Origin of the sequence: Paenibacillus sp. MAEPY2 (assembly GCF_000499205.1) — a bacterium.
GTDB classification, from domain to species: Bacteria; Bacillota; Bacilli; order Paenibacillales; family Paenibacillaceae; genus Paenibacillus; species Paenibacillus vandeheii.
Window position 1 is genome coordinate 57672 of record NZ_AWUK01000006.1, and the last position, 115343, is coordinate 173014.

Genomic DNA, 115343 nt, shown 5'->3' on the forward strand with positions numbered 1-115343 from the left:
TCACCAGATAGCTATATCGTTATCGTTACTCACGGCGGGTTAATTACGGATTTTCTCGTAAACACATTTTCAGAGCATGAACTTAATGGCTGGCATCCTGATTTTATAGCCATGCAAAGTCAACTGATTCCCGAATGCTCCATTACCACATTGATCCATGAGAACGGGAATTACACCATTCATGATTTTGCATCCGTAGAACATTTGAAATGATGATGCCGTCAGTCGCGTCGTTCTAGCCATATCAAAAAAACTCCGGGTAACCTCCCGTACGCCTAAACGCACCGAGGTTACTCCAGAGTTCCGCTATATCACCATACGGGTATTACGTTCTTCAAGCCCAGCCTTCAGAGGATCATATCATCTGTGTTTTGGGCCACTTATCACTTATCACTTATCACCTATCATGTCTTACTTCTCACTTTCCACCCTTCCCCGACTTGGGCGTGTGGAACTTGGGCAGTGTAACCTTCGACCAGTCGATATCCGATGCCATGTAGAAGGATGGGTAAGACGGTTGATTGTATCCACTGTTCTGTCCAGCAATGCCGACACGATACATCGCGTCATGCATCAGCGTGTACAGTTTGCGATCTGTCTTCTCGGTGCTCAGATAGATGCGGATCGCCGAGCTGTCTTCGGTTCTGACCAGCATCTCTTCCCGCCAATCCCCAAAGATATCCGCTACGAGAGATGGCGTACCCTTGGTATAATTGTTGGTCAATGTTCCGGTTGCGGTCAGCAGCGTGCCCCGATTCCAATCCTTTATCGTAGGTGTGACATCGATGGCACCGTCCACGATCTGAGTTGTCATATCAGCAGCCCAGCGAATGTTCATATTGGTGCCAGGGGCTTTATCACTTATTTTCTCACCGCTGGCTGTCCACAATCCTACAGCCCATGTCTCCAACCCACGGCGGGTTGGGTCCACATCACCGATCATGCCACGTCCAGTGTCTTTACCAGTGTATCCGCCATAGATCACTTCACCAGTCTTCGCATCCCGCAGGGAATATCCGTATGGCGCCCAAGGACCACCCTCATGCACCATAAAGATCTCCAGTCCCGGACGGTCTGGATCAATATCCGCTACATGAAGCGCATCCCCATGGCCCAGACGCGCAATCGTTCCCGGAGCAGCGCTCTCCGCAGGCATCAGGTCCTTGGAGCTGTACAGCACACTGCCATCATGATCAATCGTGGCCGAGCCGTATACAATCTCCTGTTTGCCGTCTCCATCCACATCAGCTACACTGAAATAGTGCGCGCCTTGCGTTGTAATTGAGCCATACACCGGATCTGTACCGTCCACCCCATGCGGACCGTCATTGAACGGGTTCTTCATCGGTGTCCAACCACTGTCTACCTTCCATTCACGTTTGAGCTTTTTGCCATCCCAGTTGTAGGCGACCATGGTGGAACGTGTGTAGTACCCGCGTGCAAAGATTGCTGATGGTTTCTTCCCATCCAGATATGCCACCCCTGCCAGGAAACGGTCTACCCGGTTTGCTGGTTCAATACGCGCCATTGCGTAATCGCCCCACATCAATCCATCATCCTGCCGTCCCGGCTCGTAAGGAATGGTCTCCAGCTCTTTGCCTGACTCTCCTTCGAACACCGTTACATACTCAGGCCCATCCACGATAAAGCCTTCGAATTTGCGCAGCTCATTCTTGTCACTGCGGCTTGGTGCATATACATCGATGAAGTATTCGGCCAAGCTCTCAGCATCCTTCTGAGACAAAGGATAACTATACTTTTTCTCCATCCCAAAAGCTTCCTCCAGCGTAGCAGGCCAGTTGCCCTTCACGACCTCTTCATGTGTATGCCAGTTCTTGAACATATCCACGACATGATCATAATAGCCATCTGCACTTAAACGGTAATCATCTTCATTAGAGTAACCAGCCTTGCGATCCTGCTTCGGAAGGGTGATGTACTTCTCGGACGTCACTTTTCCTTTTTTGTTATATTTGATAATCTTTGTTCCCGGTGCAGTCTTGAACATCATCTCAGCCTTGCCATCCCCGTCAAAATCATAAACGAGCATCTGTGTATAATGAGCACCCGAACGGATGTTAACCCCGAGATCGATCCGGTACAACAATTGTCCGTCCAGCGTGTAACAATCCACGTACGTTTTACCGGTGTAGCCTTTTTGCGAAACATCCTTGGCGTTGGAAGGGTCCCATTTTACAAAAAACTCATACTGTCCGTCCCCGTCCACATCGCCCACACTCATGTCATTCGCAGAATACGAGTAGGCTTCTCCCACTGGCGTCACACCATCGGCCGGTTTTTGCAAAGGAATATCAACGTAGCCGTTCGCCCAAGGTTTGACGGATGCACTGCGTTTGCTCTCCTTTCCCTTCTGGCTTACCGCTGCCACTTCATAACGGGACGACGATTTGCCTGCGGCATCAACATAGTTGGTACTGTCGGTGACCGTAGCAATCTTCTTGCCATCACGATATACGTTAAAATCTGTACCTGTCAGACCTTTATCGCTATACCCTGTGGCCTCGTCACCAAGCAATCTCCAACTGAGAAAAACACCCTCCGAAGTAGACGCCGCAACCAGACCGCGATCAAGATACTCAAGCTGAATGTCTTTCAAAGAACTACCTCCCTTATGTGACTGCAGGCTGGCTTCAGCCGCGCTGTTCTCACTGGAAGCTGCTGCTCCGCTCGCACCCGCTGTTCCCGCAACGAGCAAAGCAACGCTTAGTGCCGAAGATAGCATTTTGGCTGCAAGTGGCAAACGTACCTTTTTACGATTGGAGTGCATACCTGAAACCGATCCTTTATGTATCGGCGCTGTTGTTTTGGATTTCATCGACCTTCACTCTCCTTGAGACAGAATGGGTGATGCTTGTGGCTGTGCTTGGATCGTTGCGGCATCCTTCAGTCGATACAAACGTTCATATCCTTCAAATTTAACTGAATGCGCTTACAAAAATAATAGAGAATAATCTGCTTGAACAGACTTCTCGGACTTCTTCGATTCCGTCCCCCTTCCATTGCCTCTCCATCAGAACAGCTCAATCCCGTCCATCGGGTATTATTATAGACATCCTACCTGCAGCGACAAAGGCAAATATCCGTCCAAAACGATCAATATTCAGTGTTGTTCAGAAGACATTTAGGAAATCAAACCGCCGAAGGAAGATTCAGGCTCACCGCCAATTCTTATCTAACGAATCTCACACACCCTATTAGGGCGTAAAACTCCAACAACGAATCCTAAAGAACCTCAGTAACCTTATTCGGACCAAAACGGGTCTAAGCGGGGCTAAATCCACCCAAATTTACTGAATAGCGTGTCTAGGATTCGTTAGAATTTCCAACTGCACCAAATCACCTATATAGCGTCTACTCTGTTCGTTAGAAAAGAAAGAGGGCTGTCGCCAGATCATTTCCATGATCAGAGGACAGCCCTGCTTCATTCGTCCGCTTACACATCCCTAATTTCGGATCTTCAAGCGGCTCTTAAACGCTCCCATCAGCGAACTTCATTTTTCACAACCGAACCAACTGTATAACATTCCTATTAAGGCTCAATTCCCCAGACCAGAGTGCCGCCTTTATAGAGAGTTACCTTGTTCCAGTCCTGATAGGATGTTTTGGTTGGATCGTAGGAATAATCATTGGATTCATCAAAGTTGCTCCAGTCCATTTTGTACATACGAAGCTGGATATCCCCGGATTGTGCACCTGCCTGGATCGAACCTGCTCCAGCAGTGAAGCTGAGTTCCACATAGGAATCGGTGAACGTGCGCTGGATGTTACTACCGCCCACCTGTGCCCAGTCGATCGCAGAGTCCATTGCTGCGGTGCCTTCTTTGGAGAAGTAATAACGGATTTTCAGATCACTCAGGTTTACAGCCGTGTTGCCTACGTTTTTGATGTTAAAGAATGGCTTGATCTGATTATCTGCTGCGTTCGTATCTCCTGCACGATACTGCAGAAACAGATCACTGGTCGGAACGACTACACTTTGGGGTGTTGCGGAAGCTGCGGCAGAATTGGAACTTTCCCCAGCAGCGTTCACGGCACTAACCACATAATGATAGGTCGTTCCATTGGTCAGACCTGTATTGGTGTAGGATGTGCCGCTCACGTTAGCAGCAACCGTCGTGAATGGACCCGATGCACTCAACGCCCGTTTCACGTTATAACTTGTCGCTCCTGCAGAAGCCGCCCAGGACAAGCTAATTTGCGCATTGCCAGCCGTAGCCGTCAGCGCTGTTGGCGCAGCAGGAGCAATCACACCTGCAACGGGTACAGCACTTTTTACAGCCGAATTGGCACTCTCACCTGCGGCATTTACTGCACTAACCACATAATAGTAGGTTGTACCATTGATCAGACTTGTGTTGGCATACGATGTTCCGGTCACGCCCGCAGCAACCGTCGTGAATGGACCTGATGCACTCAACGCCCGCTTCACGTTATAACTGGTCGCACCTGTGGAGGCGGTCCAGCTCAGGGAAACCTGTGCGTTGCCTGCTGTCGCAGACAGTGTTGCCGGAGCTACTGGAGCTGTCGTTCCACCCCCTCCACCATTGCTGGCAGGAAGAACAGGGAATGAGTTTTGCACCAGCATGACGAATTGATCATGGAACCAGTGACCCGACACTGGTGCGTTAGGCAGCGCACCCGTCAATACACCATCACGTGTCGTGAATGTTGGATCACACATCCGGTCGAAGCCTTTTCCTTCGTTATTCGGAATTTCCGAGCTGGAGCCATCAGATTCCCCTGGAGGTTTGACCCATACATAGGCATCCAGATGTGCTGGTCCTGGTGCTGCTTTAGGTGCTTCACCTATGCCTGCTCCGCTGTTGTTACACCAGTTCCCCCGGTGATCCCGCTTATCCACACGCCCGGAGTTCACGTACGTGTTAATATCACTGCCTGTGGCAGACGTTGGACGGTTAACCCCGCCCCATCCATTGCGGCTGGTATCAATCAGGAAGCCTGTGCTGGCCGGCCAGCCTGCTTGTTCAAATCCGCTATACAGTACAGCAGTGAAATCGGTTTCGTCAAAGTACGGATTCCACTCATAAAACTTGGAGGACTTGATCGGCTGTCCGCCGATGTTCAGATCCGGGTTGGTCAGATTCGGTTCGTTCAGCGGTGTGCTATTCGCTGTATTCGTGATGAACCCGTCTGCGCTACTAAGACCTGCCGTTGTTCTTTGGACAACGTTAGTATAGAGCGAGATTGCACCTGTACGGTTGTTATCCCAACCAAGCCAGCCGGAGTGACCAATATCCAGGTAATTGTACACATTCGGAACGGCATGCAGCTTTTCCAAAGCATATTTCACGCCAGCTTCATAGATGCCTGTTGAACTTGCCTGCGCACAGGCTGGTGTACTGAGGTTGGTTACCAGATTGGGCAGACTGTCCGGCTCAATGATGGCAATGATGCGAATATCCTGATACTTAGGCTCTGCAAAAATATCGGCGATTACATTGATATAATCATTTTTATACGTCTGCAGCGCCGCCTGTGTTAGTGGAAGTTCACCATTGGACGCAAGCGCATGACAATCCCGGCCCGGCAGGTTGTAGATTACGAATGAAGCGGTAATCGGAGTGCCTGCTTTCTTTTGTGCCAAAGCGGCATCCAGATGCTGCTCCACACTTTTGCGTCCAGCATTGTCTGTTCCACCATGAATGGCGGCAATACGGTCGATCCAAACTGCCGTTGGATAGGATTTGACCGTTTCCATCTTGGCTTTTAACGACGCATCACTGGTGAGAGCAATGGACGTATCCACGAGAGCGTAATAATCCTGGTTTAAATACGCCGTAGCTCCGACAAACGGATTATCCACATGTGCTTCAGCCGCCTGACCCACTCCTGGAGCCATGCCTGGGAAAATGCCCGCTGCGAGCAACGTTGCTGCCAGCACTTGTTTCATACTTTTGCGAAGGACCTTTCCGCCTCTCGATAAGGTTTTCGATTTTGTCATTAGGGTTCCACCTTTCCTGTGGTTGGATTGGGTGTTTACTCATGTCTGATCCTCTGTGTCGGCAAGATGCTATGCACGGTAGAGAACATATGGATGAGCTGTTGGAACTTCACCTCCATGAATGCAGTCAAATTGGGACAAGCGTAGGTCAACAACAATAGAGCCTGAACTGTAACTAGAAACAGAGATTGTGTCTTACACTGAGGTTAAGTGACAAATCAAGGGGGATAACATCTGTAGGTGTGTGCGGGTGATCTTCGGTGAACGACTTCCAAAGCTTTACTCAAACTCCAATTTAGTAAGCGCTTACTTTTAGAGGTTTTAAAAAAAGGCTTACCCTCGATACAAACCTCACATCGCGTGTCCACCTCCTTATGAATCTGATTATACTCTATGTAAATATTACTGTAAATTGAATTTATTAAATATTATTATAATTAATTCCATAAATCAGGCAGGAATTTTGAGATGTGCCTGCCCAAGCCATAAGAAAGGCTCATCACGGACTTATCCCCCGTAATGAGCTAATTCACATCGTATATTTTCATGCTCTCTTTTTATGGAAGCACTACAATATCCCCCGGTTTCAAACCGTTCAGTACTTCAGTCTTGTCATCCGTCTCGATGCCTGTTTGAATCGTCTGCTGTGCATACTGCCCGTTGCCTTGATCCAGCATTACATATGCCGTATCCTGATCACGCATGACCGCCAGCGTGGGAACCACCGTCGCTTGCTCCTTGCGTAGCGTTTCAATCTTGCCCTCCAGACTTAATCCACCGATCAACTTGGCGTTTGGCTTCAGATCAATGACAATATCGAATTGGGAAGGCTGCTTGAGATCTGTTTCCGTTCCCTTTTTGGCAAACTTGGAGATTTTTCTGACCTTTCCGGTTAACGCTACCTCCTTATTGCCCGTCATATGTACGCTTACAGGCATACCAGTTTGAATTTTGAAAATGTCCTGCTCGCTAATGGTCGCCACAAATTGCAATTTGCCCGTATCTACAATGGTACCCACATACTGACCTTCGCTCACCATACGTGTCTTGGCCTCCGTATCATTCATCAGAAACACGCCGGATACCGGCGCATACACGGTGGATAAACCGATGACCGCCTTCTTTGCCTGAACTTCCTGCTCTTTCACAGCAATGGATTCCTTGTTCATTTCGTTGGTCAGTCGTTTGGTCTCCCGCTCGGCGAAGGCTTTCTTCCGCTCTTCTTCGGTGACCCCTAATGGCTCGGAACCGTTTCCCTGATTAAGACCAATCTCATTCAATTGAGCTTCCAGCCTCGATTTCTCAATATCTGTCTCCAACTGCTGCACTTCTGTCTGTAATGCTTTCGAATCAAGCGAGAACATAACGGCTCCCTTGCGAATGGGCTCCCCATTCTCCACATTCCACTGCTTTATTTTCCAGGCAAAAGGAGCGTAAACATCTGTCTGCTTGGCATAAACCGATTTGCCTTTGACCTGAATTTCCTGCGTGACCGTCTCCTGAGTGACTTCAAATGTGATGGGCTGCGGTGCCTCAATGGGCGCTTCGGGTACCGGTTTATATTGTTGGTATAGGAAATATCCAACACCCGCGAGCAGTCCGATCATGATGATTCTTTTTATCCATTTGCTTATTGTTGAATTCTTCATTGCCGTATGTCCCTTCGTTGAATCTGTCTGCTGATTCTGTCTGTTCAATCCTTAAACTTTGCATTCTCTGTATCTCTGCTTCATTTATGCCGATTTGATCACCTGTAACGCATTCGTACGTGAGGCACTAATCGCCGGATAGATTCCCGAGAGCACTCCGATTAATACCGCAAACGCTATTCCAGCAGGCAGAGCTGACGTCTGAATGACCACTTGGAGAGGTGTGCTTGCCTCCATCGAGATTTGCCCTTGGAGCAGTCCGTTTACCCCCTGGATGGCTCCATAAGCGATGAAGACACCGACAATTCCGCCCAATACGCCAAGTACAGCGGCTTCTGTAATGAACATCTGCCGGATCTGCCACAGATTGGCTCCCAGCACCTTCATGACACCGATCTGTTTGCGTCGCTGATGCGTGGACATGATCATCGCAACAATAATGGACAGCGAAGCCAGCAGCATGACGAATATTCCAATGCCCATAGCTGCCTTCTGGTACATGCCGAGCTGTTCCTTCATCGCCTGCTCCTGATACAGATTGCTGTCTGTCATCAGCGTCAGCTTCTGAATCTGCTCCTGCACCTGTGCCACATACTTCTTGTCCTCCACCTTCACGAGCGCCGAGTTCAATCGTCCTGCCGCCGCGGCCTGTGCCTGACTGCTCTGGAACTGTTCGGCGAGCATTCGGGCGGTTTCGAGGGAAACATAAACCTTTTTGTCATACATGGCATTATTCTCACTCATGCCGCCAGGAACTTTCAGCACCCCTGTCACTCGCAAAGGCGAGCTTGTTTTGACTTTGGACGCATCATTCATGTCCTGATATTTAAGATTAAACTGTGCCTGAAACAGCTCGGTTTGGGTAGACATCAACGCCATGTATTGCTGTAGAAACTCGTCATTAAACGAATCCTCCATGAGCTTGGCATTCAGTTCACGTATGACCTCGGCGTCCACAAGTCCGAAAGTTGCACCGTAATTCGCAATAGCGGCTCCGTTGATCCCCGATGCCCCGCCTTTGTCAAAACGGTAGCCAAAACGGCTTAATGTCCCAAGCTCTGTACCGATGACTTCCACATTGGAGCTCTTGCCTTCCAGCGTTGCCATCTCCAGCATGTCCAGCTTCAGCATCGGAGCAACGGCGACGACATGCGGAAGACTGGCGATAATATCGATTTTTCGAGCTGTCAGTGCTCCGCGTTCAAAGGTAGACGTTTGCCCACTGCTCCCGCTCCCACCCGAGTTGATGCCTTCATTCGGAGATACCGTAATCTCATCCATTTTGTAATTCTCGTTTAACGTTTTCTCACCATAGACCTGTACCGACTGCCCCACACTTAATGCGATAATCATGGCGGCACATCCGATGGACAGACCGATCATGCACAGTAAGGTAACCACCTTCCTGCGTACAATCTGTCCCCATGACATTCGCAACACATCCAGAATTCTCACAACCGCTCTCCTTGCTCTACTGCCTTGGACTGGCCACTCTTCACCAAGCATCCGTCCTGCAATGTAATGACAACCTGCATTTGCTCCGCAACTTCCGCCTCATGCGTAACAATGACAAATGTCGTATCCATCTCCCGATTCAGCTGTTGCAAAATGGAAATGATCTCTTCCTCCGTGCGCGTATCCAAATTCCCGGTAGGCTCGTCTGCAAATATGACGGACGGCTCCGTAATAAGTGAACGTGCAATGCTGACGCGCTGCTGCTGTCCTCCCGATAGCTGGGAAGGGAATAATTCGGACTTGCCGACAAGGCCTACCTGTTCCAACAGGTGCATCGCCTTTTGTTTACGTCGTGATGGGCGAATGCCCTGAAATACGAGCGGCAGCTCCACATTTTCCCGAATCGTCAGGTTCGCCAGCAGCTCATACGCCTGAAAAATAAAGCCAATATGTGTCCGGCGGAATTCAGCCAACCGGTTCTCACTCATACGCACAATATCCTGATCCGCAATGAGGATCTTGCCAGTGTCCGGCTTCATCAGACCTGCCATTAAGTGCAGTAACGTCGATTTGCCTGAACCGGAGCTTCCCAGCAGTGCAACCATCTCGCCCTTGCCCACGGATATGTTAATGTCCTGCAATACGGGAACGATCCCTTGTGCATTGCGGAACGTGTGTGACACCTGTTCTACTCGCAGCATGAATCTGGCTTCCTCTCATCGATGTAATAGAGGTAATTATAGCCATCAGATGTATCGGTCCAATCTGGACTTGTATCCAATTTGTAAAATCATCCTTTTCACCATTGGATCGAGATGCGATTGAAATGCCCTCTTTGGATTTATGCAAAATACTCGAATCACAAAAAGGACCTATGGGTTGAGTCCTTGCGCAGCGACTTCATTCCATAAGACCCTAATGTCTGAGCGTTCCATATTTACGGTTTTACCAAGCTCTGAAGCTAAATCGGTATAACTCGCTTTTTTCCATGGAGCTCCCAACAACAAAGAGATTGCTGTCATTCCATTTCAACTTGATAAAGTAATCGATATTCCGGTAGATAATCGTATCGGACCCCAGCTTGCGATCATTCAGATAGGCAATGTGCACCTCATTCTTCTGTCCTTCAAGTGTCAGAAAATAAGCAATGCGGGACTCCTCTTCATCCAGATCGAAGCTCCAGATGGGCCCTTTGACCAGCAGTTCAAACTTCTTGGTATCCGCTCGGTACCTGTACAATCCCTGTTCGTTATTCATCATACCTTGAATCAGCATATCCCCATTCTTCAATACTTTGAACTGCTGTATATCCTGGGCAGGGGGGTATGCGGTAATATCATTTTTGTCGTTAAGAGAGAAGCTATAAACTGCGTAATTTTCTTTCAGTTTGACCAGCACATACACCTTGGTCAGATCCCGACTGATCTCATACGAATCCAGCATGATTAGGGTATCATCCTGACTTGAAATGTTGCTTTTCTGTGCAACCATGGCAACTAACTCATCATAACTGTACAATTCGCGTTTCTTTCCTGTATTCAGATCCACCATGTTGAATACCAGGTCATCATATCCGATGTAGGATTCATCGCCAACAAAGACGCGTGAATAGGAGTTATCATTCTTCAACTTGTGATGTTCTCCAGTTTTCAAATCATATTTATAGGTTGTCTTCTGCGCCTGAGTCGATCGATACTGGGAATAGATCAGCTTGTTCTGATCCGGACTCAGAGTAATGCCATACTCTGTATTCGTAGCGATGTCTTTCAACCGATTATCATCCATATGCAGCTGTGAGAGCTTAATCCCGGTATAGGAACGATCCGGCCGATTCAATATCACCGTGTTGGGATCAGCTACCTCAAAATCATAGATGGCAAAGTCATTGGGCAGCTTGGTAGCCGACTCAATCTGAATCGTGCTGCTCGGCGGTGGGGTCAAGCTACTGTTGAACTGTTTATCCGGCAGAATAACGGTTCTGGGCTTCGCATGTCCAATGCTGAAGAGACTGCCAATTCCAAAGATGCCTCCGACAAATACAATTAGCAAACCGGATAACATAAGCATATCGCGATGTCTGCTCCAAAATCCTAGTTTCTTCATACGTCCCATTCCCCAGGCAGACTGATATTCACCTGTGTTCCCTTGTTCAATATACTCTTCATTTCCACTGTTCCCCCATGCTGCTCTACCGTGTTTTTCACAATGGACAAGCCCAGTCCTGCGCTTCCCCTCTCAGTCCTGTTCATCCCGTTATCCCGGTAAAAGGGTTCAAATACATGCTTCAAAGCTTCTTCCGGGATGCCTTCTCCTTCATCGCGAATCAGTATGGCTACCGAATCCCCCAGTCGAAACGATTGGACTTGAATGATGGAATTCACATTCCCGTATTTGACGGAGTTATCCAGTACATTCAGGAAGACTTCTTTGAGCTTGTTCCAATCTCCCTGAACATACAGCGTTTCTTCCAGCTCATAACGAATACCGATATTGTACTTGCCCGCCTTAATGGACATGTCTTCACAAGCTTCCCGAATAATATTCGATACATTCACCCGCTCAAAGCGATAGGTCTGAATCGGTGTGGACGATACAGTCACTTCCAGGATATCGGCAACCATGACGTTGAGGCGCTGGCTCTCATTGATAATATATTTTAACCCTTTCTCGAAGAATGCCTGATCCGTAAAGCCATTATCCCGCAAAATCTGGGCATACCCGAGTATCGTAGTCAGCGGTGTCTTTAATTCATGGGTCACATTGTCAAAAAAAACCTTGTTGCGTGCCTGCAAGTGCTTGACCTCATCCCGTTCTCTCTCAATCACATCAATCTGCTCCCTTACCCGATCAATCATGACCGTAAAGCTGGAAGCCAGCTCTCCAATCTCATCCTTCGTTGAGATGTGGATGTCTGCATTCAGGCTGCCTTGTGCAACTTCGGCTGAACGTTTCGTCAGCACACGAATGGGCTTCGTAATCTGGCGTGATATAAAGACAGAGCCAATGAAAACAAACACAAAAATGACGGCTGCAAAGCCCTTGATAGTGTTCTGAAAACGCAGATGCCGTTTGAACAGATCCGTATAATCCCTTTCCAGCTGGATGATGCCAAGAATGCTCCCCTCCGACAGCACAGGGAAAGACAGATTCCCTGTTACTCTGCCCTTATCCACCACTGTTGTATAAGCAATCTTTGACTTCATGGCAGCCTGTAGGTCAGAGGTTTTGGCAGCACCCGGCTTCGCCTCCGCACCCACGGTACTAAACGGTGTAGCATCAGATCGATAGACTATAACCTTGCCACCTACAGCGGAACCGATCTGTTCTGCGAGGTCACGATTCCCTGTTCCCAGGGAGTCCTCACTAATCCGTTTGTTATGAATCAGGAAGTATTGATTGAGCGCGATATCCAGATTTTTTTTGGATTGTACCATGTCCTCTTGCACTTCCCTGTACATGTTCTCCTCACCCACTTTATTCGAAATAATGAGCAAGGCCGAAAAACCGATAAATACGATGACCGAGAAGAGAACGACCATCTTAAACTGGATCGTCCACTTCATGTATGCACCTGAATATTCAGTTTGTACCCCACGCCGAAGACCGTCTCAATAAGTGAAATCCCCTGCTCCCCGCTATCCAGCTTCTTGCGGATGCGCTGAATATGAATGTCTACCGTCCGGGTATCTCCGGGAAAATCAAATCCCCACACTTTATCCAACAATTCAGACCTCGTATGTACCTTCCGGTGATGGTTGACCAGATACAGCAATAAGTCATACTCCTTATTGGTCAGTCCGGCGCGTTCCCCATCCTTCCAGACTTCACGCTCATCCTTGCGAATTTCAATGTGTCTGCCAAGCCGTACCACTTCATAGGACTGGTTCTCCAGCGTCTCGCTGATTAGATCAATCCGGCGGAAAATGGCCCGAATGCGTACAACCACCTCACGAATGTCGAATGGCTTGGTAATATAATCGTCCGCCCCCAGCTCCATGCCCAGCACCTTGTCCAGCATATCGGACTTCGCCGTAATCATAATCACGGGAATCTTGGAATTCACGGAAAGCTGTCTGCATACATCGAACCCGCTCATGTCCGGCAGCATCAGGTCGAGCAGGATCAAATCTGGTCTGGACTCCCTGAGTAAATCCAGTCCCTCTCTGCCTGTTGCCGCTTCTGTCATCTCAAATCCTTCCTTGCGCAAAGAATAGGATAGGATGTCGCGAATGGACTCTTCGTCCTCAATAATCAAAATTTGTTTCGGTCTCATGATGAATCTTAATCTCCCTGCTCTATGAATTTCATCTGCCTTATATTTTGTATCTCTGCTCCAGGATTGAACAGAGGTTCACGGGAAATGTTACAACTCGGATACAAGTCTGGCGTCTTTGGAAACATCATCCCGATATACTTGGAACATTGAGAACAAACCAGATCGGAAAAGGCCAGATCGGTATCCAAAGGGGAAAACATCACGTGAACAAAACAGCCATTCATGATGCTTATGTAAACTATAAATCAGAAGTGACACGGTATCTATCTCTGATCGTCAAAAATCAACAGGATGCAGAGGATCTCACGCAGGAGTGTTTCATTCGAATGATGAATGTAACGGCAGACATTCCGGAAGAACGCCTTCTCTATTATCTCAAAAGAATTGCCCGCAACCTCGCTATGGATACATTCCGCAAGCGAACCCGTACACTGAAGCGAGACAGTAAGTTGGAGTTGCAAACCTATCACTGTGATGCATCCGAGTTGGAAATCTCCGAAGGCGTTAACGACCTTGTGTCGATCATCAACAATATAGAGCATCGCAAAATTCTTGAATTACGTGTGGTTCACGGGTACAGCATCAAGGAAACCGCACAGCTCGTCAACCGCAGTGAAGGCATGATCAAATCCTCGGTATTCCATGCTGTTAATCGCATACGGGCCAAAGTCATCTCCTAAGAGATGGCTTTTTTCATCAGCAGAAGGGCCATAAAATCAACATATGATGTTAGAAAGTATCAAAATTTCTTATATCGAGCATGACAAAGGACTCATTTTTACAAAAGTCGAGTTCGTTTTTACAAATTGTTATGACTATGTGAGATTTTGGTGTGATAAGATATGGACGAACTCATGTAGTAACTATTATTTGGGAGGGATTTGGTTGGGTAAATTGACACGTATGCGAGGAGTATGGGTAAAATCACTCCTGGCATTGTCCATGGCATTGCCGCTTCAGATCGGATTATGGAACGGAGATGCATCGGTTCAGGCAGAATGGGCAACCGACCCTGCGCCGTTCATACAGGCGAAGGTTGTTAACGGAAATGCAGGCAAGAAAGTACTGTTCGACAATACTCATGCACAGACAGCCGGAGCGGCTGACTGGGTCATTGACGGAGGTTTCTCTGACTTCGGTAATGCACTCGCGAATGATGGATATTATGTTAAGGAACTGCGCAAGACGACTCCATTTACCTATGACGATCTGAAAGAATATAACGTGTTTGTCATCGCTGAACCCAATGTTCCCTTCAAAACGACAGAACAGGCAGCCATGAAAGAGTATGTAGAAAAAGGCGGCAGCATCTTCTTCATTGGAGATCACTACAATGCTGACCGTAACAAAAACCGCTGGGACGGTTCCGAAGCGTTTAACGGCTATCGTCGTGGTGCATTCGAAGATCCAGCCAAAGGCATGAGCACAGAGGAGCGTAACTCTGAGGCTATGCAAAATGTAAGCAGCACAGACTGGTTGTCCGATAATTTCGGTGTACGCTTCCGTTACAACGCATTAGGCGATATTAATGCCACTAACATAGTGCCTGCTGCACAGGCATTTGGCATTACGGAAGGTGTATCTGCTGTAGCCATGCATGCAGGGTCCACACTTGCAATCACTGATCCTACAAAGGCTAAAGGTATTGTATACCTGCCGAAAACAAATGCGGCTTGGCCCAATGCAGTTGACCAAGGCGTGTACAACGGTGGCGGCGTTGAGGAAGGTCCTTACGTAGCCGTATCCAAGCTCGGTGCTGGTAAAGCAGCATTTATCGGGGACTCCTCTCCTGTTGAAGATGCTTCACCGAAGTATCTGCGCGAAGAGACTGGCGCTCGCAAAACAACGTATGACGGCTTCAAAGAAGTTGATGACGGCAAATTGCTGGTAAATACAGTCAACTGGCTTGCTAATCAGGAAAATTACACTAGCCTGACCCAAGTGAACGGACTTCAACTGGATAATGCAACAGCATTGCTTCCAATTGAACAACCTGCTGCTACTACAGAACCACAGGCTGAACCTTGGGCTGCACCAGCTGCAGGCTACAAATGGTATGATCGTTCCACGTTCAAAGCAGGTTCTTATGGTGGACCAGCTTCAAGCGCGAACGCTTCTTACAGCTTCGTGAAGCAAGAAACCCTGCCTAATGCGGAGGATTTCCAAATCCGCGTAGTTGTAGAGAACATGCCTGCCAACACAACGGTTTCCGGTTACAGTGCAGGGATCTACCTGACAGGCGGAACACAAGTAGCTATGATTCAGAACGAAAGTGGCACATGGCCGACTTCGTACGGCTATAGCTCCAACTTTAGCGTTACTTCCGACAGCAAAGGTCGCGCAATCAAGGACCTGAATGTCCGCATTAAATCAGGTACTACGGGCGCTGCCAGCCTGCGTCTGCGTCTGAACGGCAGCAACCTGATTACCAATGCAGTTACAGTCGGCAATGTTCCGGCTGAGCAGCTTCCGGAAGAGGAAGGTCCAATCCCGGCAACGATCAGCATTGCTGATGCACGTACCAAAGCAGCTGGTTCAACCGTTACGGTTGAGGGTGTAGTCACAACAGAGCCCGGTGCATTTGGTGGACAATCCTTCTATCTTCAAGACACAACTGGCGGCCTTTATGTTTTCCAAAGTACTGGCGGCTTCCATGCAGGAGATGTGGTTAAAGTAACCGCAGCAACGGCGCTGTACAACAGCGAATTCGAGCTTACAGATATCGTAGCAATTGAGAAAACAGGTACAGCTTCCATCCCTGCTGCCGTTGAGGTTCCAGCAGTAACGGCTGCAAACCAAGGTCAACTCGTTCAATTGAAAGAAGTAACTGTTCAAAATATCATTAGTGCAACACCTGTAGGTTCCTTTGAATTTGACGCGGTTGCAGCGGACGGAACTAGCACGCATGTCCGTGTGGATACACGCACAGGTGTAACGCAAACGTCCTTCCCTTATGCGGCAGGCGATAAAATCAGCGTGACCGGTGTTGCCGCTATTTTCAAAGACGTATTCCAACTAAAACCTAGAAGCTTGAACGATTTTGTAAAAGTTGAGGAAGGCGGCGGAGAAGAACCTTCTACGCCAGCTGTTGGCGCACCGGGTAAACCTGCGCTTACCTCCAACAATGGGTATAGCAACGGTCTGTCTGAAGGATCGTATACTATCAGCATGAATCTCTGGTGGGGTAACAATGGCACAAGCTATAAGCTGTATGAAAATGGCGTGCTGATTGACACACAAAAGCTGACAGATGCTTCCCCGATGGCACAATCAGCCCAAACAACGATTTCTGGCAAAGCTAATGGTACCTATACCTATGTAGCCGAGCTGACGAACTCCAAGGGTACAACTAGCAGTGAAGTACTCACAGTAAAAATTGCAAATGCTGTCCCTGGCAAAGCTGTTCTCTCCCAAGACAACTGGGATGGGGACGGTAACTACAAAGTGACGATGAATCTGTGGTGGGGAACGAATGCAACAGAATACCGTCTCTATGAGAATGATCAACTGATTGATACCAAAACACTAAACGCAGTAACACCTAATGCACAAAGCGCCGTGACAGATGTATCCGGTCACGCGAATGGAACGTACACGTATCGTGCCGAGCTGATCAATGCTGCAGGTGTGACAAGCACTGAAACCATTACGGTTAAGGTTACCAAATCGGTATCTCTTCCAGCAGCAAGCTAAGTCTTAGTAAGGAATGCCTAACGTTTAACAAAGCATAAGAAAAACCGAAGCGAGATCGCCGGGATTCCAGGCAAGCTTGCTTCGGTTTTTTTCTGTTACTTTTCTCTTAAGATCAGTTTCTCTTCAAAGTTGTTACCATTAATATCTGTCCACTCAATGACAACTGCTTGGTCTTCATTTCTACTAACACTTGAACCTTGTGTTCGCATTATAGGAAAACTTATAGATTTCGAAGTTAAATCACTTTCCTGTCTAATTATGCTTCCTTCATTTATGTTAATTTTATATCCTTTAATATCTTCTAAATTATCTTTTTTATAAAACACAGTATATGCTCCATTTTCTGCTCTTTCATTTGTTACTGTAGTATCTAATTCGGCACTCCAATTTTCACTCTCTCCCATGAGATTAATTCTTGTCTGCAATTTTGAACAACCAGTAAGGGATATGGTAAAAAAGACTATTAAAATAAGTATAGACACCCATAACACGTTATTATTTTTTCTCATAATCTCCCTCCATTACTACATTTATAACTATACAGTATCATAATATGAGCCTGATTCTAAACAGTAATTTCATTTACGCTCATATATTTACATATAAGATTATGAAATAAATACAAAAAGCAGCACCTGCTATTGCATGGGCTGCTCTTCCGATAGATCAACAATGGATTGAAACTTTTCCATCAAGTCTTTTATAATATTCGTTTTTATTAGCAAGCAAACTTTACTCTTTTCTTCTTTATACCAGCTTCTTGCGAATATATCCCGAGATCAGATCAATGATCGTAATCATCACGATAATACCCAGCAGGATAATCCCTACTCGCGGCCAGTTCCGTGTGCTGAGTGCGAAGATCAGTGGTGTACCAATCCCCCCTGCCCCAATTACCCCCAGAATGGTTGCAGAGCGTACATTAATCTCGAACCGATACAATGTGTAGTTAAGGAATCCAGGCAAAACCTGTGGCAGTACAGCAAACCACAGCTGCTGCATACGAGTCGCCCCGGAAGCGAGTAACGCTTCAGAAGGACCATAATCAATATTTTCCACTTCGTCAGCGAATAGCTTACCAAGCATCCCGATGGAATGCAGTCCAAGTGCAAGTACACCCGCAAAAGAACCTGGTCCTACCGCTTTGATGAACAGCAAAGCCATGATGATCTCAGGAAAGGTCCGAATGAAGCTCAGAACCATTTTGCCCGTACCCGATACAGGACGGTAGCTGCTCATATTCCGAGCAGACCAGAAAGCAAAAGGAATACACAGTACGGCGGAAATGACGGTACCCAGCACCGAGATCGCCAGTGTATCCAGCAATCCTCGCAGCAAATCCTCTCCCTCAGGCAGATAGACAAAGTCCCAATCCGGGGAGAAAATCCCGGCGACAATCGCCTTCATGATCTGACCTGCGGTTTCCTTGAAACCGGTAAACGGTATACCAGCAAGTGCCCAAGCGTACACAAGTATAAGCAAGATTACAATGACCCAGCGAAGCGGGTTCTTCCGTGGTTTGCGCCGGATTACGCTCGTTTCATTTTTCATCATAACAATTTCTCCCGCAGCTTAGTACTTACATAATCAATGATCAGAACAATGACAAGGGTAAACAGAATGATTACACTCGTTTTGTCATATTCCAGGAATCCAAGAGTTGCTTCATAATACAGTCCGATACCCCCTGCACCGACTAATCCGAGAATCGCAGCGGCACGCACATTAATCTCAAAGGCATACAGCACATAAGAAGTAAACTGGGCAGCCAGTTGTGGCACCACACCATAAATAATCAGTTGAATCCGGTTCATGCCGACAGCGGTCATCGCTTCAAGCGGTCCCTGATCAATCGTTTCCAGCGTTTCGTAAGTCAGCTTGGCAATCAGTCCCACCGAGAAGACAGCAAGTGCTAAGATACCAGGAATCGGTCCCAGTCCAAACACGGCAACAAACAGCGCAGCCAGCAAAAGGTCAGGCACAGTACGAATAAGGTTCAATACAAAACGGGCCGGATAGTAGATCCAGCGGCTGGGCATCAAATTACCTGCACAGATGATGGATACCGGAATCGCGATGATCGCACCGATTGTTGTTCCGATCAGTGCCATTCGAATGGTCTCCAGCATGCCCTGAACGATATTATCAAAGTATGTCCACCGCGGAGGAAACATCTCCTTCAGCAGGTCCAGCATGTTCGGGAAACCTTCAATCAGTTCGCTGAAGCTGGCATCGGTCTGTTTGGCACTTGCCCACAGCAACAACAAGATGATGACCAAGGTGAGCAAATGTTTGGTGCGCCCCGGTGGTTTGGGACGGTGGATAGTCGAACCTGAGCCTGCGCCAGGACGCTTGCCCTTCCCTGATTCGTTCTGTAATGATCCATCTATCGATACGTTTACGGGTTGCTTCATACCAGAACTTCTCCCCGCTGTTCCTGTACAGCCTGTTTATCCAGCAGCTCATCTGCCAGAATAGGTCTGCCATAAATTTCTGCAAAACGCTCATCCGTTGCCTCAGATACCGGACCATCAAACACCACTTCGCCTGCACGCAATCCCACAATACGGGTAGCATACTCTCTGGCCAAGTCAATAAAGTGAAGGTTAACGATGGTTGTAATGCCGAGATCCTGGTTGATGCGTTTCAGATCATCCATAACCTGTTTCGTTGTCAGCGGATCGAGTGAAGCGACAGGCTCGTCTGCCAGAATGATTTTTGCTTCCTGTGCAAGTACGCGAGCTATCGCTACACGTTGCTGTTGACCACCGGACAATTGATCCGCGCGGGAATAGGCTTTTTCCGCGATATTCACTCGCTCCAGTGCTCCAAATGCAAGTTCGGTATCCTCTTTTGGAAAACGGCCCAAAATGGTACGCATGGTGGAATGATATCCCACACGTCCAGCAAGCACGTTGCGAAGCACACTCGAACGCTTCACGAGATTGAAGCTCTGGAAGATCATACCGATATCCCGGCGAATCATGCGAAGTGACTTGCCATGGGCTTTCGTAATCGACTTGCCATTAATCAAAATCTCCCCTTCACTGATATCATGAAGTCGGTTAATGGAACGCAGAAGCGTCGATTTCCCCGCACCAGACAAACCTACTACGGCAATAAACTCTCCCTGTTTAAATTTCAGGTTAATATTATTCAGGCCCTTAGTGCCGTTAGCGTATGTTTTCGTTACATTGTGAAGCTCAATCATGGCAGTAGTCCTTCTTTCATTAATATGGTATTTCGCAGGTTCACGCTGTAATGGGACAAGCCAGCGCAGCGTATGTCACGCTGAACTGGCCTGTCCGCAAATACGATGAAGTTATCCAATGAAAAGATAAGCAATGCAATCATTAACTATCTTTCTTTTAACAGAAAACTACTCGGTTTTTACTTTCTCGTTGTATTGACGAACGATATCAAACTTGCTGTCATCTGATTCTACATAACCTTCGTGTGTGTAGATTTCTTTGATGATTTCGTGACCTTGTGGATCTTTACCGATGTCGATAAATGCTTGTTTAATTTTTGCTGTCCAATCTGCATTCATGTCTGTACGTACTGCGATTGTATCGTTAGGAATCGGCTCAGTGAACGCAAGTACACGAGTATCTTCAAATACAGTCGGGTAGTCTTTCGCTACAGTGTTACGAGCATCTTGGAAAATCGCTGCGGCATCAACATCACCATTCAATACTGCCAATACGCCTTGGTCATGGCCTTTAACCGTGATTGGCTGTACATCTTTCAAAGGATCAAGACCTCTGTCGAGCAACAATGCTGCCGGCCATACATAACCAGCAGAAGAAGTTACGTTTTGGTAGGCGATTTTTTTGCCTTTCAGGTCTTCAACGGATTGAATCGGTGAATCTTTCTTCACAATAATCATGGATTTATACGAATCTGCCAGTTGCTCGGTAGGAGCGCCAGTCTCATCATTTACACCAAAACGTTGTGCCTGAAGGATAACTTCAGCTGCGCCTTTTTCTTTGGCAAGTACATAAGCCGTCGGAGGCAGGAAACCTACGTCCACTTTATTGGAAGCCATTGCTTCAATAATTGTGTTGTAGTCTGTGGATACGCTGACCTTCACCGGGATACCCAATTTGTCACCCAGCAGTTTCTCGAGCGGTTTTGCTTTGGCTTCGAGTGTATCTGCATTTTGTGATGGAACGAATTGTACAGTCAGCTCAGTCGGCACGTAACCTTCAGCGGCTTTATCTGTCTCTGCCGTGTCGGTACTGGATGAATTCGAGCTCGTATCAGCCCCGTTAGCCGAACCTGTTGTACTACTGTTAGACCCACATGCACTTAGAAACAGAACCAAAATCAACAATGGTAAAAATAAAGCAGACTTCTTCAAGCGAACACCCTCCAAAGGATTTCTATTTTTCATTACTTGTCTATTATAGTCTTCGAATATTTGCGCGATGTGAAACGAAATTTGGAGTTTTGTAAAGTTTCCTGTCAGGCTGTCAGAGCGGCTTTGATCTGTTAGAATAGCCTCATTACAGTTGATGATACTAGTAGAATCAGTGAATTCCTTTGTACTCCGGCTGTGATTTGATATGTTTAAACTTATATATTTAGAGGAGATTGTAAAATGACATCCATAACAACTACGTCAAGCTTCGACATCATGGTAACCAGTGACCTGCATGGGGCCATTCGTCCCATACATTACAATACCAATGCCTATCGTCCAGCCGGACTTGCTTTGCTCGCTTCGCTGATCCGGCGTGAACGGGAGCGTTCACCCGAACTGCTGCTCGTGGATAACGGCGATCTGTTGCAGGGTTCTCCTTTGGCCTCGTATGCTGCGTCCTTTGTTTCAGATCACGAAGTGCATCCCTTCATTAATGTTCTGAATGAACTGGGTTATGAAGCTGCCGTGATGGGCAATCATGAATTCAATTACGGTCAGCAGTTGCTGCGTAAAGCAGTTGAAGACTCCCATTTCCCTTGGCTGTCCGCCAATATTGTTATGGAACATCAGGACGACACCATCATGAACCATTTAAATGAAGGGAAGCATGACGAAGAAACACGGCCCGTTGCACCCTCAGGTGCAGGCATACCCGCCTTCGGTCCTCCTTATCTGATCAAAACCTTGTCTTCAGGCGTCAAAATCGCTTTGCTGGGTGCAACGACCCACTATATCCCGAACTGGGAGCATCCCAAGAATATAGAAGGATTACATTTCCTTGATGCTTTGGAGACCATTCGCGCATGGGTTGGCTATATTCGTGAACATGAACAACCGGATTTGCTCGTGGTCAGTTATCATGGTGGTTTTGAGAGTGATCTGGAGACAGGCGAACCTACCGAGCGGTTAACCGGGGAAAATCAAGCGTACGCCATCTGCCGTGACATTGAAGGAATTGACGTTCTGCTCACCGGACATCAACACCGTCAGCTTACCGCAGACATTCATGGAGTGACTGTAATCCAGCCTGGATTTAGTGGGAACGGTGTGGGTCATGTATCCGTCCAGTTGGAGCAATTAGCGAATGGTAAGTGGTGGATTGCAGGCAAACAGGCTCGCTTGTTGCTTTTGGATGAAAAAAGTGACGTTCAGCCTGATGCGGCTGTTATGAAACTGACAGACGAGCTGGAAGCAAAAGCACAGGCATGGCTGGACCAGCCGATTGGCGAGGTAGCGGGAGACTTGTCCATCGCAGATCCTGCTGCACTGCGGCTCGCGGCACATCCCTTCATTGCTTTTGTACATCAGGTGCAGATGGAAGCGACGGGGGCCCAAATCTCCAATACCGCATTACTCAGCGAAGAAGCCCGTGGTTTCGGCTCCCTCATCACCGTTCGGGATGTGTTGTCCAATTTTATCTATCCCAACACACTAACGGTGCTGGAGCTTCGTGGTCAGGACATTCGGGATGCGTTGGAGCAAACGGCGCGTTACTTTGAAGTGGAGGCTTCGGGCGAAGTTATCGTCAATCCCGCGTACATGCAGCCGAAACCACAGCATTATAATTACGACATGTGGGCAGGCATCGAATATGAGCTGGATATCTCCAAACCTGCGGGAAGTCGTGTGGTGAAGCTGGAACGTGAGGGCATACCTGTAGCAATGGACGCGACGTATTCTGTAGTGATGAACAGTTATCGCGCAGCAGGTGGCGGTGATTATGCAATGTATCCTGGCAAAAAGGTACTTCACGAAGGCGCCACGGATATGGCGGCACTGGTGGAGGATTATATTCGCAGGCATCAACCACTGACCGTGGAGCAGGCGAATAACTGGCGGGTTGTTGGATAGTGCTGAGGTAATTTCTCTCATTGAAAGGGTAAATATGATTTCCTTAGAATAGTAAAATTAATTTTCTTCATCATTCCCCTCCCACATTATGTATGATTATAGTTAATCAATAGAAATGAAAAGAGCAGAACCCGTATCACAGGTTCTGCTCTTTCTACTACAATGAAACCAATGCCCCGCGCTCATCCGCCGAACGCATCTCGGCTTCAATTAACTCAAGTGTGCCCGTTGCGCTCTCCGGTGTACATACAGATACAGGCGTACCTGCTTGAACAGACTGGATAAAATATTTAAGCTGGTGATAATATCCCGAGTCGGGTGACAGCTCGGCAACGAAGCCGGGAGCATTATTCGGATTTACTTTCAGCTCACCATTCTCAAAGACCAGATTCCCCTGCTCCAAATTAACACGATACGTCATCGAGAAACCGTAATCTCCTTGCAGTGTCCAATCAGCTTGGGCATTCAGCACTTTTCCATCAGGATATATATAATTGGTGGACACCGTATCATAGCCACTTCCCGGAATGACGTTGCGAGCCAGCGTAGATACGTGATCCGGTTTACCAAACAGCCAGTGAATAATATCCGCATCATGGATGTGCATATCTAATATGCAGCCACCACTTTTCTCCCCATCCAGGAACCACTCTTGAGGCAAACCTGAACCCCGGAAGAAATAACCTGCGTTTACTGCTCCATACCGACCATCTTCTACAACAGATTTCAGGTAGCTATAGGCTGGCCAGAAGCGTAAACATTGACCAATCATCAGTGTTTTTCCGGTCGCTTTAGCGGTCTCTGCCATCTTCCAGCCTTCCGCCGAATGACGTGCAATCGGCTTCTCGCACAGCACATGCATGCCTTTCTCCAGCAAGGAACACGTTAGTTCAGCATGTAATGGGGTCGGCAGCGTAATATCAATGATATCCAGTTCCTCTTGCTCCAGCATTGCGTCGATGTTGTCGTACAGACGATAAGGTGTGAGATCATATACCTCTTGCTCTGTCGCCATATTGCCGGCTGCTTTACCGTTCTTCAGTTCCTCAATTCTCAGATCGCAGATGGCTACCAATTCCACGGGCTCCCCTTCGGAAGCGAGGCGCACATAGTTATCAAAATGCATACGTCCCATAAATCCAAAACCGATCAATCCCACTTTTAACATGTTTCTACCTCCCAAATAAAAGTTGTATTTGCATAAACAGTGTTAGCTGTATCTTCTATTCCTAAGAACGTCCAAGAATGGCATCCATCGCTTTGGATGTGTTGAATATGATCTGCTTCGAATGATGAGTGTACGCCGGAATCATCTCGCCCGTCACGTAGTTGTCGTATCCAATAGCCTGCAATGCCTCCATCACCGCCGGGTAATTCACATCTCCAGCCAGCAGGTCCACAAATCCGTGAAGTCCACCCGCTTGACGACGATAATCCTTGAAGTGCACCTTTTTGATCCGATGACCGAGAATGCGAACCCACTGCTCCGGGTATCCGTTCTGTACCACATTGCCCACATCAAAATACGAACCTATATAATTGGAGTTAAAAGAATCAATAAAGGTACGTAGCTCTAGCGGCGACACCAGAAATTTGTTCCATACGTTCTCAATGCCAATCGATACGCCGGCACGTTCCGCATATGGCAGCAAATGCGCTATAGCTTCTTGGGCCCGTTCGTAGGCAACTTCATAATCGGTTACTTCGCTGTCTGGAATAAAATCAACACCAACCGCACCCGGAATGACCAGAATGGTATCCACTCCAAAGGCCGAGGCAAGCTCCAGCTGTTTTTTACATACATCCAATGCTTTCGTACGGATCTCTGGACGAGCGCTCGTCATCGGGTAATCCCAGTACAATCCGGTGGCAAGTCCCGCGATCTCAAGTCCGGCTTCTTCGAGGCGCCCTTGAATATCACGAACCTCCTGATCCGTGGCAGACAGACTCAGTTCTCCTTCTCCATTAAGCGAAAGTTCAATTCCCTCAAAGCCAGCTTGCTTCGCCGTCTGAATACAATCCGCAATAGAGGCATCTCCTGGAAACGACCATATATTAATCCCTTTTTTCATCCGAATACCCTCCTTCAAAAATATACAAACCTGTTCTTCAGCAGTGCATGACTATCCCAATCGAAAATAACCAAATCGGGCAGGCAAATGAAAGTTTACAGCGCCCGTAGGCTGCCATGCCTGATATTCCCTTTCTCCTTGCACATTCTCGTCAATTCGGTAAGCGTTGACCCTCCAGCATACCCCTTTGGTTAGGGGAGACTTGAAGTTACTGGCGGGAATATGAATCAAATACACCCGATTGCCCTGGCGGTCCACTTCTACAGCCGTTTGCAAACCTTCCAGCTGCCAGGTTACATCGGCTTTCAATTCGGAACCATCGCCGTTATTGTGGATGAGTGCATCAAACACCACGTTGTGCGGACTGACCTCCAGTTCGATGTAGTTGCTGCCATCGCCCTGTTCATCAATGAACAGTTCAACTACATCCTGTTCGTACAGCGGCTGATCCCTTTCCGTAAAATCAGATACGACGTGATCATCCTGGCATACAAAGCGAATATGCAAATATTCCGGGCTCCATCCAAAACGGACTTCCGTGGATTGATGCGGTGGTCTGCCTGTTACGGTGTCGACCAGTTTCAATGGAACACATCGCTCCCAATCCTCAGCCGAGGGGAATCCACTCTGTGCAACGGACCTAAGTGGTTCGCAGCAATAACTCATGCTCCGTTCCGTAGGGAGAGAGCGCATCGTCATCCTCTCCTTTTTTAGCTTAATCCGTGATGTTGTCTCTCTCGTAAGAACATGTGATAATACACATATTATAAATAATTTACGGGATCATTTATTTAGGAGATAAAGAGATTATTTGCACAATTCCGTTCAGTTTTAACTAGATATATTTTTGTCCAATCTCATAGAGAAAGGGATGGGATTTCATGTCTCTCCAACAAGTGATATATCCTCTGCAACGAACCGCCCATTACAAGGAATGGTCTCCCAACGTGCATTACGCTCAGTTTCAGAGCCTTCCTCCCGGGAAGCTGGCCAAGCGGCGTCTATATGATTTTGAACTTCTGTACGTCTCTCAAGGTGAAGCCGCAACTTATATGAACGATAAACAACATATTTTGAAGGCAGGTCAGCTCATCATGCTACCTGCCGGGGTCTATCACCAGAATGAAGTGGTCTCCAGCCCGGAAGCACGTTTTATTGGCATTCATTTTGATTTTTTCAACGAATTGACCATTCAGACCGAGGCAGACATGGTTGTGAACGAGGAGACGGTTCAGCATCATAAATTCGGAGTGGAAGCTTGCACAGAAGGCATGACGCCGCTATCTAACAACCCGGTGTATACCCCTTCTCCAGCTGCCGTACAGCTTATGGAGCAATTGGTTCATGAATTTACGATGCGCCCACCGGGATATGAACTGGTATGCAAAGCTCTGATGCTACAACTATTGACCCACCTGCTTCGTTCATCCTGGCGAAGTTCATCCCGTCATGATTCGGTGCACGGAGAGAAGCTGCTGGAACTCATGAAACGCATAGAGGTCGCCCCATCCGACCCGTGGACCAATTCGAGCATCGCCAAACAATTAAATCTGAGTGTGGATCACATGGCCAAATTGTTCAAACAGATGGCGGGCATGCCGCCCAACGAATATATTCAATCCATCCGCCTGAGCGAGGCACGCAAACTGCTGCGGGAAACAGATCATTCCATTGAGGCTGTGGGTATACAAAGCGGTTACCCGGATATTCATTATTTCAGCCGCATGTTCCGCAAATATGAGGGCATTTCACCACGGGAATACCGGAAATTGTCCAGAATGCTATAAAAAAGAGCAGCCTGCCAACCGGCAGGCTGCTCATACTTTTTGAACTAATGTTTCCCATTAGTTGAATGATGAAATATTCAAAAACCATATCCACTCCTCGTAAGCAATCATTAGCGTAATTCCCATGTGTTTAATGGGCTTGCACTATTGCTGGCAATCATACCAGAACTACTGCTTGACGAGGTTAAACAATGAATCACTATCGACCTCTCTACCGAGAGGGAGCCGAATGAACTCAAGACTATATGGGTTTTGGACTACACCAAAAAAAAATGTCACAAAACGACTACTTGAGATTGTTATATAGACGAAAAGCAAAGGAGGTGATCGCTTGGAAGAAGCGAGACCTAGTACCGCAGCTACAGAGGAAATAGAGATTGCTGTTGCATTGGTGAAGGCAGGAAATCATGAAGCTTATACCTCTATCATTCACAGATTTGAAAAGCCCATGTACATCTATTGCTATCATCTGCTCAAAAATAGGGAAGAAGCTCAAGATGCCGTTCAAGAGATTTTTATCAAAGCTTATCAGGATATTCACCGGTACCAGCCTACTGTTTCCTTCTCAGCATGGTTGTACAAGCTTGCCTATCATCACAGCCTCAACCTACTAAAGAAACAGCATCGAAGGTTAAGAATTATGGCACGCTTCAAGCAACAGGAGGAAACCCAGGAGCACATTCCAGAGCAGAAATCGGCTATAACTGAGCTGCTGACCTATCTCACTCCTGAGGAAAGACACATTCTGCTGCTGAAAGCAGTGGAGCAATACAATTTTGAAGAGATTGCCCAAATCATGGACGGTAAACCAGCAACCGTGCGAAAAAAATATCAACGCTTGCGCCAGAAGCTCATGGAACAAGCCACCAAACAACGAAGGGTAGGTGGATTATTTGCGCAATCAAACGAATGACAAGCAAATGGAGCATATTGAAGGCATAATCCGAGAAACCGAGACGCCACAGTTTAGTCTTAGTACACAAATTATGAATCGAATAGGAGAGAATTCCATGAATAAGACTACCAAACGAGGAAATATGCTTAAGAAAACATTGATCGCCGGCACTACTGCAGCAGCACTTGGACTAGGGATCATCAGTACCGGCTTTATCTCACCGGTAATGGCAGATGCGCTGGGCCAAATCCCTATGATCGGTAGTCTATTCCATAATAACGTGGATAACGGACTGAAGTCTGCTGCAGAGAATGGCCTTATTACCAAGCTTGACATAAGCGACGTCCATGAAGGCGTAACGTTGAGAGTTTCAGAGGTTTACCACGATGGAAGCAGCCTGTCGATTGCCCTTGAACGCGAAGGAGTAACCACGACAGAGGATCGGTTAATTGGCCCCTCGGAAAATAGGGAAAAAGGCCTGCTCGTGACCGAAGAGCTTATTGTCCTGGTTAACGGCGAACAAGTCCTACCAAGTAGCATAATGCCATTGATCAAATCCGATCATACTGTACAAAAGAATGCAGCGTTGCTGGAACTATCAACCGATAACGACGCGCTGCCGCTCCCGGATCAATTTGAATTAACTCTCCAGGTTAAACTGGCAGGGATCGATGATACTTATGAATTCCAAGTGCCTGTGAGCAAGGCAGTAGCACAATAACTTAGTACACAGCCCCTTCCGCTGAACAAACAGCAGAGGGGGTTTTTACTGCACGAATTGATTTATACTTAAACCTAGCAAATGCAACATAAAAAATTCTACTGATTTCAGCATCAATCGAATTGCCAAAAGCTATTCCCGCTTGCCATTGGAAGACTGGCGGAATATGCAGCGGTACGGAACGATCATTTTGACAGCCACTTCATATGGATGATCCAAATAATCGAGCAGCAGTTTAACCGCGAACATGCCCATCTCCAGCTTAGGCACATGGATTGTGGATAACGGCGGAGAGGTGAATTCGGATATTTCAATGTTATCCACACCAAAAAAGGCGATGTCCTCCGGGATGCGGAGTCCCTGTTCGGTTGCAGCCCGCATGGCCGCAATCGCCATCATGTCACTGGCTGCAAATATGGCTGTAGGTCTGTTCGCATTGTTGGTAAATGCCTGCTTGGTGAATTCGTAGCTTAGCGAAACATCCCATTTCACATCAATTACCCAGTCATTATCAATAGTCAACCCTGCGTCAGTCATTGCACGCCGATAACCAAGAAAACGTTTTTCCTCCAAAAAATCATTCTTGAATTCTGCCCCGCCAATATAGGCAATGATCCGATGGCCTTGAGCAATCAGATGATTCGTCGCCTCTCTGGCCGCCTCTTCCCGATCATAACCGACAACCGGAATGTCCGGGTCCGTAATATCTACACCCACAACAGTCCGCACATTGGCCTTGAGCCAGCGATAGGCTTCCGGATCAATTCGTTCCACGACAATCATACCGTCAATCCGGTGTTCCTTCACCAGAGACTGCAGCTGCACGATATCCCCGTCATTCTCAATGCTATATACAAATTCCAGCCGCATGCCCGCTTCGGCAAGCTGCTTCTCAATGCCTTCCATAATGACTGAAAAATAAGGACTGTTGTATTTGTTCTGCGGAATGGCGACCACACAACCAATGGCATAAGCCGTTTTAGGTTCAATCTTCTTTTTCTTGGCCGGACGCTGTGAGCGATAACCCAACTCCTCGGCCGTATCCCAGATCTTTTTGCGGGTTTCATCGCTGACCGATCGATTGACATCGTTCTTCATCACACGTGAAACGGTAGAGATCGATACACCAACGCGGTCTGCAATATCCTTCAATTTTGCCATGTGAAGTCCCCACCTTTCCTTTACCTATATATTTTAACCCCATTCATATTGGGGCAATTTTATCTCAGCTAACACAAATTTGCGGCAAATATAATTCTATATTTCTACTGGGCAGAAGTCAATGAAATGGTGTACAGACGCAGTCTTTTATAAAAGAATAGCGACAGTCAGGGAGCTTGCTCTCCCCTATACTGCCGCCAATTTATAATCCTTTAAAGAAAACGTATGATACTCTGCCGCCTCTTTAACTACTTATTGCATCTTGGAGGCCAAATCCTTCAGCGCTGCGTTCAGGTCACCATCCCCGGCAAGTGGAAGTTTGAGTGATTGCTCACCATATGTCCAGACCAGATCGGTTTTCTTGGTTGTAAAGGGAGAGACAATACCATACTGCTGCGCATCCAGGAAGATTTTATTATCTTCGCCTACAGTAGCAATATAGGCATCCGCTGCGGCCTTGTTAGCAGGAATGGAATATCCCTGCTTTGCCAGTTCAGTCTGTCCTTCCGGACCCGCAAGCCAAGCGAGCAGCTTGTAGGCCGCCTCTTCATGCTTGGTGTTGGAGCTGATTGCAAGACCTGCTGGCTGAACGACAGTCTGGTTGGTTTTGAATTTCGGCAAATAGGAGATACCGTAATCCACGCCAGCCTCCTGGTAGTTGGTTGTATTCCAGCTGCCACCCGGATTCATCGCTACTTTGGATGTAGTGATCGCAAGATTCACCTGTCCACCTAAACCTTCAATCTGTGCAGGTGTGGTGTTAATCTTTTTGTTTTTGGTCATATCGATAAAATAGTTCAGCACTTCCATCGCTTCAGGTGTCTCAAGCGCAAGGGAACCATCGTCATTCACCAGCTTCGCTCCGTTGGACCACAGCTCTGGCTCCAGGAACCAATCCATCGTTGATCCCGGTGAAATGGACAAGCCCCACTGCACAATGTTACCGGCATCAAAACCCGCTTCGTCTGCGCTTTTCCCGTTCTTATCCAGCGTCAGCTTGGTTGCAATATCGGTAATTTCATCCCATGTCGGTTCAAGCGATGGAACCGGGGCCTTATGAGGATTGGTTGCTTCGTTCTCAAAGATCGCTTTGTTGTAATACCATACGATAACGTTGGCATCGATCGGCAAGGATACTTGTTTACCCTGATATTGGTGAAGACCCAGCAGACTTTTGTCCACATTGTTCAGATCAAACTGATTTTCCGCCAGCAAGCCGTCCAATTCCTTAAAAATGCCCAGCTCAGCGTATTTCTCTACGTATGCATAACTCGTTTTGAACACATCCGGAAGTGTGCCCCCAGCTGCATTGGCTGTCAGTCCATCCCAGTAGCTGCCCCAATCCTTGCCTTCCAGCTTGACCTTAATATCGGTATTCGCCTTCATGAACTGATCCAGCAGTTCCTGTGTACGATGAAGCTCTTCAGCAGTTCCCCATTGGGAGTACGTAATCGTTACAGGCTCGTTCTGGCTGCTGCCGGAATCCGTGGAGTCGGCGTTTTCGGAAGATCCCCCGTTTCCACATCCACTGATCACCACCATCGTTGCAAGCACAAGTGCCCATACATTGAATAGCCGTTTACTCTTCGCTCTCATATACACAGCTCCCCTTTAAGTCATATCAATAAGTCCTGTTCACCTGAAAACCGGAAAGCAGGCAGCCACTCTACCCTTTGGTGCCCGTAAGCACCACCCCCTCGACGATATAACGTTGTGCAAACAGATACAGCAGACCAATAGGCACAATACTGATGAATGCCCCAGCAGCAAGTGCCGGCAAATCCTGACTCGTCTGACCAATCAGCAGCTGCAAGCCCACACTCAGCGTGAACATCTCTGGGTTTTTGATATACAAGAACGGCCCCAGAAAATCGAGCCAGGAATTCACAAAGGCAAAAATAATGGTCGTCATAATAATCGGTTTGGACAGCGGCATAATGACGCGTGCATATACCGTCCAGCGATTGCCGCCGTCGAGATAGGTAGCCTCGTCCAGCTCCTGGGGAATGGTCATGAAAAACTGTCGGAACAGGAAGATATAATAGGCGCCTCCGAGCCAGGCTGGCACAATGAGCGGCAACCAGGTATCAATCCAATTCAGCTTGGAAAAAAGGACATACGAGGGAATCATCATAATGGATGGAGGAATCATCAAAGTAACCAGCACCACTGGGAACAGAATATTCCGATACTTGGTTGCAAAGCGGGAAAAACCGTAAGCGACAAGTGAGCTCGAAACTACCGCGCCTGCCGCGACAAAGAAGGAAATGATAAATGAGTTCTGAATCCAATGCCACATCATCGGCTGTACGGCGAACAATCGTTCAAAAGCTTCCAGACTGAATGTGTCCGGAAGAATGGTTGGAGGGACCTTGTAGGTTTCCGCTTTGGTTTTCAGCATGGTCGAGAGCATCCATACCAGAGGCCCTGCGAACAGCATTAATGCTGCGATCAGCATGGTATATTGGGACGCTTTTACCGCTATTTTTCGGCTGTTCATTAACTCTCCTCCTATCGTTCTCCCTCGTAATACACTAAGCGGTTCGATACTTTCATCAAGATCAGGGTGACTAGCGAGATCACAGCGAACAGGAAAATCGATTGCGTCATCGCCATGCTGAATTTCAGATCGGTAAAGGCCGATTTATAAATGTTGTAGACAAACGTATAGGCGGAGTAGTTCGGACCACCCTTGGATAGCAGCAGTGCTTCCGTAAACATCTGAAAGTTATACATCGTCTGAATAATGATGACAAACAGGATAGAAGGACTGATCATCGGCAGCGTAATTTGGAAAAATCGGCGAATCCCGCTTGCACCGTCAATTGCGGCAGCTTCATACAAATGTCTGGGTACATTTTTCAGTGCAGCCAGGAAAATGAGTACGCCACTGCCGGAGATCCAGACCTGAAGCATGATGATGACTGGCTTGATCGTATGTTCGCCACCAATCCAGTCCACTTTGCCTATACCGAGCGCACCAAGTCCGGCATTCAGGATGCCAAATTCGGAGTTGAATACCAGCCGCCAGATAATGACCGTTGCCACAATGGGCACCAAGGTAGGCAAGTAGAAGAAGGTACGGAACAAGGCAATACCTTTGACATTAAAATTAAGCAGCATCGCCAGACCGAGCATGCCCGCCGTAACGATCGGAACACCGAATACAACGAAAAACATCGTGTTCATCAAGCTTTTTAAAAAGATAGGATCGTCCATCATGTGTGTAAAATTATCAATGCCGACAAAGTTGAAATTGGTTGCTCCCGGAAGCCTTGCATCGGTAAAGGCGTAGAAGACCGAGGTTCCGAAAGGAAACAGGAAAAAGGTAATAAATCCGATGATCCAAGGCAAAATGAAGAGAAAAAACAGCAGTGTGTCATATTTTCTCAACCTGTTCATGATGACACCCCTCAGCCTGAAATTTCTTCTAAATAGACGTACCGTTCTTCCAAAATGGATTTCTCTGCCGCCAGGGCAATAAGCAGCGCGTTACGACCAACCTGTGCACTCGCAAAAGGCTGTCTGCCTTCCTGTATACATTTCAGAAAATCAATACGCTGGGTCTGTCCTCCGGTATGTCCACCCATGATGGAATCCGACGACACATCAATTTCCAGGTGGTCTTTCGTCCAGTCCTGCCCGCCAACGATATCAATCGTCTTGTCATTCCGTGCCACCATCTGACCGCCATTCTCTCCGATCAGGCCGATCTCAAGCCCTTCTCCCATCAGATTGCGCGGTTTCAAATACATGCACAGGCCCAGATTAGCTTTGCTGCCGTTATCGTAATCAATGGTGATAAAGGCGTGATCGACGATGGAGGTGTCCGAAATTTCTTTCGTCGGATAGTGACTGTATGAATTTTGAATCTGATTAGGCTCCCCTTGCTTCATGACATGCTGCCCTCCAGAGGCAAACACACGGACTGGCTTCGCCTGAATCATCCAGTTGAAAATATCGAAGTGATGACAATCCTTTTCTACAATCGCTCCCCCAGACTTGGTCTTGTCATAGAACCAATCCGCAGGCGGGAACGGGTCACGGAATTCCTTGCACCACATTAATTTCACATCGCCGAGACGTCCGTTCTCCAATTCCTTCTCCATCCGGCGATACAGATTTGAATACCGATAGACCAGACCAATCTGCAATATTCGCCCCGACGCTTCAGCAGCTTCTATAATGGCATCGCAATCCTCAATGGTATGGGCAACCGGCTTCTCCAGAAATACATGCTTGCCAGCCTCCAAAAAAGCTACCGCTACTTCACGATGCAAATAGTTCGGTACACTGATGACTACCGCATCCAAATCTTCCTTGGTGAGCAGTTCACGATAATCGCTTACGATGGCGGGGTTACTGTTCTTGAGTTCAGCCAGCGTACGTGCCACATTGGCCTCATTCATATCACAGATATAACGAACCTCACTATCTTCAAGCAAATCAAAACCAATGCAATGATGTGACCCCATGTCTCCTACACCGATAAAAGCCATTTTTATCTTCCCCATGCTTACACTCTCCGTTGCTCGTAAATTTGCGGCAAATGCCATGAAGCCAATTCGATGTTAAGTAATCTAACAGGATAGTGACTATGTAACGATAGTAAAATAGTTTTAGTTGCTTGTCAATTGATTTTGGCTAAATTTTTAATTATTTTGCGGCAACATATTCGCGATTTATTTTACATACTACTAAACAGTATAACTCTTTATTTATCACAAATTAAGCGTTTACAATTTTGTTCTATTATCATATACTTTAATTTGTATTCATTTTTATTTGCGGCAAATATAATTACGAAATTATAATTACTTATGTTCAAAATCTAATGAAACACTCTTATTTTCAATCAAAAAATCAATAAATTCTGGAAAAAAACCTGTTGAATCTCCTTTATTCATCCACTATAATGCAATTTAGACGCGGGACTCCAAATATAAAAACAACTTTTGCATTTGCCGCAAACCAAAATATGATCTTTTAAGTTGTTTATTCCTCAATTACTCCCATGACTCTTACATAAAACGTCATAGATCTGCGATAATGTGGATTGGAAAGGAGCTGAGTTTCCCTATCTCCCCCTCATGAAGACACATGAGGAGGAGCAGATGAAGTCAACATCCAAAATTTCATTATTCAGGAGGTATACCGTGACAAGATTATTCGATCAAAGCAAGCTGACCCTTGGACTTTTTTTGGCTTTTGTCCTTACGATTACCCTGCTATTGCCTGCGGGAGCCTTACCAAAAGCCTCTGCTGCCACCATCACCATTGATGGAAATGTCAGCGACTGGAGCGGCGTTAGTGCTCTCACGACCAATAGCGGCACTGCCCAGACGCTCAAAGTGACCAATGATGGAACCAATCTCTACCTGCTCGTTCAAGGTTCAGGTCTGAGTACGGCGATGGGCAACTTCTGGATCAATACCGATAACAATACCTCAACCGGCTACCAGGCAGCGGGCTGGGGAGCTACAGGTGTGGAATGGCTGCTTGAAAATACAGGATTATATCGCTATGGTGGCAGCGGTACAGACTGGAGCTGGAGTTCTAACAGCACATTGACTACTTCCCAATTCTATCGCAGCGCTTCCGTCATTGAGGTGGCAATTCCTCTCGCTACATTGCAAATCAGTGCAGGCAGCACGGTACGGGTCGGATACATCGACAATAGCTCGGATACGTCGAGGCTGCCCGCGGCGGGTCAAACACTGCCTGCTTACCTTTTGACCTCGGGTGGGTCAGGCGGCGGGACAGGGAACACCGTCGTGAATCCCGTTGAGCTTGACAGCCCACTTAACAATCCGTTCAAAGGCTGGGCGCCTTCGGCCAAGAGCACGACATATGTACAACCGCACAGGCTCGTGTATGCCGGAGTAACTTGGAAGGAACTTGAGTCTACCAAAGGGTCGTATGATTTTAGCGCGATTGAAGCTGCCAACAATCTCGCCTACTGGAAAAGTAAAGGCGTCAAAGTGGTGCTTCGCTTCATTCTGGACAGTCCTACAGGACAGGCTCATCGAGATATTCCAGACTGGCTCTACAATGACATGATTGCCCGCGGAGAATCACCCGGAACAGCTTATAACGATACAACCGGAGGCATGGGTACAGGCAACAACATGGGCTTCTCTCCCAACTACAATTCCACCTATCTGCAAGATCGGCACAAATTAGCTATCGAGGCCATTGCGGCAAGGTACAACACGAATGATCGCCCCGTTGCTTTTATCCAGATCGGTTCTCTCGGACACTGGGGCGAATTCCATACTTGGCCATATGTCGGACCGAATGGCGAGACCAATTACACAGGTACTTTCCCAACCAATGATATTTCGAACAAGTTTGTTCAGCATTATATCGATGCCTTTGCCGGCAAAGAGGACAAAATGCAAGTTCTGATCCGGCGCAGTATTGCCCTTGCCAAAACCAATAACAAAGGCATGGTCATGGGCATGTTCAACGATGTGTTTGGACATAAAGACAGCTTCGATGCCGATTGGGGCTGGTACACAGGCACCCAGAATGGCTATTGGGATGACATCGGCCAGCAGCAGCCAGCCCATGCGAACTTCTGGGAGACACGTATCTCCGGCGGCGAATTTTACGGGGGCGCTTCCGGCATGCTTGCGGCATTAACCACGGGTAGCGGATTTACGGAAACGTTGCGTCAAACGGAGCTCAGCAAACCAAGCTGGCTGGGACCAAATTCCCCTGCTTCGCTTCCTCTGAATCATGCGTTACAGGCCAACATTGATGCACTCAAAAAAAGAATGGGTTATCACTTTGTCGTGAAGGAAATCTCGCATCCGTCCACCATTAGCGGAAGCACGTTTACGACAACAATCAAAGTAGAAAACAAAGGCGTACAGCACTTCCCATTTGCCTGGCCGGTTGAAATTCAACTGCGCAGCGGCAATACCGTGGTCGCCAAGAAAACAACAACCGTTAATCTGACCACGTGGAAAACGGGTACCTACACCCTGACCGACTCCATTCCAGTCTCCGGTCTTGCTGCCGGAACCTATGATATCGCGATTGCGATCATTGATCCGGAAACGAATAAACCTGGCGTAGACTTTGCCAATACGAACAAGCTGACCGATGGCTCGTTCAAGCTGAGCAGTGTAACGAAGTAAACGGCATGACATGAAAAGAGCAGGAATAAGGGCCACAGCGCCCTTCATTCCTGCTCTTTCTTTTTTTGGGATGATAACTATCTATCAACCGCACACAACAATCAGTAAGCCCCGGCAACTCTCCTCTATACGTGAGGCACAGGTGTCATTTGATTGCGTTCCATCAGAATCCATAATTCATCAACCAATTCTTCTGTGGAGTACGGTTCGGCTGAGGTAATCCACCATTCAATCATGCCAGCCAGCGCGGAAGCAAGGAATTGAAGCATAATCTCCTTGTTCCTTCCCTGATTGATGCCAGTCATGTCGATTTGTTTATCCAGTCCTCTCAACAGAGCAGCCTGCAAGCGAGTTCGAAATTCCGGGACACTTTGATCATCCAGCACTGCACCATAGAATAGAGCATGTTCCTTCAGATACCGAAAACTGTGCAGTAGAGCTTCTTTGGAAGGAAATATGCCAGTGACTCCGCAGAAGAGACTGCTCTCGATCATTTCCACCAAATGGGATTTTATACACTGATCCAACAAATCAAACTTGTCCATGAAATGCAAATAAACCGTTCCGCGACTTACATTGGCTCGCTCTGCAATTTGATTAATCGTGATTTGCTCGAATTTTCTTTCGGACAGCAGTTGAATAAAAGCCTCTATAATCGATTCACGTGATTTTTGTATTCTTCTGTCCATACCTACTCCTTTTATTTATCGGATCTGAGACTAAACAAAACAGTGAATTGTGTTCATTATTATACACATTCCACTGTTTTAACAATTGTGGTCCAATCCCATTATAAGTACGATCATTATATTGAACGGCTGGAAACAAATCAACTGACAGCCAGCAATACCGAATGGAGGCCTATGATGAAAACAGTAGTGATAGAGAATTATGGAGGCTCAGAAGTTTTTGCGGAGCAGGAGCGCGATATACCACATATTAGTGATACACAGGTGCTCGTGGAGATGAGGGCAACCACCGTATCCTCAGCGGATCAACTGATCAGAACCGGAGCATTCCAGCATTTCATGCCCGTGCAATTCCCTCATGTTCTTGGAGTCGATATAACCGGAATCGTCGTGGCCACAGGGAGTAAGGTTACGCGTGCACAAATCGGGGATCGCGTTATTGCGGTGTCTCGTACAGGCGGTGGTTACGCCGAACATGTCGCTGTGGAAGAATGCGATCTTGCTGTGATAACACAGTCCCTTTCCGATGCAGAAGCTGCTTCGGTCTCTGCGTCCGGCATGACGGCCTGGCAAGCCTTATTTCACTATGGCAAACTGCAGGCGGGACAGCGTATTCTGATCCACGCCGGTGCAGGTGGCGTAGGACACATCGCCATACAATTAGCCAAACAACACGGCGCTTATGTGATCACCACGGCTCGGGCCCATAATCATTCATTTGTTCTTCAGCTCGGTGCCGACGAAGTGATTGATTATACAACAACCGATTTTGCTGAGACTTTGAGTCCTGTTGATGTCGTGCTGGATATGGTTCGTGACCCGGTTGTCGATAAAGTCACGGGAATCGGAGCAACAGAACTGAAAAATTACAGCATATTAAAGAATAATGGGACGTTCATTTCCCTTGTAAATCCGGTGATTGCGAAGCAACCTCTCATCCGTGGAATTGATGCCCAGTTTGCCTTAATTACCCCTAATGCCAACGACTGGGAAGCGTTTATCCAATGGATTCAGACGAATAAGCTCGATATACATGTAGACAACGTATTCCCCTTTACCCGCCAAGGTGTAGCCGAAGCTCATAAATATTACGACACCCGGAATAAGAGAGGCAAAATAGTCATTCAGAAGGATGTTATTAATAGATAATCTACCTTCTATGTTGCTCAAGAAACTGGGATGTCCCACTTGCAGCAGCAAAAAGAGCAAGTACTGAACACTTTCAAGGTTCAGTTACTTGCTCTTTTTTATACTATTGCGCCTTGTTTCGCAGCTGACTGTAATACAGCTCGCTGTAGAAGCCGCCCTGTTCGAGCAATGCGTCATGCGAACCTTGCTCCAGCAGCTGACCATCCTTCAGTACAAGAATGCGATCGGCTTGGCGAATCGTGTTCAGCCTGTGAGCGATGACAAAGCTGGTGCGGCCTTGCATCAGGCGCTGCAGTCCTTCCTGTATTTTGATCTCCGTGACGGTATCAATACTGCTCGTCGCCTCGTCCAATACTAGAATGGACGGGTCGGCCAGAATTGCCCGGGCAATGGCAAGCAGCTGCTTCTGCCCTTGGCTGATGCCGCTTCCGTCGGCCTGAAGCACTTTGTCGTACCCGTCCTTCATCCGCATGATAAAGGAGTGAGCATTCGCCAGCCTTGAAGCAGCTTCCACCTCTTCATCGGTCGCATCCAGGCGCCCGAAACGGATATTTTCCCGAATCGTGCCCTGGAACAGGAATGAATCTTGGAGTACAAAGGCCATATGTGAGCGCAAATTCTCACGCCGAATGGTCGTAATGTCACGTCCATCCACTGTCAGCGTACCGGCTGTAGGATCGTAGAAGCGGGATAACAGCTGAATCAGGGTTGTTTTCCCGGCCCCCGTCGGGCCTACCAAAGCGATCATCTCACCCGGCTTCGCTTCAAAGTTAATCTCATGCAAAATATTGCGTCCTTCATCGTATCCAAAGGAGACGTTGTCGAAGCGAACGGCTCCCTCCACCTTTTCGAGAGATACTGCTGCGCCTTCATCCTTCGCTTCCTCATCCTCATCCAGAACTTCGAACACCCGCTCTGCCCCGGCAATTGCAGACAGCAACGTATTCCACTGGTTCGCCAGATCATTAAGTGGACGGGTAAACTGACGGGCATATTCCACGAAGATGATAATTACCCCCACTGTAACGGAACCTTGAATCGCCAGAATCCCGCCAATGCCTGCAACAATTGCAAAACTAAGGTTATTTAGACCATTCATCAGCTTGGGAATAAAACCGGAGATCGTCTGCGCCCAGAAACCGGACAACCGGATTTTCGTATTTCGTTCCTCAAACCCGCGAATGACCCGCTCCTCCTGAGAAAAAGCTTTGATAATCTTCTGTCCGGACAACGTCTCCTCAATGTACCCATTGAGTTCGCCGAGATTACGCTGACGTTGCTTGAACAACGGCCCGGTTCTGCGTGTAATCCAGCGCATGCCAATCGCCATCAGCGGTACAACGATAAATGTAAGCAAGGTCAGCAATGGACTTAACCAGAGCATCACGCCAAACGTTCCGATCAGTGTTAACACACTGGAGAAAATCTGGATGGCCGAGCTGTTTAGCGTACCGCTGACATTCTCGATGTCGTTGGTAACCCGGCTCATAATCTCACCCTGTTGTCGCTTGCCGAAGAAAGGAATTGGCAGCTTGTGCAGATGAGAGAACAGATCATACCGCATGCGGAACACGGTCTCCTGGGCAATTTCGATCATCCATATATTTTGCAGCCATGATGTCAGGGAGAAGAGAACATAGACTGCTACCAAACCAAACAAAAAAGTCGTCCAGCTGGAACTCGTTGCTTCTCCATCAATGAATTTATCCACGGCCACACCGACCATATAAGGCCCCAGCAACGCAAGTGAGGAACTGGCAAATACCATCAGCAGCACCATCGTCAGCTTGACCTTGCGGCGAGCCAGATACGTCCAGATCCGACCTAACGTACCGGACCAGTTCTTCGCCCGTGCCTTCGGCTTGCGACCTCCACCTGCCTTCAGCGTCTCGGGATCTAACGGCGGTGGAGGCTGACGGAAAGGTTCAATGAATGCTTTGAACATGTGGTGTACCCTCCCCGTATTGTGATTCATAAATTCGGCGATACAGTTGGGAAGAATCCATCAGATCCTCGTGTTTCCCCTGTCCAATCAGACGCCCATCGTCCAACAACAGAATCAGATCCGCAGAGGTGGTTGAACTGATCTTCTGCGTAATAATAAAAGTTGTACATGACAGCTCTTCCAGTGCATTCAACAGCCTTGCTTCTGTGGCTACATCGAGAGCACTTGTACTATCATCCAGAATCAAAATGCTTGGACGACGAATCAATGCACGGGCAATTGAAAGCCGTTGTTTCTGCCCACCCGACAGATTGACTCCCCGCTGACCCAGCTGTGTATCGTAGCCATTCGGCAATTTCTCAATAGTCTCGTGAATCTGGGCACGCCGTGCCGCTTCCTTAATCTCTTCCAGCGTGGCGTCCTCCCGGCCCCAAGCAATGTTATCCCTTACCGATCCGGTAAAAAGAACGACCTCCTGTGGCACATAACCGATAGCTCCGCGCAGTGTGGAAATATCCAATCGTTCTGCATCATTGCCATCGATACGCACTTCGCCTTGATCTTCGGTATAGAGCCTTGGAATGAGCTGCACCAGGGAGGATTTACCTGAACCTGTAGCCCCCATGATAGCAATACGCTCGCCTCGTTTGGCTGAGAACGTAATATCCTCCAGCACGGTAATTTCACTGCCCGGATAGCTGAACCCTACATCTTGAAAATCAACTGCACCCTGGATAACAGGACTCCCTTTTCCTGCTTTCGCCAATTGACCTGCACTCAAGGATTCCCCTGATTGTCCTGATTGCGGTCCTACTTGTTCAGCTCTTCTTGATCCTTGATTATGTGCTGATTCTGATACATCCTCTGTATCAAAAACTTCATTAAGCCGCTGCGCCGAAGCGCTTGCTCTGGAGAAGGTCACCAGAATCCAGGACAGTGCAGACATGGCTCCGATGGTGCGAAGCAAATAGTTAATGACAGCGACCACTTCACCCACGGTTGCACTTCCGGTGACGATATCACGCCGTCCGAACCATAGAACGGCGATGATACAGCCATTCATCATAAGCAGCATGAATGGCATCGTTGTCTCCGTCAGGCGCAGCGCGGAGATCGTGCCTTTCATCAGCTTGCCACTATATCCGGCAAAGCGTTCAATCTCGTGGCCCATCCGGACGAAGACACGGATTAGCCGAATGCCTGTCAGATTTTCCTGGATGACTCCGTTGACGGCATCCAGTCTGCGCTGCACATTGCGGAACAGCAGCGCTGCCTTTTTGATCATCCAGATCACAAACACGAGCAGCACAGGCACCATCACAACGAGCAGCAGACCCAGCTTCGGATTCACCACCACCGCCATGATCATGCTGCCAATCACGACCAGCGGCACACGCGTCATGAAACGTAGGCTCATAAACACCGTGTCCTGCACCTGTGTGACGTCCCCGGTCAATCGGGTAATCAGCGATGATGTGGCAAAACGGTTGAACACCGCATAAGAGAACGCTTGCACTTTATCATACAGCTTCTCCCGCAGATCGTAACCGAAGCCAAGACTCGCATGTGACGCAAAAAACGAACTCGCAATACCCGCGGCAAACGCCACAACGGCACTGCCCACAAGTACCCCGCCCCATAGCCAAACCACTGACAGGTCGCCCTGCTGGATACCGTTATCAATGATTTTCGAGATCAAATAGGGTTGTGCCAATTCGACCGTCAATTCAATCAGCATCATGACCAGTGCTGCGATGGCGGCGACTCGGTACTTCTTCAAGTAGTACAACAGCTTGATCATAATCATTCCTCCGGCCCGGAGCGCTTTATGTTCGTGACGATTGGGTATGTTCACGCAGCCAGCTCCGTTAGTCTCTTCTTTCAATAACTCTATGTAAAATTTCACGTATCCAATACGCTTATTATATCGCATTTTGAACCTTCAAATCGCTAATATCTTCATTCCTTTTCTTTATTAACCTGAAATGGACGGTGAGGGAACAATCATCGGTAACAAAAAAACCTGAACAGGTTGCTCAGGCTTGTTAATTTTTCATACGATAGCATCAGTATCATATTTATTTGCCATAGGTCTGTTCCAGCCGTTCTTCTTCATTGGTGGATAACAAAATGTTCAGCAGCCCCATCACGTTATTCGCTTCTGTTCTGGCTTCCGTATACTTCTCGGCAAATGCAGCTTCGTCCTGTTCCGGATCTATTGCAGCCAGTTTGGCCCACGAATCGCGGGCTTTATCGTAAAGTTTCGTTAAAGTGATGTCATACGTATGCTGCGCGACAGGTGCCATGGAGTCGAACTCCGCTGCATTCTTGAAAAATTCCATCGAATCCGTAAAGGACTGACTCGTGTAATCCTTGTTCTTCATGGCATCCTCCGTGAGTAGCAGTGCCTGACGAGAGATAAATAACGTCTTCACCATGGCACGCTCCAGATTGGTTGCTTCTTCCCATGATACATAGGACACTTCTGGTGCCTGAACGGTTGTGAAAAAAGGAAAGGCATCATCGATCAATCGTTGTGAATCGGAATGGATCGGAATGCCTGTGTTCATGTTCACTACTGCATCACTGTAGTTGGCTATATTAATATTTTTGGAGCCTTCTTCACTTACCCGGCGCACCGGATGATCCTTAATCGGAATCCGAATATAGCCAAGCTTGTCGGCGTACTTCTGCTGTAACTCTTGGAGTGTCGAGTCCAAGCCAATCTTGCCTTCATCCGATGAAGACCCTGTTGCAGCCGAATTCGAGGATGTGTCCGCAGCGTCAGCTTCATTCGTATCTGCTGACGACGTTTCAGTCGTTGATGTGTCGGCGCTATGGGTCGCTGTGGCTAAGGCACCAGCATCCTGGGCAGAATCCTTCGTTGCTGCTTCCTTTGCCCCACCACCACAGGCGGTCAGAACAGCTGCCAAGCTGAAAATGGCTGTAAACATCTTAATTCTATGGTTCCATCTCATCATGTAATCTTCCCCTTGTCTTATGTATGTATCCGACTACGTTAACCTCTACTTTAATGCATGAACAACCTGTTTCATAAATGCCCTTTCCGATAACATGGATTATTCAGCATATAATCTGGTCTTTATTTTATCATAAGTTAAATACTGGGTGTATACGACAATATGCCTGCATCCTTATGTAACCTCACCTATTTCCTAATTTCACAGACAAATCAAAATAAACACGGTCATCCCTGAAAGGACAACCGTGTTTATGTGTATCCTGTGTACTTCATTACATCCACACTTTATATCAAGTGATGGACCGAAACGAAGAGTACAAACCAAAACCATTGCATTCCCATTTTGTCGTGCTTGATTGATGCAGCAGGTTCGGGTACCTCTTATTTGATGCCTTTGGCCTTTTCCATGTGCTCAGCCCGGATTTGGGGATCCGTGGAATTAACTGCGGACAACAAGTTGTAGATCGCCTGAATATCCTGCTCTTTATATAACGTTTCGGGGACCTCTGTCTCAAGCCGTTCCGTTTTGCGCAGGATGGTCTCCACCAATTCATGATCATAGATAATCAGTTCATCCGAATTGACGTAACGCACAGCAGGATCAACGCTGATCCGACAGCGATTGGTGAAAGTCACCATCGAGACGAGACGAACTCGTTTATAATCACCGAGGTGTGCCTGAATGGCCTCTACATGCCCCCGGTGCTGCATTAGTGGGTTATACATCTTGATTCGGCTACTGCTGACGGTCCAGTTGGCCTCTCTTCGGCCGCCGCGGATCTCACCCGTTGTCAGGTTTCGTGTCTCAATTACAAAGATTCCCCGGGGACCAATGACGACATGATCAATGGATGAATAACCCGATCGGGACTTGGTATTGGAAACGAGTAAGTCATTGAGAACTTTGTAATCACCCGGAAGGCCATGCAGCTGCTGGGCAGTGGTAGGTTCCTCTGGCTGACGGGTCCAATTTCCATCGGATTTTGCTTTGCGTCGACTGCGGACCATACGTGTAGGAATAGGAGCCGTTGAGGGCAAAGATGAAGCGGAAGCTGTGATCTGGTTCGCGAGCTCTGGCTGTGACTTGAACAGAGACAGGATTTTTTTGAACATGGGCAAGCTCCGTTCTATGTAGTGTGGGTTTCGCACATCCATTATGTATACTTCTATTACTTATGTCGGATAAAGAGGGGCAAAAATAAAGGGAAGAGGACCAAAAATACACGACTTAACCTAAAGTATATACGATTCTTTAACCAATACTGTGACTTTAGACGCATATGAGAAGGGGGATTTTTAAAAAACAGCGCATTCCTTTCTATTGAAGAAAAAGAACGCGCTGTGGTCTGGTTGTGGCGATTAAGCCTGTAAATAGTATGTGTAAAGCACCTGTGTACCCTTCTCATCTAGACCGTTCCTTGAGATTTCCTGATACAAAGATTCGGCCAGTGCCAGTCCTGGCGTCTTCATGCCCATAGCTTTGGCGGATTCAAGAGCGATACCCATGTCTTTGATAAAATGTTTCACATAGAATCCGGGCTCATAATCGCCTGCGATCATGCGCGGACCGAGATTGCTAAGCGACCAGCTTCCGGCTGCACCGGTAGCAATGCTCTTCAGCACACTCTCCGCGTCCAGGCCGGATGTCTTGGCATAGGCAAGCGCCTCGCATACACCCATCATGCCTGAAGCAATGGCGATCTGGTTGCACATTTTGGTATGCTGTCCTGCTCCCGCCTTGCCTTGCAGCACAATATTGGTGCCCATCTGCTCGAACAACGGACGAACTGCTTCGAAAGCCTCCGAACTACCGCCCACCATGATGGACAGCTTGCCATCCCGTGCTCCAATATCCCCACCGGAAACCGGTGCATCCAATGCATGCAGTCCTTTGGCTTCAGCGGCTTCATAGATTCGTGCAGCCAGCAGCGGACTGGATGTAGTCATATCAATCAGGTACGAGCCTGGTTTGGCGTTCGCCACGAGACCATTCTCACCGAGATAAATCTCCTCGACATCCTTCGGATACCCCACCATTGTGATGATGACATCACACTCTGCTGCGAGTTTGCCTGGGGTGTCATGCCATACAGCTCCATCCTTCACGAGCGCTTCCGCTTTGGCGGCCGTGCGCGTATAGACATGAAGCGGGTAGCCTGCCTGCTGGATGTGACCTGCCATGCTTTTGCCCATCACGCCTGTACCGATAAAGCCAACTTTCGTCTCTGCAGGTGCCTTTGTCGTATTGGTCATCGTAGGTCTCCTCCTTATTTCTCTCTGCTTCAGTTGGAACTTGTCTTCTAAACTTGCTATATCTGTATGTTAATGCTTTCGCGCGCGGCCGTCTATCTGTTTCCGCATTTCTGGTCCAAAAACAATGAAACAGGAATCGAAATCCCATATGTTGTACAACCTAACGGAAACTTCCTTGAACGGAAAGGAGGATTCCCATGAGCCGTGAAAAGGGAGAAATCACGATATGGCTGTCCTTTTCCATTATTTTGTTAAGCGCAGGACTTGTATGCCATGTTCTATCCATTCCGGCGATTCTGGATTATGCAGGCAGAGATGGATGGCTATCGGTCGTGGCTGCTGCCCCTTTCTTTTTGTTGTTTCTATGTATGATGTTCGTGATCATCCGGCGGGTACGCGGACAGCGTTTGACGGACTGGATTACGCGGGAATTTGGTGCAATTCCTTCATGGATTTTCCGCATTACTGCCTCAATTTTGCTGCTTTCACTTGGCTCACATACCCTATATGAAACAACGAACTGGACGGTATCCACCTACCTGCAATTCACCCCACCTTACGTGCTCGCAGGCGGCGGTGCACTGGTTGCTGCTTGGGCGGCTGCCAAAGGCATACGTTCCATTGCCATGACCTCCAGCCTTTTGCTTCCCTTCGTGATCCTGCTTGGATACTTCGTGATGTCAGCCAACATGAAATATAAAGACTATGGACAGCTGTTCCCGATTATGGAATATGGTACCGGTCCTGTCCTGAGAGGCATGATCTATTCGCTTGCCGGACTGATGGAAATCTGGATTTTGATGCTGTTTCAACATGATATCAAAAGCAAAATTCGCTGGTGGCATCTTCTGCTGCTCGGGCTATTCATGCTCACTATGGCCATTGGCCCAACGCTGGGAGCCATCGTTGAGTTTGGCCCAGAGGAAGCCGCGAAACAACGAAATACCCCTTATGAGCAATGGAAGCTGGTGAATATCGGGAAATTGCTTCAGCACGTGGATTTCCTATCCATATACCAATGGCTGAGCGGTTCTTTTGCCAGAGTGGCCATCTCCATTTATCTTATTGTGGATCTGCTCAATTTTCGCAGACCGAAGAAACGGTACATTGCTGTTCTCATCGTCACTTTCATCATGTGCTCCATAGCGGTCCAGTGGTGGAGAATTGATTATGTCGACTATTATGTAAACCATATCCAATTTCCCGTCATGCTGGCTTATGTATCTGTCGTCACCACCCTGTTGACCCTAGCCGCACTTATTCACAAAAAAGACAAGGAGGCTCCTGCTCATGCCGCTCAAAACCACACCAAAGAGCCCTCATCGGACTGAACCATTCCGGATCAATCAGCATAATCTTACGACTTTTTTTGCCGGATCGGACGACGTCATTATTAGCAGACACATGATGGGGGAGTCTCCCACACAGATTATCATCGTGTATTGCAGTGGTATGGTGGACAGCAAGTCCATCTACGATATTATTCTTCCCGAATTGGCCCGCACTTACGAGATTACTCAGTTCGTTCGTACATCGGATATCGAGAAGTCCATCTCCCTTCAATGGACCCGGATGGATTTACAGGACCCCGCATTGGGTACGGACCTCATGTCCCTGCGGGTATTTGAAGGTCATCTGCTCATTTGCATCCCTTCACTTCAATCGATGTGGAGCATGGATATATCCAACATTCCTACCCGTTCGCCGGATGAATCGACTACCGAGGTATCGATCCGCGGAGCCCGGGATGGCTTTATCGAACGCCTGTCCGTTAATATCGCTTTAATTCGTACACGGCTGCGCACAGCCGAACTGGCCTGTAACATCGAATTGATGGGTTCGCGTTCCGTGACCAAGGTAGCCCTGATGTATATCAAAAATATTGCCAATCCCGAGCTGATCGATGATGTCAAGGATCGGCTGCGCAAAATCGACACGGAACGAGTCATGACCGCGAATGAACTGGAGGAATTATTGTCTCCTTCCAAAATCACGTTGTTTCCGGTCACCCATTACACAGGCAGACCCGATTTTGCAGCGGAATGTCTTCTGAACGGCCGCTTCATCCTCATCGTGGATGGCAATCCCAGCGCCATCATCGGCCCGGTGAATCTGTTTCTCCTTCTCAAATCACCCGAGGATGCCAGTTTTCCGTTCCTTCCGGTGAATGTCGGCCGCATGCTGCGCTTTATCGGGCTATTGGTGACCATATTCCTGCCCGGCTTCTATATTGCGCTGACTTCATTTCATATGGATCAGCTGCCTTTTCCGCTGGTGGCCACGATCTCGGTTGGTCGAATGGGCCTGCCCATGGAGTCCGGTGTAGAGATGTTTCTCATTATGCTTCTCATGGAGCTGTTCCGGGAAGCAGGGGTAAGGCTACCGAGCGCCATCGGTCAAACGCTGACCGTTGTTGGCGGATTGATTATCGGGGATTCAGCCATCCGTGCAGGGATGGTTTCCCCGCTCATGATTGTCGTCATTGCCGTAACCGTGGTGGCCGGGGCAACTATTGTGAATCAGGTCATGACCAGTTCTGTTCTGATTCTGCGCTTTTTCTGTTTTATACTGGGGGCATCCCTCGGCATATACGGGTTCATTCTGTCCATCATCCTGTTCCTGATCTACCTGACCGATCTGAAATCGTTCGGCATTCCTTATCTGACGCCGCTAAGTCCGCTTAACTTCAAACAGGCTGTGGCCTCCTTATTCAAGCTGCCGAAGGGATGGCTGAAACGCAGACCCGTCTACCTGGAAACGCAGAATCCGCGCAAGGAAGGGAATGATCAATGAAGCGGCCGATACAACGATGGTTGCTAGGGCTGCTAAGTCTCTCTCTTTGTTTCGTGACCAGCGGATGTTGGAGTGCATACGAGATTCAACAGGTGGACTATGCCAAAGCGATTGGGATCGATTATAAGGACGGAATGTACCACATGTATGTTCAGAGCATGGACTTTGCCAGTGTAGCCAAAAGCGAAAGTTCAGCCAAAACGGCGGAATCCCCGCCGGTATGGGTTGGACATGCATCGGGAAAAACATTGAATCTGGCTGTAAACGAGCTGTTCCGAAGTTCCCAGCTTCATATCGCCTGGGGGCATGTGACCGCCATTGTTATGGCCGAAAGTATCCTGACAAGCAAGCATATCAAGGAAGTATTCGACATGCTTGGACGTTTCCCGGAATCACGGTACACAACCTGGGTGTACGGCACTCGCGATCCGTTGGAGAATATTCTGAGTGCCACGTCAATCTTCAATATGTCGCCGCTGGACAGCATTCTGCATAACCCTCTTCCCTCATTTCTGGAAGAATCTCTGTTTCCTCCGGTGCTCAGTTTCAAACTCATTGCTACACATAACGATGCATCCACGACAACCTATCTGCCTTGCATCGCCATGAACAAGGAGCATTGGTCGCAGAACAAAAAAAATCATGAACTGTTTATCATTGACGGCGCTTTTTTTGAGAAAACCGGGGATGACTTTGAATATTTGCCCCATAACAAGCTCTCTGGTTACCACTGGCTGCTTAAAGATATGCGGCGTGCGCCATTGATTATTGAAAATGAAGGGACCATTTACGGTGTGCTCAGTGTCGGCTTGCCCAACATCAAGATTGTCCCTGTTGTTCGTGGAAATGAGGTTCGCTTCAACATTGACGCCAAGTACCTGACCGCCTTGTATGAATATCTCACCCCTATTTCCTATGATGACATGGTTCAATTTAGCGAGAAAACGTTACGGGATCAAATCTTGCAAACATATCGCGCAGGTCTGCAAAAAGGGGTTGATATCTATGGACTTCAGGAGAAGCTTTATCGCAAAAATCCGAGCCTGTGGCGTAAGTTATCCAATGATGGCTCCAAGATGATCCTCACGGAAGATTCCATTCAGAAGCTGAACATTCATATTACGATTCCATATACGGGTAAATTCCGTAGGAAGGTGTAATATAGCAAATCCCCTGCCAGATCGAACGGCGAGGGGATTGTTTGGTTGATGATGCGATTATTTTGCACACGGGGATTCATGGATTCGTTTCATAGCATTCATTCGATTCGATTCCTTCTAATCTTCGTTATCCAGGGATGAGTAGATCGAATTGCCAGCATTATCGAGCCCTTGGATGTCCATCTGCACTTCCGTTATTGGATGCTGAATAACGGCAAACCACAATCTCCCTTGATCAGAGGGATCAAGGATACCTGCCTCCACTTCCGCAACCGAAGAATTCGGATCATAGCGGATAAGTAATCTGATTATGTCTGGATTGTGGATATAACCGTATATAATATAGCACGTGTTGTCATTAGAATACTGATATCCCGTCAGAAGATAAGATATTGGCCCATCTTTATTGTCCTCAAGGACACTTCCTGATTTGATTACTTCGGAAGACCATTTCCTATGCCTGATCAAGGCAGAAGCAATACCATCAGTTTGGGTGTCCTGATATAAAACCAAGTGAGTACTTGAATCGACGGGTGCTACCACCATCACCTGTTCAGGTTGAATATTATTTCTGGATAGCAGGTGACCGAACTCTTCCGGCCTACATGATCGGATCAAGAGGAGAAGCCCTACAAGTACTATAATAAATAACACATATGCTCCCCGTTTTCGATTACGTGTCATATGCATACCTCTTTCTTTAAAAGCCAAATTTCAGTCCTAAGTATTCGATTATGATCCATGAAGCAGGCCAAACTAATGGAACATGAATAACCCAGTAAGGGGCTTTATATCGCCCGTTCTCGTAACTAATCCCACAATAAAAAATCGCAAATAATACGCTCAAAGGATAGGTGAAAAGAATTTTAACCATAAGATCTTGGGAAGTATCATATGTATGTGGAGATGGTGACGCTAAGGACAAATCGAGTCCGAAAAGAGCCATAGGCCAAATGAACAAAGTAACTCCATACAAAACCATAAACAAAAATAAATAATTATATAACTTCTCATTTTTCCTCTTGCTCATGTGCCCTCCTGATTGCCTGAACGTAATCGCCCAACTTAAGTAACCTTTATCAAAAAGATTTTACAGGATGTATATGGAAATATAAATAGTTAATTCCTTATTGATTAATAAAATGACCGCCAACCATACAGGTTAGGGCCATTTCATGATGTTAAATTATCGTATTCACCAATACGCAGCGGCCGCCTATCAGACTATTGTTCATTCTGCCTGTAATACTCCATTATTCGCATGCGTGTGGTCAGAATCAGGGTTTGTGGCAGCAGCACCACAAATATAAAAAGCGGCACGATCAGCACCAGGTGAGCGGCAAAATTTTCTGCGCCAAACGATGGTTTGGGAAGCTCAATGAAGTACCACCAGCACGGAATGGCAACCAGCCAGGTCAGTCCGGTAGAGATGAACATCTCCTTCACCCCGCTCCATAGAAAGCAAAACAATGCGACAAATACAATTGGAACAGCCCAGGAATCTAATATTGGCCCCCAGCTCTGGAAGACAAAGATAATGGCAGGATACAGAAGATTAATGGTCCAGCGCCAGATTGGATTGTGGTAGATAAACATGATACCTCCTTGCTCGGCAAGTAAACGCATTTAATAAGGGGACTGAGCTTTGCGTATATCTTCGCGGTCTGCCTCTTCCATTTTCCTTATATATCGTTCTAATTGCTCTTTATGTGCTTCTAGCTCAGCTAATTTGGATGTAGTCCCTTCAAGAAAAGTCGACATTTTTGCAGACAACTGTACTGCAGACTCTCCCTTCCAATCTTGCAGCCTTCCATACTTTGTATTAAAGTGTCTTTAGAGTTTATTTCCATAAAAGGAGAATTAATGCCCTATGAAAATAAAACCCGTAGCTCTGATCTTACTTATTTTTTTACTAGGAGGATGTTCAAGTATGTCTACCTCAGATAAGCAAAATATTGTACAAACAGCTATACCAATAAGTGTTCAGTACATAAAGCAGTACTACATTGCGGACTTTATTGTAACGAGTCATGATATTGATGATCCTTCCATCCATTCACGGCTATACCTATACGGTCATATAACAGGACATGAGGATGAACGTATTACCGTTTCCTATAATTATGATACACAGGAGGTTCTCAGTGTAGAAGGACCAGGCTGGTTTATCGATAGCCGAAATCCGAAAAAGGAAGCACCTTCTTCCTGAGAAAAATCTGCAAAGAGGCACACAGATGTATTTTACACTTCGTTAGATTAGGACCGGGAGAGAATACCCTGGTCTTTTTTTAGTTGTTAGATGAAGTTGAATTGCAAAAATCATCTTTGTTTATATCTATTCATTATAAATCAATATCTACATACCCGAAAACATATGCTTACAAAAATAAGCAGAAAGTATGTACTTTTAAGCTCAATGAGCCAGATATATGGATTGCTTATAGGACGTTCTTACCAGTCTCATCAGAGATATGCTTATTTCTGGGAAAGAAATGAAGAAATTAAGCATGATTATGGATATTATAGCTCATACTACCTTCAGGAAAATATTGAAGGAGTGACAACATGAGGTTAAAAAGTATCTTCGCCGTTGGAGCCGTGTTAGCTTGCTCAACTCTGTTGTGGGGCTGTAGTAATGGCACTACGAATAATGCGTCCCCGCAGCAGAATAACACTGTCCAATCGGAGAGTTGGAGGGATCCCAAACGACTGGAAGCATCGCACCTGGAGGCACTTGAGCGGATGGAAAAAGATCATATCCACCGGATGGTTTCGCTTAGTGCAAGTACTGATGGCGACAAAGTGATGACAACGCTTGAACGTTCTAGCCAGAAGCTGGAGGAAATGAGACCCCTCGCTGAAATGCTCCAGCACGAAGGCCACCCAACCTTATTACAGCGAATCCAGGAGATGTCTGGAGATATCGAAAGCTCCAAAACCGTGGTTGCTGAGATGAAACAATTACCACAGGACGGCAAAATCAAAATTCAGTCTGAAAACTCCGATTCTTTGCATCACATCAGCAGTTTTCACGATTACCACCAGTACGTGCAAGAGAAGATTCAGACTTTAAAGAAGGATGTTCAAACACATTAAACTATAATGATGACTTGAATGATGTCCATTTATACAAATTCAAAAACAAACAAAAGTTAGATCGGAAGGCTAATTCCTATCTAACTTTTTTCTTGTGAACAGGTATGGACATGTTATTCTTCAGCTTGCTGAAACTGATTATTTTCCAAATCCAAAAGTTAAAGTATATTATATAGTGTTAGATTCAAATACAAAGGAGGTAGAAAGAATATTCTAAAAAAAGTTCAATTCATATCAATCATACTTTTACTCATATCTGTTTTGTTGGGAGGATGCAATACCATACCAAATCAAGGCAAGATTATTGAAGAAGCAATTCAAGTTGGGCAAAATTATTTTATAGATGAATACAGTACAGAAGTGGAGTTTACTGACCATAAGTTCATGCCAAAAGACCTTAGCCACAATATAAGTTTAAGCGGACATGTCAAAGAAAATAAAGATACTGAAATCACAATTCTTATCAATTATGATACTTTCAAAGTCCAGAATGCCATTGTTCCCAAAGAGTTACTTAATAAAAAGAAAAATTAAGGAGTAATGGAGTGAATATCTTCAATAAAAAACATCTTACATTAGCATTCTTATTTGTATGGTTCAGTCTTACTTTCATCGTACTAAGCGGATGTATGTCAAGTGAACAGAAAGACATCCTTCAAAAAGCCGAAAAAGTCAGTCTCACTTATTTTAAAGAAAACTATGGGATTGATGTAGAATTCACAAATCATAAATTCATTCCGGCTGACTTATCTCATACGGTATCATTGACGGGACATGTGAAAGGCAACAAAGATCTAGAAGTATTCGCTATGGTTGATTATGATACCTATGAAATCAGAACAGGCTCAGTGCCTGATAATATCAAGCCTCTTAAATAAATGGATTTATTTCTCACTAAGAAGAAAGATATAAATGCATCTTTTACTAATCCGGTAAACTGTATTCCAAACCCTCATCTTGGTTCATTCCACCCACAAGGAGACCCATATAAATATACTGAACAACACAACTGGCATAAGCGCCCCAGTGGCTAACATGATCCAAAGTGTTGCTGGCTTTACATCCTGAACGTAACGATTGAACCTGTGGAGTCGTTGTGTTCGCCATTGAGCAAACTTAAGTTGCCTGATCATTTGCTTCAATATTTTATACCGCTGCTTTCCCTCCTCCACTTCTTCCAGTGCACGTCGCAACTCGTCATACAAACGGGCCTCTTCCTGCTCAGCCACTGTGCTTGTCGTCATTTTTCATTCCCTCCCTTACTTAATTAACACGGTAACGACTCCAGAGTTTGAAATTTTATAGGGAAAAACGGTCCTCTTGCATGACTAGCGTCAAGTCGGAGAACCGCTATAATGTACCGTTTGATCCTTTTCGGACGAATTAAACATCGCATTGTGTTACAGCGACTACATTAGCCCACGTTTTCAATCAATTCATTCAAACACACTGCACCCTGTGCACGCACGTTAACCACAATAATTGGCGTATCCAGCATGCCGTGCATCCAGGACATATACTCCTCAACCTTGTCGTTGGGAAGAATCGTCAGAATGACCCCTGCGAATCCACCGCCGTGTATACGGCAAGCGCCATCACCCAGTTTTTGCAGATAATTTTCAGTTAACGCCAGTGCGATGCCAATCTCCTGTTCCTTCACCGAACCGCTCTGGTATACATTCTGGAGCCACTTCCATGAAGAATTCCCGGATGCCGTAATCAGTTTCAGGAAATCAGAAAAACGCCCTTCCCGCAAGGCCTCTACCTGACCGTCCACCCGTTTATTTTCCTCCAGGAAATGCAATGCACGCAGCACCGCACGATCTCCTGCTGTTTCACGTACTTGCTTGAGATTGGCGTAGATTGCCTCGGCTGTAATTTCCCGGACATATTCGCTGTCCAGCGCTTTAGCAACCGCTCTCATCTCATAAGGAACAGCAGCGTAGTCTTCTGTCAGATCCGCATGGTTCCCACCTGTGTTTACAATAACCAGTGAGTACCCGTTTTGTTGGAAATCCCATTGTACAGGTTCGATGACAGGCTCCGCCGGATTTTCAAAATCAATCGCAATCAGTCCACCATAGGCACAAGCCATCTGATCCAGCAGACCGGACGGTTTATTCCAATAGTTGTTTTCCGCATACTGACCAATCTTGGACATGACCACCACATCTAATCTGCCCTCATTGTAGAAATGATTCAGAATCGTACAGATCAGCATCTCGAACGATGCCGACGAGCTAAGCCCGGACGCCGAGAACACGTTACTGGAGATGTACGCCTGGAATCCGCCTACTTTGTATCCAAACTCTCCAAATCCAGCAGCCATACCACGAATCAAAGCCGTAGTACCGTCGTCTTCTGCCTTCGGTGCCAGATCCGTGAGATCGATTACGTATTTCTGGTCATAGCCTTCTGAATAAAAGGTAATTACCGAATCCGTCGTTGGCGCAGCCACAGCAATCGTATCCAGCGTAATGCTGCCCGCCAGCACCTTGCCATGGTTATGATCCGTGTGGTTGCCACCAATTTCGCTACGTCCAGCCGCGCTGAATAACTTGCTGCCCTCTTGTACGCCAAAATACTGTTCGAACGATTCATTGAGCTTCGTATAACGTGCTGTCTGTTCTTCTAGTTTTTGCTGACCATACATTTGGGCAAGCAGCGCTTGGCCTGAAGTGGATTGGATCAGTTCCAGTGGTTGAGTGTTCATTAATAATCCTCCTATGGATATGCAGCATTTATTTTTCTATTGTGGTTGGATGATCGACGCGGGGAACGGTTCATGCCCGTTTATCTCCCATTATCTCAGCTTCGTTTCGGAAAAGGTAGGGCAGAATTGAAAGTTTGTAAGCGTTTTTTGAAGACATTCTTATTTTTTATTCAACAGGTTTAACTTCAATCTGATCAACAATAAATGCGTTGTTGGCTTTGTCGAAGGTATACGTAATATTGAAGTCACACACATATGTAGGAGATATACCAATAGAGCCAGGAAGACTTAATTTTATTTTGTGATTATCCAATGTATAAATAACAACACCGCCGAAAACAAGCTCATCTTGATGGTAGTCTGGTGCTGGATCAAAATCATAATTGAAGTTATCTACTTGCCCTTGTGAATTCACTATAATCGCTAGTGTACCATCATCATTTTTAGTAACACGCGATTCAATATGCTCAGCAATAATATCCTCATAACGCTGTACTTTAATTTCCGATAAGCTATCGGAGTTAACGACATGAATTTCATAGATATCCAAGCCTGTCCCTCGGCCAACCTGAATGATTACTATAGCCTCTTCCTTACCATCACCGGTAAGATCGGTATAAAATAACTGCGGCTCCGTTCCCGAATGATGAGAAATGCTCCAATCAAAATCTGTTGCGCGCCCATTTATATCTAGAGTTACTCTTTCAATTGCATCTTCCGTTTCTTTAACTGCATAAAGTTTTACTTGTTCATCCTCAGAAGATCCGATTAATTTCAATTTTGAGTTTGTCTCTTGTTCTGGCTTCGTTGATACCTGTTTAGTCGGAGACTCGCCCCGTTCCTGATGGACAGTACCTAACGATTCAGTTTGGCATCCTGCAAGAAGAACTGCACTCAACAACATCAATGAAGCAATTTCTTTCATCAAATTTATGTCCCCCTCTCATCTAATTAGCTAAAATTAATACAATGAACTCAACCGAATGGTTACCTTCCTCGTTTCACGATCATTGGCATCAAACCAGTCTTTAAGTACGCTATATTCGCTTGTTTCTAATGCTGCTGTTTCAATCGTGAAATGGTTATTGTCTATCCAATCATAAGAGATGATGGGCCAGGTCGGTTTCAACATGAATGCTTCTTCAAAATCAGTTGATGCATATGGAATGATTTCTAATTTTTTTAGATCCACGGAAACAAGGATATGTCTCTTGACCAGACCGCCTTCATCATAAGCATACCGAATCAATACCTGCTGATAATCAGAAGAAAGTTTATAATCTTGTAAAATGCCCTTAGGCATTGGCAAGCTGTGTGTCCCTCTAGCATCAATTTTCACCAAAAGGGTAGAGCAGGCTTTGGTTCCACAGCCATACTTTAGTATCGAATACGTTTCCGAAGAAGGCACCTTCAATACCTCCACATGTGTACGATCTATTTCAGTTTGGAAGTCCCGTTCGTTCATAAGGTAGCGCTTATACTCTGGGACGTCGTTAAGAGATAATTGTAGGACTGCTTCTTCATTTATGATTTTAATGGTATTGGGTAATGAAGATGCGTTGTTATGCAAGCCTGTAGAGTTGGAGTCTTCTCTCATTTCCGTCTGATATGCGGAAGATTCCAACCTATCGAACCATATTACAATTACCGCTGAAGTAACGAGTATTACAAACAGTAGCAAAAAGAACCTTTTCTTTTTCATAGCATCCCTCTTTCGCGCATGGTTTCGATCCAGAACCAAATGGATTATACTACAAAGATATCCATTTTTGGTGTCGGAGCGGTTTCAATGTTGTTTCATGTGAAAACCCATTATTCAGGTTAAGAGGTGAATCTGTGAACGTTATTCTAAACAAAGAACCAGATAAACGTCGTATAAACGTAGCCATGCTTATGTATCTCATACTAATGATTTTATTTTATGGCATTTATATTTCCTTGGAATCCGATCGAATAGTTCAATCACAGCAGTGGACTTCTGGTGGTTTCATAAGCGAACAAGGTATTAAGTCAATGAGTCAAATGGGAAGATGGACGTCAATCACTGAATCACTGTTTCTCGTTCTGTTCGTACTGGTAATGATCATCATGATTACGCGGTATAGAAGAAATGTAAGAAAATTGATCCCTTTTGCCTTATGGAATGTCGCTTTGTTTGTTGGGGTAGGGGCGTTCAGTTTGGTTGGTTCACAAATGACGTCAATGTCCGTTGGCAACCTGGTGCAACCAATCATCGTACCCGCTTTTCTATTGGCTGCGTTGTTCATATATGTGGTTTGGGGATTAAAAAAACTTGGATAATGTGTGTGAGGCGATTATAAACGCTCAAAAACTTTGGTTGTTTTCTCCATAGATATCTGGAGTGCAGCCAAAGTTTTTTTACATCTTATCTTAGAATCGGATCGATTAATGCACACTTAAACGTATCGCAAATTCCTCCTTGACTGTTACGTTAGGTCATACTTGATAATGATCTCAAGCTAATAAGAAGGAGAGATTAAGGATGAAAATTACCGCGTTGCGCTCAGATAAAATCTATGAAGAGATCATCCAGGCTGCGCCCGATGAGAAATTGGAATTATACCGCGAGCGAATGATGAGTCCTTTTATGAACAAATGGAACATTCAACAGATCCCGTTTCGATCAAGCGAGCCTCACGGCTTCGACGTGATCATGATGAATAATTTTATGAATATTGCCCCCGCCGACATAACGCCTGAGATTAGCGAGCCGCTGGCAGCCATTTCATCTGAAGCTTTTTGGCAGGAGTGCCATGAAGCTGTTCGTACGAGTCTATCCACCTTTACGGAGGATGGGATTGAACTATCCGCTTCCGAATATCTGTACACCATTTTGTTAGGGGATAAGAACAGTCCAACGTTACAGATGAATGAAGGCATATGTGGAGATGGTGGTATTCCCGGTTATATTATTGCGAACCTGATCCCCAATAGGTATACTCTACCTCGTATGCAATCGGTGTTAGCCCATGAATGCAATCATAATGTGAGGTATCAACATATCCAGTGGAATCCACAGATTACACTTGGAGAAATGATTATAAGCGAGGGGTTGGCGGAGAACTTTGCGACGTCCCTGTATGGAGAAGAGTTACTAGGCCCCTGGGTAGCCAAAACGGATATGGAGACATTGAATACCGTAATCAGACCAAAAATGAAAGACCAGCTGCATGTCACAGGTTTTGACCAGATTAATCCGTATCTGTACGGCGATGAACTTGCCACACTGCAAAATTTCACGCCCGTAGGTATGCCCTACGCGGCTGGCTATGCCTGCGGTTATCACTTAATCCAATATTATCTGAACAAAACAGGTAAATCGATTACCGAAGCAACCATCACTCCGGCAAGTGTTATTCTTGCGGAAACAAAGGACTTTTGGAATGAAGACACCCTATTTCACCGTTAAAGATATCATTCAGATTACCGGCATCACCAAACGCGCATTACATTATTATGATAGAACGGATCTATTGAAACCGAGCAAAGTCGAGGACAACGGCTATCGGTACTACGATCAGGAAGCACTGGGGAATCTGCAAATGATTCTGTTGTTCAAAGAAATGAATTTCTCATTGAAAGACATTGCAGCCATGATGCAACTCTCCAAAGACGAACAAAAAGATATCCTGAGAGAGCACCGCAGTACGCTGGTTCAACGAAAACAAAAGCTCGAAACCATCATCGATCAGTTGGACGAGTATGTAGATGGAACGGATATCTCTCATCTTAATCTGTTTGACGACTCCCCCATCCTGTCCATACAAGAACAATATGATTCCGAGGCGAAGTTTGTTTACGGAGATACCCAGAAATATCAGGAATTCGAAGCCAATGTGAGCGAGCTGTCTGCGGAAGAGCAAGGACAAGCTTACCAACAATTCTTGGTCAACATGGAGCAGGTATTTCAGGCGTTGGCGAAACATCAGGATCTGTCCCCTGCTTCTGGTGAGGTGCAAGCGTTAGTGGGAGAATGGAAGAGTAGCTTGGAGCAGTTCATGGTCTGTGACGCTGAGATTTTGAGATGTATCGCAGAAGTTTATACAACGGACCGCCGCTATGTGAGTTATTTTGATCAGTTTGGCGATGAGAATTTTTTGAGGTTTTTGTATCGAGCGATTATGGTTTATGTGGAGGGTGAGGAAGTATCAGCTGTGAAAGATGTTAGATGACCTCCGAAAGAATGCACAGAAAAACACGGAACAATTCTAATATAAATTTAACGCCCCATTATATATTTGATGTATCTAACATACCCATGGCTAGAGCACCTTAGCCATGGGTAGTGTATGAATATTTTAATTTCAAAAAATGTTTTTATCTAAACTCACCAGCTAAATCAACTCCGTCAAATGTAGCCTTTGGATAATAATAAACAAACATAGGTAGGCCTGTGAATGAATCAGACTTATTTAAGGTAAGAAAATCCACTTTGCTAGACGATGTCTGGCTTACTGTATTGTTATAAATTTTACCTATTGCTCCAGTTTCAAAATTTACAATACCTACACAATCAACTTTAACTTCTGCTCGGATGTTTCTTTTTATGCCAGCTGTGTCCCATGCGTCCATATAGAAATTCCAACTATTTTTACCGAATCCGTTATCATATTCTACATAACCAGTTAAAGCTAATGTTTTATTGTTACCTGTGAAAAATTTCTTTGAGACCGAAAAGACTGATAAGTCCCCTTTATTTTGAATATATGTTATATTATTGTTTAACAATGAGTTTTCTTTTAAATATTGTGTATCTTCGTCAGAAAATGGTTCGTTCACTTCATACTTCTCTAGTATATTTTGTATTTTTAAGGCTGTATCTTCCTCACCTGTACTTGCGTGGGCTGAATTAGTAAAAAGAATGGACATGGATATTGAAACCAAGAATAATGTCAATAACATACTGATCTTCTTCATTTAAATACCTCCTAAAAATTATTATGAAAGGGGTTTCGACAATGCACATTGTGTGGAATAATATACTTATTCTCGTTGTTAGCCTTCTTATCTTAGCTGGACTAGTTTCTGGCACAATCTACTTTTTCATAAAAAAAAGGTCTAAATAGTTCACCTCCTTATGACGAGACCACTTCCATATATTATATATAATTCAATAAATAAACATAAAACCCTCCTTTAAAGTTTAATAATATCTAATCTTTTTATATTGATATATTTGTTGTTCGATCTCTACAATTATTAGACAGTTCCCCTATTCAAATAATATAAGTGAACTACAAAAAGTTAATTCTAAGAAAGCAAAAAACGTACCGCTATTCCATTGGTACGCTTTTTGCTCTTTCTTCTTGGTAAATTTTTATTTGCCAAATAAAATTTCAGATTGACTGACTTTATAACAGCTTCTTCTCGCTACTTATCAATAACTTCCCCGCTCAAAATACGCATGCAACCGATACAGACAAATCTCCTTCGTCCAGTAATACAGCAACACCTGTTCCTCTGCATCCTGCACTTCTACGTTCAGCGAGAATACGCTATCTTCAAATTGAGTCATACTCCCCTTCGCCCCACTCCACTTGGACATCGGCATTTCGATAATCAACTTCTCAATCTCATTTGCCGTCTTCTCGTTCCATTCCCAGAGGGCAAGCTTGTCCTTATCCGAAAAGTCCTTCCGTTTCCGGTACTCCTTCTCCGTCAGATAGGTATGGAAAAACTCAGCCATTTCCCCCGGTGTCACCGGGTCCATCCAGTGCTCTTCGCCTCGCTCCAGCATGTATAGCAGCACGATCATCTTGTAGCTTTTGTTCATGATCGTCTTCTCCACATCGCGCAGCCACGCTTCATGGCGGACGTACACCTCTGCCTCAACCGAGGATAGCAGCTCAGCCCAATAAAGAAACCCAACATATGAACCAAATTCGCTCCGATACCCGATGCTCTTGGAACGCCCCATGAGATGCAGCTCCAGATATGTCGGAATACGCCCCAGCTCTCGTTTCACATCCAGAAAATCCTGTTGCTGCTTCTCGCGGCGGGGCAGCCGTTTACGGCTTAGCTCCTGAAGCAGGTTTACCACCTGGGTCTCCAGATGAATTCCACAGTTGGCCGGAACCTCAGGCACAGCCGAATCCATTCCTTTCCCGCTTCGTTCCTCCTCACCACGCACATCCAGCAGACTCAGCTTCACATCCGCATTTCGGTAATTCCCGATCAGGTCGATAATGACACAATGCGTTTTGCCTTCCGCCAGCCGCAGCCCTCGCCCCACCTGCTGGGTAAACACAGTCAGTGATTCAGTTGGACGCACGAAGAGCAGCGTATCCACACGTGGTATATCTGTCCCTTCATTGAACAGATCCACCGTAAGCACAACCTCCAACTCACCCGCATCAAGCTGCCGGATCGCTTCCTCCCGCGACATCTCCGATGTGCGCGAATGCAGACTGAGCACCCTCACCCCCTGACTGCGAAAATACGCAGACAAATAGTCTGCCTCCCGGATCGACGAGCAAAAACCAATCGTTCGTGTCTGCTTATGCCGCATCCAGGCCGAATAGATGTTCTCCACATGTTCCTCATGCAACTGAGCCGCTATGAGCTGTTCTTCATCATACTTGGTGCCGATCCAGCGAATCTGCGAATAATCCGTGTCATCGTATACACCGTAATATTGAAATGGAGAGAGCCATCCCTGACGAATCGCTTCGATAAAATGAATCTGGTACGCCACGTTTCCACCACAGAGCGCACACACATCTTTGCAATCCAGTCGATCCGGGGTAGCGGTAATGCCCAGCAGGAACCTCGGCTGAAAATGCTCAATCACCGACATATACGTCTTTGCCGCCGCATGATGGAACTCATCCACCACGATCAGATCGAATGCATCTGTCGCAAAACCATCCCGATGTCGCTGCATACTCAGCGTAAAGATCGAAGCAAACACACAATCCGCCGCTCCATCCTTCTGCTGCCCGTTGTAGATACCGTGACTGCGTTCTGGCATAATCTGCTGAAAAGACTTCTTCGCCTGAAACAAAATCTCTTCCTGTTGAGCCACAAACAGTATCCTCTGGAACCGCTGGGCGAAAAAGCCCGCCAGGTACGTTTTGCCTAGCCCGGTCGCCATAACGACCATCGCCTTATCGTACTGCTCTTCCATCGTACCTTCCAAAGCTTCAAGCGCATCGAGCTTCGCAAACCGCGGCTGAATGGGTACAAGCGACAGCTCGGCGGCTTCTTCCTCTGTTTCCTCCGGCAGCCTCGTCCCAAATTCCGCTTCTTCCATCTCCGTGATCCGCTGAATCATCTCCGGGTTCTTCTGATGATACTTTCGGTACTCTTCTTCATACAACGCAATCGAATCCAGGTTCACCGGTAACGTCGTCTCATGGTAAAAGCTCTGCATGAACTTATCCAAGGCCATCTGAAACGTGTACGGCTCCGCCTCCGCATTCATCGCGAGATTCCATTCATACCCCGTCTTCAGCGCCGTGAACGAAAAGTTCGACGAACCCACGATCAGCAGTCCTTCCCCATTGTCATGATCGAACAGATAAGCTTTCGGGTGAAAAGACGTGCCCATACTTCGCCACAGCCGCGCTTCAATTCGTGGATCAACCTCACAGAGGGCCCGCAAACCTTCTGGCTGTGTGATATATAGATAGTCTCCCGCGAGCATTCGTACTTCTGCCCCACGTTCTGCCGCCCGCTTCAGGTGAGGGGCCAGTAGCTTCACCCCGGACTGCATAATAAAGGACGTCATAATATAAATCCCGGATGCATGCTGCATCCGGGTAATCAGTTCGTCTGCCAAGTTATCTGTAATAAGTTTAACGTTAAGCTTCGTCGACATCGATCAGATACACCCGTTCCTGGAATCCACCGCGCGCCTCGGCTTTGTCTGCCCGCAGCTTATCCAGCTGTGCTGCATTCGCACCATGCACCTCTGCCAGCGCCCGGATCACCTCCAGCATGTCGGCCAGTTCTTCCAACGCTTCCTGATCATTCGCAGCACTCACGTATTCTTCAGACTCTTCACTCAGCTTCGTTCGTAATTCTTGCTTATATTCCTCCGGGTCCAGAATGCGTGTGCGGCATTCCTTACCGCTGGATGTGATAATATGCGGAATCTTGTCCCGCACCAATTTGTTGTATGTAGGCATATGGCATAACATCCTTTCTGCTGTAGAGGGCATTCAGGCTTAGCGCCAAAATCCCCCTTTTTGCCATTATTCCATTTGCCATGGGAAGGCATGGGTTGATATTTTAAAGTAGTGCAAATGATGTTGGTGCAATCAAAAGCCCATCTCTACTCAAAATTGAGTTAAAATGGGCTTTTGATTATACGTATTGTCCAAATTGTTGGGCATCCAACTGTGGACCAGAAGGATTCTATCCCAATAGTTTTGCAACGATAGAATTCGTATCCATTGTTTCTTTATCAATCTCGACCAAGCAAGTGTCATCATCCATAGCTGGTTCATAACCGATTCTAACTTTCTCAATTGCATACTTCTTCTTAATATCAAGAATATACTCTATTAACTTCTGAGCTTTTAACAATGTCTCTGAATTTTCTCCGCTGAACAACTCCTCTTCAGGAAAATTCATAACGATATCTCCAGATTCCTCATCGAATGAAAATACAATCATCACATCGTTAAAGGTATGACCCAAGCTAAGCTCAGACAATAAAAGATCCCCTGTTCCCTTAGGAGTAAGAATCTCTTCAAAGCTCTCTATTTGCTGAAATTCAATATCGCTTTCATTATGGTTATCATAAAAATGAGAACTTTTGATCCGTTCCGCCTGAATGTTCAAATCATTCTTAATGAATTGATCTAGATAGTTTTTGTTAAAATCAATTAAAATAATTTCTAAACTTTCCATATCCAAACCTTCTTACATCATATAATTCTTTCATTTTTCCTAGTGTTTTAATTCGGTATTGTAGGTGGATATAGTTGTTTATGTTCCAAGTCAAACCATTGCTCAATATGGTTACATAACAATGGAATGTCGTGAAGCGCTTGCTCACAGATTTCATTATATGAATCTTGAAGCACTTCCTCAAGTTCCAAATTCACCTGATATGCATCAGTTTGTTTCGCATAATATACTTCCGCAGGCTCAATAACATAATTTTGATTTTTGGTTAAAGGACTTACATAGATCGTCCACTCAAGGTTGCCCTTAAAGTGCTGGATACAATGCTTTAATTGCTCGTAAACCTGATCAGCGTTATGGAATCTAAAATAAAAACCCACAGGTTTCTCATATATCCGATTCGGATTATACATCTCTGTTCTATTCCATTCATACGAACCTAATTTGGCCAAGGTATACGCCATAAGTTCCGGCATAAGCACCTCTTCTTTACTTTTCATGTAAATACTTTTTGACACTCTATCCACCTCACTTGAGAGTACGTTTACTTACTACAATATCACCATTGTTCTGTCCACTCACTGTATCCATGTAATCCTTTACAGGAATGGGATCACTAGTCAGACGAGGATCATATATATATTTGCCATCAGAATATACAGTATGGTAAACGTATGATTTCATCTCCCCATACTCTTTAACTTGGATATCCTTTAATTCTGTCCTCGATTTAATCGTGAAAATCTGCAGTATGAAGGAGCAGATAGTAAATGGCACGGATATATTGCTGGTTATGATAAGGGGAGTTGGAATCTAGGTACGTATAACAATGTTCAGGCAAACGCAGAAAGTCATGCAACAAATACGCAGATGGGGCCGTTTAGATTTACAAGTGTATCTTATAAAAATTCAAGTGGAGTTTGGACTGTAAATGACACAGCTCCAACCGCTAAAAGCCCTTATTCAGTCAGTAAGACCAGTAATGCAAATTTCCGAGTCTATGGGCCTTAAATTTAACTATTTATATGGAGGATAATTATAATGAGAAATAAAAAGTGGTTTCTTGTCGCAGCAGCAGTTATCGTCCTGAGCGGAGCGTTTTACATGAACTATATTTCTGCTGAAAGTCCTACCCAACTAATCCAAGATCAGCTTGTTAAAGAAGGAGTGGCTATTTCAAAAATCACCACCCAAGAGAGGAATTTAAAATTGGAAACAAAATCAACTTCTACTTCTGGAGAAGCAACCATAGAGGATATTAAAGCCATCCGAAAAATCCGGAATGAAGTAAGAAGTGGTGTTAATGGAACCTCTCAAATCAAAAATATTGATCTCACGATCACGGGCAAAAATGGTCAAAATATATACAATGGTGTTTCTAATGACATTACCCAAATACCAGACTTCTCATCTAAAATTGTAGGTAAGCTCGATTCTGAATCAGTCCAGAACGCTATATATAGTGAACTGAAGGCAAACGGTGTAAGTGTGGAATCGACAGAAATTATGGATAACCAACTGGGTGGAAAGCTGGCCTCGATCGTGCTTACAACGGAAATCCCAGAGGTGAACAGTCTCATTCCTAAAATTGAGCAATGGATCACAGCGCTTAATGATTCTGATGGTATTGGAGTTTCTCAATATGAACTGACCATTAATGATAAAAGTAATCATTCAACGTTGTTATACTTGACAACAGATTTAGTGTATAGTGATTTTTATTGGTGGCAATCCCCAGCTCTTGGCGATGAAGTTTGGACAAAAACTAAACCAGAAAGCCAAGAATCAGCTGCTAGTAAAGACAAAGTTCCGGCGACAATTGAAGAAGGGATACATGCTGGGCCCTCTGGAGCAGATAACAATGGATATGAAGGGCCTCAATTTAAAAAATAAAAAAAACTGAGTTTATCTAAACTCTCGTTTGAAAGACACAACAGAATCTCTCTGAATTTGAGGAGACTCTGTTGTGTCTTTTGGTAATTAACCCCTCAAACAATACATTTATTCGCCACCGCCACCATCTTCGCGGGCATTTCTTCTCGCAGTCGCCACACAAAGCTCATCGGTTTGTTCCCCTCATGACTCACATAATCGGCTTCGCCTAAGAAGACAAATGGAGATGTATAGCCATGCTCTTCCTTATACTCCCGCACGAATAGCGCGATCCGATTGCCCGTCTCTCGATGATGAATATACCGCTGCGCGGTAGCTGTATGCTCCGACACCCGGCTCTGAGTCTGCCAGTGGAATAAACGCTCGTTAATCGCATAATCCTCATACAGCGTAGATGGAGAGAAATCTTTGTCCGATTTGTTCAACGTAATGAAGAAAATATCCGTCTGTTCATCGGCAAAATACTTCACGCCTTCACGGAAGGCGGGTGATTGCTCGGTATTCCAATAACCGAAGGCGGCAAGTACTTGGTCGATGGAGTACATACAGTGGATATCCAGTGGACAAGTGTACGGGAACGAATTGCTTTTATCCACAAATCGCAGATGAGCCAGATTATATTTGAAAATATCCACAAGCTCTGCTCGGAATGCCTCACAAGACAGCACACGCCGCACACCCTCTTCGATGCTGCTCAATCCTAATTTCTCAGGCGCAGCCCGGTGGAAGGTGTAATAGAACATGGTGAGCATGCGCCGTTCATCGGCGGTCGTGAGTTCTTTACCTTTTTCGATATAGTTGATCAGGAACGTTAGCCAGCTTCGGGAGTTAATCGTCAGCACAGACGGTAGTCTGCGGATATATTCCTCGTGTTCATCTTCAATGGGTGCTTTTAATCCGGCTTCGGCCAACATGCCACGGAAATATCTTTTCCCTGTACGTCCACCATAGAATTCATAGAGTGTCATCCCGTGATACTCTACAAAATGAGTTAAGGTCAGCGGCAGTCCGGTGTCTTGCTGGAACGTTTGCAGCTTCTGGATCAGAGCCCTGCGATTACGACTCATCTGCTTGAGATTGCGCATGATGTATTCCTTCGCTTGCTTTTCCAATTGAATGAACGTGCCGCGAGACAGGTTCGAAAAGCCGTTCTCAACGTAGTACGAGATGGAATGTTTAGTAGCGCCGATCAGGGCGCGGAATTTATCTTGGAACCTGTACTCCTGATGCGCTTGCCCAATGAAGTCGAGCACGGTCAGGCACTCTTTGCCCTCCGCCATCCGTAGTCCACGTCCCAACTGTTGCAGGAATACGGTCAAACTCTCGGTAGGACGCAGGAACAAAATGGTGTTGACCTCAGGGATATCCACGCCCTCATTGTACAGATCCACGACAAAGATCATGCGCAGTTCCCCGTTAACCAGCTGTCCTTTTGCAGCATGACGTTCCTGTTCGCTCGACCCACCATGCAGGGCCATGGATGGAATGCCGGCTTCGTTAAATATTTTTGCCATATACAGCGCATGATCCACCCCTACGCAGAAACCAAGCCCCTTCACATCGTCCAGATCGGTTACATATTTGTTCAGACTTTGGATGATTTGGTTGGCACGGATTTTGTTATGGGTATAGAGCTTCTCCAGTTCGTTCAGGTCGTAGCCTTTACGGGACCACTTCACCTGTGATAGATCGACAGTATCGGTGACGCCAAAATATTGAAAAGGACTCAGCAGCTTCCGGTCAATGGCATCGGTCAGACGGATCTCGGCGGCAATCGAATAATCGAAGTAGGCGGTAATGTCTTTGCCATCCATCCGTTCCGGCGTTGCAGTGAGTCCTAGCAAAATCTTCGGTTCGTAGTGGGACAACAGCTTCTGGTATGAAGGCGCTGCGGCATGGTGGAATTCATCCACAATGATGTAGTCGTAATAGTCTGGGCTGGTGATCTCCGTCAACTTCATAGAGTTAAGACTCTGAATGCTAACAAACAGATGATCCAGCGCTTCCGCTCGATGATTCCCGACATGCAGCTCGCCAAAGTTCATATCCTTCAGGATATACCGGAACGTATCCCGGCTTTGCTTCAAGATTTCTTCCCGATGTGCGACAAAAAGTAGCTTGGCTCCCGCATGAATTGCATGGAACCGTTTGTAGTCGAAGGCAGAGATGACCGTTTTGCCAACGCCTGTGGCGGCGACGATCAGGTTACGAGTTCTTCCGTACAGCGTACGCTCGGCGTGAAGCTGTTCCAGCACTTCCTTTTGATAATCGTAAGGCTGGATGTCGAGGTGAAAGTGGTTGGACTGATCTTTCTTACGATTCAGAGCCGCCTTCAACTGTGCCTCATGGCCTTCATCCTCAGCCATATACCGCGTGAATTCACGGTCGTTCCAGTAACTCTCGAAGGTCGCTTCAATCTTGCGAAGCACGTCGAGTGAATCCTTCTCCGTTACCTTGAGGTTCCACTCCATGCCACTGGTCAGCGCCGGGTTAGATAGGTTGGAAGAGCCGACATAGGCTGTCGTGAATCCAGTATCACGGTGGAAAATGTACGTTTTGGCGTGCAGCCGAGTCACTTTGTTATCATAGGAAATCTGGATTTCTGTGTTAGGTAATCTGCTAAGTTCGGTAATGGCTTTGAGGTCGGTTGCCTCCATATAGGTGGTCGTGATAATCCGCAGCTTGCCACCGCTCGCCGTGAATTGTTGAAGCTGTTCCAGCAGCAGGCGAAGCCCGCTGAATTTGATAAACGAAACCAGCCAGTCGATTCGATCGGCGGTCACGATCTCCTTTTGCAGCTCCAATAACATACTCGGCTCGGACCTTGCACCTGTGAACAACGAGCTTTGAGCGATAGGTGTATCTGGACGAACGATTTGGGTATCCCGGACCGCACGAATGCTGTTCAGCTTGGAATACACATGGGTCAATACTTCCCCCTGCTCATCCAGTTGCAATTCGTTGTACTCTTCTTCTCCCAGCGTGCCTTTCAGGGTAGCCATAATCTCATTACACGTTCGGATCTGCGCCAACACTGCCGTCTTATCTTCCGTCTGTTCCCGTACAATCTTGAGCGCTCGCCGGGTCACCGCTGCCAAATACGTGGACAGCAGTTTACGTGCTTCCTCTGCATCCAGCTTCTCGGTCCCAATGTTATACACATCCGGGTCCAGCGCAAAAATCTCCTGTCTGGTGATGGTGTTGATAAGCTGTTCATATATGCCTTGTTTCATGAATATACCTCGTGAGGGTGTAGGATGGTTGTGGATAGTTCTCTATGTATATGGTGAGCTATATAATCGGTATAGGTAAGTAATACTTCTACTATATTATCGTCCAGTATGGGAATTTTTTCATTAGTTGATTTGATACCAAAAAAGGAGTTCTCCCTATGACAGGAGCGCCCCTTTTTGAATATCATCGTATTATGCCTTACAAACCATCTGAATACATCAACTTATCAATGTCTAAGTTATTTGTCCGATCTGAGTACAAGATGCGCAAACGTGGTTGTCCTTGGTATCGATCTAGATAAAGCGCAACTTCTGTTTTCTTATTATTGATTACCCACCGTGATTTAAACATAATGTTCCCCCTACTCAGGTCCAATGCGTCGTCGTTCGTTAGACTAGACTCTGCACCAACGATGTATTTATCAGTCGAATTGGTAGGTTTACCGTATTTGTCTTCCAAGGCATCTTTGATGCCGTAGTATGTGTTCATTTTATCTTCAGAAGTCGCAAGCGTGTTACCCTTCACTTCGTAGATAGTACGAACCAGTTTGTTCTTGTAGAACAAGTAAGATAACTCTGCAGATGTTGAGGAGACCGACGAACTGTATGTAAGGTATGAAAAATGGTTAACACTTCCTGAATCAATCAGTTTGTCCTTTTCTAGTTTCTTGATTTGTTTAGTGTTCATGCCCCACTTTACATTGCGAAAGTCTGCTTTCGAAGCAGCAGATGCGGAAAGTGGTAAGATCGCGATCGCTACCATGAACAAAGCAATGAACATTAGAGAAATTTTCCTCATACGTCAACTCCTTATCGTATTTTTTATAATTATACCACGGAATTATTTGTTTGGATAAAACAGCAAATAGCACCTCTACTTACGATCTGGTAGAAGTGCCTGAATCTTAATTATTGTGCTTCATTTAAATGTTGTTTTTGGGATTGATATAGCACCAATTATAATTGTAGGATGCCTTTATCTTTTTCATATCTTCCAAATTGTAAAACCAATCTTCCTCAATCCATACTCTTGCATCGGGGCATTCGCTCAGAAAAGCAAAAAGGAATTTAAATAATAAGTCCTCATTATCATCAAAGTCATCAGATACTACTGCTTTAAAATATTCATTTTGCGTATCATCCCAATCATAAGTAACGTTTTGAAATTCATAAGGTTCATCATATACACTAAAGCTAAGCGTCCTTGAGTAATTTTCCTTGAATGGCGTGTTTTATATATATCTTCGAGTGTATTTTAATGTACCTTCGCTATTGTAAGTTTCTTCATCATTATCAAATAAAAGTTTCTCTTTCATGCATATATTTTTAATAGTACTCAATAAATTATTTGCTGACGTGCTTTCTCCACGTTTAAATAATACAAAAGATGACATTCCCATTTTTTCAATACTCCTCGCCGATGTCTAATCCTTTTTAAAACCTCATTATTTTCAAATGTATAAAACTAGACAATCTTTTCACTGCACCACTTCGGGTCATATGGCATCTGACTTAATTTTAAAATATCGTCAGCGGTGTAATACCAGTCAGCATCATCAAACCATAGATAATCTTGAATATTATCTTTAAAGTACTCTACAACGAATCTAAAGATAAACTTGTACTCATGATTTATATTTTCAATATCTAAAGCCCAGAAGTAATTTTCGTCTTGAGTAAGCCAAGTGAAACTATCAATTGAATCTTCTTCTACTTGATTAACATTAAATGTGAAATACTTTAAATTGTCCTTATTCTCTATGCTTTTAAAAGAAGATTCATCAACTTCTGATAGTGTCCCTTCAGCAGATATAAAGAGATCATCACGGTATTTATCTTTTATCAAAATGCAAAACATATTCGCTTTTTGCGCTGCTTTCTTAAAATCCTCAATAGCTTTTTCAGGAATGTAATTTTCTATCTTTTTCAAAAAAATTAAAGAACTCACTTCTTCAAGACCTCCTCTAATTCGTTAGTAGAACTTATTATTTTTATTCCTTTATTCTGAATCATTTTAACTAGATTTTCCTGCGTTCGATTATTGACAGTAATATCTTCGATATAATATATGATTTCCTTGTTATCGTAGTTAAAGTATTTCTCATTTAAAGGATCAGTCAATTTATCAAATTGTTTTTTACTTACTGCACTTAAAGATTTCTTCACTTCAATAAGATGTGAATCTGTTAACACGTCAATATCCCCTGCTATTGTATCATCTTGCAATTTCAACTGTATTCCAGTCCCCTGCAATCTTCCTGTACCTTTTACAGTCTGTGCTACTTCACCTTCTAAAACATCACCAGCTTTTGAGCTTTTTAAATTCTTCTCGATAATAGCATCTATATCTTTAGAACCTTGTTTGGTCCAAGATATCTCATTACCGAATTGATTAGGGAATATAGTTTTATTTCCTTCCATTCTTAACCTTGAGTCATTAGTTAAACCGCTACCTTTCCCCGGATCTACCTTCCCACCACCAGATCCTCCCAAATCGCTATGCTTATTCTCCACCGAACGAAGCGCCTTGCCAACGAAAGCGTAGGCCAATACCTGTCCCATCACAGAACCACTATAGTACCCTGCCCCATTCTCATCCACCTGCTTCTTCTGCTCATCCACAAACTGCTCGACGTCAGACCTGGCTGTTCCGTTTCCCCAGGCTGCATCCCAAGCAAACTTAATACCTCGCCCAACATCGACCACTCTGCCCAAGGTCATAGCATAAGCCACACTGGTCACCGTACCAAATGGGTCATAGAAAAGAGCCTCTGCTGTCTGTCCAATCCCAGTTACGGTCTCTCCAACCGACTTGTCGAGCAGTCCAACACCGAAATTTCGTTTCAGTTCTTCAGGTATATATAGAGCAACCTCACCCGAACCATCCGCTGTTCTAAAATTCTTCGCTATAAAAATAAATTCATTCTGAATTTTATCCAAAAGACCCAATGTGGCTGGGAAAACTTCTTTCACCTGCATAAAATCCCAAAAGAAACGTTCCCCTGTCACACCAGACCACTCCGATTGCAACAGGTAGATTGCTTTTTCAAGCTCTCGGACCATTCGCTCCAGTTCCAGCTTCTTTTGCTGGACCAACCTGGCTTTTTCCTCTAGTACATCGGGATGTACCTCGATTCGTTGCATTCTGTCTTCACCGCCAACCTGACCGTAGTATATGTACCTAAATTTTAACAAGTCAGAACGGGGATTGGAATCAAACAGAGGATTCATTTTCTCATAGGTTATCCGGTAATTGGGCAACATCCCTTAGGCAGCTATTTTGCGCATTAGTGCATACTTCCCTTAGAGTCGACTGGTGCCTTGTACAAAAAAAGAACGACTTCTATCTGCGATAGAAGTCGAACAAGGTAATGATGCAGCAGGATTCAGGTAAGCATTAAGACACGACGAATTGTACTACAACTGGAATTCCAGCATTCAGTGCGTCTCCACCGGGAATCGTAATTGTAGTGGTTGTAACAGTGGAAGTATCTGCTGTCTGCATAATGCCGTTAATATAAAGATTATAATAATTGAACGTGCCTGGAAATGCAGTTGCAGATGCACCGGCGTCGTTTGTAAAAGCAGTTGCAGCAATCGCAAACGTTGCTCCGGTACCCGTTCCGTCACCAATGGTTGCAGCAAATCTTACACTGTTCTGAAATGGGGTTACGAGTGGCATGGTTCTCACCTCCTACCTGACATAGTATATGTGGTAGTTTCGAGAGAAGTGAAGGCGAAGTCACGAGGAGGTTTGACCAAATTTAACCATTTGTTATATTTGCTGTTAGTTGAATTATCTCCACAATGATCGGCGTTCCAGCAAAGAGCACACCACCTTGTGAAGGGAAAAATAGCATAACTTTACTTACGTCATATGAGTTACCTGGCTGTAGGATCCCGTTGATATAAAGATTGTAGATACTGGTAAGTCCTATTCCTGCAAATTCGGATACACTCCGACCATCGTCATTCACGAATTCCCCCACGGGGATCGTAACCGAGTCCGATAAATTAAGATCGGTGTCTGGAAAATAGAAGTAACGGTTTACCGTAGGAATGATCTCAATTCCGGGTATGCTGCCCGGCGGACCTTGCACGCCCTGAGGACCAGCGGGGCCCTGCGCTCCTGGCACGCCCGGGTCGCCTTGCTCGCCCTGAGGGCCGACGGGGCCTTGCGCTCCTGGCACGCCCGGGTCGCCTCGCTCTCCCTGAGGGCCGACGGGGCCCTGCGCTCCGGGCAGGCCCGGGTCGCCTTGCTTGCCCGGAGAGCCAGCAGGGCCTGGCACGCCCTGCTCACCGGGAGGACCGGCGGGACCTTGCGCTCCGGGAAATCCCGGTGGGCCATGCTCGCCGTGAGGGCCAGCAGGGCCTTCGGCACCTTGCTCCCCCACTAGACCTTGCATTCCGGGCGGTCCGACCGTCTCCGGTTCATGTTGTCTCATCGGAGCGAGCAGGGACCCATGCTCCGGAAATACCGGGTTGACGCCAATCCCCCTCGGCAAAGCAATGATTTTTTTGCCACAGACTACTTTCAGTTGTCTAATTAGACGCTTCGGTCGTAGGGAGCGGTGCTTTCTCCGACAGGGTTTACGGATAATATGGCATTTCCTGCGTTTTCCCGGGGATTTGTTTCTGCATTTCGATATTGAACGTCTGGATCTTAATCGTTTAGGCGTAGCTATCCTCTTATTGAGATACTTCAAAACGTTCACTCTCCTTAGGCCAAAACACACAGTGTATATGCCCTATACTATGTCCTTAGCACATTCGGAGAGTGTGCGAATAACTAGGAAGGATGCCCAATAACAAAAGACAACAGCTCCTGCCATAGTCCTTTGTCTTACTAATCGTTCATTCTCTACTCACAATATCTCAAGAAAGCTATGTTCTCTCCTACTTCTTTTCATAATACTTAACCATCTCTTCAGGCTGCTGTGTTTCAAGAATGATTTGATTTCCTTCAAAAAGAACAAGGTGCGGGTATGTTTGCAAATCAAAAATTTTCTCGTAATTGAACTGCTTCCCCTCACGAACATTATAAAAATTCACATTCGTAATGGAGCCTTTTGTTCTCAAGTTTTGATTATTAATATAGTCTATACTGGTCTGTAATTGTTTAATGAATGAGGATTCCACAGGTTTGTCTGTAAACACAATCAGAGTAACATCATGGATTTGATTTTGGACCAACACTTCAATTGCTTTCTCTTTATTATTCTGACCACATCCCGTAATGAGGAGCATCAACGAGCACAACATCCAGATTCTCTTTATCATTTATCCCTCCAAAATTCGATCGATTGGTTAATATATAGGGTATATACCCAATGTGCTATAATCTCTTTTCCGAAAGGAGCCTATACTTTGAACAAAAAGAGTATTATCATCGCCGTCATCCTCGGTCTTATCTTGATCGTTCTCCCTTTCATACTCTACTTTTCCGTTAAAGTGTCAGATGAAGCGGCGTTGCCTGAACCGATTGTCCATACGCAGCTCTGAGGTATACTAAACGAAATACTATCATTAACAACCCTCGTTCCACAGAAGCTAATATCAAAAAATCCTGAAAAGCCTCGGCTTCACAGGATTTTTATTTGCAGCATTAACCGCATTTCCCAACCGCTCGCTCTCATAGCTTGGGCATCGAAAAGGTACTCCCTTCCTTCTCGCACTCAGTTAACACGTAAAAAAACACGTCCTTGCTCACTCTTCATCGTACCGATTCCGCATGCCATCGAGAAGTACAACGACATCCCCGCTTCGCTCCGCTTGCTCAGGGTTATGTGGTTCAATAATTTTTGGAAATGAATTCAAGATTACTGGAGAATCCAATGTCTGATCAATTGCCTCACAGGCTGTTAACATCATTAACGCTAACGAAAGCGTGAGCAGTACTCTTTTCATCCAATCACCTCATGTTAATAACGCTAAGGACTCCGTACATGTTACCTATGTGCTGGTTAAAAAAAACTTAAACACACTCAGCATCGATTTTCAATACAAAGGAATTTTTATCATTTGTATGTAACTTCAATCCTCCATAAAGTGTTTATATAACAATGCTTCATTCACGTCCATCTCATCCGAAAAGAGGCGATACCATGCGTTCGGTTAACCCATTTGATGATACAGCAAAAGACAAACAACGCTCCACTTCACGCTTGAATCATAGACCCAAGGGTAAAAGTAAATCAGCACGACGATTCGCCATCGCAATGGCTGCCGCATTAGTTGCGTCAGGCCTGTTGATGGAGCTGACAGCTGAACCAAACGCTCACGCAGCCACTAACGTACAGCATTCCGCCAGTAATACTTCTGTTCGATCGGCTGTAACAAGCGCAGAGAAGAAACTACATTATACCGCTGTAGAGGGGGCTTATTATTACACTGTTGCCTTGAGAAGTGATGGTTCAGTCTGGACCTGGGGCCGTAATCTGTTCGGAGAGCTGGGTGTGAGCGAAAAGGTTCGATATCGTCATACGTCTAGTCCAATCCGAATACCGGAACTATCCAATGTAATAGCTATTTCCGCCGCCGGTGGTGGAATCAATGCAGCCGTTCAGGCGGATGGAACCGTCTGGGAGTGGGGTGCTGGTAAACTACCCAGCAAAGTCGAAAGCATCCACTCTGCGAAGGATGTGGTGACTGGTACTATCAACATCGCCCTTCTCCAGAACGGGACAGTCTGGTCATGGCAGCACCCGGCAGCTCAAGGAAGCGATTCTGATCACTTACGTAAACCGCATGCGATCAGTGGACTGAAAGATATCATCCAGATTGAAACCGCAGGTCTGCATGGATATGCTCTGAAGAAAGATGGGTCCGTATGGACGTGGAATGAGCCCGACGAACCCGGTAAAGTCCTGTTCAAACCTACCAAAATAAAAGGCCTGACCAACATATCATCGATCACAAGTTCAGATACATCCCTGCTTGCACTGGATAAGAACGGGAAAGTTTGGGGTTTGGACGAGAAAGGGAAAGCGTTTGCCTTCCATTACGACTTCAAAGTGAAGAAGATAGATGGAAATTCACAATATAGGTTATTACTCACGACTTCCGGTGAGGTGTACAGTTACGGAAGGACCGTGGCTGGCAAAGAAGGAAAAGTAAACCATCTATCCGGCATTACCGACATTTCAGCAGGATATTACCACAGTCTTGCCTTATCCTCGGATGGAACCGTCTGGGGCTGGGGAAGTGATAAGTACGAGGAAGCGGGGGCACCTGCAACATCATCAGGAGGCATGGTCTACAAACCCGTTCAAGCAAAGATGGGTACAGATGTATATCTGAACGGTGAGCTGTTCCAGTCAATGTATGCCGCTGTTGAAACGCCCAAGACCATTCAACTGCCAATTAAAGCCATAGCCGCAGCACTCGGAGCAGAATTTGAGACTCATAAGGTGGAAGGTAGCCTGGACTACTATACGTTGAAATATGACAATCGAACAATTACAATCCTCCCTCACGAAACACAGTATGTTATAACTTCCGCAGATGCGTCTGGGGAGCAAGTCATGCAGCTACCTGAACCGATAAATAATTACTCGGGAGCAACCACTGTGCCTTTTGAGATATTGCGTGGTTTGGGATTGAACGTGTCCTGGGATCCTGAGAAAGCTATGCTGACCATTGACGATGCTGATAAGAAAGATTCAGGAAACTGAACAGTTGCTTAACATACAAAACAATCCCCTTCAGGTAAACGTCCTGTTCTTAACGAACACCGTTTACTTGAAGAGGATTAATTTAATTCAATTCTTCTCTGCCGTCCTACTTCTCGAACCGGAACCAGCCAAAGTCAAACTGACTACCCGGCAGGAAAATAAAGGTTACCTTATTTGCTCCCTTGTTATCCATTTAAAGCTCACGGCGCCTCTCGCCGAGCTTGTCAATGGAAAGACATTATTCCGCCTCTTTTTCCAGAAAATCAATAATATCTTGAGGTTTGCCCGATTCCATGATGACCTTGTTATGCTGAAAAATTAGAATCCGCGGATACGTCTGAAGATTGAAAATCTTCTCGTAATTGTAGTTCCGGTCATCCTTTACGTTTACAAACGACACGTTTGTCACCGGGTTCTCTTGTCTGATGTTGTTGTTCAGGTCATCAAGACCAGTCTGTAATTCTCTTACATAACCGTCCTCCCAATCGCGATCTCCAAACACGACCACCGATATTTCATTCTCGCTTTGTTGCGTACGTAGCAAATGCTCGGTAGCCTGGTCCACGTTGTTTTTACCGCAACCCGCGATGAACAATACAAGCAACAATACAATAAAAGTCTTCTTCATCACTGCCTCCTCGGTTGAAGCACAAGCTAACCTTGCTTCATGAAAAACTGTTGATCACTGTGCTTTTGCATTAATGACATGGGTGTAATTATCCGTGAATGTCGTCCATTGTGCAGGTTTGTTTGCAAAGGAGTAGAACGCCCCGATCTTCACGTATACTCCCACTTCAATTTTTACGTTTCCTTTGCCGGTTAAGCTTGAAGTTCCCTGAATCGTATACTTATCCAAATCTCTGCCTTGCGAATCTTGCAAGGGAATTGAAATATCGTTCAGGTCCCACCTAGCTCTTGCTCCATCCACTTTGGTATTTTTCGAGCCAACCGGAATCTGGATTTCAGTTCCTATGCCGCTGTAAGATAAGGCAATCGGAATCGTCCGTTGATTGGATTCCCGGACGATAGGATAAGTGTACGCAATAACATAAGGAGCCGTCGTTTGAAGAGACTCATACCGCGTCAGTATGGTGAAGATTTCGGATTGTTTCTTGATTAGTTGCCCGGTACTGCCATTCGGGGCTTTCCACGTATTCAGATTTGAGAATAATGGTTGAAACTTGACTTGAAGATTGTTGGCATTATTCGTCATCAAATTAGTTGTGTTCCATTGTACATTCGAGAATGTGTATTGGCCATACTTGGATGATTTCACGACCGGAAGATTGGCCGCCAATGGCCCAATCATATTTGGTTCTTCGGCCACTCTAAATGATTCATCACTCTGGATCCCTTCATGCATTTCTTTTAACGTAATCCATTCGTTATTGTTAAAACGTATGAACGTTTCTTTTGGAAATGCATCTTTGTCGGAAACTTCTGTAATGATCAAATCACCGTTGGCATTTTCAATTTGGTCATAGCCTAATTTGAGTATAAAGGAATTCCCGTTATCCAACGATCCTTCAGCTGAAATCAAGGTTGTATTCGATTCTTCATCCACATTGCGCTCGTACATGACATGGTCGATTTCCAGAGTATCAGCGCCTGCTTCCAATTGAAAAGATAATTCGTTGTTCGGCAACAATTCGATTCTCAGATAATCGAACGACTTTATTTTATCATACGTTTCAGGGTCATACTGGTAAACATTATGAATCAAGAATGGTTCGTCCTGCTCTGCATATAGCGCACTGGGAAAGAGGCTGAATACCATTACGAATATTAAAAATAGTTTCTTTTTCAATGCATACTCTTCCTTAAAAGCTACTCTGAATTCAATTACTCTGTGCCACGACACCTGGCACTCTAGGTAGTGACTTAGCAAGGGTCAGCGATCTAAGAAAACCTGTTTCCCCACGTATGACGATGAATATCGCTCCTTCCCCATGGGTATTTATTACTTGTTATAGGAATTATCAGACGCACAACCGATGCAATACAACATGTTATATCCTAAATGATCCCAGTCAAAAACCGCAATAAAATCGGCTGAAAATGGGATAAAAGTCATTGATCTCTTCGATCCATATAACTACATTAGGGTCCAATCCATAGTTCTATATATGGAAAAATAAAAAGAGCTCCCTCAAGGCAAGTCCAATCTCGAAGGATGCTTGCTTGCCCTGGGAAACCTTTTTTTTAAAAATCTGACTTGGACGCGTTTCTACCCAATATACTCAGGAAGATATAGCCCGGGAGAGCTCTCTTCAAATGAAACCCCTCCCCGCTGCTCCTACTTCTCGAACCGGAACCAGCCAAAGTCAAACTGACTGCCCGGCAAGAAGATAAAGGTTACCTTCTGCACACCTTTTACCTGCTCAAGCTCAAATACCCGCTCCTCATATCCTTCGGATTGTGTGAATTCGACCAGTTGATTGCTCTGTCCGTCCTCACCTGCAAAGCGGATATGAATCGTGTTTTTATCAATCGGCGAACGGCCATAGATCACGAGCTTCGACGTACCTTCTGCCGTGAAGTCCATATTTTCAAACTCCAGCGACACATTGTTTCCGATCCCCTCAACATGTTCGCCCTCGATCTTGAATGTATCTCCATAGAGATGATCGCATGATGCAGCCGTATTCTGCTCAAATGCGCGGCTTTGGCGCTCAAACGTGAAGCCTTTGATATGAATCTTCTGCTTCAGTACAAAACAGATTGACGTAATCCCGCTCAACCGCTTGGACAGCTGATACGTCTCTTCCTGATACACATTCCATCTGGATTCTTTGTCATACACCACATCTGCCAGCAGTGTGCTTCCCTCTTCATCCGGCATGCCTTCCCAGATCTGAATGAAGTACTCTTCACTGGACAATGCAAAGATTGGAATCGTAATGGTATCGGAACCGTACGGCCCGAAGTCGATATTCCGGAAGCCTACATGTGTCTCCCCATCCCGGCTTGTCGCTACCCCGCGTTCATTGCCGTTGCCGACATCCCCTTTGGTGTAATCGTAGAGTCCGCCAGTAATAAAGCCGTATGGATCTTTGTAAGCCGTGCCCAGACCCGTTGCTTTGAACTCCAGTTGGGAAATCAGTTTCGTTTTATCCGTACCGTTACTGCTCGTCGCACGAAGCCGGAATTCACCATCCCCCAGCGCCATGACCTTCACCAGATGTTGACTCTCTCCATCCACGCCCGCTTCCGCATGAATCACTTCAACCTTGGCAATGTTGGATTCGATACCTGCATCGTTCACCACTGCCCACTCAATATCGCGATAGGATGTGTTCTCCGGGTACAGCTTGGCGCTCACCGTCATGTGTTGTTTCGATGGATCGAATAGCTGTCCATCTTCACTGATGATCTCGATTTTGCGCAAAGGAATCTCCTGGCCGCGTCCCGTCAACACCGGACGTTCCGTATTACTCATGAGTACAGTCTGTTCCTGACCTGCAGCGGCCCCGGAATCACCAAAGGTATGATCTCCTGTGCCTGCAACAGCTTGCGATTCGAACTCAGCAACTGCGCCTTCCAATCCTTCCGAAGTCACCTCGATCCGCACGGTTCCCGGCTCGTTCGTTGCTCCAATGATTGCCATCAGCTTACCGCTGAACAATCTTCTGCTCAATCCTTTGTATGGATCATAGTCCGTGCTATCGCCATTATCCAGACCCAGCAGACGGGCTGCACCTGTCACTTGGACCTGCACACGGTTGTTTGCATTTTGCACGGGATTGCCTGCTTCATCTTCCACTTGAATTTCCACGAAAATCAGATCTGTACCATCCGCTTGCAGCTGCTCCCGATCTGCTTTCAAACGAACCTTCTTCGCGTCTGTGAAGGATCTTTGCACATCCGTTGCAATGACGTTACCGTTCTCATCATACGCGATGGCTTTGAGCTCACCTTCTTCATATGGCACTTTCCACCAGCCTGCCAGCTGGGTTCCCTTTGAATGGTCGATATCATACGTGCCGATCGTCTTGCCATTCAGCTGCAATTCAATCTTCGGCGCATTACTGCACACGCGTACATCGATCAGCTGACCAGGGCTGAAATCCCAGTATGGGAACAGGTGAACCATCGGACTTTTCTTGTAATCCGTCCAGGCTGCTTGGTAGATATAGTAGGAATCTTTCGGGAACGTTGCTGTATCCAGCTGTCCAAAATACGAATTCTTCGTATGATATGGTGTCGGCTCTCCAATATAATCGAATCCGGTCCACAAGAACTGCCCCAATGAATACGGCGTATCCCGTTCTGCCAAAATGCAATATTCTGCGGACTTCGCGCCCCAGCTTGTCGTACTGTTACCCAAAGCCGAGCACTGCTCGTCATCGTCCGCCAGAATGGATTGCTCAAACGGGAAGTGATAGATCCCACGGCTCTGTACCACAGACGACGTTTCACTACCATAGATAATCCAGTCCGGATGTTCCTCGTGATGCTTGTCGTAATACTTTTCCGCGTAGTTATAGCCTGCGAGCTTCACGATATCAGCGCATTTTTGCGCGTTTTCCCACGGCATGTAGTTCGAACCGATGGTCACGCCTGCATTCCCTTTTGGATCAAATTCCAGTACATACTCCATCAGCATGCGAGTTACTTCCTGCCCCCGCTCATCCGCATGGGTATCATAGATTTCGTTCCCGATACTCCACATGATCAGACATGCATGATTACGATCCCGCTTCACCCAGCTCTTCACATCGGTATGTGCCCATTCCGGGAAAAATCTCGCATAGTCGTAAGGGGTTTTGGCTCTCTCCCACATATCAAACGCTTCCGAAACGATCAACATACCCATTTCATCCGCAAGCTGCATGAACTCTTTGGCAGGCATGTTATGAGCGGTCCGGATGGCATTGACGCCCATTTCCTTCAACAACCCAAATCTTCTACGCAACGCCGTCAGGTTAAAAGCAGCCCCAAGCGCCCCAAGATCATGGTGTTCACACACGCCGTTCAGCTTCATCTTGACCCCATTCAGGTGGAAGCCTTCGCTTGCATCAAGCTTGATATCCCTGAAGCCAATACGCTGTGTGAAGGTCTCAAACGTCTCATAGCCCTGCTCACCTGTAGCCACTTGCAGCTCCGTTACCAGCTCATACAGATTCGGTTCATCCGGGCTCCATAACTTCGGATGATCCACCTTCAGCTGTTGGCTGCTGGATTGTATCTCTCTTTGTCCGGCGTCTTTACCCGCTGTAGTCATAACGTCAGCTTTGCTGGATACGATCTGCTTACCCTGATACCAAATCGTATGGACAAGCTGTGCGTTCTGGTCGAGATTCAGCTCCGTATCCACTTCAACCTGCCAACCTTCTGGCTGCTGCTGAATGGATACATAGGTACCGTCTGTGACGATGTGATTCCGATCTCTCGTTTTGAGCCATACATTGCGGTAAATTCCGGCCCCGGAATACCATCTGCTGTTGGGGCTCTGATGCACAACTTTGACTATAATTTCGTTGTCGCCCTCCACCAATGCACTCGTGATCTCATGCTCAAAAGCCGAATAGCCGTATTTCCATTCCCCCACAAGCTTCCCGTTCACATATACAGAAGAATCCATGTACACCCCGTCAAAACAAAGCAGAAGCTGCTGCTCATCCTTCGTATAAGGGAATGTCTTGCGGTACCAACCAATGCTGTCCTCATACAGTTCAAGCGTATTATAGATCAGCCAATCATGAGGAATCTCCACCGGTTCAAACGTTAACCCCGCAGGTTCCGTAACCTCCAGCTTACTTTTTGCAAACTGCCATCCATCTGTAAAAAGCCTTTTCTGATTCATCTCAGCTCTCACTTTCTGTGTGTTTTATGATTGCGGTTACAAACAAAAATATACTTCCCACCGAAAACCTTTTCGGAAATACTATGGTGAGACCATAACCTTCACTCGATTATATCATCTGACCGCTCTCTGTACGTCCATTTTGGGCAGATTTAATTAAAAAAAGATCCCGCTCTCGATTGATTCAAGTCGGGACCTTACGAATTCTATTTTTATTCATCTAACTACATTAATCATTCATTAGAAAATATAGCACTGCAATCTGGACTCCTATTCTCCCTTTTGTTGATTCACAACAAATTATAGATTCCATGTCTGTCAATCGATTCCTGTAATTTCTTGTCGTGCTATGTTAGATTATCCATTGGAATAATATCACATATACAGATAGGGGAAATTAGAACGTGAAGAAATCATGGGTACTATCAATCATTATGAGTTTTGTTTTGCTCGGCGGGGTATTCGCACCTGCAGGGTCGTATGCCGCTGCTGCGGATGACTCAACCACTACATATTCGGATGACGCATACTCCGAAGTTGACACAACAGAAGAAGAGCCGGAACTTACAGCCGAGGAAGAGGATTTCCTGAACTACCTGGATCAACTGGATAGCGCATCTGTATATGAGGAGAAAGCCTTCAATGCTTTGGGAGGGGGATTTTACATTACATCCTCCAATCGCAAGTCCGTTTTCCTGAAATTGACCAACACTGCGATTCCTAACTACACCAAATATGTATCCAAGCTGAAGCTGATCAAGCCGCAAAATGCGGAGCTGCAAAAAGTCCATGCCAACTTGATCAAAGGTAGCTATACACAGCTGGAAGGATTCCAACTCGCTAAAAAGGCTGTCTCCAAAACAACGGTAAACAGCGCAGTCCTGAAACAAGCCAACGCCAAAATTGATACCGGCAAGAAAAGCATCGAGAAATATCATAAAGAAATCTCTGCTTATGCCAATAAACTTGGGTATGAATTTTAGTAAATAGACCACCAAAATGTGTGGTGATATTGAATCATTCTACCCTTACACATGAAGCGGGACACACCATTCGTTCCAAAATAAACAAATTGAGAATTCAGGAAAAAAAAGTGTTTTCTTTTTCCAAATTAGTTCGTATAATAGCACTATAATCAAAAGGCTATGCTGCCGAAAGGTACAACCTCGTAAACATTGGGGTTGTGCCTTTTTTGCGTTTATAGCCGTATGATCCATCCCAACCAAGGAGTGAATGTCATGTTACTTGAAGCTATTTATCATCGTCCCAAAATGAATTGGTCCTACGTATACGACCGTTCGACCATGCACCTGAGACTCCGTTCCAAACGGGGCGATCTGGATGCCGTTATCGCTATTGTCGGGGATAAATATGCCTGGGATCGTACGATCCTCCACCTTCCTATGCGGATCTTTGCCCGTGATGCCCTGTTCGATTATTGGGAAGTGGAAGCGCAACCACCCTACCGCAGATTGCGCTACGGCTTCCAGCTGATTGAGGGCGAGGAATCCGTCTGGATGACGGAACGCGGATTTGAGCAGGCCCTGCCCGATCATCCGCTGGAATTTTTCGATTTTCCATTTATGAACCCGGTAGATATCTTTGAACCGCCAGCTTGGGTTAAGGATGCTGTGTTCTATCAGATCTTCCCTGAACGTTTTGCCAACGGTGATCCTTCGATTAGTCCGAAGAACGCAGAGCCCTGGGGCGGTGAACCGACGCCTTTCAATTTTTTCGGGGGTGACCTGCAAGGCGTTCTGGACCATCTCGACCATCTGAGTGCGCTTGGCATTAACGCCATTTATTTCTGCCCGGTGTTCCAGGCTACAACCAACCATAAGTACAATACCGCAGACTATTTGAGGGTCGATCCCCACTTTGGCACCAACGAGAAATTGAAGGAACTGGTGGATGCGTGCCATGAACGTGGCATACGGGTTGTTCTGGATGCGGTGTTTAACCACTCCGGGAGAGAGTTTCTTCCATTCGTGGATGTGCTTGAGAAAGGGGCCGCTTCCCGTTATGCGGACTGGTTCCATGTCAGAGAGTGGCCGGCGCGTATTGAGGATGGCATTCCCACTTACGAAACCTTTGCCTTCGAACCCCTTATGCCCAAACTGAACACGGAGCATCCCGAGGTCAAAGAATATTTGCTGGAGGTGGCCCGCTACTGGATTCAGGATATGGGTATCGACGGTTGGAGGCTGGATGTTGCCAATGAGGTAGACCATCAATTCTGGCGCGAATTCCGGCAAACGGTCAAAACCCTTAATCCGGATGCCTATCTGCTCGGTGAAATCTGGCATGATTCCATCATGTGGTTGCAGGGAGACCAGTTCGATGCGGTTATGAACTACCCGTTCACCAATTCCGTCATGGACTATGCCGTGCTCGGCAAGCTCGACGGTCTCGGGTTCGCCAATGAGATTGGTAAACTGCTTGCTGCTTATTCACAGCCTATAACCGAGGCAGCTTTCAACCTACTTGGCAGTCATGACACGCCGCGACTCCTCACCCTATGTGAAGGGGATGTTCGCAAAATGAAGCTGGCTGTCATGCTGCTGCTTACGTACCCAGGTGCTCCATGTATTTACTATGGTGATGAAGTAGGGCTTGATGGAGGTTATGATCCAGGTTGCCGCAAATGTATGGAGTGGGACGAACAGAAGCAGAACAAGGATCTGCTCGACTTCTTCACCCAAGCCATTGCCCTGCGTAAACAACACGCTGCATTGCGCGGTGCGGACATCACGATGATTTACGCTGAAGCTGGAGATCCCTGCATTGCCATTGGACGCAAGGATCAGGAGAGCGGGGAACAATTCGTGCTCGTCCTGAATGCAAGCGAAGAACCCCGCAGTATGGAGTTGCCACTACACCAGGGGACTTGGCGTAATGTATTCTCAGCCACAGCCCGGGAAACTCAGCAGAACAAGCTGAAGCTGGACTTGGAAGCGTACGGTTTCTCCCTGCTGCAGCTGGATGTGAAATCACACGTGAAAGCATAACATCTAGCTACAATCTAAATCCTTCCTCCGATGCGACTCTTGGTACGTCGTATAAAGATATCTCACATAAAATTGTGAAAGGGTTATCTCTCGGACGAATCACTTCGAATCTGTTCAACAAAAGGGGAACCGTAGGTGCATAATGCATCCAACGGTTCCCCTCTCCAATTACAACTCACTATTTCCCATCCTGCATTGGCATTCATGAGTCACTTCATTTATATGTTCATTCATTCTTACATCCCTTCCGAATCGTCCTCCATGCTTGCCGCAACCTCATCAAGAACGGAGAAGCTTGGACCGGGATTTCTTATTTTCTTCATTCTTGGGCTTGTTAAGGTTTCATGAGTAACGACGATCTTTTGCGGGATTTTGTATGGTGGCAGCTTGTCTTGGCAAAAGTCCCAGATTTGTCTGCGCAGTTCAGTAAGAGACTGTTCACCTGTAAGTCTGACCGTGGCCTTAACCATCTGCCCCGTAATTCCACTCGGCTCCCCGCTGATGACAGCCGTTTCAATGGAATCCATTTTCTCCAGAACACTTTCTACTTCCGCAGGATAAACCTTACGTCCGCCTACATTAATGATCTCCGAGCGGCGACCCAGAATGCGAATGTAACCATCCTCCATCTCCGCTTCGTCTCCGGTCTGAAGCCAACCATCTTCCGTGAAAGGAGATGGAGCGTTCAGATACCCGATCATGGCCGTTTCACTCTGAATCTCAAGCAACCCGTCTACAATCCGATAACGGACTTCTCCATCACGAACCGTAAATAGCAAGGAACCCGAATCTTTGGAACGTGTCGGCAGAATGCCAAGCTCTGACATACCATAAGCCTGCACCGTCCGTACATGCGGGAACTGTCGATTCCATGCTGCAAGCAGCGCCTCTGGCATAACCTCTGATCCATAGGAGACCACTTCGAGACTGGATAGGTCGAACTCCCGATAGATTTCACTAAGGAGCATTAGATTCATGAACGTTGGTGAGACCGGCAGCGCCTGAACGCGATACTTTTCAATGGTTCTGCATACTTCCAAGGGGGAGCGATCCGGTATGACACATAAACAGCCGCCGCTGGACAGAGATTGCAGCATCGTGTTTAAGCCGCCAATATGGTCAAACATCATGAAAGGAATCGTACAAAGCGGCCGAACTTGCCGCCTGAATCCGTCCAACAGACGATCCGCGCTGTGAACAGCGGCTTTGCTTCGTCCTGTCGATCCGGAGGAGAAGATCACCAGACCTGCTTTCTTTTCCTGACCCAGCCTTGCCAATATCGGAGACCGATTGCCTTGCACGGAGCAGCGTCTGGCTATAGCTTCCCCTTCTCCAACACTCATGCACCATTCTGCCTGAGCGAGCGCTGTATATTCATTCCGTTTAGCCTTAACCAAGTGTCGATCCAGCGGAACCACAATACAATTCCGTTCCAGAAGAGCGATTAATGTCGCTGCCGCATAAGGAGAATAATCCTCTTCAAGCACAACGATTGCCCCTTCAAACCCTTCTCTGGAAATCCACTCGCTAAGGGTCTTCACCTGCTCCAATAACCAGTTATAACTATATTGCTCGTCCTTCCATATCAACGCAGGGCGGCTGCCATACACAGCGAGCCGTTCCAGAAGAAAAGTGATATTCATCCCTCATCATCCTTCGGGCCATGTTTCAATTGCGCCTCCAAATATTCAACCAGCGATTCCACCGTTCGGTAAGGACTTTCGGGCATGGAAGCAGCGGCTATTTCCGCGAGAGTTATCCCTACACCAAACGTATCTTCAACCCCTTGCTCTACAACCGCAAGTAAAGTGACAAGTTCAAGGGAGTCCAGTCTCCCCCGCCTTCCATATAAGGGCGCTTGCAAACCATGCTCCATAGGAATGGGCGCGTTATGGTACCGATTAATCTCATCGCAGCTATCCAACACAATCCGCTCAATAACTTCCCGTTGTGAAGGCGCGGGGTTCTCTGCAGTCGATGAGGTCTGTCTGAATCGGTCAGCATGCTGATGTGTCGTCATCAGCGCTTCGTACCAGCGCAATTCATCCGCCGCCAATTGTTTGATAATATCCGTTAGCTGCTCCCGCCATTCAGGGCTTCGTTTCATTCTGGCGATCTGCAGCAGCTTGTGAGCATGTTCCCAGCGAGCTATCAATACACCGAATTCCGCAACATATTGATCATGGGGAGAATCAAGCCATTTGGCGGCCTCTTCCAGCAAATCGCGGAAAAAGTAGCGGCTCCAGCGCATGTCAAACAGGAACGCGGAGATGGCTTTCTCTTTTTCACGATCCACCTCGGCATCCGGTTGCAGTCTTTGTAACAATTGTGAAGATACAGCCTTTCCAAAATAATAGCTACGATTGCCCTGCCAGACGGTTCTACCCGAAATGAATTCATGGGCCTGCGTCGCCAGCGCAGAGCGCAGCATGTTCCGGTAGCCTGCAGAGTCGAGTGTTTCCACCGCACGAATCTCCATCGTGCCATAGGTCCGTAATGTTTCTTTTCGCCGGGCTATTTCAAGCTCAGAGATATTTTTGTTTCCTTTCCAGAACTCCTGGAAATCAGCGGCCGATACAGCTCCCATATATTTGGAGGGAACGGGATCATAGACATAGAACTGATCCTCATCCATCCCGTACACACCCAGCCAATGATCGACCAGATGCAGGCGCGAGCCTTGTTTAACGAGTTTGTGAATATATTCCGGATTTCGATAATCCTCCCCGTAAGGCAAGCAATAACTTGTGCCTGTGACGATCAAAAGGTCCTCATTTCCAAGACGTTCCTGAATATAGGCCTTTCCTTGTTCGAAGCTGTCAAATTCCCGTTCTCCAACCACTTCCCACATCGGCTCCCCATAATCCAGCTTATGAAAATAAGGCTTGATCAGGCCACGATCTGAACAGGAAGGCAGGCTATATAAGCGGCTGGAAGCCAGCAGGCCCAGACTGCTTATGGAGCCCTGACGCTGAAGAATTTCGTGAATCAAAGGAAAATTGCAGGGATAATAATACGGAATATCCATCGTGGGTTGAAATGGTTGACTAATCATGGCTACCTCCTGTTCCCGGCCTTGGCAGCTGTGCTGCCCCAAGACTGGATTTTGTAATGAAGAGACAGGTTATCATGGGCACGAAACACCCGATTGGGCAGTGCCTTGCCATCTGCATCGGTCTCAAACTGCCGGAAGCCTCGCGTGAATCTGAACCGAAATCCGCTGTCACGCGGAACCTCGAAGCAGCCCTCATAACGGCCGCCGCCTGCGTGCAGAAGCTTCATGCCCATGCCTCCGTAGATCGAGTCATCATACATGTCCTGATACGGTACCTCCGCACTCATGCAGACTGTCACGTGACCCGATAATTCCTCCACAACCGTATACATGCGTGATGCCGACAACGCTCCCACCGTCAGGGTAACGACTGCATTACCCGTCTTGACAGGAACCAGTTCCCCATTGGGTCGTACCTCAAGAACATCGGGTTGATCGGACCTATATTCCCCTTCAAGCACACTCATGGTAAACCCACTATCATGATGAAGCAGCGCATTGACGTGACCGCTCATGCCGCCCTTCAATCCGATCACGTCCCTCCCCGTTAATTCCAGAGAGACCGGTTTGCCGATTCGGCCAAACATGTACATCAGCGGAAGGTGAACCCGCTCTCCCCAATCCGCTTCCTGATGACCTGCATCCGGCTGTTCCAGAAATGCGATGTCCTTGCCAGATTTATACCCCAGTTCAAGCATCTGATGGGCTATTTTCCTTACCTGGGAAGGCAGAAACAATCCTTCGGCATCCCCAATATCCATCCACATTTGAATCGGCGCACTGCTCTCAGGCATGAGGTACATGTTCTCTTCCTGAAGCCTGCTCTCCGACGTTTCGTCCAGCTGCACGTCCACGAAGAAGGGAGAGAGCATGATTAATTTGCCAAAAATTTCGGGATGACGTGTTCCCATATGAAAGGTGCTGAGTGCCGCTGCGGAAGAACCAAGCAGTCCCGTATTGTCCTTGTCCGGAAGTGTGCGGTAATGCTCGTCAATGAACGGTTTCAGTTCATGAATGATAAAGTGTTCATAATCCAGGCCGGAGCAGCCCACACTCACCGCTTCTCTTGCAGGCGCAATGAAATGATAGAATTCATTGTGTGTAACTGGACGAACATGGGCAATTCCGACAATGATCAGCCCATCCATCAAGCCTTGAGCGATCAGTTGGTCTGCTGCCTGATCTACGTGCCACGTTTCATTTCCCGCAGTCGAAGAGCCGAAGGCTCTCTGACCCGCATGCATGTATAACACCGGATAACGATGATCCACATGCTCCTTATAGCCTGGTGGCAAATAGACAAAAATCTTTCTCGTGTTGTCCAGCCTGGATGCCTTGAAACCTTCCACACATTCGATGACAGAAGGAGTGTTCACTGAGCCATCAACCGCCTCTCCTATAGATTCCCCTTGTACACACTGGTTTTTTTCGTTATGCCTGCTTTGTTCTTCCTTCGGCTACATCGACAAACAACCCCGTCTCTGAAGAGACGGGGTTGTTTTAAAACACCGAAATGTTCTAAAATGCATAGCCCTTATATTGGTGGGTCTGCGAATAGTTTAAATCTGTTAAGCCTGATTGTAAATATAGAAATAGAAAAAAAATGCTCAGGAAAAAGTTATTGACAACCAAACCATTATTTAATTATCATAACGTTGTGATTATAACTAGAGGGCCATGCTTTTAAACCCAATCGGTTTAGGACAACCCCGGTAACTCCAGCAGGAGGTGCCGGGGTTGTTCGCATTCATAAGGAGGGGATATCGTTAAGAATAACCTGCCAATGGCTAAATTGAAAGCGCTTTTCTGATCAAGCAGAGATCACACATATAATAAACGAAGGGTGGATTACCATGTTCAAATGGACCAAGCGAATCATCCTCAGTGCCACGCTGAGCTTCAGCTTGCTGGCTGGAAGTGCACTGCCAATATTCCCGGCTGCCTCCGTATTCGCAGATGCGGATACGGCTGTAACCAACAAGCAGAACTTCAGCACCGATGTTATTTATCAAGTATTTACCGACCGCTTTCTGGACGGCAATCCCTCCAATAACCCTACCGGGGCAGCCTATGACGCCTCCTGTTCCAACCTGAAGCTCTATTGCGGGGGCGACTGGCAAGGACTGATTAACAAGATCAACGACAATTATTTTACCGATCTTGGCATTACGGCACTCTGGATTTCTCAGCCTGTGGAGAACATTTACTCGCTGATTAATTATTCCGGTGTCAACAATACGGCTTATCACGGCTATTGGGCACGTGACTTCAAGAAGACCAATCCTGCTTTCGGTACGATGACCGATTTCCAGAACCTGATCAATACGGCACATGCCAAGGGCATTAAAGTGATCATTGATTTTGCTCCCAATCATACCTCTCCTGCCATGGAAACCGATACCTCATTCGCAGAGAATGGAAAGTTGTACAATAACGGAACACTGCTTGGTGGCTACACCAATGATACGAACAAATACTTCCACCACAATGGCGGCTCTGACTTCTCCACACTGGAGAACGGTATCTACAAAAACCTCTATGATCTCGCTGACCTGAATCACAACAACAGCACGATTGACACCTATTTCAAGGATGCGATCAAGCTCTGGCTGGATATGGGCATTGACGGAATCCGGGTGGATGCGGTCAAGCATATGCCGATGGGATGGCAAAAGAACTGGATGTCCTCCATCTACGGCTACAAACCGGTATTCACGTTTGGTGAATGGTTCCTGGGTTCATCCGCATCAGATGCGGACAACACCAACTTTGCCAACCAATCCGGCATGAGTCTGCTCGACTTCCGTTTCAACAATGAAGTACGTAACGTGTTCCGGGATAACACGTCCTCGATGGTTGCCCTGGATGCCATGATCACCAGCACTGCGGCTGATTATGCCCAGGTGAATGATCAGGTTACCTTCATTGATAACCACGACATGGACAGATTCAAAACAAGTGCCGTTAACAACCGTCGCCTGGAACAAGCTCTTGCATTTACACTTACCTCACGGGGCGTGCCAGCTATCTATTACGGTACGGAACAATATTTGACGGGTAACGGAGACCCTAACAACCGGGCAAAAATGCCTTCATTCTCCAAAACTACAACCGCTTTTAACGTCATCAGCAAACTGGCACCATTACGCAAAACCAATCCAGCTATCGCTTACGGAACTACCCAGCAGCGCTGGATTAACAATGATGTGTATGTGTATGAACGTAAATTCGGCAACAACGTGGCTGTCGTAGCGGTTAACCGCAATCTCTCGAATTCCACTTCCATCAGCGGGCTTACTACATCGCTCCCTTCTGGAACATACAACGATGTACTTGCAGGTGCGCTAAACGGTAATAATATTACCTCTACAGGAGGAAATGTCTCTACCTTCACTTTGGCCGCAGGAGCCACAGCAGTTTGGCAGTATACAGCCAATACCACAACGCCAACCATCGGACATGTAGGCCCAACCATGGGCAAAGCGGGCAACACCGTTACTATTGATGGTCGCGGATTCGGTACTACCAAAGGCACGGTCTATTTCGGTACAACAGCTGTGACCGGTTCAGCCATTACTTCCTGGGAAGATACTCAGATCAAAGTGACCATCCCTGCTGTTGCCGCCGGCAACTATGCAGTTAAAGTCCTAGCCAGCGGAGTCAACAGTAACACCTATAACAATTTCACGATTCTTAGTGGCAATCAGGTTTCCGTTCGGTTTGTCATCAACAATGCATCCACGACGCTTGGTCAGAATCTCTATCTGTCAGGTAGTGTCGCGGAGCTGGGCAACTGGTCCACAGGTCCTCTCGCCATTGGTCCAGCGTTCAATCAGGTGATCTACTCCTATCCAACCTGGTACTATGACGTCAGCGTACCTGCCGGAACGAAACTGGAATTCAAGTTTTTCAAAAAGAACGGCTCTACCATCACGTGGGAAAATGGCAATAACCATACCTTCACCACACCAACCAGCGGAACGGCAACTGTTACAGTGGACTGGCAATAGTCATTCCTTCATCTTCCTATCATCCAACCCGGAGTCAGACGCGATAAGCGCCTGCTCCGGGTTCTTTGACTAGGCTTGTCATTACCTTTGACATGCATGCTTTGCTATCGACTTTGCTATCGATAGGTCCGAATGGATTTTAATCCTGCTGCTGCGACCACCCCTACCACCAAAAGCATCGCCCCAAGGCTTTCCAACACGGTTTGGGCACCCCATTGATCAGCCAGAACCGAGACCACCGTTAATCCCAGGATCGGGGCTGTACTTGTTATGGTACCGAGCACGCCGTAGATCCTTCCCTGCAGCTCATCAGGAACCTCGGCACGCATCATGATCTGGGTTAACATCGTACAGCACGCAAACATGGCTCCCCCGGCAATAATCAGTGGCAAGGCCAGCAATGGAGAGGATACATTGGATAACAGCATATACAGTGGACCAAGGACCAGTAAACCGATAAACACCCATCGTCCTCTTCGTTTCAAGCGATTACCGGAAGCAATCAGAATCCCGGAACCCAGCATATACCCCAGAGGAATACACGTCTCGATCAGTCCGAACTGGACAGGATTCGCCTGCCATACGTTGACGGCCATGACCTGAACAAGCATGATGGCTGACATGAAGAAGAGAATCAGCAGCGGATTAAGAATGACGATGGAGCGAATCAGGGGATGTGCAAAGATGTAGGAGAACGAGCCACCCCACTCCTTGACGAACGATCCTCTATGCATGGAAGAACGTTGTACATCCGGGAAACGTCCGGCCAACATCACACATATCGCAGACAATAAAAAGGTCACACCCGTAATCATGATCGCCGTAAACCCTCCAAATGCAGAAACTGCAATCCCCGCTGCGGCCAGTCCGCTGATACGGGCAATATTATCGACCAGATGAATGGTTCCTGTAGCTTGCTGCAGATGCTCCCTCCCCACCAGACTGGTTACCGAAGCATGAAATGCAGGCGCCTGAAACAGGCTGGAGAACATGGAAAGGGAAAGCATGAGCAGCACGAGTGGAAAAGGAGCGTGCAGCACAAACAGACTCACTGCGATGATAAACGCCATGGCTCCACGAAACAAATCCGACGACAGCATCAGTTTTCTGCGATCTAGCCTGTCGGCAAACGTACCTGCGAATGATCCGAACAGAAAACTGACGACCATATTACATACCTGCACAGCTGCCATGCTCTTGGCACTTCCCGTGGTCTGCAACACCCACAGACTGATGGCAATGCCGTTGAAGCAATCACCGAATACGGAGATGCCGTAGCCGCATAAAATTCTGCGATAAGCAACATTACGCAAAAGCGCCCTATTGGCCATTTTCTGACTCTCCGCTGCAGTGCGAGTCCCGTTTGGCCCCAATTCGGGTTCTGGGGACTGTAGCGTTCCCATCGATCTTTTCCTCCTTTTATCATTCGGTCTCAAACAGCAGACAGGCGCTTCCGAAGCAGTTCCAGCGATGAATGGAACCTCTCAGAAGCGCCTGATTGGTGGTGGCCTGGGTATGTTCTACAGGCTGTCTATGCGGTTAATTGTTTATATCCTTTATCATTTTATCCTTTGGAGGCGCCAGAGGTCAGCCCCTGCACAAGGAAACGCTGCAGGAATACAAACAACAACGTAATCGGAATGGCGATCAGTACGGCCCCGGCAGCAAACATCGTAAAGTTACTGTCCTGATAGCGGCTAACTAGATCCCACATGCCTACTGCAAGGGTCCAGTTCTCTTTCGTCCGGAGTACCAGCCGGGCAAAGATAAAGTCCATCCACGCACCCGTAAAGCTGGTTAAAGCTACATAGGTCAGCATCGGCCGGGACAACGGCAAAATGATACTGGTGAACACGCGCAGATGACTGGCGCCGTCAATTCGTGCGGCTTCATCCAGACTGCGCGGGATGGTATCAAAGAACCCTTTGACAATAAATCCACCCAGTACAGCCCCGGACGAATAGACCAGAATTAATGCGGCATGGGTGTCCAGCAATTTGATCTGAAGCAAAATAATATAAATGGCGATCATGCTCATGAAGCTGGGGAACATCCCCAGGATCAGCATGGTGGATAGAATGGTCTTCCGACCGCGGAACCGGAAACGGGATAAGGCATACATGCCCAACGTAACCATGAGCGTTGAGAAAATCATGGTGAAAAAGGCGATCTTCAACGTGTTCAGATACCACGTTCCATACATGAACGACGGGTTGTTAAACAGCTCCCCATAATGTGCCAGCGTGAACGCTTCAGGCCACAGACGTTCACTGAACAGGGCCGCCCCTGGACGCAGTGACGAGAGAAATATCCACAAGACGGGGTATACCGATACGATGGCAATGATGACCAGCAGCACATAACTGATCGTCAGACGCATGGGATTGTTGCGCTTTTTCATTGAATCATGTCCTCCTCCTTGAACGATTTGGAACGACGGAAATTCCAGATGGAGAACGACGCAATAATCAGGAAGATAATAATGCCGACCGCCGAAGCCATATTGAACTTGTTGTTATCCAACGTCAGTTTGTACAACCAGGTCACGAGAAGGTCAGTTGATCCCGCATATTGATAATCGCCACGCAGCGGATTACCATTCGTCAGCAGGAAGATGACATTGAAGTTGTTGAAATTCCCGGCAAACTGCATAATGAGCACCGGTGTTGTGGCGAACATGATAAAAGGAAGCGTAATGATGCGGAACTTCTGAAAACCGGACGCACCGTCCACCTCAGCCGCTTCATACAGATCCCGAGGAATCGCAGTCAAGACGCCCAATATGAGCACCATGCTGACCGGGATTCCGATCCACATGTTGACAATGACGACTGTAACTTTTGCCCAGAACGGATCGGTTAACCAAGGCAGCCCCTCAAGACCAAAAGCCTTCATATACGTATTAATGGGACCGAACTGTCCGTTGAACAAGTTACGCATCAAAAGCAGGGAGATAATCTGCGGAATGGCATAAGGAAGAATGAATATCGTCCGCCACAGCTTTTTGAAACGAATGCCCTTCTGTTCGATGAGAAGCGCAACCAACACGCCCCCAAAATAGGTAGTGACTGTTGCCAGAATGGCCCAAATGACCGTCCACGTTAATACCCCAAAGAAGGTATGGCTCCACGATTTAAGCTGAACCAGGTCCGTAAACGTCTTAAAACCCACCCAGTCCACCAGCTTGGCGGGTGGAATATGATCCGGTGCCGAGTAGTTGGTGAAGGCCAGCGTAATCGTAAACAAAATCGGCATAATCGTGAAGAACAGGATACCGAGGGCTGGAATCGACAAGAAAAGATACGGGAATTGTTTATCGAGCAGATATCTCAGGGAAGCAGAAGCTCTGGTAGCCTGCTTTCCTTCCTCTCTTAATTTTCCCGTGAGGTACGCGTCCCGGATATTGAAGATATACAGCAGAAGAAAAACGAAAAACACCAAAAGTACAATAATTCCATTGAGCAGCAAGAAGATGGAGTGGTCGCCCTGCTGCAGCACCGTTGATCCATTCACTTTGACAAAACGCTGCGTCTGCTCGCCCAGCGTCCATACTCCCCATACGGCTTGATTCAAACGAGGAATCAGATATGCGAGTCCAATTACCTCCAGGATCAGAAAACAGATTCCCTTGATCCATTGACGGTTATACAACTGTCCAAGTCCTTGCAGGACCACGGACAACACAGCCGCTGTCATGCGATGCTGTCTTTCTCTATTCGGCTTAACAGTGACTGGAACATGCTGCTGTTTCATTCATTCCTACTCCTTCCCGGCAAGCGAAGTTACCGATCAGTTATAGCAGAGTGCAGAGGAAATGTTGGCTTCCTCTGCACCTGCTCTTTTTTTATTTATTGGACAGTTGCAAGGCTCTCCTTAACTTGGTTGACTGCGTTATCCAGAGAGGTTTTTACATCCTTGCCTCCATCCCATATGTCGGTAATTGCCGCGCTGATGGGACCCCAAACGCTGTCCATGGCAGGAAGCGAAGGCATTGGAGTGGAGTTGTTGAATTGCTCAAGGAATGCCTTTGTAATCTCATCTCCCTGAATCTTCGGATCTGCCGCAACGTCTTTATTGGCCGGGAGAGTTCCGTTCATCTCAAAGTTGACCATCTGAGATTCGGCACTGGAGAGATATGCCGCAAACAACTTGGCAGCATTCGGATAGTTTGTGAATGCATTGACGTAATATGCCTTGACTCCAGAGAAGGAAGTCATCGGTTTGCCTTCAATCGCCGGGAGTGGAGCAACACCGAAGTCAATGCCGGCATTTCGATAATCGGCGATGGACCAAGGTCCGTTAATATCCATGGCCAGTTTTCCGCTTGAAAAGAGGCCTTTCTTGATGTCATAGTTCACATCGCCCATTTTTACAGGCAGTACTTCCGATTTCAGCGTTTGCAAGAATTGGCCGCCCTTGATGGCTCCTTCATTGTTGAGGCCAATATCCTCGCTGTTCATGCCTTCATCGCCAAAGATATATCCACCTTGGGAAGCCAGGTAAGCAAAGTTGTAATAGAACTGCTGGAGCTCCCACATCAGGGTGTACTTGTTGTTTTTGGTGTCATTAAAAGTTTTGGCAAAGCTGATAATGTCATCAAATGATTTCGGTGCTTCGGGATAAAGCTTTTTGTTATAGAACAACGCATAGGTTTCTACGCTGTAGGGATAGCCGTATAAGATGTCTTTGAAGGTTACGGCTTTAACCGCATTGTCACTGGATGATTGTGTGGTCTGTTGCTCAAAAATATCATTCGGCAAGATCAGTCCGGCTTCTGAAGCGCTGCCAATCTTGTCATGCGGGAAAACGACTACATCCGCAGCCAATCCCGCGGGTCCGTCCGTTGTCAGCTTGGTCACCTGATCGGTCGGCGGCAATTCCTCGATCTTTACAGAGACGCCGTACTCCTCTTCAAATTTCTTCGCTCGCTCCTCTATAAAGCTCCGCTGATTTTTATCCTCCCATATGACAAGGCTTGCGCCCTCTTCTGGCTGAATATTTTCCGCGGTCACTGTTGTTTCACCAGTCTCACCGCTGTCTGTTGTGGTTGGCGCAGCGCCTCCACCTCCGCTTGAACATGCAGTAAGTGTGAGTGCCATGAATCCTGCAAGTGCTGCTTGCTGCCATCTTTTCATTGAATTTCCCCCTTTTCGTAGTCATGATCGATGCTGTACTTGCGCTTTTCACCCGTTTTTCTGTGTACTGTTCCTGTATTCTGAAGTTCCGCATCTATCCGTTCGAACGTAATACAAACGTTTGCTCATATTAACCTCAGACTGGTCCAATCCTTATGTAATCGGGATGAATTTTCTTAGATGTATGTTGATTCAAGTCATGTAAGCGCTATAATAACAATCACATCATACAATAGCTGACTTTATTTGCACAAACGTTTGCACAAGTCATTTTTGCTCATTTTCCTTCATTTTGGCGGCATATGTCCCTGTAATTTCCGATTTCCTTGATCTCCCGCCTTCTTCCTTTATTTCACTGCCTCTTCTTCCTCCTGGTGCAGTTAGCAATTGATTTATCAAAGTCTTTGAATTAACATAGGAGACATGTTGAAATGCTTGTACAGAAGGGATTTTTCACATGATTACAATCAAAGATATTGCCAAATTGGCGGGTGTATCCCCTTCTACGGTCTCACGGGTTATTTCCAACCATCCCAGAATCAGTTCGGAAACGTCACTCAAAGTGAAGCAAATCATGAAAGAACTGAATTATCATCCAAATATGATGGCCAAAAGCCTTGTTTCCAAAACGACTCATACCCTGGGTATCATGCTGCCCCGACCTGCTGAAGAGCTGTTTCAGAACTACTTTTTCGGAGAATTACTTCGGGGAATCATTACGCATGCCACCCGCATGAATTATGAACTTCTTCTCTCCACCGAAACGTCTTCCAGCGATGAATTGAATGCCATATCCCGCCTGGTGCATGGGCGACGCGTGGATGGTATTTTGCTGCTTGGCTCCAAACGGGAAGACCCGATTATTTCATTTTTGGAGGCGGAAAAGTTCCCCTTTGTACTGATTGGCCGCAGCGAAACGCATCCCGATGCACCGATGGTGGACAATAACAATATACAAACGGCATTCGATGCAACTACACATCTGATTGCCCAAGGACATAAACGAATTGGATTTGTTAGCGGACCACCGGATTTGACGTTGTCTCATGATCGCTTGCGGGGATACAATAATGCACTTAAAGAAGCGGGTCTTGATGCTAACAATGACTGGATCGTGGAAGGAGAATTCCTGCAGGAAAGCGGCTTCCGGGCGATGTCCCTGTTCATGTCGCTGCCAGACAGACCAACCGCCCTCGTTGTCATCGACGACAATGTTGCCTTCGGAGTGCTTCGTGCTCTGGCCGAACTGGGATATAACGTTCCTGAAGATATAAGTGTTGTGAGTTTTAATAATATTGCCTTATCAGAGCTTGCTTCCCCGCCGCTCAGCTCCATTGATATCGGAACTTATCAGCTAGGTTATACTGCGGTTCAGATATTGTTGAAAATTTTGCATGGTGAACATTTGCCTCAAAATCCGGTTATTATCCCGCACCGCTTAATTGTTCGGGATTCGTCCCTCTTTACGTTATCCGGGAATACGTAGACATGATTGTGCAAACGTTTGTCCTACTGTTCTGATGTCACACATTCTCACTGTTGTGAACATGCAAAAGAAGCCCATACACGGGTATGAGCTTCTTTGCATATTTCCGTTATGAACGCTGGATTAGTAAGAGCTCCAGCCTGCATCTGCCGTTACGACTGTTCCGTTCACGAAGCTGGATTCATCCGAACCAAGGAACAGCGCTACCTGTGCAATTTCTTCACTTTTACCTGCACGTGGATTAATCGCCATTCCCAGCTGTTGTCTGCTGGCACCGAAGTGGTTAATGTTTGTCATTGTGGAAGCGATATTGGTTTCAACCCCGCCCGGAGCAATCGCGTTACAGCGAATACCTTGCTGAGCATACATGAAGCCTGTATTCTTCGTGAATCCCACAACCGCATGTTTGGAAGCAGTGTAAGCTGCGCCTGCACGTGCACCATGCAATCCGCCTGCTGAAGCGATGTTAACGATAACGCCTTTTTGTTTTTCCAGGAAGATTGGCAGTACTTTGCGGGTTGCACGCATTACACTTGTGGTGTTGATTGCAAAGATCCGTTCCCACTTGTCATCCACAATGTCGCCAGCTGGTTCCATACTGTCCATAATGCCTGCATTATTGACCAGGATGTCCACTGTTCCATAAGTGTTAACCGTCGTATCGATCAGATTCTGAATATCCTCTTCCTTCGCCACATTCGCAACCACAAACGTCGCTTCTCCACCTTTTGCCTTGATATCCTCTGCAACCGCCTGCGCTGAAGCTTCATTGATATCCGATACAACCACCTTTGCACCTTCTTGTGCATACAGTGTTGCAATTGCTTTACCCATGCCGGAACCTGCACCTGTGACTACAGCTACTTTATCTTGAAGTCTCATATTGTATCATCCTCCATGTATTCGTTTACAATAAGTTAACAAACAAATGTTCATTAACTCTTATCCTTAGTATAATAAGTCATAGCAATCTTGTTCAATCAGTAAAAGCTTGCCCAATTGTACGTTAATCAACACTTCCCATTCAGAATGTACTTTATCTTAAAATATCCATTTACGAGGAGTACTGTATATGACCGAACTTCCAAATTCCATGGATCGAAGAATCAAGAAATCCAAAGCGGCGTTGAAGGATGCTCTCATCCAATTAATGCAAAAGCAGTCATTTAAGGAAATATCCATTACCGATATCGTACAACTGGCCGATCTGAATCGGGGTACCTTTTACAGACATTATCAATACAAGGAAGACCTCTTCAATGAAATGATTGATGACGTGATTAAGGATCTGGTCTTCTCCTATCGCGAACCTTATCTGGATAAAGAAATATTTGAAGTAAGTCATATGCCCTCTTCTGCAATCAAAATATTTGAACATGTGCATCAGCATGCACAATTTTACACTCTGGTTGTGAAGTCGGATGCCTCCTCCAATTTCCAACAGATGATCTGCGATGTTCTGCGTGACCTTGCCCTTCAGGATCTGAACGAAATATTTCCGTCCCACATTAACCGTGAGCTGCTAGCAAGTTACCAGTCCCATGCGATCTTTGGCATGATTATTGAATGGATTCGGCAGGAATTCGAGCACAGTCCCGCGTATATGGCAGATGAGTTGTTTAAAATCATTAATTTCAAACCGGGCAATGTGGTGTATCACACTCCTTATAAGGCGCCCTAGGAAAAAACAACAGACAAACCAACAGATAGGCTGAATGAAACTCTCTCTTTTGCCTCATATTAAATAGGAATCCATTGAATAGTTTCTCAAAATATGGGTAAAAGGTAGGAACGCCATATTTAACTATTTACATGTGTACCTAATATAATATGAGGAGGAATTATAATGACATCTTTCAAATATCGGCTTGAACAAAAAGAACCCCGTACGGGCCCAGGCGGCATTACCCGCGGCGCTTCTGTTCGGGATTTTCCTGCGTCCATTGGTATAGCTGGCGTATCCATGCGCCTGGAACCGGGAGGCATGCGTGAACTACACTGGCATGCCAATGCAGCAGAATGGGCTTATGTAATCAGCGGCTCCTGTCGCACCACCGTCATTCATCCGGACGGACATGCATACACCGATACCTTTGAGCCAGGAGATGTGTGGTATTTCCCGCGTGGTTACGGACACTCCATTCAGGGACTGGGACCGGACGAATGCCATTTTATTCTGATTTTTGATAATGGCGATTTCTCGGAAGATCATACGTTCAGCATTACCGATTTCCTGTCTCACACACCGAACAACATTGTTGCCCAGAATCTCGGAATTACCCCGGAGCGTGCAGCGAAGCTGCCTCAGGGAGAAGCGTATTTCGTCAAAGGGCCTGTTCCCAATGACAGCTCCTCTTCTGGAACCTATCGACGCAACTCGGAGCTGACAACTCCCCACCGATACCCGCTGCATGCCAAGCAGCCAAGACGCGCGCCAGGCGGCGGAACCCAGCGCACGGTTACTGTCGAAGATTTTCCCATCTCCACCACGATGGCCGGATCATTGATCGAACTGCAACCAGGCGCATTACGAGAGATGCATTGGCATCCCAATGCTGACGAATGGCAGTATTACATTAGCGGCACTGCCGAAATGACGGTATTCCTCGCAGAAGGTCATGCGGTGACAGAGCAATTCGAAGCAGGTGATGTGGGCTATGCACCGATGGGTGCAGGTCACTATATCAAAAATACGGGAGATGAAGTCTGCCGTGTGTTAATCGGGTTCAACAGTGGACACTATGAAGCTATTGATCTGAGTGAGTGGCTCGCAGGCAACCCGGATGATGTGCTGTCCACGAATCTGGAAATGTCCAAAGCGGAAGCCGAACAGCTTCCTAATGACACCCTTTTTATCGCACCGGACCCGAATAAGCCGAAGTCATAGTCCAACTGCTACCGGAACCTATTGAATATAGCTCGGGATTAGTGGTCCTTCTATCATCTATCACGGAACCATTCCCTTCTTAATGGAAAAGGAGTTGGACATCATGGCTTCTGCTTCCGATTCGACCAGCGACCGCAAACCTGTGGGACATACCGTAGAACGACTGGAGCCGGGTCTTTCCCGGCTTCTGCTGTCATGTGTGCTTGTGCTGATCTCCGGGTTCATTGATGCGGTCGGCTATCTGCAGCTAGGGAAAATCTATCTGTCTTTCATGAGTGGTAACAGCACCAAGCTTGGCATCGCGCTATTTGAGGGAGACACCGCTGTTTTAACGAATATAGGTCTGGTCATTTTGTTATTCATTGTAGGCGCCTTCATCGGTACGATGATTACGGAATTATCGGGAAAATGGCGACTGACGGCGATCTTGGGTATGGAGTCCCTTCTCTTTGTCAGTGCCATTGTTCTGTTTCTGTTCCTCCATACACAGAGCGTGCTTTTCCCGATTGCCGTTGCCATGGGCATGCAAAACACCATGCACCAGATGGTTGCTCATGCGGATGTGGGCAAAGGCTTTGTAACAGGTACATTGTTTGGAATAGGACAGGCACTGGCCAAAGCGATCAGAGGCAAGGCCCCTGCTTCCGAATGGGCAGTACTTGCCCTGTCCTGGGTTATATTTGTGATCGGTGCAGCGCTGGGAGCATTGCTGTTAACCCAAGGGAACCTGCTGCTTGCCCTGATCGTCTCACTCGCTCTGCTTCTTCTGCTGATCCCCTACGTCCTCCATGTTCAACGCGATTTGACCTAATCAGCAGAACGACAGCTTTGGTATGTATGATCCGTAGGAATCTTCATTTCTTCAAAATAAGATCAAAAAAACGGTTGAACCAGAGCTTATCTGTGTTCAACCGTTTTTTTGAGGTTATACATGTTACTTCCTTGTGTTCTTCTAATCTTCTGACTTTCTTTTAGGCTACAGTCCCAGCTTCTGCCCTTTCTCCAACCGCTGAATCTGTTGCTCCCCGGTATCGGCCAGTTCACGGAACTGATTAATGGTCTCCCGCATCCTTGGTAGTGCCTCCTGCTTATAAACGCTGATCGAGTCGAGCGCAGAAAGTACATCCGTGAACGCCTGCTTCATCGTATCCACCGAAATGCTGGCATCGTAAGCTTGCTTTTGAATGGCAATGCCCTGATCTTTCAGCATTTTGGACGTACCTGCGATCAGGTCATTGGTCGTCCGGTTGAGCAGTTCAATTTTCTGCAACACAATCTTCTGGTTGTAAAGTGCACTGGCGACGGTGACGGCAATTTTCAATGCCGAGATTGTTACATTTTTGGCCCGATCCACACCACGGATCAATTCCTTGTTATTGCGGATAACGACTTCAATTGCCATGATGCCCTGCTGGTTCACCACAAGCATTTGCTGCAAATCCATGACCCGCTGACGGAGCGGGAACAGCACTTCTTCCGTGATAAAACGGACTTTCTCCGGGTCCTCGTTGCGGACTTTGGCGGCTTCGATCTGTGCATCAATCGACTCATCCATCAGCACCCCAAGCTGAATTTCCTTTTGCAGTCGTTTGGTGAGTTCCCGTAAATTTTGCTGTTCAATCTCCAGTGTGGTGTTGTCATTTCTCAAGGTTGCTCTGCCTTTGTCCAGCGACGTCACGATGTCGGCGATGACCGCGTCAGCCTTCTGGTATTTGAGAAAATAGGCCCGCAGCGGATTGAACAATTTGCCGAGGAATCCGGTTTTGGCAAAATCGACCACGCTTGGGTCGAGATCCTTCAGCTGCATATGCAGCTCGGTCAAGCCTTTGGCGACCTGACCGCCCTCGTCTCCCGTCTTGGACAAATGTCCAACGGAGACTTGAAGCAACGCGTTTTTCTCGGAAGAGGATCTCATGGTGTTCATGCCAAAACCGTCAATAGATTGCAAGATCTCTTTGCGTTTCTCCAGCGATTCGAGATCCAGTGTCATAATCATCTCCACGTTGGCATCCGCCACTTGCTGCAGCTCTGCCACCTCGGCAGGTACAGGCTTTATTTCTTCCTCAATCACCTTCTGAATTTCCTTCTGGCTAGGTATCTCCATCGAAAACGACATCCAAGTTCCCCCTCAATTTACGTGCCATATAATAAAAATAATGAACTTACACTAGGTCACTTTGAGTGCAGCAACCGTATTACATCTGCACGTTGAACAGGTTACCGATTTTGTACACCACATCGTCGGTATCCGCGTTAATGCTCGCCGCTTCGTTAATGCTGGAGATGCTCTCCAAAGCCTTGATGTCCGCGTTATAACCAATCGTGTAGATCGGCACTTTGTACGTCTCGACCAGATCACGAATATCCTTCAGGGTATGACCTTCGTTGGTCTCCCCATCACTGAGGACAAAGATCAGCGGTTTCACATTCGGATTGGTAGCCATATAATCTTCCAGCATCTTCATCGCCACAACGATGCCATCGAAGGTTGCCGTACCGCCACCTGCTTGCAAGCTATCCACCGTACCGACAAACATGGACTGCTGATTCGTATCATACTTGGCAATCGGCAGGTTCACGGTTACGCCACTAGAGTAGGAGACGAGGCCAATACTATTGTCTGTGCCCAAGAACTTCTGGCCTTTGCGCAAGGATTCCTTGAGTCGGTTTAGCGGTTCCCCGTCCATACTTCCGGACACATCGGTGACGAATACAGCTGCGATGGGTTTGCTGCCATTCTTTTTCTCTTTCCATACTTTCTGAGCGGACAACAGGGTGCCACCATCCACTGTGTTCAATTCGGACTTGTAATCCTGCAAACCGTTGAAGCCGAATTCCTCAGCCGATTGCTGATACTTCGCTTGGGTTACGAATTCCGCATACTTCTTGATGATCTCCTGCTTGTTCTGCGGCAATTGCCCCAGTGCATACAGCGGGCTGTCATGTCTTACGCCAAAAGGTGTAAAGACGTATCCGCTTTTCAGATCTGCGGTATTTACGTAAGTCTGATATTCCAGTACAAATGCGTCCAGACGCCCTGACTTGGCTGCTTCACGCATCTGAATGGTTGTAGAAGCCGTAAACGGCACATTGGCTTGGAACTTCTCAAAACCCTCAATGGCTTTCTCACCGAGCGGATTGGAGCTATCATATGTGTTGAGTGCAGTCACGAGAAAGTTCAGCCCCGTAGAGCTGGCAAACGGATCAGTGTACCCCATCGCGAGCTCATTGTTCGAAATCGCCTCGGTCACGGTTTTTACATTAACCGAGCCGTATGTGTCGACCAGCGCATCATACTTGGCTTTGGAGATGACGATACCGGGAACGTTCCCCACCAGTCTTTTGGAAACCAGATCTGTCTTTACCCCGCTCGCGGCTACCATCTCGCCCCATAACTCATTCGAAGGGGTAAAAGCATCAGGCACATATTTACCAGATTTAATATAATCGGTCGCCGTTCCGGATGCGATATTGCGTAATTTCACCGAGATCTGTTTGCCGCCAACAGTAATGTTAGCCTTGTTGAACTCTTCGGTTACTTCGGTTAACCAGCCATCCGCTCCGGTTCCCGCCTTCTCGATGGAAGAGAATATCTCTACATAATCATTCGTTGTATTCTCAACCGTGATCGGGAATTTGGAGATGTCCGGCAAGGACTCTGCCACATCGACCGGATCGAGATCAATCTGCCCTTTGACCGGTTCAGCTGTTGCAGGAGCAATGTCCTCATAGAGCTTGCCTAATTCTTTGCCTGCATTCTCTGTCGTTACCTGTGTACTGGATTTACCAACGTTCGACGTCAGCGTAATCCCTGCATACACCAGGCCGAACACGAGCACCAGCATCAAGATCGATATGAAAAAAAACTTTCCCTTCTTCGCCATAAGGCAACCCCTCACTGTCTGTATAATTTGGTGTGCTTGATTAATTGGTCAATTTCCTGCATACACGGCATCTGTTCGATATCTCCAGCTTCAAAACTGTCCAGGCGGGAGATTTCCAGCATTAGCTGGTCAAGCTTCAAAAGAATTTCCTCATTGCTATGAAGCGAGTTTTTCACGTAGCTGAGATAGTCGTTATATACTTTGGTCTTTTCCTGAAAAAGCTTCTGGGGAAGTGTAGCGGATTTGGACTTCATCAGGCTGGCGTACTCCGCTTCATCGAACACATTAAGTCGGTTCAGTACGCTTCGGATGTTGAGGTATAACAGCTTCTCCACTTCGAGGGTGACCGAAGCAAATTTCTTGTAGCTCAGTTCCCCCGGATCAAATCGCTGATTCAGCACGTTCAGGAGGGTTTCTTTCTTTTTCTTCATACGGCTCAGTTGGGATAATCCCAGTGTGATATCTTCCTCAAGCACTTTAATGCGTCGATAAAAGGATAACGCTTCCACATAATCTTCATGGGTTTCGATATTCTTGACGGGCAAGACTACAGGCTGTCTGAACAACAAGGTATAACTTCCATAAAAGAGAGCAAGAGCACTTCCGAACAAGAACGTGACCGAGAGCGCTGTCGTAAAAGCCCCCCCATCAAAATTCAGCCCGATGAATCCTGGCGAGAATAATAGAACGTTCATGACGACAATGCCGAAGATCAGCCCCAGCAGTTTTATGTACTTCATCATGTAAATCATCAGACCTCCTTTCGCGCTATATGTCGGATCTACAGGTTAAATATTTCCAATTGCATATTTCTATCATTGTACATGATGTTGCCGCATTCGGGTGGATTAATATGGATATTCATAATATACGTGGCATGGGCTTATCCCATTTCATCTTTAGAGGGACAACGTGGATAAGATTTTGTAACCTCTGGAAAACGAGCCTGATGCCCTTGAACAATCGGTGGCGGAAAAAGAAATGTTATCAGGTAATACGTGGAAATTTGCAGTGCGTGTCATTTTTTATATAGGGCTTATTCGATAAAAAAACAAAACACCCCGACGCCAGCGCCGGAGTGATGATGAATTTAGTTCTCATTTCATTTACGAAAAGATGGACTCCGGTTTGCTGCGCGTCGTACGTACCTCCACGACTTTCCCGGCACAGCCGTTGTCGTCCAATGCCTGAAATGCAACCCAGACACCGTCTTTGCCTGACGTAATCGTCTCAGGGATATCATAGGTAACATAGAATACTTCGCCGATCTTGTTCATATGAATCCGCTGTTCTCCGACCACATTTCCATCGACGGCGATACTAAATACTCTCTCATACAGCGTACCTTCCCGTTCAAAAGGAGAATGATCTCCTCCCCAGTATGCAACGCATAGATAGTTCGATGTGGAACCATCCACCGCCAGCTGGTAGCTGAAGTAAGACCCGCTGACACCAAAAGCTTCCCGCCACATATGCAGCTTGTTACGGCTGTCTGTATACGAACCGTTATGATGTTCTGCACGGCAATTACTGTCCAGATGATGTCCAATCTCATCCTGCTGACCGTCAGGCTGTACCCTGTCGATGGTGATATCGTTCAATTCCTTCTCCAGTGCATCCCCTTCATCGTTAAACGGCCAATAGACCGTATAGAACTCATGATGCACATTATAGAACGGGATCAGCTTCACCGGGTTGCCGTCTGAGGTGACGTCCTTGCTGATCTCAAACGTCAGCGTGCTTGCGTCCACGACATTGATCCACTCGCGCACGTCCTCCTGTTCCGTCCAGATCACAGGTACAGGGGCTGTTTTGGGATTCAGTGCCGTTTCGTCCACGATGGTATCCTCGGGCAGCCCTTCGCTTCCCAAAGCGCCTGCCAATACAATCGGCCCGTATAGAAATGCCACCTTATGTGCATCATCCCGGGACGTGTATTGGTGGAGCGACATCGGCAGCGTGATGGTGATGACATCGCCAGCGGTCCATGTACGGTCGATGTCGAGATATCCGGGTTCCATCCGGGTATACGGATGGGCCGTATCCCCGTTGACTATTGCCGTCATTGGCTCCTGCAGCCATGACGGCACACGTAATCTAAGATTGGCCGAGGCGCTGCCTTCGGTGATCGTAAGGGTTACCTTTTCCGAATATGGAAAGTCGGTTTCGAGCTTCAGCGATATGCCTTGGGATCTCCAGTCCAGTTGGGAAGCGATATACAGGTTGACGTACAGATCCTGTTCATCCTCGAAATAGATTGCCTCGGCGTATTTGCCCGGGTTCTCCATGCCAGATCCTGTACAGCACCACCAGGCAGTATCGTGAGTACCGTAGATTTTGTAGTGGCCTTGCAGCGTGGATGCAAAATACGTTTTGTTCCCTGTATTCGGGTCCTGTGTGCCCAGGATGTGGTTGTAGATCGCATTTTCATAATAGTCCATATAGGCACTGTCGGGGTTCCAGGTGTAGAGCTGCTTCGTCAGATGCATCATGTTGTGGGTACAGCAGCTTTCCCCGGTTTTGATGCCCAGACTCTCCATGCCTTTCGCTTCATAATGCTCCGAAATGCTCGTAGCGCCAAATACGTAAGAACGGTGATGAATCGTGGTATCCCAGAAAAACTCCGCCGCTGTCCGATAACTCTCATGAGCATGGTCCTGATTGTAGATTTCGGCTGCACCGATGATTTTCGGAATTTGCGTATTGGCATGTTTGCCCTGAAGATCATCCTGCTTGTGCTCCAACGGTTCAAGGATGATTTGATGTGTGAATTTGTTGGCCATCTCAAGATATACCGGCTTCCCTGTGATTCCATACAAATGTGCAAAAACTTCATTCATCCCGCCATGTTCGCATTGAAGCATGACCTGCATCTGTTCTTCGGTCATAGGCTTTAGACCATCCACCGCCCAATCAGCAAACCGTGTTACCACCTCAAGGGCCTGCCCATTACCCGTTAATTTGTAGGCGTCAATTAGTCCGCGATAGATTTTGTGCACGCTGTACCAAGGCACCCAGTATTCCCCAATGTTGAAACCGCCAATATGCTCTGCCCGAAATGCAATGCGGAAAGCTTCTTCAGACAATCCGCCGATATACCCGCTGCCCGTTGTCTTTTGAATGGATGCAAGCTCGCTGACGGCATAATCCAGTGTTTGCTTTAGCGTTTCATTGCCTGTCGCCTGATAGGTTACCGCCAGGGCAGACAGATAGTGTCCAAGGGAATGCCCGCTGATCGAGCGCGCCTCCCAACCCGCATATCGTTCTTTTTTTGCAGGTAACCCATGGGCTTCCAAACATGGTGCCAGAAAACGGTCCATGTCCAGGGATAACAAATATTTCTCTCCAACTTCCTGTGACGTTTGAAAAACGCCATTTAACAGATTGACATGCTCAGGTCCCAGAAATCCTTTTTTAGTTTCAATCATTTCTGCTCTCTCCTCCTCGGTATGTAATGGAATTTAGAAGTACTTATATGGATGTACAAAGGGTTAAAATCCGTGCTGCGATTCATGTATTCCTTACGATCTTTCTTAATACAAGGCCTTGAATATCCTCATATTATCAAATAAAATACAACTACATCAGACTCATAATCCAAGAAAAGGTGGATAAATCCGTCCTATGCAAAAGCCATTGGATCATTACCTGTGCGGCAAGTTCATATCCGAAGGCAATTGGAGCCACATGAGGCGCAGCATGCCTGTTCACGAGATCATTTTGATGCTGGAAGGTGAGATGTACATTGCGGAAGAGGAAGAGCAGTACGTGATCCGTGCAAATGATCTGCTATTTCTGAGGGCTGGCCGCATCCATTATGGCTATCAGGTCAGCGATGCTCCCGTCAGCTTTTACTGGGTTCATTATGATTCGAATGAGAAAGAATTCGACCAGTATCCCACCCATGCAACCATTCAGGTTCCGTCCATGGCTAATCAGCTGTTCAAGCAGCTGCTGCATAGTTCATCGTTCTCACCGGAAGAAGCGGACGCGGCATTGCTGCTGCTGCTCAAAGAACTGGAACGCAATACACAGGCGGGTTATCGACCGCACAATGCGATCGTTGACCACATCTGCAAGTGGGTGGATATTCATCTGCATACCGATATTACGGTTGGCAAGATTGCCGAGACCTTTAATTTTAACAAGGACTATATCTCCAAAATGGTAAAACGCGAGAAAGGCATTGGCCTCAAAACCTATATCCTCACGGAACGGATTCGCCGGGCCAAGCAGATGCTGCTCAATACCAATGCCAGTGTAAAAGAAATTGCCGGACAATGCGGTTTTTCCGATTACAAACTATTCCTGCGCATGTTCAAACAATACGAAGGCAATACACCAACCGAATATCGTAATAATTTGTATTCCACACAGCTCAATCGCCTATAATGAACCTTAACCGTGCGAACCTTGAATGTGCTTGTTCGGATAGACCAACTCATAGAATTTCATGAGTCATATATAGAATATTTGAATTAATCCAGTACCCTCAGGTGTGGTACAATTCAAGTCAACTATATCTCTTATTAAACCAAGATCAGAAGGAGAACTTGAGATGACAACGGCAGTAACGATTCATCCCGCTACAGAAGCAGATTATGAAGAAATTGTAGATATTCTCATTGAAAGTTACTCCGAGTACCGGGACACGTTCCAACCACAGGAACAATGGGAAAATTATTTGAAGGATATTCGAGAATCGCCGACTAATCCTTACATCAAGCAGTTATGGATTGCCAAAATAGATAATCAGATTGTTGGAACAGTCCAGTTGTTCGAGACCGCGCATAAGGCCTATCCGACCTTCGAGCTGCCTATTGATTATCCGTTTATTCGGCTGTTGGGCGTTGATCCCAAGTGGAGAGGTCACGGCATCGCCAGAAAACTGCTTCAACAATGTGTTGAATCGGCCAAAGACATGGGTAAAAATACGGTGTATTTATATACGGGCGGTCAAATGGTTAACGCGATCCGATTATACGAACGTTTCGGTTTTGTAGAAGACCCGGAATTCAGTTCCGAGAGTGGTGAAGGCAAAGCCATCTGCTATCGTTATGATTCATAATTCTAGTAAATGGTATTGAGCGTGGATCGCAGGAAAGAAAGATAACAGGTAAATAACGGTATGGTGTTATTTACCCAATAAGGCCGCTCAACAAGAGCGGCCTTTTATTTTTTAATTGAATTCATTTTATTATAACTTCATTTTATGCCCGTCCATTCGTTTTCCTGAATCGGATCAGGGACCAAATAATCAGCACAGCGAGTACAGATAAACAGATACTGATGCTGAAACGGTTGCTTTCATCAAATACGAACATGACTGCAATGACACCGAGACACAGCACAGCAGCTCCAGTGATATAAGGAAAACCCCAGACCTTAAATGAAGGTTGTACCGGATAGCTCTTGCGCAGCTTCAGCTGTGAGGTGGCAATACAGATCCACACGAGCATCACGACAAACCCCGGGACCGCCAGCAACACGCGGAAGAGCTGATCTTGTGCGAACAGCCCCAGCATGGAGCCACCAAGCAGAACCACAGCACATACCAGCAGTGTATTTACTGGGCTGCCGTTGCGATTCGTTTGTGATAATGCCTTGGGTGCTTCACCACCTACCGCCATGGAGTGCATCATACGGGATGCACCGTAAATGCCCGAATTCGCAGCAGACAAAACGGCGGTTACCAAAATAAAGTTCATAATATGTGCTGCACCAGGCAGCCCCGTGGAAGCCAGCACCTGCACGAAGGGACTGCTTTCTGGGCCCAACTCATTCCACGGAATGAGCCCACAGATGATGAGAATCGGCAGCGTGAAGAACAAAATAATTCTCAGCATGAAGTTCCCCACAATTTTAGGCATCACCTTGTCCGCATTTTCCGTCTCCGTTAAGGTCAGGCCAATAAGCTCAGATCCTCCATACGAGAACATGACGACCAACAAGGCCGAGAAGATCGATGACCATCCATTAGGGAAGAATCCGCCTGCTTGCGTGTAATTTTGCAAATAAGGCGTGTTGTCACTTGGAATGATCCCGAAGATCAGACCAGCACCGAGGAAAATAAAAATAATAATCATGGCGATTTTAATGCCTGCCAACCAAAATTCAAATTCCCCAAATACGCCTACACTTAACAGATTAATCAATATTATAAACACCGCACACGCCAGACTAAGCATCCACAGCGGCACTTCCGTGAACCAGTACTGCAAAAAGCTTCCTGCGGCGATCACCTCAATCACACATACCGATAACCAGAGGAAACAGTACATCCATCCCATAATAAAGGATACTCTGCTACCAAATGCTTCCTGCACAAAATCTTTCATGTTCTTGTTCTTGTACACTGTAGCCATCTCTGCCATCGCAGCCATGACTACCAGCAGCAATAAGCCTGCAAAGATGTACGTTACAATGACTCCCGGACCTGCGAGTCCAATCGTTTCGGCGCTTCCTTTGAAAATTCCGGTTCCAATGACACCACCCATAGCCATAAAGCTAATATGTCTTGGTTTAAGTTTCTTCTGCAATGTTCCTTCTGTCTGAGCCAATTCCAATCCTCCTGATGTAAAAAACGTCTGCATTCCTGTTTCATGTTTACCTAAACACAATGTCCAGTATACCCTATTGTGCATGCCTCAGCCCAGCAGTTCCGTACGGCCAATTCATCCCAAGCCGATGCTGACATGACGTATGTTTTATACCCCACAATGATACGAGCCAATCGGTATGCATCGCAACTCATTCATTTATATATATTCTACTCTTCTTGCGCTCTCCAATATGTATGATTTGTTGCAGTCCACCACTTCTTAAAACAATCGTTACACACAAAAAAACCAGCGGTCTGTATGCAACAGAATGCTGGTTATCTGGTTATCTGGTATTCCCGTTATGCCGTTATGCCTATATATCTATCATTCGATTTATAATTCCTTCGTCATAAAAGCACTGTTCGGGTCCAAACTATAATCTGCAAATGGCTCACAGTAAACAAATCCAAAGTCCTCATAAAGCTTCCGCGCCGGGATAAACGAATCCATTGAACCCGTCTCCAGACTGATTCGTTTATAACCCCGATTCTTGGCAACCTCGATTATGTGGGCAAGAATTTGTCGAGCCACGCCTTTTCTCAGGTGAGCCGATGCTGTACGCATCGATTTCAGTTCTGCATGCTCCGAGTTCAATTCTTTCATGGCACCGCAGCCCAGCAGCTCCTCCGCTTCCCATGCGCACCAGAATGTAATCTCCGGTTTCTTCAATCCATCCAGATCCAGGGCGTGAATACTTTCCGGCGGCGAATCTGCTGCCATGCCCTGCAAATGTTCTGCAATTAATCCAATGACTTGTTGACCACTCAAATCATCTACTTTAATCTCCATATCTACCACTCCTGCCGACAATTTTGTTGTGTGTGTATCACTGAATACATGTCTAATTATTTATATAGTACTACCATGACAGGTTTTCTGACAACAGGTTCAAAAACACGAATAAACTGTCTATTGTTATACCCTTAAATTTCCATTATAGTGAGGCTATCTGAGATCAAAAGGAGCCAAGAATATTGCGCAGCAGCCATATAGCTAAATTGATATTTACACGAGAACGGAGAGGACAGAAATAACCTGAAGAAGCGGAGCCAAAAGCTTTCTGAAAGAAAGCTGCATCGGAAGCATACACCTCGCTGTTATCGGAGTGGCATGTGTAAATATCCTTTAGTTCAATTTATATAGCTAATTGTCGTTTTGAGGTGAAGCGAACTTAATTTATTCAAAGGAGACCATCATGACACTAACAACTAAAAATCTGTTTTATAGCAAACGGTTGAAAAAGACTCCACCCCGTGCAGAAGATGTACAAACCATGCTGCAATGGAATGAAGATCCCGAATATTTGAGAAATGTGGATACGGATATTGCCATTCCTTATTCGGAAAAGCAGCTTGAAGATGAAGGCGAAACAAAGGACAAGGAAGTTTACTTCCGGCTTCGAACGCTTGAGAATGAACAACTGATCGGGTTCGTTGTCATTCACAGCATTGAATGGAACAACCGCTGCGGACAGCTTGCCATTGGCATCGGACTCGCAGAGCATCGCAACAAGGGATACGGAACGGAAGCGTTGAATCTCATTTTGCGATATGCCTTCCATGAATTGAATCTGGACCGGGTAGGTTTGGATGTCATCGCCTATAATGCGAAAGGCATCCGTGCCTATGAGAAGGTCGGCTTTCAGCTGGAAGGTCGCGCCAGATCAGCCGTGTATCGTGATGGAAAACGCTATGATCGCTTATTGATGGGAATTCTAAGACCCGAATGGGAAACACACAATCAGATCAATGTAGAGGATGGACAAGCATGAATATGAATGCAGAAGTCACTGAATTTATCGAACAGATCCCGGTTCCCTGGCAAGCCCAGGTTGTAAGTAAACTGCGGGAGTTGGTACATGAGTCTATCCCTGAAGTACAAGAACGTGTGCAGTACAAGAAA

Annotated in this window: 95 protein-coding genes (2 of these 95 cut by a window edge); 31 read left to right on the plus strand and 64 right to left on the minus strand. The window is 46.5% G+C overall.

Features of this window, described 5'->3' with window-relative positions; genetic code table 11:
• Positions 1-213 carry the end of a histidine phosphatase family protein gene (locus P364_RS0104000; RefSeq protein ID WP_024628867.1) on the plus strand. Its footprint begins 390 nt before the window's first position, so only the last 213 of its 603 coding nucleotides appear in the window; its start codon lies off the left edge, out of view; its stop codon occupies positions 211-213.
• 205 nt (positions 214-418) lie between these two features.
• Here P364_RS0104000 and P364_RS0104005 read toward each other — a convergent pair whose 3' ends face one another.
• From P364_RS0104005 to P364_RS0104040, 8 genes are all read right to left on the minus strand, one after another.
• Positions 419-2836, minus strand: coding sequence for a rhamnogalacturonan lyase (locus tag P364_RS0104005; protein ID WP_442952293.1), 2418 nt, complete (start codon positions 2834-2836; stop codon positions 419-421).
• Between the two features lie 714 nt (positions 2837-3550).
• Complete coding sequence (locus P364_RS0104010; protein ID WP_024628869.1) at positions 3551-5983, minus strand: glycoside hydrolase family 6 protein; 2433 nt, start codon at positions 5981-5983, stop codon at positions 3551-3553.
• 557 nt (positions 5984-6540) lie between these two features.
• A complete protein-coding gene (locus P364_RS0104015; protein WP_029880707.1) occupies positions 6541-7632 on the minus strand; it encodes an efflux RND transporter periplasmic adaptor subunit in 1092 nt (363 codons plus the stop codon).
• 84 nt (positions 7633-7716) lie between these two features.
• A complete protein-coding gene (locus tag P364_RS0104020; protein WP_024628871.1) occupies positions 7717-9087 on the minus strand; it encodes an ABC transporter permease in 1371 nt (456 codons plus the stop codon).
• Positions 9084-9788 (minus strand): ABC transporter ATP-binding protein, encoded by a 705-nt coding sequence (locus tag P364_RS0104025; RefSeq protein WP_024628872.1) that lies wholly within the window; start codon positions 9786-9788, stop codon positions 9084-9086. Before P364_RS0104025 ends, P364_RS0104020 begins: the two co-directional genes overlap by 4 nt.
• A gap of 244 nt (positions 9789-10032) precedes the next feature.
• On the minus strand, positions 10033-11190 hold the full coding sequence (locus tag P364_RS0104030) for a hypothetical protein (protein WP_024628873.1): 1158 nt from the start codon (positions 11188-11190) through the stop codon (positions 10033-10035).
• The gene (locus P364_RS0104035) at positions 11187-12650 is read right to left on the minus strand and encodes a sensor histidine kinase (RefSeq protein ID WP_024628874.1); all 1464 of its coding nucleotides are present in this window, start codon (positions 12648-12650) and stop codon (positions 11187-11189) included. Before P364_RS0104035 ends, P364_RS0104030 begins: the two co-directional genes overlap by 4 nt.
• The gene (locus P364_RS0104040; RefSeq protein WP_024628875.1) at positions 12647-13360 is read right to left on the minus strand and encodes a response regulator transcription factor; all 714 of its coding nucleotides are present in this window, start codon (positions 13358-13360) and stop codon (positions 12647-12649) included. The genes P364_RS0104035 and P364_RS0104040 overlap by 4 nt, the downstream gene beginning before the upstream one ends.
• A gap of 206 nt (positions 13361-13566) precedes the next feature.
• Here P364_RS0104040 and P364_RS0104045 point away from each other — a divergent pair, with 206 nt between their 5' ends.
• Together P364_RS0104045 and P364_RS0104050 are read left to right on the plus strand one after the other, a co-directional pair.
• Positions 13567-14043, plus strand: a complete 477-nt coding sequence (locus tag P364_RS0104045; RefSeq protein ID WP_024628876.1) for an RNA polymerase sigma factor — start codon at positions 13567-13569, stop codon at positions 14041-14043.
• 205 nt (positions 14044-14248) lie between these two features.
• Positions 14249-17056 (plus strand): chitinase N-terminal domain-containing protein, encoded by a 2808-nt coding sequence (locus tag P364_RS0104050; protein WP_024628877.1) that lies wholly within the window; start codon positions 14249-14251, stop codon positions 17054-17056.
• A 95-nt stretch (positions 17057-17151) separates the two neighbouring features.
• Here P364_RS0104050 and P364_RS0104055 read toward each other — a convergent pair whose 3' ends face one another.
• From P364_RS0104055 to P364_RS0104075, 5 genes are all read right to left on the minus strand, one after another.
• On the minus strand, positions 17152-17565 hold the full coding sequence (locus tag P364_RS0104055) for a hypothetical protein (protein ID WP_024628878.1): 414 nt from the start codon (positions 17563-17565) through the stop codon (positions 17152-17154).
• Between the two features lie 238 nt (positions 17566-17803).
• Positions 17804-18610 (minus strand): phosphonate ABC transporter, permease protein PhnE, encoded by an 807-nt coding sequence (gene phnE, locus P364_RS0104060; RefSeq protein ID WP_029880708.1) that lies wholly within the window; start codon positions 18608-18610, stop codon positions 17804-17806.
• Positions 18607-19470 carry a phosphonate ABC transporter, permease protein PhnE gene (gene phnE, locus P364_RS0104065; protein WP_024628880.1) on the minus strand — a complete coding sequence of 288 codons (864 nt, stop codon included), beginning with the start codon at positions 19468-19470 and terminating at the stop codon, positions 18607-18609. Before phnE (P364_RS0104065) ends, phnE (P364_RS0104060) begins: the two co-directional genes overlap by 4 nt.
• Positions 19467-20267 carry a phosphonate ABC transporter ATP-binding protein gene (gene phnC, locus P364_RS0104070; RefSeq protein ID WP_024628881.1) on the minus strand — a complete coding sequence of 267 codons (801 nt, stop codon included), beginning with the start codon at positions 20265-20267 and terminating at the stop codon, positions 19467-19469. The genes phnE (P364_RS0104065) and phnC overlap by 4 nt, the downstream gene beginning before the upstream one ends.
• A 168-nt stretch (positions 20268-20435) precedes the next feature.
• Complete coding sequence (locus P364_RS0104075; protein WP_373456210.1) at positions 20436-21386, minus strand: phosphate/phosphite/phosphonate ABC transporter substrate-binding protein; 951 nt, start codon at positions 21384-21386, stop codon at positions 20436-20438.
• Positions 21387-21659: 273 nt separating this feature from the next.
• Between P364_RS0104075 and P364_RS0104080 the strand changes: the two genes are divergently transcribed.
• The gene (locus P364_RS0104080) at positions 21660-23333 is read left to right on the plus strand and encodes a bifunctional metallophosphatase/5'-nucleotidase (protein ID WP_024628883.1); all 1674 of its coding nucleotides are present in this window, start codon (positions 21660-21662) and stop codon (positions 23331-23333) included.
• 157 nt (positions 23334-23490) lie between these two features.
• Here P364_RS0104080 and P364_RS0104085 read toward each other — a convergent pair whose 3' ends face one another.
• The 3 genes from P364_RS0104085 to P364_RS0104095 all read right to left on the minus strand — a co-directional run bounded on the left by P364_RS0104085 (position 23491) and on the right by P364_RS0104095 (position 26104).
• Positions 23491-24501 (minus strand): Gfo/Idh/MocA family protein, encoded by a 1011-nt coding sequence (locus P364_RS0104085; RefSeq protein WP_024628884.1) that lies wholly within the window; start codon positions 24499-24501, stop codon positions 23491-23493.
• Positions 24502-24562: 61 nt separating this feature from the next.
• Positions 24563-25405, minus strand: a complete 843-nt coding sequence (locus P364_RS0104090) for a sugar phosphate isomerase/epimerase family protein (RefSeq protein ID WP_024628885.1) — start codon at positions 25403-25405, stop codon at positions 24563-24565.
• 51 nt (positions 25406-25456) lie between these two features.
• Positions 25457-26104, minus strand: a complete 648-nt coding sequence (locus P364_RS0104095) for a carbohydrate-binding family 9-like protein (RefSeq protein ID WP_328285946.1) — start codon at positions 26102-26104, stop codon at positions 25457-25459.
• A gap of 182 nt (positions 26105-26286) precedes the next feature.
• Here P364_RS0104095 and P364_RS0104100 point away from each other — a divergent pair, with 182 nt between their 5' ends.
• The 3 genes from P364_RS0104100 (at position 26287) to P364_RS0104110 (ending at position 28808) form a co-directional block, all read left to right on the plus strand.
• The gene (locus P364_RS0104100) at positions 26287-27192 is read left to right on the plus strand and encodes an AraC family transcriptional regulator (RefSeq protein WP_024628887.1); all 906 of its coding nucleotides are present in this window, start codon (positions 26287-26289) and stop codon (positions 27190-27192) included.
• A gap of 331 nt (positions 27193-27523) precedes the next feature.
• Positions 27524-28105 (plus strand): RNA polymerase sigma factor, encoded by a 582-nt coding sequence (locus P364_RS0104105; protein ID WP_024628888.1) that lies wholly within the window; start codon positions 27524-27526, stop codon positions 28103-28105.
• Positions 28106-28202: 97 nt separating this feature from the next.
• A complete protein-coding gene (locus P364_RS0104110; protein ID WP_161634246.1) occupies positions 28203-28808 on the plus strand; it encodes a DUF4179 domain-containing protein in 606 nt (201 codons plus the stop codon).
• A 132-nt stretch (positions 28809-28940) separates the two neighbouring features.
• Here the strand turns inward: P364_RS0104110 and P364_RS0104115 are convergent, their stop codons facing one another.
• The 5 genes from P364_RS0104115 to P364_RS0104135 form a co-directional block, all read right to left on the minus strand.
• Complete coding sequence (locus P364_RS0104115) at positions 28941-29969, minus strand: LacI family DNA-binding transcriptional regulator (RefSeq protein ID WP_024628890.1); 1029 nt, start codon at positions 29967-29969, stop codon at positions 28941-28943.
• Positions 29970-30221: 252 nt separating this feature from the next.
• The gene (locus P364_RS0104120; protein WP_024628891.1) at positions 30222-31565 is read right to left on the minus strand and encodes an ABC transporter substrate-binding protein; all 1344 of its coding nucleotides are present in this window, start codon (positions 31563-31565) and stop codon (positions 30222-30224) included.
• Positions 31566-31635: 70 nt separating this feature from the next.
• Positions 31636-32469: a carbohydrate ABC transporter permease gene (locus tag P364_RS0104125; protein ID WP_024628892.1), complete on the minus strand. Its 834-nt coding sequence runs from the start codon at positions 32467-32469 to the stop codon at positions 31636-31638.
• Positions 32470-32480: 11 nt separating this feature from the next.
• A complete protein-coding gene (locus tag P364_RS0104130) occupies positions 32481-33371 on the minus strand; it encodes a carbohydrate ABC transporter permease (RefSeq protein ID WP_024628893.1) in 891 nt (296 codons plus the stop codon).
• Between the two features lie 11 nt (positions 33372-33382).
• Positions 33383-34483 (minus strand): Gfo/Idh/MocA family protein, encoded by a 1101-nt coding sequence (locus P364_RS0104135; RefSeq protein ID WP_024628894.1) that lies wholly within the window; start codon positions 34481-34483, stop codon positions 33383-33385.
• A gap of 642 nt (positions 34484-35125) precedes the next feature.
• Here P364_RS0104135 and P364_RS0104140 point away from each other — a divergent pair.
• Positions 35126-37114: a DUF4832 domain-containing protein gene (locus P364_RS0104140; protein ID WP_024628895.1), complete on the plus strand. Its 1989-nt coding sequence runs from the start codon at positions 35126-35128 to the stop codon at positions 37112-37114.
• Positions 37115-37239: 125 nt separating this feature from the next.
• On the opposite strand, the gene P364_RS0104145 is transcribed toward P364_RS0104140, so the two are convergent.
• Positions 37240-37803, minus strand: a complete 564-nt coding sequence (locus tag P364_RS0104145; protein WP_024628896.1) for a TetR/AcrR family transcriptional regulator — start codon at positions 37801-37803, stop codon at positions 37240-37242.
• Between the two features lie 174 nt (positions 37804-37977).
• On the opposite strand from P364_RS0104145, the gene P364_RS0104150 reads away from it, so the two are divergent.
• Positions 37978-38952, plus strand: a complete 975-nt coding sequence (locus P364_RS0104150; RefSeq protein ID WP_236642171.1) for an NADP-dependent oxidoreductase — start codon at positions 37978-37980, stop codon at positions 38950-38952.
• A gap of 103 nt (positions 38953-39055) precedes the next feature.
• Here P364_RS0104150 and P364_RS0104155 read toward each other — a convergent pair whose 3' ends face one another.
• The 5 genes from P364_RS0104155 to P364_RS0104175 form a co-directional block, all read right to left on the minus strand.
• The gene (locus P364_RS0104155; protein WP_024628898.1) at positions 39056-40897 is read right to left on the minus strand and encodes an ABC transporter ATP-binding protein; all 1842 of its coding nucleotides are present in this window, start codon (positions 40895-40897) and stop codon (positions 39056-39058) included.
• Positions 40878-42698 (minus strand): ABC transporter ATP-binding protein, encoded by a 1821-nt coding sequence (locus tag P364_RS0104160; protein WP_024628899.1) that lies wholly within the window; start codon positions 42696-42698, stop codon positions 40878-40880. Before P364_RS0104160 ends, P364_RS0104155 begins: the two co-directional genes overlap by 20 nt.
• A 277-nt stretch (positions 42699-42975) precedes the next feature.
• Positions 42976-43878: a hypothetical protein gene (locus P364_RS0104165; RefSeq protein WP_052016493.1), complete on the minus strand. Its 903-nt coding sequence runs from the start codon at positions 43876-43878 to the stop codon at positions 42976-42978.
• Between the two features lie 383 nt (positions 43879-44261).
• Complete coding sequence (locus P364_RS0104170) at positions 44262-44993, minus strand: nuclease-related domain-containing protein (protein WP_024628901.1); 732 nt, start codon at positions 44991-44993, stop codon at positions 44262-44264.
• Positions 44994-45239: 246 nt separating this feature from the next.
• On the minus strand, positions 45240-46133 hold the full coding sequence (locus tag P364_RS0104175; protein ID WP_024628902.1) for an NAD(P)-dependent oxidoreductase: 894 nt from the start codon (positions 46131-46133) through the stop codon (positions 45240-45242).
• Between the two features lie 197 nt (positions 46134-46330).
• Here P364_RS0104175 and P364_RS0104180 point away from each other — a divergent pair, with 197 nt between their 5' ends.
• Genes P364_RS0104180 through P364_RS0104190 form a run of 3 tightly spaced genes read left to right on the plus strand, consistent with a single transcriptional unit; the run spans position 46331 to position 50086 of the window.
• Positions 46331-47464: an endospore germination permease gene (locus P364_RS0104180; RefSeq protein ID WP_024628903.1), complete on the plus strand. Its 1134-nt coding sequence runs from the start codon at positions 46331-46333 to the stop codon at positions 47462-47464.
• Entirely contained in the window at positions 47424-48926 is a 1503-nt protein-coding gene (locus P364_RS0104185) for a spore germination protein (protein ID WP_024628904.1), read from the plus strand. Before P364_RS0104180 ends, P364_RS0104185 begins: the two co-directional genes overlap by 41 nt.
• Complete coding sequence (locus P364_RS0104190) at positions 48923-50086, plus strand: Ger(x)C family spore germination protein (protein ID WP_024628905.1); 1164 nt, start codon at positions 48923-48925, stop codon at positions 50084-50086. Before P364_RS0104185 ends, P364_RS0104190 begins: the two co-directional genes overlap by 4 nt.
• A 117-nt stretch (positions 50087-50203) precedes the next feature.
• Here P364_RS0104190 and P364_RS0104195 read toward each other — a convergent pair whose 3' ends face one another.
• The 3 genes from P364_RS0104195 to P364_RS0104205 form a co-directional block, all read right to left on the minus strand.
• Positions 50204-50770, minus strand: a complete 567-nt coding sequence (locus P364_RS0104195) for a hypothetical protein (protein ID WP_024628906.1) — start codon at positions 50768-50770, stop codon at positions 50204-50206.
• Between the two features lie 16 nt (positions 50771-50786).
• Positions 50787-51116 (minus strand): hypothetical protein, encoded by a 330-nt coding sequence (locus tag P364_RS0104200; protein WP_024628907.1) that lies wholly within the window; start codon positions 51114-51116, stop codon positions 50787-50789.
• 194 nt (positions 51117-51310) lie between these two features.
• Complete coding sequence (locus tag P364_RS0104205) at positions 51311-51682, minus strand: hypothetical protein (RefSeq protein ID WP_024628908.1); 372 nt, start codon at positions 51680-51682, stop codon at positions 51311-51313.
• Positions 51683-52016: 334 nt separating this feature from the next.
• Here P364_RS0104205 and P364_RS0104215 point away from each other — a divergent pair, with 334 nt between their 5' ends.
• The 3 genes from P364_RS0104215 (at position 52017) to P364_RS0104230 (ending at position 54060) form a co-directional block, all read left to right on the plus strand.
• The gene (locus P364_RS0104215) at positions 52017-52295 is read left to right on the plus strand and encodes a hypothetical protein (RefSeq protein WP_236642172.1); all 279 of its coding nucleotides are present in this window, start codon (positions 52017-52019) and stop codon (positions 52293-52295) included.
• 356 nt (positions 52296-52651) lie between these two features.
• Positions 52652-53182, plus strand: coding sequence for a hypothetical protein (locus P364_RS0104220; RefSeq protein WP_024628910.1), 531 nt, complete (start codon positions 52652-52654; stop codon positions 53180-53182).
• A gap of 545 nt (positions 53183-53727) precedes the next feature.
• The gene (locus tag P364_RS0104230) at positions 53728-54060 is read left to right on the plus strand and encodes a hypothetical protein (RefSeq protein ID WP_024628911.1); all 333 of its coding nucleotides are present in this window, start codon (positions 53728-53730) and stop codon (positions 54058-54060) included.
• Positions 54061-54144: 84 nt separating this feature from the next.
• Here P364_RS0104230 and P364_RS0104235 read toward each other — a convergent pair whose 3' ends face one another.
• From P364_RS0104235 to P364_RS0104250, 4 genes are all read right to left on the minus strand, one after another.
• On the minus strand, positions 54145-54426 hold the full coding sequence (locus P364_RS0104235; protein WP_024628912.1) for a hypothetical protein: 282 nt from the start codon (positions 54424-54426) through the stop codon (positions 54145-54147).
• A gap of 170 nt (positions 54427-54596) precedes the next feature.
• A complete protein-coding gene (locus P364_RS0104240) occupies positions 54597-55895 on the minus strand; it encodes a galactokinase (RefSeq protein WP_024628913.1) in 1299 nt (432 codons plus the stop codon).
• 166 nt (positions 55896-56061) lie between these two features.
• Positions 56062-56820 (minus strand): hypothetical protein, encoded by a 759-nt coding sequence (locus P364_RS0104245; protein ID WP_036664474.1) that lies wholly within the window; start codon positions 56818-56820, stop codon positions 56062-56064.
• Positions 56821-56856: 36 nt separating this feature from the next.
• On the minus strand, positions 56857-57597 hold the full coding sequence (locus P364_RS0104250; protein ID WP_024628915.1) for a hypothetical protein: 741 nt from the start codon (positions 57595-57597) through the stop codon (positions 56857-56859).
• 134 nt (positions 57598-57731) lie between these two features.
• On the opposite strand from P364_RS0104250, the gene P364_RS0104255 reads away from it, so the two are divergent.
• The 3 genes from P364_RS0104255 to P364_RS0104265 all read left to right on the plus strand — a co-directional run bounded on the left by P364_RS0104255 (position 57732) and on the right by P364_RS0104265 (position 60088).
• Positions 57732-58196 (plus strand): hypothetical protein, encoded by a 465-nt coding sequence (locus P364_RS0104255; protein WP_024628916.1) that lies wholly within the window; start codon positions 57732-57734, stop codon positions 58194-58196.
• A gap of 202 nt (positions 58197-58398) precedes the next feature.
• Positions 58399-59325: a DUF2268 domain-containing protein gene (locus P364_RS0104260; protein ID WP_024628917.1), complete on the plus strand. Its 927-nt coding sequence runs from the start codon at positions 58399-58401 to the stop codon at positions 59323-59325.
• Positions 59300-60088: a MerR family transcriptional regulator gene (locus P364_RS0104265; RefSeq protein WP_024628918.1), complete on the plus strand. Its 789-nt coding sequence runs from the start codon at positions 59300-59302 to the stop codon at positions 60086-60088. Before P364_RS0104260 ends, P364_RS0104265 begins: the two co-directional genes overlap by 26 nt.
• A gap of 145 nt (positions 60089-60233) precedes the next feature.
• Here P364_RS0104265 and P364_RS0104270 read toward each other — a convergent pair whose 3' ends face one another.
• The 5 genes from P364_RS0104270 to P364_RS0104290 all read right to left on the minus strand — a co-directional run bounded on the left by P364_RS0104270 (position 60234) and on the right by P364_RS0104290 (position 65287).
• A complete protein-coding gene (locus P364_RS0104270) occupies positions 60234-60833 on the minus strand; it encodes a hypothetical protein (protein WP_024628919.1) in 600 nt (199 codons plus the stop codon).
• 460 nt (positions 60834-61293) lie between these two features.
• A complete protein-coding gene (locus tag P364_RS0104275) occupies positions 61294-63735 on the minus strand; it encodes a DEAD/DEAH box helicase family protein (RefSeq protein WP_024628920.1) in 2442 nt (813 codons plus the stop codon).
• Positions 63719-64045 carry a nucleoside triphosphate pyrophosphohydrolase gene (locus P364_RS0104280; protein WP_024628921.1) on the minus strand — a complete coding sequence of 109 codons (327 nt, stop codon included), beginning with the start codon at positions 64043-64045 and terminating at the stop codon, positions 63719-63721. The genes P364_RS0104275 and P364_RS0104280 overlap by 17 nt, the downstream gene beginning before the upstream one ends.
• Positions 64046-64274: 229 nt before the next feature.
• Positions 64275-64772: a hypothetical protein gene (locus P364_RS0104285; RefSeq protein WP_024628922.1), complete on the minus strand. Its 498-nt coding sequence runs from the start codon at positions 64770-64772 to the stop codon at positions 64275-64277.
• A gap of 47 nt (positions 64773-64819) precedes the next feature.
• Positions 64820-65287: a hypothetical protein gene (locus P364_RS0104290; protein ID WP_024628923.1), complete on the minus strand. Its 468-nt coding sequence runs from the start codon at positions 65285-65287 to the stop codon at positions 64820-64822.
• A gap of 523 nt (positions 65288-65810) precedes the next feature.
• Here P364_RS0104290 and P364_RS0104300 point away from each other — a divergent pair.
• Positions 65811-66662, plus strand: coding sequence for a hypothetical protein (locus P364_RS0104300; RefSeq protein WP_024628924.1), 852 nt, complete (start codon positions 65811-65813; stop codon positions 66660-66662).
• Between the two features lie 95 nt (positions 66663-66757).
• Here the strand turns inward: P364_RS0104300 and P364_RS0104305 are convergent, their stop codons facing one another.
• From P364_RS0104305 to P364_RS0104350, 8 genes are all read right to left on the minus strand, one after another.
• On the minus strand, positions 66758-69895 hold the full coding sequence (locus tag P364_RS0104305; protein WP_024628925.1) for a DUF3427 domain-containing protein: 3138 nt from the start codon (positions 69893-69895) through the stop codon (positions 66758-66760).
• A gap of 199 nt (positions 69896-70094) precedes the next feature.
• Positions 70095-70694: a hypothetical protein gene (locus tag P364_RS0104310; protein ID WP_024628926.1), complete on the minus strand. Its 600-nt coding sequence runs from the start codon at positions 70692-70694 to the stop codon at positions 70095-70097.
• Positions 70695-71360: 666 nt separating this feature from the next.
• Positions 71361-71843, minus strand: a complete 483-nt coding sequence (locus tag P364_RS36040) for a hypothetical protein (RefSeq protein WP_024628927.1) — start codon at positions 71841-71843, stop codon at positions 71361-71363.
• A complete protein-coding gene (locus P364_RS0104325; protein WP_161634247.1) occupies positions 71840-73039 on the minus strand; it encodes a WXG100 family type VII secretion target in 1200 nt (399 codons plus the stop codon). Before P364_RS0104325 ends, P364_RS36040 begins: the two co-directional genes overlap by 4 nt.
• 253 nt (positions 73040-73292) lie before the next feature.
• Positions 73293-73577, minus strand: coding sequence for a DUF4183 domain-containing protein (locus tag P364_RS0104330; RefSeq protein WP_024628929.1), 285 nt, complete (start codon positions 73575-73577; stop codon positions 73293-73295).
• 82 nt (positions 73578-73659) lie between these two features.
• Positions 73660-74340, minus strand: coding sequence for a DUF4183 domain-containing protein (locus P364_RS38575; RefSeq protein ID WP_081717911.1), 681 nt, complete (start codon positions 74338-74340; stop codon positions 73660-73662).
• A gap of 451 nt (positions 74341-74791) precedes the next feature.
• Positions 74792-75175 carry a hypothetical protein gene (locus P364_RS0104340; protein ID WP_024628931.1) on the minus strand — a complete coding sequence of 128 codons (384 nt, stop codon included), beginning with the start codon at positions 75173-75175 and terminating at the stop codon, positions 74792-74794.
• A 426-nt stretch (positions 75176-75601) separates the two neighbouring features.
• On the minus strand, positions 75602-75802 hold the full coding sequence (locus P364_RS0104350) for a hypothetical protein (RefSeq protein WP_024628932.1): 201 nt from the start codon (positions 75800-75802) through the stop codon (positions 75602-75604).
• 197 nt (positions 75803-75999) lie between these two features.
• Between P364_RS0104350 and P364_RS0104355 the strand changes: the two genes are divergently transcribed.
• Positions 76000-77568, plus strand: a complete 1569-nt coding sequence (locus P364_RS0104355; protein ID WP_024628933.1) for a stalk domain-containing protein — start codon at positions 76000-76002, stop codon at positions 77566-77568.
• 238 nt (positions 77569-77806) lie between these two features.
• On the opposite strand, the gene P364_RS0104360 is transcribed toward P364_RS0104355, so the two are convergent.
• The 3 genes from P364_RS0104360 to P364_RS0104370 all read right to left on the minus strand — a co-directional run bounded on the left by P364_RS0104360 (position 77807) and on the right by P364_RS0104370 (position 83374).
• Positions 77807-78196 (minus strand): hypothetical protein, encoded by a 390-nt coding sequence (locus P364_RS0104360; RefSeq protein ID WP_024628934.1) that lies wholly within the window; start codon positions 78194-78196, stop codon positions 77807-77809.
• Between the two features lie 54 nt (positions 78197-78250).
• Entirely contained in the window at positions 78251-79375 is a 1125-nt protein-coding gene (locus P364_RS0104365; protein ID WP_024628935.1) for a hypothetical protein, read from the minus strand.
• A gap of 489 nt (positions 79376-79864) precedes the next feature.
• Entirely contained in the window at positions 79865-83374 is a 3510-nt protein-coding gene (locus P364_RS0104370; RefSeq protein ID WP_024628936.1) for a DUF4982 domain-containing protein, read from the minus strand.
• 404 nt (positions 83375-83778) lie between these two features.
• Here P364_RS0104370 and P364_RS0104375 point away from each other — a divergent pair, with 404 nt between their 5' ends.
• Positions 83779-84357 carry a hypothetical protein gene (locus P364_RS0104375; RefSeq protein WP_024628937.1) on the plus strand — a complete coding sequence of 193 codons (579 nt, stop codon included), beginning with the start codon at positions 83779-83781 and terminating at the stop codon, positions 84355-84357.
• 255 nt (positions 84358-84612) lie between these two features.
• Positions 84613-86382, plus strand: a complete 1770-nt coding sequence (locus tag P364_RS0104380; RefSeq protein ID WP_024628938.1) for an alpha-glycosidase — start codon at positions 84613-84615, stop codon at positions 86380-86382.
• A gap of 236 nt (positions 86383-86618) precedes the next feature.
• Here P364_RS0104380 and P364_RS0104385 read toward each other — a convergent pair whose 3' ends face one another.
• From P364_RS0104385 to P364_RS0104395, 3 genes are read right to left on the minus strand one after another with little or no spacing between them, the layout of a single operon-like run.
• Positions 86619-88025 (minus strand): class I adenylate-forming enzyme family protein, encoded by a 1407-nt coding sequence (locus P364_RS0104385; protein WP_024628939.1) that lies wholly within the window; start codon positions 88023-88025, stop codon positions 86619-86621.
• Positions 88022-89437, minus strand: a complete 1416-nt coding sequence (locus P364_RS0104390; RefSeq protein ID WP_024628940.1) for a hypothetical protein — start codon at positions 89435-89437, stop codon at positions 88022-88024. The genes P364_RS0104385 and P364_RS0104390 overlap by 4 nt, the downstream gene beginning before the upstream one ends.
• Before the next feature lie 2 nt (positions 89438-89439).
• Positions 89440-90813 carry an alpha/beta hydrolase gene (locus tag P364_RS0104395; RefSeq protein ID WP_024628941.1) on the minus strand — a complete coding sequence of 458 codons (1374 nt, stop codon included), beginning with the start codon at positions 90811-90813 and terminating at the stop codon, positions 89440-89442.
• Between the two features lie 477 nt (positions 90814-91290).
• Here P364_RS0104395 and P364_RS0104400 point away from each other — a divergent pair, with 477 nt between their 5' ends.
• Positions 91291-93447, plus strand: a complete 2157-nt coding sequence (locus P364_RS0104400; protein ID WP_024628942.1) for an alpha-amylase family glycosyl hydrolase — start codon at positions 91291-91293, stop codon at positions 93445-93447.
• Positions 93448-93563: 116 nt separating this feature from the next.
• On the opposite strand, the gene P364_RS0104405 is transcribed toward P364_RS0104400, so the two are convergent.
• From P364_RS0104405 to P364_RS0104420, 4 genes are all read right to left on the minus strand, one after another.
• Positions 93564-94850, minus strand: a complete 1287-nt coding sequence (locus P364_RS0104405) for an MFS transporter (RefSeq protein WP_024628943.1) — start codon at positions 94848-94850, stop codon at positions 93564-93566.
• Positions 94851-95011: 161 nt separating this feature from the next.
• On the minus strand, positions 95012-95848 hold the full coding sequence (locus tag P364_RS0104410) for a sugar ABC transporter permease (RefSeq protein ID WP_024628944.1): 837 nt from the start codon (positions 95846-95848) through the stop codon (positions 95012-95014).
• Positions 95845-97200: a carbohydrate ABC transporter permease gene (locus P364_RS0104415; protein WP_024628945.1), complete on the minus strand. Its 1356-nt coding sequence runs from the start codon at positions 97198-97200 to the stop codon at positions 95845-95847. Before P364_RS0104415 ends, P364_RS0104410 begins: the two co-directional genes overlap by 4 nt.
• Before the next feature lie 95 nt (positions 97201-97295).
• Positions 97296-98582: a sugar ABC transporter substrate-binding protein gene (locus tag P364_RS0104420; RefSeq protein ID WP_024628946.1), complete on the minus strand. Its 1287-nt coding sequence runs from the start codon at positions 98580-98582 to the stop codon at positions 97296-97298.
• A 457-nt stretch (positions 98583-99039) separates the two neighbouring features.
• On the opposite strand from P364_RS0104420, the gene P364_RS0104425 reads away from it, so the two are divergent.
• Entirely contained in the window at positions 99040-100068 is a 1029-nt protein-coding gene (locus P364_RS0104425) for a LacI family DNA-binding transcriptional regulator (RefSeq protein ID WP_024628947.1), read from the plus strand.
• Between the two features lie 123 nt (positions 100069-100191).
• On the opposite strand, the gene P364_RS0104430 is transcribed toward P364_RS0104425, so the two are convergent.
• Complete coding sequence (locus tag P364_RS0104430; RefSeq protein ID WP_024628948.1) at positions 100192-100950, minus strand: SDR family oxidoreductase; 759 nt, start codon at positions 100948-100950, stop codon at positions 100192-100194.
• A 190-nt stretch (positions 100951-101140) separates the two neighbouring features.
• Here P364_RS0104430 and P364_RS0104435 point away from each other — a divergent pair, with 190 nt between their 5' ends.
• The 3 genes from P364_RS0104435 to P364_RS0104445 all read left to right on the plus strand — a co-directional run bounded on the left by P364_RS0104435 (position 101141) and on the right by P364_RS0104445 (position 103766).
• Positions 101141-101749 (plus strand): TetR/AcrR family transcriptional regulator, encoded by a 609-nt coding sequence (locus P364_RS0104435; protein WP_024628949.1) that lies wholly within the window; start codon positions 101141-101143, stop codon positions 101747-101749.
• 165 nt (positions 101750-101914) lie between these two features.
• A complete protein-coding gene (locus P364_RS0104440) occupies positions 101915-102955 on the plus strand; it encodes a cupin domain-containing protein (protein WP_024628950.1) in 1041 nt (346 codons plus the stop codon).
• A 103-nt stretch (positions 102956-103058) separates the two neighbouring features.
• Positions 103059-103766: a YoaK family protein gene (locus P364_RS0104445; RefSeq protein ID WP_024628951.1), complete on the plus strand. Its 708-nt coding sequence runs from the start codon at positions 103059-103061 to the stop codon at positions 103764-103766.
• A gap of 165 nt (positions 103767-103931) precedes the next feature.
• Here the strand turns inward: P364_RS0104445 and P364_RS0104450 are convergent, their stop codons facing one another.
• The 4 genes from P364_RS0104450 to P364_RS0104465 all read right to left on the minus strand — a co-directional run bounded on the left by P364_RS0104450 (position 103932) and on the right by P364_RS0104465 (position 110267).
• Positions 103932-105071, minus strand: coding sequence for a toxic anion resistance protein (locus P364_RS0104450; RefSeq protein WP_024628952.1), 1140 nt, complete (start codon positions 105069-105071; stop codon positions 103932-103934).
• Positions 105072-105150: 79 nt separating this feature from the next.
• A complete protein-coding gene (locus tag P364_RS0104455) occupies positions 105151-106839 on the minus strand; it encodes a vWA domain-containing protein (protein WP_024628953.1) in 1689 nt (562 codons plus the stop codon).
• Between the two features lie 11 nt (positions 106840-106850).
• Positions 106851-107582: a hypothetical protein gene (locus P364_RS0104460; protein ID WP_029880720.1), complete on the minus strand. Its 732-nt coding sequence runs from the start codon at positions 107580-107582 to the stop codon at positions 106851-106853.
• Positions 107583-107945: 363 nt separating this feature from the next.
• The gene (locus tag P364_RS0104465; protein WP_024628955.1) at positions 107946-110267 is read right to left on the minus strand and encodes a beta-L-arabinofuranosidase domain-containing protein; all 2322 of its coding nucleotides are present in this window, start codon (positions 110265-110267) and stop codon (positions 107946-107948) included.
• 196 nt (positions 110268-110463) lie between these two features.
• Here P364_RS0104465 and P364_RS35085 point away from each other — a divergent pair, with 196 nt between their 5' ends.
• The gene (locus P364_RS35085) at positions 110464-111231 is read left to right on the plus strand and encodes a helix-turn-helix transcriptional regulator (protein ID WP_024628956.1); all 768 of its coding nucleotides are present in this window, start codon (positions 110464-110466) and stop codon (positions 111229-111231) included.
• A gap of 166 nt (positions 111232-111397) precedes the next feature.
• Positions 111398-111907, plus strand: a complete 510-nt coding sequence (locus P364_RS0104475; protein ID WP_024628957.1) for a GNAT family N-acetyltransferase — start codon at positions 111398-111400, stop codon at positions 111905-111907.
• Positions 111908-112049: 142 nt separating this feature from the next.
• Here P364_RS0104475 and P364_RS0104480 read toward each other — a convergent pair whose 3' ends face one another.
• Complete coding sequence (locus P364_RS0104480; RefSeq protein ID WP_052016502.1) at positions 112050-113432, minus strand: amino acid permease; 1383 nt, start codon at positions 113430-113432, stop codon at positions 112050-112052.
• Between the two features lie 342 nt (positions 113433-113774).
• Positions 113775-114230 (minus strand): GNAT family N-acetyltransferase, encoded by a 456-nt coding sequence (locus tag P364_RS0104485; protein WP_024628959.1) that lies wholly within the window; start codon positions 114228-114230, stop codon positions 113775-113777.
• Positions 114231-114636: 406 nt separating this feature from the next.
• On the opposite strand from P364_RS0104485, the gene P364_RS0104490 reads away from it, so the two are divergent.
• Positions 114637-115212, plus strand: coding sequence for a GNAT family N-acetyltransferase (locus P364_RS0104490; RefSeq protein WP_024628960.1), 576 nt, complete (start codon positions 114637-114639; stop codon positions 115210-115212).
• Positions 115213-115214: 2 nt separating this feature from the next.
• Positions 115215-115343 carry the 5' end (the start) of a DUF1801 domain-containing protein gene (locus tag P364_RS0104495; protein WP_024628961.1) on the plus strand. 213 nt of this gene lie beyond the right edge of the window, so 129 of the gene's 342 nt are visible here — the first part of the coding sequence; it begins with the start codon at positions 115215-115217; its stop codon lies off the right edge, out of view.

Coding starts and splice junctions, on each gene's coding strand:
- P364_RS0104305 (WP_024628925.1), bottom strand. CDS start 69,895: ATGAAACAAGGCATATATGAACAGCTTATCAACACCATCACCAGACAG.
- P364_RS0104025 (WP_024628872.1), bottom strand. CDS start 9,788: ATGCTGCGAGTAGAACAGGTGTCACACACGTTCCGCAATGCACAAGGG.
- P364_RS0104465 (WP_024628955.1), bottom strand. CDS start 110,267: ATGATTGAAACTAAAAAAGGATTTCTGGGACCTGAGCATGTCAATCTG.
- P364_RS0104445 (WP_024628951.1), top strand. CDS start 103,059: ATGGCTTCTGCTTCCGATTCGACCAGCGACCGCAAACCTGTGGGACAT.
- P364_RS0104480 (WP_052016502.1), bottom strand. CDS start 113,432: ATGCAGACGTTTTTTACATCAGGAGGATTGGAATTGGCTCAGACAGAA.
- P364_RS0104460 (WP_029880720.1), bottom strand. CDS start 107,582: ATGATGAAGTACATAAAACTGCTGGGGCTGATCTTCGGCATTGTCGTC.
- P364_RS0104475 (WP_024628957.1), top strand. CDS start 111,398: ATGACAACGGCAGTAACGATTCATCCCGCTACAGAAGCAGATTATGAA.
- P364_RS0104360 (WP_024628934.1), bottom strand. CDS start 78,196: ATGAAGAAGACTTTTATTGTATTGTTGCTTGTATTGTTCATCGCGGGT.
- P364_RS0104155 (WP_024628898.1), bottom strand. CDS start 40,897: ATGTTCAAAGCATTCATTGAACCTTTCCGTCAGCCTCCACCGCCGTTA.
- P364_RS0104355 (WP_024628933.1), top strand. CDS start 76,000: ATGCGTTCGGTTAACCCATTTGATGATACAGCAAAAGACAAACAACGC.
- P364_RS0104010 (WP_024628869.1), bottom strand. CDS start 5,983: ATGACAAAATCGAAAACCTTATCGAGAGGCGGAAAGGTCCTTCGCAAA.
- P364_RS0104235 (WP_024628912.1), bottom strand. CDS start 54,426: ATGACGACAAGCACAGTGGCTGAGCAGGAAGAGGCCCGTTTGTATGAC.
- P364_RS0104490 (WP_024628960.1), top strand. CDS start 114,637: ATGACACTAACAACTAAAAATCTGTTTTATAGCAAACGGTTGAAAAAG.
- P364_RS0104040 (WP_024628875.1), bottom strand. CDS start 13,360: ATGAGACCGAAACAAATTTTGATTATTGAGGACGAAGAGTCCATTCGC.
- P364_RS0104275 (WP_024628920.1), bottom strand. CDS start 63,735: ATGTCGACGAAGCTTAACGTTAAACTTATTACAGATAACTTGGCAGAC.
- P364_RS0104095 (WP_328285946.1), bottom strand. CDS start 26,104: ATGACGATGCGCTCTCTCCCTACGGAACGGAGCATGAGTTATTGCTGC.
- P364_RS0104055 (WP_024628878.1), bottom strand. CDS start 17,565: ATGAGAAAAAATAATAACGTGTTATGGGTGTCTATACTTATTTTAATA.
- P364_RS0104260 (WP_024628917.1), top strand. CDS start 58,399: ATGAAAATTACCGCGTTGCGCTCAGATAAAATCTATGAAGAGATCATC.
- P364_RS0104190 (WP_024628905.1), top strand. CDS start 48,923: ATGAAGCGGCCGATACAACGATGGTTGCTAGGGCTGCTAAGTCTCTCT.
- P364_RS0104285 (WP_024628922.1), bottom strand. CDS start 64,772: ATGGAAAGTTTAGAAATTATTTTAATTGATTTTAACAAAAACTATCTA.
- P364_RS0104205 (WP_024628908.1), bottom strand. CDS start 51,682: ATGTTTATCTACCACAATCCAATCTGGCGCTGGACCATTAATCTTCTG.
- P364_RS0104415 (WP_024628945.1), bottom strand. CDS start 97,200: ATGAAACAGCAGCATGTTCCAGTCACTGTTAAGCCGAATAGAGAAAGA.
- P364_RS0104160 (WP_024628899.1), bottom strand. CDS start 42,698: ATGATCAAGCTGTTGTACTACTTGAAGAAGTACCGAGTCGCCGCCATC.
- P364_RS35085 (WP_024628956.1), top strand. CDS start 110,464: ATGCAAAAGCCATTGGATCATTACCTGTGCGGCAAGTTCATATCCGAA.
- P364_RS0104150 (WP_236642171.1), top strand. CDS start 37,978: ATGATGAAAACAGTAGTGATAGAGAATTATGGAGGCTCAGAAGTTTTT.
- P364_RS0104165 (WP_052016493.1), bottom strand. CDS start 43,878: ATGATGAGATGGAACCATAGAATTAAGATGTTTACAGCCATTTTCAGC.
- P364_RS0104410 (WP_024628944.1), bottom strand. CDS start 95,848: ATGAAAAAGCGCAACAATCCCATGCGTCTGACGATCAGTTATGTGCTG.
- phnE (WP_029880708.1), bottom strand. CDS start 18,610: ATGATGAAAAATGAAACGAGCGTAATCCGGCGCAAACCACGGAAGAAC.
- P364_RS0104425 (WP_024628947.1), top strand. CDS start 99,040: ATGATTACAATCAAAGATATTGCCAAATTGGCGGGTGTATCCCCTTCT.
- P364_RS0104390 (WP_024628940.1), bottom strand. CDS start 89,437: ATGATTAGTCAACCATTTCAACCCACGATGGATATTCCGTATTATTAT.
- P364_RS0104450 (WP_024628952.1), bottom strand. CDS start 105,071: ATGTCGTTTTCGATGGAGATACCTAGCCAGAAGGAAATTCAGAAGGTG.
- P364_RS0104090 (WP_024628885.1), bottom strand. CDS start 25,405: ATGAAAAAAGGGATTAATATATGGTCGTTTCCAGGAGATGCCTCTATT.
- P364_RS0104130 (WP_024628893.1), bottom strand. CDS start 33,371: ATGAACAGGTTGAGAAAATATGACACACTGCTGTTTTTTCTCTTCATT.
- P364_RS0104110 (WP_161634246.1), top strand. CDS start 28,203: ATGAATAAGACTACCAAACGAGGAAATATGCTTAAGAAAACATTGATC.
- P364_RS0104350 (WP_024628932.1), bottom strand. CDS start 75,802: ATGAAAAGAGTACTGCTCACGCTTTCGTTAGCGTTAATGATGTTAACA.
- phnC (WP_024628881.1), bottom strand. CDS start 20,267: ATGATTGAGCTTCACAATGTAACGAAAACATACGCTAACGGCACTAAG.
- P364_RS0104270 (WP_024628919.1), bottom strand. CDS start 60,833: ATGAAGAAGATCAGTATGTTATTGACATTATTCTTGGTTTCAATATCC.
- P364_RS0104035 (WP_024628874.1), bottom strand. CDS start 12,650: ATGAAGTGGACGATCCAGTTTAAGATGGTCGTTCTCTTCTCGGTCATC.
- P364_RS0104440 (WP_024628950.1), top strand. CDS start 101,915: ATGACATCTTTCAAATATCGGCTTGAACAAAAAGAACCCCGTACGGGC.
- P364_RS0104330 (WP_024628929.1), bottom strand. CDS start 73,577: ATGCCACTCGTAACCCCATTTCAGAACAGTGTAAGATTTGCTGCAACC.
- P364_RS0104300 (WP_024628924.1), top strand. CDS start 65,811: ATGAGAAATAAAAAGTGGTTTCTTGTCGCAGCAGCAGTTATCGTCCTG.
- P364_RS0104115 (WP_024628890.1), bottom strand. CDS start 29,969: ATGGCAAAATTGAAGGATATTGCAGACCGCGTTGGTGTATCGATCTCT.
- P364_RS0104310 (WP_024628926.1), bottom strand. CDS start 70,694: ATGAGGAAAATTTCTCTAATGTTCATTGCTTTGTTCATGGTAGCGATC.
- phnE (WP_024628880.1), bottom strand. CDS start 19,470: ATGAAGCAACCCGTAAACGTATCGATAGATGGATCATTACAGAACGAA.
- P364_RS0104455 (WP_024628953.1), bottom strand. CDS start 106,839: ATGGCGAAGAAGGGAAAGTTTTTTTTCATATCGATCTTGATGCTGGTG.
- P364_RS0104125 (WP_024628892.1), bottom strand. CDS start 32,469: ATGAACAGCCGAAAAATAGCGGTAAAAGCGTCCCAATATACCATGCTG.
- P364_RS0104170 (WP_024628901.1), bottom strand. CDS start 44,993: ATGTTCAAAAAAATCCTGTCTCTGTTCAAGTCACAGCCAGAGCTCGCG.
- P364_RS0104030 (WP_024628873.1), bottom strand. CDS start 11,190: ATGAAGAAACTAGGATTTTGGAGCAGACATCGCGATATGCTTATGTTA.
- P364_RS0104380 (WP_024628938.1), top strand. CDS start 84,613: ATGTTACTTGAAGCTATTTATCATCGTCCCAAAATGAATTGGTCCTAC.
- P364_RS0104325 (WP_161634247.1), bottom strand. CDS start 73,039: ATGCAACGAATCGAGGTACATCCCGATGTACTAGAGGAAAAAGCCAGG.
- P364_RS0104120 (WP_024628891.1), bottom strand. CDS start 31,565: ATGAGAGCGAAGAGTAAACGGCTATTCAATGTATGGGCACTTGTGCTT.
- P364_RS0104200 (WP_024628907.1), bottom strand. CDS start 51,116: ATGAGCAAGAGGAAAAATGAGAAGTTATATAATTATTTATTTTTGTTT.
- P364_RS0104405 (WP_024628943.1), bottom strand. CDS start 94,850: ATGGGAACGCTACAGTCCCCAGAACCCGAATTGGGGCCAAACGGGACT.
- P364_RS0104195 (WP_024628906.1), bottom strand. CDS start 50,770: ATGACACGTAATCGAAAACGGGGAGCATATGTGTTATTTATTATAGTA.
- P364_RS0104420 (WP_024628946.1), bottom strand. CDS start 98,582: ATGAAAAGATGGCAGCAAGCAGCACTTGCAGGATTCATGGCACTCACA.
- P364_RS0104435 (WP_024628949.1), top strand. CDS start 101,141: ATGACCGAACTTCCAAATTCCATGGATCGAAGAATCAAGAAATCCAAA.
- P364_RS0104185 (WP_024628904.1), top strand. CDS start 47,424: ATGCCGCTCAAAACCACACCAAAGAGCCCTCATCGGACTGAACCATTC.
- P364_RS0104015 (WP_029880707.1), bottom strand. CDS start 7,632: ATGAAGAATTCAACAATAAGCAAATGGATAAAAAGAATCATCATGATC.
- P364_RS0104265 (WP_024628918.1), top strand. CDS start 59,300: ATGAAGACACCCTATTTCACCGTTAAAGATATCATTCAGATTACCGGC.
- P364_RS0104370 (WP_024628936.1), bottom strand. CDS start 83,374: ATGAATCAGAAAAGGCTTTTTACAGATGGATGGCAGTTTGCAAAAAGT.
- P364_RS0104245 (WP_036664474.1), bottom strand. CDS start 56,820: ATGAAAGAAATTGCTTCATTGATGTTGTTGAGTGCAGTTCTTCTTGCA.
- P364_RS0104430 (WP_024628948.1), bottom strand. CDS start 100,950: ATGAGACTTCAAGATAAAGTAGCTGTAGTCACAGGTGCAGGTTCCGGC.
- P364_RS0104080 (WP_024628883.1), top strand. CDS start 21,660: ATGACATCCATAACAACTACGTCAAGCTTCGACATCATGGTAACCAGT.
- P364_RS0104400 (WP_024628942.1), top strand. CDS start 91,291: ATGTTCAAATGGACCAAGCGAATCATCCTCAGTGCCACGCTGAGCTTC.
- P364_RS0104135 (WP_024628894.1), bottom strand. CDS start 34,483: ATGGGGAAGATAAAAATGGCTTTTATCGGTGTAGGAGACATGGGGTCA.
- P364_RS0104220 (WP_024628910.1), top strand. CDS start 52,652: ATGAGGTTAAAAAGTATCTTCGCCGTTGGAGCCGTGTTAGCTTGCTCA.
- P364_RS0104100 (WP_024628887.1), top strand. CDS start 26,287: ATGTCTCTCCAACAAGTGATATATCCTCTGCAACGAACCGCCCATTAC.
- P364_RS0104005 (WP_442952293.1), bottom strand. CDS start 2,836: ATGAAATCCAAAACAACAGCGCCGATACATAAAGGATCGGTTTCAGGT.
- P364_RS0104280 (WP_024628921.1), bottom strand. CDS start 64,045: ATGCCTACATACAACAAATTGGTGCGGGACAAGATTCCGCATATTATC.
- P364_RS0104215 (WP_236642172.1), top strand. CDS start 52,017: ATGTCTACCTCAGATAAGCAAAATATTGTACAAACAGCTATACCAATA.
- P364_RS0104250 (WP_024628915.1), bottom strand. CDS start 57,597: ATGAAAAAGAAAAGGTTCTTTTTGCTACTGTTTGTAATACTCGTTACT.
- P364_RS0104175 (WP_024628902.1), bottom strand. CDS start 46,133: ATGACCAATACGACAAAGGCACCTGCAGAGACGAAAGTTGGCTTTATC.
- P364_RS0104385 (WP_024628939.1), bottom strand. CDS start 88,025: ATGAATATCACTTTTCTTCTGGAACGGCTCGCTGTGTATGGCAGCCGC.
- P364_RS38575 (WP_081717911.1), bottom strand. CDS start 74,340: ATGAGACAACATGAACCGGAGACGGTCGGACCGCCCGGAATGCAAGGT.
- P364_RS0104145 (WP_024628896.1), bottom strand. CDS start 37,803: ATGGACAGAAGAATACAAAAATCACGTGAATCGATTATAGAGGCTTTT.
- P364_RS0104340 (WP_024628931.1), bottom strand. CDS start 75,175: ATGATAAAGAGAATCTGGATGTTGTGCTCGTTGATGCTCCTCATTACG.
- P364_RS0104485 (WP_024628959.1), bottom strand. CDS start 114,230: ATGGAGATTAAAGTAGATGATTTGAGTGGTCAACAAGTCATTGGATTA.
- P364_RS0104180 (WP_024628903.1), top strand. CDS start 46,331: ATGAGCCGTGAAAAGGGAGAAATCACGATATGGCTGTCCTTTTCCATT.
- P364_RS0104240 (WP_024628913.1), bottom strand. CDS start 55,895: ATGAACACTCAACCACTGGAACTGATCCAATCCACTTCAGGCCAAGCG.
- P364_RS0104085 (WP_024628884.1), bottom strand. CDS start 24,501: ATGTTAAAAGTGGGATTGATCGGTTTTGGATTTATGGGACGTATGCAT.